The sequence below is a fragment of the Pauljensenia sp. UMB6358 genome (assembly GCF_030216865.1).
Classification (GTDB): Bacteria; Actinomycetota; Actinomycetes; order Actinomycetales; family Actinomycetaceae; genus Pauljensenia; species Pauljensenia turicensis_A.
On record NZ_JASOMS010000004.1, the window covers coordinates 1 to 115,343 of the forward strand.

At 58.4% G+C, this 115,343-nt stretch carries 89 protein-coding genes, 4 tRNA genes, 2 pseudogenes and 1 riboswitch (1 of these 96 running past the window's edge); of the genes and pseudogenes, 56 read left to right on the forward strand and 39 right to left on the reverse strand.

Going from position 1 to position 115,343, the window contains the following annotated elements:
• Nucleotides 1-162: 162 nt before the first annotated feature.
• Both QP381_RS09665 and QP381_RS03875 read left to right on the forward strand, forming a co-directional pair.
• A pseudogene (locus tag QP381_RS09665) lies at nt 163-543 on the forward strand (FGGY-family carbohydrate kinase); the annotation flags it as partial.
• Between the two features lie 32 nt (nt 544-575).
• On the forward strand, nt 576-1,889 hold the full coding sequence (locus QP381_RS03875) for an MFS transporter (RefSeq protein ID WP_006680847.1): 1,314 nt from the start codon (nt 576-578) through the stop codon (nt 1,887-1,889).
• Between the two features lie 129 nt (nt 1,890-2,018).
• Here QP381_RS03875 and serC read toward each other — a convergent pair whose 3' ends face one another.
• Nucleotides 2,019-3,152, reverse strand: a complete 1,134-nt coding sequence (gene serC / locus QP381_RS03880) for a phosphoserine transaminase (RefSeq protein WP_006680848.1) — start codon at nt 3,150-3,152, stop codon at nt 2,019-2,021.
• Between the two features lie 231 nt (nt 3,153-3,383).
• Between serC and QP381_RS03885 the strand changes: the two genes are divergently transcribed.
• The 11 genes from QP381_RS03885 to QP381_RS09625 all read left to right on the forward strand — a co-directional run bounded on the left by QP381_RS03885 (nt 3,384) and on the right by QP381_RS09625 (nt 16,873).
• Nucleotides 3,384-4,061 (forward strand): metal-dependent transcriptional regulator, encoded by a 678-nt coding sequence (locus QP381_RS03885; protein ID WP_040318369.1) that lies wholly within the window; start codon nt 3,384-3,386, stop codon nt 4,059-4,061.
• 77 nt (nt 4,062-4,138) lie between these two features.
• Nucleotides 4,139-4,301: riboswitch (cyclic di-AMP (ydaO/yuaA leader) on the forward strand.
• 2 nt (nt 4,302-4,303) lie between these two features.
• Entirely contained in the window at nt 4,304-5,041 is a 738-nt protein-coding gene (locus QP381_RS03890; protein ID WP_179370176.1) for a C40 family peptidase, read from the forward strand.
• Between the two features lie 170 nt (nt 5,042-5,211).
• A complete protein-coding gene (locus QP381_RS03895; protein WP_179370177.1) occupies nt 5,212-6,144 on the forward strand; it encodes a universal stress protein in 933 nt (310 codons plus the stop codon).
• A 351-nt stretch (nt 6,145-6,495) separates the two neighbouring features.
• Nucleotides 6,496-7,977 carry a purine-cytosine permease family protein gene (locus tag QP381_RS03900; protein ID WP_442953358.1) on the forward strand — a complete coding sequence of 494 codons (1,482 nt, stop codon included), beginning with the start codon at nt 6,496-6,498 and terminating at the stop codon, nt 7,975-7,977.
• Nucleotides 7,970-8,833 (forward strand): purine-nucleoside phosphorylase, encoded by an 864-nt coding sequence (locus tag QP381_RS03905; protein WP_006680854.1) that lies wholly within the window; start codon nt 7,970-7,972, stop codon nt 8,831-8,833. The genes QP381_RS03900 and QP381_RS03905 overlap by 8 nt, the downstream gene beginning before the upstream one ends.
• Before the next feature lie 299 nt (nt 8,834-9,132).
• Nucleotides 9,133-9,205 (forward strand) — tRNA-Arg (locus QP381_RS03910).
• A gap of 697 nt (nt 9,206-9,902) precedes the next feature.
• Nucleotides 9,903-10,097, forward strand: coding sequence for a hypothetical protein (locus QP381_RS03915; protein WP_006680855.1), 195 nt, complete (start codon nt 9,903-9,905; stop codon nt 10,095-10,097).
• The gene (locus tag QP381_RS03920) at nt 10,097-10,480 is read left to right on the forward strand and encodes a hypothetical protein (protein WP_006680856.1); all 384 of its coding nucleotides are present in this window, start codon (nt 10,097-10,099) and stop codon (nt 10,478-10,480) included. Before QP381_RS03915 ends, QP381_RS03920 begins: the two co-directional genes overlap by 1 nt.
• A 314-nt stretch (nt 10,481-10,794) precedes the next feature.
• Entirely contained in the window at nt 10,795-12,210 is a 1,416-nt protein-coding gene (locus tag QP381_RS03925; RefSeq protein WP_006680858.1) for a L,D-transpeptidase family protein, read from the forward strand.
• A gap of 94 nt (nt 12,211-12,304) precedes the next feature.
• Nucleotides 12,305-16,549 (forward strand): prevent-host-death family protein, encoded by a 4,245-nt coding sequence (locus QP381_RS03930; RefSeq protein ID WP_285067882.1) that lies wholly within the window; start codon nt 12,305-12,307, stop codon nt 16,547-16,549.
• Nucleotides 16,550-16,684: 135 nt separating this feature from the next.
• The gene (locus QP381_RS09625; protein ID WP_179370335.1) at nt 16,685-16,873 is read left to right on the forward strand and encodes a toxin; all 189 of its coding nucleotides are present in this window, start codon (nt 16,685-16,687) and stop codon (nt 16,871-16,873) included.
• Nucleotides 16,874-17,030: 157 nt separating this feature from the next.
• On the opposite strand, the gene mscL is transcribed toward QP381_RS09625, so the two are convergent.
• The 3 genes from mscL to QP381_RS03950 form a co-directional block, all read right to left on the reverse strand.
• The gene (gene mscL, locus QP381_RS03940; RefSeq protein ID WP_006680861.1) at nt 17,031-17,426 is read right to left on the reverse strand and encodes a large conductance mechanosensitive channel protein MscL; all 396 of its coding nucleotides are present in this window, start codon (nt 17,424-17,426) and stop codon (nt 17,031-17,033) included.
• A 26-nt stretch (nt 17,427-17,452) separates the two neighbouring features.
• Entirely contained in the window at nt 17,453-18,073 is a 621-nt protein-coding gene (locus QP381_RS03945) for an SAF domain-containing protein (protein WP_179370183.1), read from the reverse strand.
• 68 nt (nt 18,074-18,141) lie between these two features.
• Entirely contained in the window at nt 18,142-18,864 is a 723-nt protein-coding gene (locus QP381_RS03950) for a 5-formyltetrahydrofolate cyclo-ligase (RefSeq protein WP_179370184.1), read from the reverse strand.
• Nucleotides 18,865-18,899: 35 nt separating this feature from the next.
• Between QP381_RS03950 and QP381_RS03955 the strand changes: the two genes are divergently transcribed.
• The 8 genes from QP381_RS03955 (at nt 18,900) to QP381_RS03990 (ending at nt 26,570) form a co-directional block, all read left to right on the forward strand.
• Nucleotides 18,900-19,304: a hypothetical protein gene (locus QP381_RS03955; protein ID WP_285067885.1), complete on the forward strand. Its 405-nt coding sequence runs from the start codon at nt 18,900-18,902 to the stop codon at nt 19,302-19,304.
• Entirely contained in the window at nt 19,304-20,533 is a 1,230-nt protein-coding gene (locus QP381_RS03960; protein WP_103632090.1) for a molybdopterin molybdotransferase MoeA, read from the forward strand. The genes QP381_RS03955 and QP381_RS03960 overlap by 1 nt, the downstream gene beginning before the upstream one ends.
• 106 nt (nt 20,534-20,639) lie before the next feature.
• Nucleotides 20,640-21,389 (forward strand): GNAT family N-acetyltransferase, encoded by a 750-nt coding sequence (locus QP381_RS03965; RefSeq protein WP_006680866.1) that lies wholly within the window; start codon nt 20,640-20,642, stop codon nt 21,387-21,389.
• A 209-nt stretch (nt 21,390-21,598) separates the two neighbouring features.
• A complete protein-coding gene (locus tag QP381_RS03970; protein WP_006680867.1) occupies nt 21,599-22,708 on the forward strand; it encodes a hypothetical protein in 1,110 nt (369 codons plus the stop codon).
• A 213-nt stretch (nt 22,709-22,921) separates the two neighbouring features.
• Nucleotides 22,922-22,997 (forward strand) — tRNA-Ala (locus tag QP381_RS03975).
• 580 nt (nt 22,998-23,577) lie between these two features.
• Nucleotides 23,578-24,591: a hypothetical protein gene (locus tag QP381_RS03980; RefSeq protein WP_285067890.1), complete on the forward strand. Its 1,014-nt coding sequence runs from the start codon at nt 23,578-23,580 to the stop codon at nt 24,589-24,591.
• On the forward strand, nt 24,485-25,429 hold the full coding sequence (gene xerA, locus QP381_RS03985) for a site-specific tyrosine recombinase/integron integrase (protein ID WP_285067988.1): 945 nt from the start codon (nt 24,485-24,487) through the stop codon (nt 25,427-25,429). Before QP381_RS03980 ends, xerA begins: the two co-directional genes overlap by 107 nt.
• 10 nt (nt 25,430-25,439) lie before the next feature.
• On the forward strand, nt 25,440-26,570 hold the full coding sequence (locus QP381_RS03990) for a restriction endonuclease subunit S (RefSeq protein ID WP_285067891.1): 1,131 nt from the start codon (nt 25,440-25,442) through the stop codon (nt 26,568-26,570).
• Here QP381_RS03990 and QP381_RS03995 read toward each other — a convergent pair.
• From QP381_RS03995 to QP381_RS04020, 7 genes are read right to left on the reverse strand one after another with little or no spacing between them, the layout of a single operon-like run.
• Nucleotides 26,528-27,094: a restriction endonuclease subunit S gene (locus QP381_RS03995; RefSeq protein ID WP_181002099.1), complete on the reverse strand. Its 567-nt coding sequence runs from the start codon at nt 27,092-27,094 to the stop codon at nt 26,528-26,530. The genes QP381_RS03990 and QP381_RS03995 overlap by 43 nt on opposite strands.
• A complete protein-coding gene (locus QP381_RS04000; RefSeq protein ID WP_285067893.1) occupies nt 27,087-28,715 on the reverse strand; it encodes an HsdM family class I SAM-dependent methyltransferase in 1,629 nt (542 codons plus the stop codon). Before QP381_RS04000 ends, QP381_RS03995 begins: the two co-directional genes overlap by 8 nt.
• A 17-nt stretch (nt 28,716-28,732) precedes the next feature.
• On the reverse strand, nt 28,733-31,909 hold the full coding sequence (locus QP381_RS04005; protein WP_219810891.1) for a type I restriction endonuclease subunit R: 3,177 nt from the start codon (nt 31,907-31,909) through the stop codon (nt 28,733-28,735).
• Nucleotides 31,910-31,912: 3 nt separating this feature from the next.
• Nucleotides 31,913-32,125 (reverse strand): helix-turn-helix domain-containing protein, encoded by a 213-nt coding sequence (locus QP381_RS04010; RefSeq protein ID WP_103632083.1) that lies wholly within the window; start codon nt 32,123-32,125, stop codon nt 31,913-31,915.
• Nucleotides 32,125-33,807 (reverse strand): DUF2326 domain-containing protein, encoded by a 1,683-nt coding sequence (locus tag QP381_RS04015; protein ID WP_103632082.1) that lies wholly within the window; start codon nt 33,805-33,807, stop codon nt 32,125-32,127. The genes QP381_RS04010 and QP381_RS04015 overlap by 1 nt, the downstream gene beginning before the upstream one ends.
• A complete protein-coding gene (locus QP381_RS09670) occupies nt 33,797-34,024 on the reverse strand; it encodes an ABC-three component system middle component 7 (RefSeq protein ID WP_103632081.1) in 228 nt (75 codons plus the stop codon). Before QP381_RS09670 ends, QP381_RS04015 begins: the two co-directional genes overlap by 11 nt.
• Nucleotides 34,008-35,147, reverse strand: coding sequence for an ABC-three component system protein (locus QP381_RS04020; protein ID WP_103632080.1), 1,140 nt, complete (start codon nt 35,145-35,147; stop codon nt 34,008-34,010). Before QP381_RS04020 ends, QP381_RS09670 begins: the two co-directional genes overlap by 17 nt.
• A 417-nt stretch (nt 35,148-35,564) precedes the next feature.
• On the opposite strand from QP381_RS04020, the gene QP381_RS04025 reads away from it, so the two are divergent.
• The 4 genes and pseudogenes from QP381_RS04025 to QP381_RS04040 all read left to right on the forward strand — a co-directional run.
• A complete protein-coding gene (locus QP381_RS04025; protein WP_285067894.1) occupies nt 35,565-36,125 on the forward strand; it encodes an RNA polymerase sigma factor in 561 nt (186 codons plus the stop codon).
• 168 nt (nt 36,126-36,293) lie between these two features.
• Nucleotides 36,294-36,434 carry a hypothetical protein gene (locus QP381_RS04030; RefSeq protein ID WP_285067896.1) on the forward strand — a complete coding sequence of 47 codons (141 nt, stop codon included), beginning with the start codon at nt 36,294-36,296 and terminating at the stop codon, nt 36,432-36,434.
• Nucleotides 36,431-36,823, forward strand: coding sequence for a hypothetical protein (locus QP381_RS04035; protein WP_219810889.1), 393 nt, complete (start codon nt 36,431-36,433; stop codon nt 36,821-36,823). Before QP381_RS04030 ends, QP381_RS04035 begins: the two co-directional genes overlap by 4 nt.
• Nucleotides 36,813-37,364: pseudogene (locus QP381_RS04040) on the forward strand (DUF2800 domain-containing protein); the annotation flags it as partial. The gene QP381_RS04035 and the pseudogene QP381_RS04040, both read left to right, overlap by 11 nt.
• A gap of 444 nt (nt 37,365-37,808) precedes the next feature.
• On the opposite strand, the gene QP381_RS04045 reads toward QP381_RS04040, so the two are convergent.
• Both QP381_RS04045 and QP381_RS04050 read right to left on the reverse strand, forming a co-directional pair.
• Nucleotides 37,809-38,294, reverse strand: coding sequence for an ABC transporter permease (locus tag QP381_RS04045; RefSeq protein ID WP_103632078.1), 486 nt, complete (start codon nt 38,292-38,294; stop codon nt 37,809-37,811).
• Nucleotides 38,295-38,501: 207 nt separating this feature from the next.
• The gene (locus QP381_RS04050) at nt 38,502-38,666 is read right to left on the reverse strand and encodes an IS3 family transposase (RefSeq protein WP_285067989.1); all 165 of its coding nucleotides are present in this window, start codon (nt 38,664-38,666) and stop codon (nt 38,502-38,504) included.
• Between the two features lie 163 nt (nt 38,667-38,829).
• Here QP381_RS04050 and QP381_RS04055 point away from each other — a divergent pair.
• A tRNA-Ile gene (locus tag QP381_RS04055) sits at nt 38,830-38,903 on the forward strand.
• Nucleotides 38,904-39,311: 408 nt separating this feature from the next.
• Here the strand turns inward: QP381_RS04055 and nhaC are convergent.
• The 8 genes from nhaC to QP381_RS04095 all read right to left on the reverse strand — a co-directional run bounded on the left by nhaC (nt 39,312) and on the right by QP381_RS04095 (nt 47,694).
• Nucleotides 39,312-40,775, reverse strand: a complete 1,464-nt coding sequence (gene nhaC, locus QP381_RS04060) for a Na+/H+ antiporter NhaC (protein WP_103632077.1) — start codon at nt 40,773-40,775, stop codon at nt 39,312-39,314.
• A 23-nt stretch (nt 40,776-40,798) separates the two neighbouring features.
• On the reverse strand, nt 40,799-41,986 hold the full coding sequence (locus tag QP381_RS04065) for a MalY/PatB family protein (protein WP_103632076.1): 1,188 nt from the start codon (nt 41,984-41,986) through the stop codon (nt 40,799-40,801).
• Nucleotides 41,986-42,654 carry a helix-turn-helix transcriptional regulator gene (locus QP381_RS04070; RefSeq protein WP_285067900.1) on the reverse strand — a complete coding sequence of 223 codons (669 nt, stop codon included), beginning with the start codon at nt 42,652-42,654 and terminating at the stop codon, nt 41,986-41,988. Before QP381_RS04070 ends, QP381_RS04065 begins: the two co-directional genes overlap by 1 nt.
• Nucleotides 42,655-42,690: 36 nt before the next feature.
• Nucleotides 42,691-42,846: a hypothetical protein gene (locus QP381_RS04075; protein ID WP_285067902.1), complete on the reverse strand. Its 156-nt coding sequence runs from the start codon at nt 42,844-42,846 to the stop codon at nt 42,691-42,693.
• A gap of 256 nt (nt 42,847-43,102) precedes the next feature.
• Nucleotides 43,103-44,473 (reverse strand): GntP family transporter, encoded by a 1,371-nt coding sequence (locus tag QP381_RS04080; protein WP_285067904.1) that lies wholly within the window; start codon nt 44,471-44,473, stop codon nt 43,103-43,105.
• Nucleotides 44,474-44,480: 7 nt separating this feature from the next.
• Nucleotides 44,481-45,362: an NAD(P)-dependent oxidoreductase gene (locus tag QP381_RS04085; protein WP_285067906.1), complete on the reverse strand. Its 882-nt coding sequence runs from the start codon at nt 45,360-45,362 to the stop codon at nt 44,481-44,483.
• A 68-nt stretch (nt 45,363-45,430) separates the two neighbouring features.
• Nucleotides 45,431-46,870 (reverse strand): four-carbon acid sugar kinase family protein, encoded by a 1,440-nt coding sequence (locus QP381_RS04090; protein ID WP_285067907.1) that lies wholly within the window; start codon nt 46,868-46,870, stop codon nt 45,431-45,433.
• A 128-nt stretch (nt 46,871-46,998) separates the two neighbouring features.
• Nucleotides 46,999-47,694 (reverse strand): FadR/GntR family transcriptional regulator, encoded by a 696-nt coding sequence (locus QP381_RS04095; RefSeq protein ID WP_285067909.1) that lies wholly within the window; start codon nt 47,692-47,694, stop codon nt 46,999-47,001.
• A 181-nt stretch (nt 47,695-47,875) separates the two neighbouring features.
• Between QP381_RS04095 and QP381_RS04100 the strand changes: the two genes are divergently transcribed.
• Nucleotides 47,876-52,705, forward strand: a complete 4,830-nt coding sequence (locus QP381_RS04100) for an InlB B-repeat-containing protein (protein ID WP_285067911.1) — start codon at nt 47,876-47,878, stop codon at nt 52,703-52,705.
• Nucleotides 52,706-52,967: 262 nt separating this feature from the next.
• On the opposite strand, the gene QP381_RS04105 is transcribed toward QP381_RS04100, so the two are convergent.
• The 6 genes from QP381_RS04105 to QP381_RS04130 all read right to left on the reverse strand — a co-directional run bounded on the left by QP381_RS04105 (nt 52,968) and on the right by QP381_RS04130 (nt 61,947).
• The gene (locus QP381_RS04105; RefSeq protein ID WP_285067912.1) at nt 52,968-55,970 is read right to left on the reverse strand and encodes a choice-of-anchor M domain-containing protein; all 3,003 of its coding nucleotides are present in this window, start codon (nt 55,968-55,970) and stop codon (nt 52,968-52,970) included.
• Between the two features lie 68 nt (nt 55,971-56,038).
• Nucleotides 56,039-56,917, reverse strand: coding sequence for an anchored repeat-type ABC transporter permease subunit (locus QP381_RS04110; protein ID WP_006680879.1), 879 nt, complete (start codon nt 56,915-56,917; stop codon nt 56,039-56,041).
• The gene (locus tag QP381_RS04115) at nt 56,914-57,636 is read right to left on the reverse strand and encodes a metal ABC transporter ATP-binding protein (RefSeq protein ID WP_103631552.1); all 723 of its coding nucleotides are present in this window, start codon (nt 57,634-57,636) and stop codon (nt 56,914-56,916) included. Before QP381_RS04115 ends, QP381_RS04110 begins: the two co-directional genes overlap by 4 nt.
• Nucleotides 57,633-58,628 (reverse strand): choice-of-anchor M domain-containing protein, encoded by a 996-nt coding sequence (locus QP381_RS04120; RefSeq protein ID WP_103631554.1) that lies wholly within the window; start codon nt 58,626-58,628, stop codon nt 57,633-57,635. Before QP381_RS04120 ends, QP381_RS04115 begins: the two co-directional genes overlap by 4 nt.
• On the reverse strand, nt 58,625-60,103 hold the full coding sequence (locus tag QP381_RS04125; protein ID WP_285067915.1) for an anchored repeat ABC transporter, substrate-binding protein: 1,479 nt from the start codon (nt 60,101-60,103) through the stop codon (nt 58,625-58,627). The genes QP381_RS04120 and QP381_RS04125 overlap by 4 nt, the downstream gene beginning before the upstream one ends.
• A 167-nt stretch (nt 60,104-60,270) precedes the next feature.
• On the reverse strand, nt 60,271-61,947 hold the full coding sequence (locus QP381_RS04130) for a choice-of-anchor M domain-containing protein (RefSeq protein ID WP_285067916.1): 1,677 nt from the start codon (nt 61,945-61,947) through the stop codon (nt 60,271-60,273).
• Nucleotides 61,948-62,343: 396 nt separating this feature from the next.
• Between QP381_RS04130 and QP381_RS04135 the strand changes: the two genes are divergently transcribed.
• The 11 genes from QP381_RS04135 to QP381_RS04185 all read left to right on the forward strand — a co-directional run bounded on the left by QP381_RS04135 (nt 62,344) and on the right by QP381_RS04185 (nt 80,261).
• Nucleotides 62,344-63,684: a galactose-binding domain-containing protein gene (locus QP381_RS04135; RefSeq protein ID WP_285067917.1), complete on the forward strand. Its 1,341-nt coding sequence runs from the start codon at nt 62,344-62,346 to the stop codon at nt 63,682-63,684.
• A gap of 426 nt (nt 63,685-64,110) precedes the next feature.
• Nucleotides 64,111-67,797 (forward strand): efflux RND transporter permease subunit, encoded by a 3,687-nt coding sequence (locus QP381_RS04140; protein ID WP_285067918.1) that lies wholly within the window; start codon nt 64,111-64,113, stop codon nt 67,795-67,797.
• Nucleotides 67,798-67,949: 152 nt separating this feature from the next.
• Nucleotides 67,950-69,791: a cation:proton antiporter gene (locus tag QP381_RS04145; protein ID WP_285067919.1), complete on the forward strand. Its 1,842-nt coding sequence runs from the start codon at nt 67,950-67,952 to the stop codon at nt 69,789-69,791.
• Between the two features lie 246 nt (nt 69,792-70,037).
• Entirely contained in the window at nt 70,038-70,700 is a 663-nt protein-coding gene (locus QP381_RS04150; protein WP_285067921.1) for a DJ-1/PfpI family protein, read from the forward strand.
• 1 nt (nt 70,701) lies between these two features.
• Nucleotides 70,702-72,141, forward strand: coding sequence for an alpha-amylase (locus QP381_RS04155; protein ID WP_285067923.1), 1,440 nt, complete (start codon nt 70,702-70,704; stop codon nt 72,139-72,141).
• A gap of 1 nt (nt 72,142) precedes the next feature.
• Nucleotides 72,143-73,051: a TatD family hydrolase gene (locus QP381_RS04160; protein WP_285067924.1), complete on the forward strand. Its 909-nt coding sequence runs from the start codon at nt 72,143-72,145 to the stop codon at nt 73,049-73,051.
• A 217-nt stretch (nt 73,052-73,268) separates the two neighbouring features.
• Complete coding sequence (locus QP381_RS04165) at nt 73,269-74,393, forward strand: resuscitation-promoting factor (RefSeq protein ID WP_179370224.1); 1,125 nt, start codon at nt 73,269-73,271, stop codon at nt 74,391-74,393.
• Nucleotides 74,394-74,632: 239 nt separating this feature from the next.
• A complete protein-coding gene (locus QP381_RS04170; protein ID WP_285067926.1) occupies nt 74,633-76,048 on the forward strand; it encodes a ubiquitin-like domain-containing protein in 1,416 nt (471 codons plus the stop codon).
• A 105-nt stretch (nt 76,049-76,153) separates the two neighbouring features.
• The gene (gene rsmA, locus QP381_RS04175; protein ID WP_285067927.1) at nt 76,154-77,245 is read left to right on the forward strand and encodes a 16S rRNA (adenine(1518)-N(6)/adenine(1519)-N(6))-dimethyltransferase RsmA; all 1,092 of its coding nucleotides are present in this window, start codon (nt 76,154-76,156) and stop codon (nt 77,243-77,245) included.
• Entirely contained in the window at nt 77,238-78,218 is a 981-nt protein-coding gene (locus QP381_RS04180) for a 4-(cytidine 5'-diphospho)-2-C-methyl-D-erythritol kinase (RefSeq protein ID WP_285067928.1), read from the forward strand. Before rsmA ends, QP381_RS04180 begins: the two co-directional genes overlap by 8 nt.
• Entirely contained in the window at nt 78,219-80,261 is a 2,043-nt protein-coding gene (locus QP381_RS04185) for an ATP-binding cassette domain-containing protein (RefSeq protein ID WP_285067929.1), read from the forward strand.
• Here QP381_RS04185 and QP381_RS04190 read toward each other — a convergent pair.
• From QP381_RS04190 to QP381_RS04200, 3 genes are read right to left on the reverse strand one after another with little or no spacing between them, the layout of a single operon-like run.
• Entirely contained in the window at nt 80,236-80,550 is a 315-nt protein-coding gene (locus QP381_RS04190; protein WP_285067930.1) for a DUF4298 domain-containing protein, read from the reverse strand. The genes QP381_RS04185 and QP381_RS04190 overlap by 26 nt on opposite strands.
• 2 nt (nt 80,551-80,552) lie before the next feature.
• A complete protein-coding gene (locus QP381_RS04195; RefSeq protein WP_006680896.1) occupies nt 80,553-81,086 on the reverse strand; it encodes a MarR family winged helix-turn-helix transcriptional regulator in 534 nt (177 codons plus the stop codon).
• The gene (locus QP381_RS04200; RefSeq protein ID WP_040318374.1) at nt 81,083-81,718 is read right to left on the reverse strand and encodes a TetR/AcrR family transcriptional regulator; all 636 of its coding nucleotides are present in this window, start codon (nt 81,716-81,718) and stop codon (nt 81,083-81,085) included. Before QP381_RS04200 ends, QP381_RS04195 begins: the two co-directional genes overlap by 4 nt.
• Nucleotides 81,719-81,840: 122 nt before the next feature.
• On the opposite strand from QP381_RS04200, the gene QP381_RS04205 reads away from it, so the two are divergent.
• The 4 genes from QP381_RS04205 (at nt 81,841) to QP381_RS04220 (ending at nt 84,752) form a co-directional block, all read left to right on the forward strand.
• Nucleotides 81,841-81,911, forward strand: a tRNA-Gln gene (locus tag QP381_RS04205).
• Nucleotides 81,912-81,950: 39 nt separating this feature from the next.
• Nucleotides 81,951-82,991 carry a bifunctional UDP-N-acetylglucosamine diphosphorylase/glucosamine-1-phosphate N-acetyltransferase GlmU gene (locus QP381_RS04210; protein WP_103632357.1) on the forward strand — a complete coding sequence of 347 codons (1,041 nt, stop codon included), beginning with the start codon at nt 81,951-81,953 and terminating at the stop codon, nt 82,989-82,991.
• A gap of 37 nt (nt 82,992-83,028) precedes the next feature.
• Complete coding sequence (locus QP381_RS04215; RefSeq protein ID WP_006680899.1) at nt 83,029-84,000, forward strand: ribose-phosphate diphosphokinase; 972 nt, start codon at nt 83,029-83,031, stop codon at nt 83,998-84,000.
• A gap of 164 nt (nt 84,001-84,164) precedes the next feature.
• The gene (locus QP381_RS04220; protein ID WP_285067934.1) at nt 84,165-84,752 is read left to right on the forward strand and encodes a 50S ribosomal protein L25/general stress protein Ctc; all 588 of its coding nucleotides are present in this window, start codon (nt 84,165-84,167) and stop codon (nt 84,750-84,752) included.
• Between the two features lie 450 nt (nt 84,753-85,202).
• On the opposite strand, the gene QP381_RS04225 is transcribed toward QP381_RS04220, so the two are convergent.
• The gene (locus QP381_RS04225) at nt 85,203-87,305 is read right to left on the reverse strand and encodes an LPXTG cell wall anchor domain-containing protein (RefSeq protein WP_103632359.1); all 2,103 of its coding nucleotides are present in this window, start codon (nt 87,303-87,305) and stop codon (nt 85,203-85,205) included.
• A gap of 180 nt (nt 87,306-87,485) precedes the next feature.
• Here QP381_RS04225 and QP381_RS04230 point away from each other — a divergent pair, with 180 nt between their 5' ends.
• The 4 genes from QP381_RS04230 to QP381_RS04245 all read left to right on the forward strand — a co-directional run bounded on the left by QP381_RS04230 (nt 87,486) and on the right by QP381_RS04245 (nt 90,558).
• Nucleotides 87,486-88,070 (forward strand): hypothetical protein, encoded by a 585-nt coding sequence (locus QP381_RS04230; protein ID WP_285067936.1) that lies wholly within the window; start codon nt 87,486-87,488, stop codon nt 88,068-88,070.
• A gap of 318 nt (nt 88,071-88,388) precedes the next feature.
• Nucleotides 88,389-89,519 (forward strand): succinyl-diaminopimelate desuccinylase, encoded by a 1,131-nt coding sequence (gene dapE / locus QP381_RS04235; RefSeq protein WP_285067937.1) that lies wholly within the window; start codon nt 88,389-88,391, stop codon nt 89,517-89,519.
• Nucleotides 89,520-89,565: 46 nt separating this feature from the next.
• Nucleotides 89,566-90,294, forward strand: a complete 729-nt coding sequence (locus QP381_RS04240) for a TIGR00730 family Rossman fold protein (protein ID WP_285067938.1) — start codon at nt 89,566-89,568, stop codon at nt 90,292-90,294.
• A 99-nt stretch (nt 90,295-90,393) separates the two neighbouring features.
• Complete coding sequence (locus QP381_RS04245) at nt 90,394-90,558, forward strand: DUF3117 domain-containing protein (RefSeq protein ID WP_006680905.1); 165 nt, start codon at nt 90,394-90,396, stop codon at nt 90,556-90,558.
• A gap of 65 nt (nt 90,559-90,623) precedes the next feature.
• Here QP381_RS04245 and QP381_RS04250 read toward each other — a convergent pair whose 3' ends face one another.
• The 4 genes from QP381_RS04250 to QP381_RS04265 all read right to left on the reverse strand — a co-directional run bounded on the left by QP381_RS04250 (nt 90,624) and on the right by QP381_RS04265 (nt 94,667).
• Entirely contained in the window at nt 90,624-91,253 is a 630-nt protein-coding gene (locus tag QP381_RS04250) for an O-methyltransferase (RefSeq protein ID WP_006680906.1), read from the reverse strand.
• A gap of 189 nt (nt 91,254-91,442) precedes the next feature.
• Entirely contained in the window at nt 91,443-92,573 is a 1,131-nt protein-coding gene (locus QP381_RS04255; RefSeq protein ID WP_285067940.1) for an Mrp/NBP35 family ATP-binding protein, read from the reverse strand.
• Nucleotides 92,574-92,806: 233 nt separating this feature from the next.
• A complete protein-coding gene (locus QP381_RS04260) occupies nt 92,807-93,385 on the reverse strand; it encodes a DUF1003 domain-containing protein (protein WP_285067942.1) in 579 nt (192 codons plus the stop codon).
• Nucleotides 93,378-94,667, reverse strand: a complete 1,290-nt coding sequence (locus tag QP381_RS04265; RefSeq protein WP_040318376.1) for a magnesium transporter MgtE N-terminal domain-containing protein — start codon at nt 94,665-94,667, stop codon at nt 93,378-93,380. The genes QP381_RS04260 and QP381_RS04265 overlap by 8 nt, the downstream gene beginning before the upstream one ends.
• A gap of 95 nt (nt 94,668-94,762) precedes the next feature.
• On the opposite strand from QP381_RS04265, the gene QP381_RS04270 reads away from it, so the two are divergent.
• Complete coding sequence (locus QP381_RS04270; RefSeq protein WP_006680910.1) at nt 94,763-95,542, forward strand: general stress protein; 780 nt, start codon at nt 94,763-94,765, stop codon at nt 95,540-95,542.
• An 86-nt stretch (nt 95,543-95,628) separates the two neighbouring features.
• On the opposite strand, the gene QP381_RS04275 is transcribed toward QP381_RS04270, so the two are convergent.
• Together QP381_RS04275 and QP381_RS04280 are read right to left on the reverse strand one after the other, a co-directional pair.
• The gene (locus QP381_RS04275; RefSeq protein ID WP_285067944.1) at nt 95,629-97,350 is read right to left on the reverse strand and encodes a hypothetical protein; all 1,722 of its coding nucleotides are present in this window, start codon (nt 97,348-97,350) and stop codon (nt 95,629-95,631) included.
• Nucleotides 97,351-97,630: 280 nt separating this feature from the next.
• Nucleotides 97,631-99,178, reverse strand: coding sequence for an aminopeptidase P family protein (locus tag QP381_RS04280; RefSeq protein ID WP_442953399.1), 1,548 nt, complete (start codon nt 99,176-99,178; stop codon nt 97,631-97,633).
• 47 nt (nt 99,179-99,225) lie between these two features.
• Between QP381_RS04280 and QP381_RS04285 the strand changes: the two genes are divergently transcribed.
• The 6 genes from QP381_RS04285 to QP381_RS04310 all read left to right on the forward strand — a co-directional run bounded on the left by QP381_RS04285 (nt 99,226) and on the right by QP381_RS04310 (nt 105,661).
• Entirely contained in the window at nt 99,226-100,071 is an 846-nt protein-coding gene (locus tag QP381_RS04285; protein ID WP_219585678.1) for a PHP domain-containing protein, read from the forward strand.
• Nucleotides 100,068-100,703, forward strand: coding sequence for a MarC family protein (locus QP381_RS04290; RefSeq protein WP_006680914.1), 636 nt, complete (start codon nt 100,068-100,070; stop codon nt 100,701-100,703). The genes QP381_RS04285 and QP381_RS04290 overlap by 4 nt, the downstream gene beginning before the upstream one ends.
• Before the next feature lie 258 nt (nt 100,704-100,961).
• Complete coding sequence (locus QP381_RS04295) at nt 100,962-103,328, forward strand: glycogen/starch/alpha-glucan phosphorylase (protein WP_285067948.1); 2,367 nt, start codon at nt 100,962-100,964, stop codon at nt 103,326-103,328.
• 427 nt (nt 103,329-103,755) lie between these two features.
• Nucleotides 103,756-104,145, forward strand: coding sequence for a GntR family transcriptional regulator (locus tag QP381_RS04300; protein WP_103632370.1), 390 nt, complete (start codon nt 103,756-103,758; stop codon nt 104,143-104,145).
• The gene (locus tag QP381_RS04305) at nt 104,142-104,849 is read left to right on the forward strand and encodes an ABC transporter ATP-binding protein (protein ID WP_285067951.1); all 708 of its coding nucleotides are present in this window, start codon (nt 104,142-104,144) and stop codon (nt 104,847-104,849) included. The genes QP381_RS04300 and QP381_RS04305 overlap by 4 nt, the downstream gene beginning before the upstream one ends.
• A complete protein-coding gene (locus tag QP381_RS04310; RefSeq protein WP_103632372.1) occupies nt 104,849-105,661 on the forward strand; it encodes a hypothetical protein in 813 nt (270 codons plus the stop codon). Before QP381_RS04305 ends, QP381_RS04310 begins: the two co-directional genes overlap by 1 nt.
• 211 nt (nt 105,662-105,872) lie before the next feature.
• Here the strand turns inward: QP381_RS04310 and QP381_RS04315 are convergent, their stop codons facing one another.
• Nucleotides 105,873-107,714, reverse strand: a complete 1,842-nt coding sequence (locus tag QP381_RS04315; protein ID WP_285067958.1) for a DEAD/DEAH box helicase — start codon at nt 107,712-107,714, stop codon at nt 105,873-105,875.
• 251 nt (nt 107,715-107,965) lie between these two features.
• Between QP381_RS04315 and QP381_RS04320 the strand changes: the two genes are divergently transcribed.
• Entirely contained in the window at nt 107,966-108,595 is a 630-nt protein-coding gene (locus QP381_RS04320) for a ferritin-like fold-containing protein (protein WP_006680923.1), read from the forward strand.
• Nucleotides 108,596-108,675: 80 nt separating this feature from the next.
• On the opposite strand, the gene QP381_RS04325 is transcribed toward QP381_RS04320, so the two are convergent.
• Complete coding sequence (locus tag QP381_RS04325) at nt 108,676-108,897, reverse strand: DUF3107 domain-containing protein (RefSeq protein ID WP_006680924.1); 222 nt, start codon at nt 108,895-108,897, stop codon at nt 108,676-108,678.
• 94 nt (nt 108,898-108,991) lie between these two features.
• On the opposite strand from QP381_RS04325, the gene QP381_RS04330 reads away from it, so the two are divergent.
• Together QP381_RS04330 and QP381_RS04335 are read left to right on the forward strand one after the other, a co-directional pair.
• The gene (locus QP381_RS04330; RefSeq protein WP_285067960.1) at nt 108,992-112,141 is read left to right on the forward strand and encodes a PD-(D/E)XK nuclease family protein; all 3,150 of its coding nucleotides are present in this window, start codon (nt 108,992-108,994) and stop codon (nt 112,139-112,141) included.
• Between the two features lie 3 nt (nt 112,142-112,144).
• Nucleotides 112,145-115,343, forward strand: partial view of an ATP-dependent helicase gene (locus QP381_RS04335; protein ID WP_006680926.1) — the 5' portion only. Its footprint extends 269 nt past the window's final position; only the first 3,199 of its 3,468 coding nucleotides appear in the window; it begins with the start codon at nt 112,145-112,147; its stop codon lies beyond the right edge, outside the window.

Genomic DNA, 115,343 nt, shown 5'->3' on the forward strand with positions numbered 1-115,343 from the left:
GTGATGGAATGTCGACGCTGAAGACGAGCGAGTGAAGTGACTGCGCAGGAGGTCGGCGTGACGGATCTCATCTTAACAAGTACCGGCTTCATCTGAGGCTGACGTTGGCGCGATTAGTGGAGTCCCGCATAGTGGTGTCCCGTCTTCGCCTTTCTCAAGCGCGGGGATTTCGTCAGAGAGGCGGCGGTCGCGACTGCAGGAGCCGCGCATCGGTGGTACGTGAAGAATGCTCTACCGCGTGGAACATACGACCGAAGTGATGAACTGACGGCGCTGGAACTCGACGCGGGGGTGCCCTTCTTCTTCGCCCGTCTTTCCGATCAAAATCGCGGTAGGTGGTCGAAGGCGCCGAGCGGGGTCTTCTGGGGCCTGCAGCTCGGGACCACTGATGCGGACCTCGCCCGATGCGTGTATGAGGCCATCGCGTTCGAGGTCGCGTCATGGTGGGAGCTGATGGGTCTTGGGGCTTCAGCGCTTCGAGTCTTCGGGAGCAGTTCACATTGCCGTGGGGCTTTTCGTATGCTTGAAACAGCTATTTCTTAGGTCTCCGAAAAACTAGGGAGGCGCATCCGCGCGTGTCACGTACTTTCCATTCGTTGCGTTACTTCAACTTCCGATTGTGGTTCTTCGGAAACATTATTGCCTCGACGGGCATGTGGATGCAGAGGGTTGCGCAAGACTGGCTGGTTCTGACCGTTCTGACGAAGAACTCTGGCACGCAAGTGGGTGTTGTCACCGCTTTGCAGTTCCTGCCGATTCTGTTGTTGTCACCGTGGGCTGGTTTGCTTGCTGATCGTCTGAATCGTCGCGCTCTGCTACAGGCGATGCAGTTGGCGAACGCGCTCCTGGGCTTGATCTTGGGCGTGCTGATTCTGACGAATACAGCCCAGCTTTGGCATGTGTATGTGTTGGCGTTGTTGGGTGGCGTTGCTGGCGCGATTGATTCACCTGCGCGCCAGGCATTTGTGTCTGAACTGGTTCCGGCTCAGTCTTTGTCGAACGCTGTCGGTTTGAACTCGACGGCCTTTAATGCTGCGCGTCTGCTTGGCCCGGCTGTTTCCGGTTTGTTGATTGATGCGATCGGTACTGGCTGGGTGATGATCGTGACCGCTGTTGCGTTCTTTGCTCCAGTTTTGACGCTTGCGTTGATGCGTTCTGCAGATTTGGTTCCCCGCAAGGTTGTGAAGCGTTCGCCCGGCCAGATTCGCGAGGGCGTTTCCTATGTGAAGAATCGTCCCGACATTGTGCTGATCCTGGTGATTGTAGCGGTCGTGTCAGGTTTGGGCATGAACTTCCAGCTGACCAGTGCCCTGATGGCGACTGAGGTCTACGGCAAGGCTGCGGGCGAGTACGGCATTCTGGGTTCGTTTATGGCAGTGGGAGCTTTGACCGGTTCACTTCTTGCTGCGCGTCGCGCTCAGCCTCGACTGCGTCTGATCGTGTCGGGCGCGGCGATTTACGGTCTGCTTGAAATTGTGTTGGCTTTGGCTCCGACGTATGAGTCGTTCGCGGTTCTTGCAATCCCGACGGGCCTTGCAATGTTGACCATGGTGACGGCAGCGAATGCGACTATTCAGATCACCACGGAAGAGAGTGTTCGCGGTCGCGTGATGGCTCTCTATTCGATGATTTTCATGGGCGCGACGCCGATCGGCTCGCCCTTCATCGGTTGGGTGGGCGAGCAGTTTGGTGCCCGTTGGTCGATTCTTGTCGGCGGTGGAGCTTCCCTAGCGATCGGAGTTATCGCGGGCGTGTGGGGTCTGATTCATTGGAATTACCGGGTCAAGTTCCGTGTTTCGGCGCACCCGATCGAGGTCGAGGGCCCCGCGGAGCGCGCATACCTAGCTACTCTGCTCGCTGAAGCTGAACGGAACGCGACCGGAAAGTAGCGTGTCAAGTGCCTGCGCGCTGAGCGTCGTGCAGGTTGCGCCTAGTAGGACCTCGTTATGTTCCAGCTTGCGTCCACGTTCTCTGCGGTGGATTATCGCGATCGACGAGGCCTGGGCTGACCTTTGGGGTCACAGTGCTCGTTCGAGCGCCCAATCGATCGACTCCAGAAGTGCTTCGACGTCCGAAGTTGGAGTCGAGGGCCATGTCGCGATGCGGAGCTGGTTGCGACCAACCCCGCGGTAGGCATCGATGTCGACGATGCCCGATGCTCTCAGGCCGTCAGACAGGACCTTCACATCGACCACGTCGTCGAATTCAACGGTGACGACAACGGGGGAGCGCCAGTCCTTATTCTCAACGAAGGGGTGAGCAACTGACGAGGCGTCGGCCCAGGCGTAAATCAGGTCGGAAGCGGCGCGAGAGCGCGCTTCCATCGTTTTTAAGCCACCACCGGCATTCATCCACTGGATTTGTTGATCCATCATGATCAGCGTCGCCACAGCCGGCGTATTCAGCGTCTGATCCTTACGCGAGTGAGAAATCGCCACCGAAAGGTCGAAGAAGGTCGGCATCCAACGGTCGGTCGCCCCATGCAATTCTTGTGCGCGTTCGACGGCTGCAGGGGAGAGGATCGCCGCCCACAGGCCACCGTCAGAGGCGAAAGCCTTTTGGGGAGAGAAGTAATAGGCGTCGGTGTTGGCAATATCAACGTGCGCAGCGCCGGCGATCGAGGTCGCATCCACCAGCGTCAATGCGTCTTCACCACCGATACGGTTCACCCGGCTGATCGTGCCCGTCGAGGTCTCATGGTGCGGATAAGCAAAAGCATCGGGTTCTTCCCCAGCGGTCCCGGCCTCGTTCCCCGTGAGCGTGACAACGGTGCCCAGCTGACCTTCAACGCGAAGCGCGTCGGCGAGATGCGGGGCCTTGTCCACCTCTTTGGCGAATTTTGCGCCGAACTCCCCGAAGGTCGCGAACGCGGCCTGCTTGCGAATGAGCGAGGCCGCCGCCACGTCCCAAAACGCTGAGGCGCCACCGTTGCCAAGGGCGACTTCATAGTCATCGGGAAGATTGAACAAGGTCGTCAATCCCTCGCGGATTGAATGGACAACATTCTTCACCGGGGACTTGCGGTGCGAGGTCCCCATCAACCTAGGCGTCTTCAACGCATCAATCTGCTCCGGGCGCACACGCGACGGGCCGGAACCAAAGCGGCCGTCAGCAGGAAGGATAGAAACAGGAATCGGGGGGAATGTCTCCATAGGCTCAAACTTAGTCGCATTAGATGCGCTCGCGGAACATATTCCATGACACACATGGTGCTAAATACCGTGGGTGCTCACCGCGTATGCCTGTCCACCGTTTGGCGCAATATCAACGGAAATGACAATCGTCAGGTAAAAATACTCGATAACTCATATTCTCTTAAGTACCTGAAAACCTTTGAACGATGCACGATTCGTGCAGGGGTTCATCGTAGGAAAGGAACCGCCGTGGGAGACCTCATCGACACCACCGAGATGTACCTCAAGACCATTTTTGAAATGGAAGAGGATGGGGTGACGCCCCTGCGTGCACGCATCGTTGAACGACTTGATCACTCAGGTCCGACTGTTTCGCAGACCGTTGCTCGCATGGAACGCGACGGGCTTCTGCACGTTCTGGGTGATCGTCGATTGGAGCTGACTGAAGAAGGCCGTAAGCGGGCTGTAGAGGTCGTTCGTAAGCATCGCTTGGCTGAACGACTCCTGGTCGATGTCATCGGTTTGGATTGGGCGTGTGCCCACGATGAAGCATGCCGTTGGGAACACGTCATGTCCGACAAGGTCGAAGGTCGTCTGCTTGAGCTCTTGAAGGATCCGACAACGGATCCTTACGGTAACCCGATTCCTGGAATGGGCGTCGAGGTCAGTGGGCAGTCTGCGGAACTTGTGGCGCGTGCCCACGACGACCAAATTGTGAGACTCGTTCGTATCGGTGAACCTATCCAGGCTGAACATGACATCATCGCTGATTTTGCCGCGGCAAAGATTGGTCCTGGAGTCAGCATTATCCTGCGCGGAGAAGGCGATTATGTGCGGATTGCGCGCGCCGATCAGGATGCCTCTGACAGTGATTCCAGCTTCCGAATTCCTCTGGCGCTGGCACCACATCTAGTAGTCGAAATGTGATTTGACTCCACTTCGTTACCTTTGCGTGACATTTGGGGGTCAAAGGTATAGAGTTCATAACGGTCGATAGGCCAGCCGTCCTTCATTTACCGAAGTTGGATCGTGAAGGATCCGGTTCATTTGATCCAACTCGGGGGAACCAATTCGGCCCTTGTGGCCTTGGGGTGAAGCTTGGGAAACCAAGCCGGGCTCTCCTGCTCGAATCCGACAGCTGACCTCGAAGGTGCAAAAGGAGAACACTCTTGACGAACCTCAAACCTGCGCCACGTCACCGCAAGGCACGTCGCCCAATGGTGCCGATCGTGGAACTGGCCGACACGATCACGTCGCTCAGCCCGATCCGTCCGGCGGCAGTTGCATCCGTGACCGGTCTTGCTCTGACTGCAGTTGTTGGTGGCGCCGCAAACGCTGTCACCGTTTCTGCTCCTAGTGGCGATCAAGAAGCTACTCCCACCACGACCACTGCTCCTCAAGCAACTGGTGTCACCGTTTCCGTTGCGGATATTGAATGGAAAGCAGAAGCTCCGACCGCGACCGCAGAAGCTCCTGCTGCCGCTACTCCGGTCGCTGAAGAAACTGTCGCCGCGGATCGTTCCGAGGCTCGTGAAGACCTCAGCCTTTCAACCGCTGCAACCGCTGCTGCGTACAACGCTGCCGGATCTTCTATTGTGGCCGCTGCTCTTGCTCTGACCGGTATTCCCTACGTCTACGGTGGCGCTTCCTACGCTGGTGTTGACTGCTCGGGTCTGACCATGCTGGCATACGCCGCTGCGGGCATCGGCCTTCCGCACTCCTCCGGCGCGCAGGCTGCCGGTGGTATCCAGGTTTCGGCCGGCGAAGCTCAGCCTGGCGACCTGGTTGCTTATTCGGGTCACGTTGCCATCTACATTGGTAACGGCCAGATGGTGGAAGCCACCGTCCCGGGTTCTCTCTCTAAGGTTTCGCCCGTTCGTGCAGGTGGCATGTTCGTTCGTTACTGAGCTCAACGTTCGTTAAGGGCGCATACTTCAACTAGAGCGAAAGAACTTCGGTTCTTTTGCTCTAGTTTTTTGTCTAAAACCCTCTTGAACAGGTAAAAGTTCTATTTTCGGTTTCGGAAAATCGCGATGTGGTGCACAATGGTAGGTGATGTAAGTCACGAGGGGGCATTATGGCATCCACCGAAGTCATCTTGGTCGGCGTTGATGGTTCAACGGAGTCCATCGCGGCCGTCAAATGGGCCACTGACCGCGCACTACGCACGGGCGGGCGTGTCCACGTTCTCTGCACCTACGCATTGGCGTCCTATTCAGCGGCGGCGTTGGATGGTGGCTACGCGGTTCTTGACGATGAAGCTCTGAAGCGTGGCGCCCAGCAGGTCGTTGAAGAAGCGGTCGCAGCGGCGAAAGAGCGTGGCCTAGGAAAGGTCACTTCATCTATTGAGCCGGGTGACCCGGCGGGCGTTCTGGTTGAAATGTCACGCGAAGTTGATTTAGTTGTTGTCGGCTCGCGTGGAGGCGGTTCCTTTGCTGATCGTCTTCTCGGCACGGTCTCGTCCGCGTTGCCGGCACACGCGAAGTGTCCGGTTGTCATCGTTCCTCGCCATACGTCCGGCAAGTGCTTCATGCCGATCGAACGTGTCGTTGTCGGTGTGGATGGTACCGAGGTTCCCTCGTCGGCTTTGCGTCGCGCGATTGATGAAGCATCCACATGGGGTGCTCGACTGACCGCTGTTTCGGCTGTTCCGATTGCTTCGGGCACGTCCATGATGACGTGGGCGCCGACCGGTTTGGATCACTCCAACCTGTTGAAAGATGTCCGCACCGCAATAGGTGCCGCCATTGACCAGGCACTTGACGGTCGCGACATGGAGGTTGCGCGTCATGCGCTGGACGGGTCGCCCGCTTCGCTGTTGATTGAGTTCTCGACAGCGGTTGATCTGGTCGTTGTCGGTACACGAGGCCGCGGTGGCTTGGCAGGTGTCTTGCTCGGCTCGACCGCGCAGACGGTACTCAGTCACTCAACATGCCCCGTGATGATTGTTCCGTCTGATCACCTGGGCAAGGCTGAATCAGCGAAGGCTCCGACGTGGGAGCGTCGCTGACGCGTGACTCAGCCGATGGCTCGCGCGAAGAGCGCGTTGTCTTGATGGATGGTGTCTGGGCGGGTCCCCGCCCAGACACCATTGTGTTGCTACAAGGTTTTCTGTTCTGGATGCCCCAGGGAGGCTCGTAGAGGCCGTTAGAAACTCATGATCCGCCCCGAAGTATGCTGAGAGATCTGGTGGTGTGAGTGGCCTCGTACCCCAAAGAGCGCACCAATGTGTGAAAAGTGCCCCCGGTTTTCTGGCGTGTGGCCGAGGGAGCGTCACTCATAGTCAAGAATGGTCTAGTCTAATTCGGTGCGAACTACCGATCCTGCGGTTCGCCCTGATCTACACAGACAAGGAACGTCTATGAGCACGCCAGAAATGGTAGCGGACGCAACCCGCTCCGTTTCCCAGTCCGGCATCGAAACTGCCGGCATTGAAATCATCAGCGACGAAGAACGTACCGCTAAGCCCCATAACCTGTTCCTGCCCTGGTTCGCGTCGAACATCTCCGTGTTCGGCATGAGCTACGGCGCCTGGGTTCTCGGCTTCGGAATTTCCTTCGCGCAGGCAGTCATCGTCACCATCATTGGTGTCGTTGTCTCCTTCATCATCTGTGGCGTCATCGCCCTTGGCGGTAAGCGTGGCTCCGTACCGACCATGGTCATGTCCCGCTCCGCCTTCGGCGTGAACGGCGCGAAGATCCCCGGTATCTTCTCGTGGCTGACCTCTATCGGCTGGGAAACCTCCCTCGCCATCACCGCCGTCCTAGCGACCTCCACCGTGTTCGTCCGCCTCGGCTGGTCGAGCGAAGACGGCAACGCCGTCAAGATCGTTGCCGCCGTTGTCGTCGCAGCGCTCATCGTTCTCGGCGCAGTTGCCGGCTACCACATCATCATGAAGATGCAGGCAGTCCTCACCTGGCTGACCGGTATCACTACGATCATCTACATCATCCTGGTCGTCCCGCACATCGACTGGTCCGCACTCGGCGCAATCGAATCCGGTTCACTGGCTGCAACGATCGGTGCCGCCACCATGGTCATGACCGGCATGGGTCTTGGCTGGGTCAACATTGCTGCTGACTGGGCGCGCTACCAGAGTCGCGACGCCGATGGTAAGTCCATCGTTTTTTGGAACACTTTCGGTGGCTCGCTCGGCCCGGTCGTCCTGATCACCTTCGGCCTCATGCTTGCCGGTTCTGACGCTGACCTGTCCGACGCCATCGGTGGCGATCCGGTTGGTGCACTGGCCACCCTGTTGCCGACCTGGTTCCTCATTCCGTTCCTGCTGACCGCAATCCTGTCCCTGCTGTCAGGTGCGATCAACGGTATTTACTCCTCCGGTCTGACCCTGCTGACGCTGGGCATCGCGGTGCCTCGTCCGCTGGCTTCGCTGATCGACGGTATCATCCTGACCGCCGGCACGATCTTCGTCGTGTTCTTCTCCCCGGACTTTATCGGCCCGTTCCAGTCCTTCCTGATCACCCTGGGTGTTCCGCTCGCCGCATGGGCAGGCATCATGATGGCTGACATTACTCTGCGTAAGGCTGACTACGACGAGAAGGCCCTGTTCGATGCTTCCGGCATCTACGGTTCGATCAACTGGGTGTCCATCGTTATCATGGCCGTCTCTTGCGTGATCGGCTGGGGCTTCGTGATCAACTCGTTCGCTGAGGCTGCCGCATGGAACAACTGGCAGGGCTACCTGCTGTGGATGCTCGGTGGTAAGGAAGGCCCGTGGGCATACGGCAACATCGGTGTCATCCTTGCTCTGATCATCGGCTACGTTGTTTACCTGCTGGCTTCCATGAAGAAGATCGCTGCTCAGGAAAACCGCAGTGCCTGATTTATCGGTTGCCGTTGTGGATGCTGTGCGTAGTGAAGCGTTGGACTACTGCTTCCAGCGTGACCCGCTGGCAGTGGACGAGGTGCGCGAGGGTGCTCAGCTGATCGCAACGCGCACCGGCGTTGAACGCCACGACGCGCTTGTCGTTCTTGGCTCTGGTCTGCGTGATGCGCTGGACGAAATCGGGAAAATCGAGGCTCGCCTGCCCTTGGCAGACCTTCCCGGCGTTCCGGTTCCGGCGGTTGAAGGTCACGGCGCTGAATTGCTGAGCGTGCGCGTGAATGTGCACGGTGGTCGTGAGAAGCACCTTTTGGTTGCTACCGGTCGCGTCCACCTGTACGAGGGCTATACGCCGACACAGGTCTGCCAGCTGGTCCGCGTCTGCGCGATGACCGGCATCACGGTCGCGATTCTGACGAATGCTGGCGGATGCCTGCGTAACTGGACAGTGGGCGACGTGATGACGATTGAAGATCACTTCAATTTCTCTGGTGTTTCCCCGTTCGAGGGCCCGGTGTTTACCGACATCTGGCAGGTCTGGTCGCCACGCATTACGCGTATCCTGGCTCCGATTAGCGACCGCGTGGGCACGTACGGCCTGCTGCGCGGCCCGGAGTTCCAGACGGCAGCTGAATCGCGGATGCTCGCGAACAATGGTGTGGACACCGTTGGTATGAGCACGATCCTTGAAGCGATCTCGCTCCACCAGCTGGGCGTCGAGGTTGGCGGTCTGTCCGTCGTCTCCGACCTCAGTTTTGACGACACACCAACTGAACACGAGGATGTTCTGCGCGCCATGAGCGTCGCGTCTCCGAAGGTTGCTAGCGCGATTATCGAGTGCTTGGCTGCCCTCTGATTCGTAGTACTCGTTTTCTGGTGGGGTGAGGCTTCGGCCTTACCCCACCAGTGTGTTTCGGCGGGGTTTTGTGCGGTGGTGTTCTGCGCCGGCGATGGGGGAGTGGTGTGGCGGTGTACGCGGCCTCGTGGATGAGGGGCGGGCGTGTGCACTGCGCGCTAGCGGATGATTGACGAGGCCATACGTACAACTGGCGCCCGGTGCTGTGCGCTCGCGCGTGGAGCGAAAGTCGGCGAGGCTGGTAGAGTTGGAGGCGCTCAGACTGCCGGCGCGTTCGCGCGCAGGATATGGCTGGCTAAGCCCTCGTAGCTCAGGGGATAGAGCACCGCTCTCCTAAAGCGGGTGTCGGACGTTCGAATCGTCTCGGGGGCACAAGAAACGTTGGAATATCAACGAAAAGTGATCGGGGTTCTGAGCCAAAAAGCCGCTCAGAACCCCGATCTACGTTCCTATCTACTCTCTTTGCCCTCGATTAGAACTCGTAGGCGTGCGCGCGTAGGTGCGGGTTGCGGTCTCGATGGTCTCGCGGAGCCGTGCTCGTTGCCGAACAAGTCCGGGGCTATAGGACAAAAGGGTATGCGGACGAAATCTTGGAGGATTTCCCGTATGACTAATGCGGGCTATAGGCGCAAACGTGGTGCTTTAGACGGCGTGTCGTGGGTCTAGTGGGCGCGTCCGGCCAGCCTTTGCGTGGCCAGAGTCCTTCTTCTGGGGTGGGGGTTCCTTCTGGGATTCCGTGGCGTTTCTGATTGGTGTGGTTGGGGTGTTGTGGTTGGGTGGGTTTTCTGGCACGGACTGCACCTGGTGCGACGGTTTGGGCTTGGAACGCGTGGTTGTGTCGCGTCGGGTGTAGGTGGTGCTGTGGTTGGGTGAGTTTTCTGGCACGGACTGCACCTGACGCGACACTTTTGCCCTGAAATGTGTGGTTGTGTCGCGTCGGGTGTAGGTGGTGACGCGCGACGAGGTGCGGGTTAGGGGTGGGGTGAGGTCTGACGTGTTCACTTCGGACGTTTCAAGCGATACAGAGGCACCTCTTCCGTGAACGAGGTGCTGACTGTACGCTTGGACTATGGAAGAGCTCGAGCCCCTCGGGTCGACCGCCCCGTCGCCCGAACAGCAGATACCGACTCGCTTTGACCGGCACGCGCCCGCACCTTTCACTCCGAAAGCAGTCGTGGCGCTGATTGTCAGTGGCGTGGGAGTTCCCGTGCTCTTCTATGCGGGTATCGCGTTGCGGGGCTTCCTGATCTGGCAGGTGCAGTGATGCGTCGCGCCGAATGGATTTTGTTGCTCGTCGTATTCGTCGTGCAGGTGGGATATCAATTCCTGCTGTGCCACGTTGATGCCATGCGCACGATGATTGACGATGAAAAAGGGCTGTCGGGAATGTTTATTGTCCTGCCGCTTGTTGCCTACGTGTGCGCGATGGTGTCCGCGTATCGCTGGGGTTTTCGATTCTGGCGCCCGGTGCTCCTTGCCGTTGTGACGACTATTGCGTTCGTTGTCTCAGTTCCCGAGGCGTTTGGCCTGACCTCGCCCAGAGATTGGGGCGACCTTGCGGTGTTCACGCTGATGTACTTCGTGCCCGCCATTGTTGGTGAGTGCATCGGTGCTCTTATTCGCCGGTGGCGATCTGCGCTTGGTTGAAGTCGACGGAGACTTTCTGACCTCCAGTCGCGTGTACTACTTGGAATCAACTGTGGAGTCATTCAGCGTCACCGAGTCAACCGTGCCTTCGGTGTAGTCGGACTGTAGCGGATCCTCGAGGGTGACGAACTTAAAGTGTGTGCCAGAAGCGATTGGCGCAACCTTAGCGGTGACAGGCAGGTTAACCCGAGTGGAATGATTGTGAAAAAAGAAATGTCGACTGAGGCGACATTAACAGTGTTTGACAACTCAACGACTTTCCTCAGCAAGCATCAGCCCATTACGATTGTGAGCGGAATGAAAGGCAGTGACGCATGACCCGAATGAAATGGCTGATTGCAGCGATCATTGGAGTATTAGTTGTTGTCGGTGGTGCCGGCACGGCGTACGCCAGCTACTACTCTGATAAAGCTCTTCCGACCGCATCCGTTGGCGGACACAATGTCAACGCGATGAATCGTGACGAGCTTGTCGCATGGATCAACGATCAGGCCTCCCAGGTTTCAATTGACATAGATGTTGACGGTACCCCGTCAAAGGCATCGCTTGCAGATCTGGGCGTCACCGTTGATGCGCAAGCGTCAGCGGATCAAGTTCTGGCTTCTTCGGATTCCGTCTGGGAACGCTTCGTTGGCCTGTTCAAGCGTAGCGACTACCCCCTTGTTTCCTCTACTGATAAGAAAACCTTCAACGCCTACATGGCTTCCCTGGTGAAGTCCGTCGGCGAGGCCCCCAAGTCGGCGACCGTTTCAGTCGATGAGCAGGGTGCGTTCGTTGTGACCCCCGGGGTACCTGGTATCGCGATTGATGCCCAGCCGCTGAATGATGCTGTGGCCACGGCGTTGCAGACTCTGTCCTCACAGGCAATTTCCGTTTCGCCGTCCACGCAGGACCCGATTGTGTCTGACAAGCAAGCTCAAAAGGTTGCCGACGCAGCCACCGCTCTTGTTGCTCACTCGGTGACGATCAGTGACGGTATTAAGGACTACACTGCCGAAACCGTCGACCGCGCAGCGTGGGTTGCTCTGCCCGGCGTTGATGACGTAGAAGGAACCCCTTCCATCGATCCTGAAGCTGTCCAGGCATGGGTTGATAAGACTGCTGAAGCAACGAACGTTGCCCCAACCCCGGCAATCAACAACGTTGATGGCGCCGGTAATGTCCTGGCCGAATCGATGCCCGGCAAGGAAGGCGAAGCCGTCAACAACTCCGCTCAGGTGGGCGCTGATGTGGTTGCTGCCCTGAATGCTGGGACCGACTACTCGGGTAGCTTTGACTATGACAAGGTTCCGCCGCCCACTGAAACGCGCCCCGTTATGGCGGGCTACGAAGCCTACCCATATGCCATGCATGAGGGTGAAAAGTGGATCGATATTAACCTGACCACGAACCGCCTGACCGCCTACGAAGGCCAGACCGTTGTCCACGACCCCATTGCGGTCAACCACGGCGCCCCCGGTCATGAGACCGTCACCGGCACCTATCACATCTACCTGAAGTACGAGAAGCAGGACATGGGTTGTACCCCCGAGTGGCCCTACTGCGCGAAGGATGTGCCGTGGGTTTCCTACTTCACCGGTTCCTACGCGATCCACGGTGCTCCGTGGGTACGCCAGTTTGGACTAGGCTCCGTTGGTGGTTCGCACGGTTGTGTGAACCTGCCCGTCGCTGAAGCACACTACGTCTTTAGCTGGGCTGATTCCGGTACTGCCGTCGTCACCCACTACTGACATCAATTGCGAGACGCGTTGCCGCGTAGGGGAATCTGCCCCTACACGGCAACGCCTCCGTTGAAAACCGAGGCCACTCCACTACCGTGGAATCGTGGCCTCTAGTTTTTTCTCACGTCATTCACGAACGCCCTCGTCGCAGCAACAGACTCCTGTTGCGCCGACAGAGGAGTCAGCCCAGCCGAACACGCACCAGCGTCTTCGCGATCAACTGACTGTGTGGCAAGATGACCTGCTTCGCCGGACTCGCATTGATGGTGCGGATGCTCCTCGTCTGACTATCGGCGCTCCGCACCCAGGTGGGCTTGCAAAGCTCTACGCTGACCAGCCGACGCGTCTGTCCCTTCTCATCCGTGAGCCTTCCGCCTTGAAACGAGGCTTGGATCATGCGCGCGCAATCATGGCGCGTTCAAGTGAGCTCACTGCACGCCACGGTGTGGGAACTGTTCACATGTCTATCGGCTACGCCCGATGGATGAATGCTGGCGAATGGGCCAGCTCTGCTGTCCTGCTTCGCCCTGTTCTTCTTGAAGACCAACCTGATGACGTGACGATTCGTCTGGCTTCTGGCTACAAGCTGGACAACACGATCACGTCAGCTCTGTTGAAGAGCGGAGTCGCAGTCGATGCTGAGGCGTTGATTGATGAAGCGACATCTATCCACGGGTTCTCTTCATCCAAGGCGCTGGCGAAGGTCCGCGAGTTGGGTCGTCATCTTGACCAGTTTGAGCTTCGTGACGAACTCATTATCGGCCTGTTCGAGCATCCGGCTTCTCAGCTGCACCGCGAGTATGACAATGCTGAGCATATTTTGAGCTCGGATATTGTGCGTGCTCTGGCTGGCGATCAGGAAGCTCGCCAGAACACTCATCGCGTACTGCCGGATTCTGTTCCAACCGATCGCGATCCGTGGAAAGAACGTGGCGCAGGCGATTTGACGCCTCAGCAGCAGGATGTTGTTGAAGCTGTTGCTTCGGGTCGTTCTTTCGTTGTGGATGTGCCTCACGGTTCGGATGACACTGCGCTGGTGGGCGCGATTCTTGCTGATAGTGCGGCCTATGGTAGGCGCGTGATCCACTTGGGGGGTTCGCCGTCGCGTACGACGATGGCTGAAGAGCGTCTGCGTTCCTTGGGGTTGAGTGAAGCGGGGGTCCGTCTGGATGGCACTACCGCGGACGGGTCTGAAATCCGTGCGCGCATCCATCAGGTGATGACCGATACGTCCCCGGTTGCGGATATGGGTGAAGTGGACGAGATACGTACCAAGCTGCGCGATGTGCGTTCGCGTTTGTCGTCGTACACGACGTACTTGCATCGTCCGTTCCGCGCATTTGGGGCAAGTGCGTACGAGGCTCTTCAGGTGCTGACAGACCTGACAAGCGCGCATCCGAGCCCTTCTACCCGCGTTCGTTTCCGCGAGGATGTTCTGTTAGATATTGCTCAGGATCAGGGTGCGAAGGCTAGGGAGCTTCTGCACGAGGCCTCGAACTTGGGTCTTTTTGCACGCGCAACGGCGCATACCGCATGGAAGGGCGTTGTTATTTCGTCGGACGAGCAGGTTCCTGACGTTTTGTTGCGCGTTCATCGTTTGGCAACGGAAAGCTTGCCTGAACTTCGTGTTCGTATCAGCACGATTGCGGGTGAAGCGGATATTCGAACTGCGACAACTCTGTCTCAGTGGCTCGCTCAACTGCATATGTTTGAGGGTGTTCGCGACGTTCTTGATATTTTCACTCCGCAGATCTTTGAGAACTCGGCTGCTGACATGGTGATTGCGACTGCGTCGAAGCAGTGGCGTGCCGCCCACGGCATCACGATGAAGCGTTCAGAACGGACGCGTCTGTTGAAACGAGCCCAGGACTTTGTTCGTCCTGGAACGCATGTTTCGGACCTGCACGCTGAACTCCTCAAGGTGCAGGAACGTCGCGATGTGTGGCGCGACCATACCGGTGGCGACGGTTGGCCGACTTTGCCGAACCGTATGAATGAAGCGATCGAATTGACGACAAGCATTCAGGATGATCTGAAGGCTCTGCGCCCGATGTTCTTAACGGGTCATAAGAACTTCGAAGAGATGACGATCGTTGATCTGGCGGCGTTGTTCGAGTCCTTGGATACTGATCCCGAAGGTGCACGTGAACTGCCACGTCGCGTCACAGTGCTGAAGAAGCTCAAGGGTGCAGGTTTGGCGTCGCTGGCTGAAGACTTGCGTGATCGTCACGTTGATGACGAGATGGTGGATTCAGAACTGGATCTGGCGTGGTGGGCATCAATTCTTGGCCTGATGCTGGCAAGCGATCCGCAACTGGGTGGTTTCGACCCCGCTCATCTTGAGGCCACGCTTGAGTCTGGTCGTGCCCTGGATCTTGCCCAGGTGAATACGTTGGCTCCGCAGGTTTTGGGTCAGCTTCGCAGGTTGCGTTTACAGGCGATGGCGACACGCCCGGACCAGCAAGAACAACTGGAAGCTCTATTGGCTTCGGGCACGCCCGTTGGCGCGCTTGATTTCTACAACGCTCTTCCCCTGGTCCGTTACCTGGTGCCAGTGGTGTTCACGGTTCCTACGTTGGTTCCCGCGATCGTCAAGGCCGGACATCATGTTGACCTGCTGATCCTGGACGATATTGATGATCTGCCACTGGTTGAACTGATCCCGATTATTGCTCGTGCTCGCCAAGTTGTTGTACTGGCAGACTTGTCTGGCGCTCACGAAGGTGGGGCGGCGCGTGTGCTGGCCAGTGTTCTACCAACGACGCGAATGGACGTTGCACCGACGCGTTTGAATGACCAGGTTGCATTGCTTCTTGCTCGCCATGGCATCGACCATACGGGTGTCCCGGTCCCGTGGACGGCTGCAGCCGCTCCGATTACGGCGTTCTGGTGCGAAAGCTCCGGTATGCCCGCTCCGGGTTCTCACGCAGTGGAATCAACCACCGCGGAAGTCGATGCTGTCGTTGAACAGGTCATCGAGCACGCCGTGTCTCAGCCGGAACGTTCGCTGGGTGTGATCGCCCTGTCAACTACGCACGCGAATCGCATTCAGCGCGCGATCGAGAAAGTCCGCGCCTCGGAACCCGGACTGGCATCCTTCTTCGACGAAGCAACCGCTCAGCCGTTCGCTGTCGTGGATCCTGGCGGCGCTCGTGGTTTTAGTCGCGATCGGATCATCATTTCCGTTGGTTTTGCAAAGACCCCGCACGGGCGTGTGATCCATGATTTCGGTGTCTTCTCCAGCCAGAACGGGCTGTCGGCAATGTCGGATGTTTTGCGTGCGGTGCGTGGTGATCTGACGTTGATTTCTTCGATTCACTCCGGCGATATCGATCCGTCGCGTCTTTCCGCTGAAGGCGCCCAGATGCTCTACAACCTGATTGAGATTGGCGAAGGTCAGTCCGGTGTGGGGAATGGAGGGTGGCCGGTTCTGGAAGCTGAACCGGATCGTCTGCTGATTGACTTGGCAGAACGCCTGTATTCGATGGGGCTTGAGGTAGTCCCGAACGTGGGTATCCCGGGTGGAATGCGTATTCCGCTTGCGATTGGCCACCCGGAGGTTCCCGGTCGACTGCTTGTCGCGGTTTTGACTGATGATGAAGCGTATGTGGCGGAGCCGTCCTTGCGTGTCCGTGACCGTATGTGGCCGGCGATGCTTGAAGCCCAGGGCTGGAAGGTCCATACGGCGTTGTCGATGGCCGTTTTCATTGACCCGGCAAAGGAAGCAAACACGATTGTTCAGCTTGTTTTGGATGCGGTGGATGAAATCAACGGTGTGCCTGACCAACAGGTTGTCGAGGTCCCGATGGTTGTAGACGTGGATACCTCCGGCCCGGATACGTTGGTTGGCTTGAACGCTCCTGAAGTTGCATCTAGCGATGCGGGTCCTGCTGTGGCCCCCGCTCCGGTTTTGGCTCCCAGCGAGCAGGTGGTTCTTGAGCCTGAGGTACAGATCGTCCTGGAAGAACCGGCTGAATCCGGTGACGTTGGGGCACAGACGGATGACGTAGTCACGGAGCCTGCGAAGTCGGATCATCAGATGGATGCCCGCGAGCGCGCTGACGAGGTGATTACGGGCATGCTTGAGATCATCGTTGCGAATCAGCCTGAGACGGCGCGTGGTCCGCGTCCGGCGATCGCCCCTGGCCTGCCACTGGCGGCCTACTCTGATGATCAGCTTGATGAGATGGCGATGTGGATCCGTTCTGACGGCGTCGATCGCTCGTTCAATGAGTTGATTGACGAGTTGCGTGACGCTTTGGGGATTACTCGTCGTGGTTTCCAGTCTGATGCGGTGCTGGGCAACGTCGTGCGCAGGACTCGTCCGGCTGACCCTGACGAACAGTGATTCATGGTGTCTGAAAAACTGAGCGTCTCGACTGATTCGCCCGCGTTCACTCCCTCTGATCGGCGAGTTTCTGCTGAGCAGAGAGCGACTGTCGATCAGAGTGCGCCTGTTGAGCGTACGAAGAAGCGTCGTCGCGTGGCGACTTTCGTGTCTGACGTGGATCGTAAGTTGATTGCTCACGGGGTCGCGCCATCGTGGGAGGATCGCGTTCGCCCCGACGATCGCAGGGCAGGTTCGTTCGCGGATTCACCGGATCGTGGGGATGGGGCGAATGATCGTCGTCTGCTGGACAACGTTCCGCCTCATGCCCAAGCGCGCGCTTAGGTGCTCTCCGTTTTCTCCTATTGAAAAGGCTTCTCCCGCCACTTCATCGCCTGTCCTTTCAACAAGGGCGGAGTAGGGAGCTTATATCCGTACATAGCAAAAGTGGCTCCGTCCCTGTAGGGATGGAGCCACTTGAACGCGTGTAAGGAACTGAGTCTCAGTTCTTGTTCGCCAACAGGTCGCGGATCTCGGTGAGGAGCTGTTCTTCGGTGGAGGGAGCTGCCGGTGCTTCTTCTACAGCTTCTTCCTTCTTAGCGGTTGCGGCCTTGATCTTGTTCATCGGAGCAACGATCGCGAAGTAAACAGCAATTGCGACGAGGAGGAAGTTCACAACAGCGGTGATGATGGTGCCCGGCCGAATCGGGTCAGAGCCGTTGATCGTGAACTGGAGGACGGAGTCGAAGTTCGGCTGACCGATGACAGCGCCGATGATGTCCATGATGACGTCGGTGATAGCGGTGACGATGGGGGTGAAGGCTGCGCCGATGATGACGGCGACTGCGAGGTCAAGAGCGTTGCCCTTGGAGATGAATTCCTTGAATCCCTGGATCATTGTGATCTCCTGATTGAAGTGTCCCGCTAGCCATGTGATGTAGCCAAAGCGAGGCCAAGCGTATGTGTCCCGGCGTGGCCGAGAACGGTGTCGGTTACTGCTTCGTCAACGATGATGTCGAGACGAGCAGTAGCAGACGATCCCCATTGGGATGCGTCGGTTACTGACACTGAGGATATAAGTGCTTGATTAGTCAATAAAGATGCTGAACAGGTGTTTACGTCACAGTTGTCAGGAAAACCCCATAAAACCACGGAATCTCCGGCCTCAAGTGGGGGGACTTGTGTTCTATCTAATATGACAGAAATCAGGTTTTGTCCGGGTTTTAAAGTTCGTCCTAACGCTGATCCTGCCATGACGCTTTCCGAGAGGATTGTGCCTTTCGTGGCTGGCTCTCCTGTCCAAGTAGCGGGTAATACGTCGGTCGAGGTAATGGCGTCGGCGGGAACGAGCCGTTCTGGGACCTCGATTGACGTGACCGTCGAAGAGTCGATGGCGTCCCCGCGTTCAATGTCGGTGGCGAGGATCAGCACTTGATGTCCGCCAGAATGAGGGAGCAAGGTCAAAGCGATTGCTCCGATGGTGAACACGAAGATGATGGCGAGTCCAAGCCTGCGGATCGCCGTGAACGAAATGCGTCTGGTCATGCCTCAAGTAAAAGCACGCAGTCGCAGCCTCGCACCTGAGCGAAACGGAAACTGTGGATAAGTGGCACTTAGCGCGAATTGTGGATAAGTCGCGTGTAACCGCTGGGAGTCAGTACCCCGTTCACCCGCTGATCGTGAGGCTCAACGGGCAGATAATCGCGAGGATCGGAGAAAAACTCATTGTCGAAGACTACGGCGATAATCGGAACACCAGGCCGAGCGTGCTCGAGCGCCCGGTCGTACCATCCGCCACCCTGCCCAAGACGGACTCCTCGCGCATCCACAGCCAGTGCGGGTACAATGATCAGGTCGGCTTTCGCCAATTCGTCGGCGCTCTCTATATGCGTAGGAGTAAACCGCGGGCCAGTAGACACAATAGATTCCAGCTTCGCCTCCATTGGCCCTGCCGCCTGCGGGCGCGAATCCACGTACGTCCAGGCCACGCCAATGGCTGCCTTCCCATCTGGGTCGACGAGGCCGGGAATCAAACACCACTCACACGCTTGAAGTAGCCCGGCAGTGTCAGGTTCGCTGGGGCTTGAAATGAAGAGAGCGGGAAGAAAACTCGCGCCCTGAGCAGGGGGAGAGGACACGGAGGTAAGCGCGGTCTCGTCAACTGGCGCAGTGGATACAGAGGCGGAAGAAAACCCGAAATCTGCCAGCACCTCGGGCCACAACGCTGCCAGCTGAGCGCGTTCACGCGCACGCTGATCGGCGGAAGTGCAGACCCGACGCTGACTCCGTTGTGTGCGGATTCTCGCGCGAATGAGGGCTTTGTCCTCGTGTATCACTCGGTTTTGCTCCTGCTCGAACTAGGGTGGAGAGCATGATCGAGCAGCATGAGACTGTCACCCACGCGGTTGTTCCCGCCGCGGGACGCGGTACCCGTTTCCTGCCGATCACACAGTCTGTTCCAAAAGAAATGCTACCGAACGTCGGGCGCCCAGCGATCGACGGACGATACATGTGTGACCCCATCGTTGTCGACGCACTCACACACATCACTCCAGGAGCCGGCGGCGAATACCAGCTGACCGACGCATGTGCCCAGCTCATCGCCACGCCGCGCGAAAACGGTGGCGGACTGTACGGTGTCAAAATCGACGAACCCCGATACGACACCGGCGACAAACTCGGCTACCTTAGAGCCACCATCGCCTTTGCGCTCACCGACCCAGACATGGGGCCGGCACTGCGTGAATATCTGAACACCCAACCGAATGAGGCCTGATGCGAAGCGTTGCAGAGTTCTACCAAGACTGTCTTTCAGCCGTAGCCCAGCAGCCACCACTGGACGTGCAACTCGCGGACGCAGTGTCCTGCGTTCTTGCCGAGGACGTTGAAGCTCCCTTCGATCTTCCGGTCGCTGACCTTGCGGCCCGCGACGGCTACGCGGTGCGTTCCGAAGACCTTGCCGGCGCTCGCCCCGACAACGAACTCTCCCTGCGCGTCACCGAAGAAATCCGCGCGGGCGACGTGAACCCCGCAGCACTGGTGCCCGGAACCGCGATTCGTATCGCCTCTGGTGCCCCGATGCCGGCCGGTGCCGATTCGGTGATCGCCCTTGAATTCACTGACCACGGCATGGCGCAAGTCAACGTTCGAACCCAGCCAGCAGTCGGCGAAAATATTCGCCGAAAGGCAGAAGACGTTGAAGAAGGCGAAATTGTCCTGCGAAAGGGAACCCGCGTTGGTGCCCGCCAGGTCGCGTTGCTTGCAGGTGTGGGTCGCTCGCGCGTGTACGTTCACCCGCGTCCTCGCGTCGTCATCCTGTCCATCGGCGACGAAATTGTTGAACCCGGCGAAAAAGCGCGTCCTGGCACTGTCTTTGACGCAAACGGTCACGCCCTCTCAACGGCTATCGCCGATGCGGGGGCTCAGACCTTCCGCGTTGCCGCGGTCCCAGACGAACGCCACGTCCTGAGCGAAACCATCGAAGACCAGCTTGTTCGCGCAGACCTGATCCTGACCACCGGCGGTATCTCGCACGGTTCAGGCGATACGGTCCGCGAGGTCCTGTCCACGCTGGGCACCGTTCGTTTCGACAACATTGCCGCGTGGCCGGGACACATCCTCGGCGTCGGAACTGTCGGGGGCGACGACAACGGTGAGGGTGGAACCCCGATCTTCTGTCTTCCCGGCGACCCGGTCTCTGCCCAGGTCTGTTTCGAAGTCTTTGTTCGCCCAGCACTTCGTCATATGCAGGGCTGGACCCAGCTGACTCGACCCTCCGTGAAGGCTGCCGTCGACCGCTCTTGGTACTCACCGCGAGGCCGTCGCGAATTCGTTCGTGTCCGCCTAGTCGGCGACCCCAAGACCGGTTACCAAGCGAAGGTCATGGGTGCTCCCGCATCGCTCCTGCTCAGTGCGCTCGCGGAATCCAACGCGCTTGCCATTGTCCCTGAAAGCACAACTAACGTGCGTACGGGTGACATGTTGCAGTGCTTGGTTCTTGAGTGATTCTTAGACCCGCTCGCTGCTACCTGCTAGTGATCAGCCGTTACCTACTGTCTTCCGGTCGCTAGCTTCAGCCCGACCAGTCGTCGACTACGTAGAGGACCAGATCATGTTTGGACACTTCATCCGGATCTGGGGCAGAACTCTTGGTGAACTGAGCCTTGAGGTCCGCGACCCAGTCGGTGAAGGGTTCATGCACGGGCGAGCGGCCTCGTCGATGACGAAATCGGTGGAGCACGAAGGTAGTGCGAAACCCAAGAAAGAGCAGGCGGAACTGCACCCGAAATTGCTACGAATTCGCCCTGCTTACGCCGGCGCTCACACGGCGATCGACCGAGTACGACGCGAGAACGCCGATTGGCTACAGCCCTGGGACGCAACCCTGCCACCGAACACGTACGGCAACGCAGGCCAGACGCTTGGCGAATATACGCGCACCATCGACAGGGCTCAACGCGCGGGGCGGGCGCTGGTGATGAAGCTTGAAATCGGCGGCGAGATTGCCGGACAGTTCTCGCTGACCAACGTGACGCACGGGGCGATGTCATCGGGGATGCTCGGCTACTGGCTGGCGGAAAAATGGGCTGGACGAGGGCTGGCAACATTCACCTGCGCGGCGATCATCGACCTGGTTATCGGCGAACTGGGACTCCACAGGATCGAGGTTGTGATCCGACCCGAGAACCGCGCATCGCTGGGAGTTGCTCGCAAGCTCGGTCTACACCGTGAAGGCCTGCGACCGCGCTACATGTACATCGACGGCGCGTGGGCGGACCATGAAGCGTTTTCGATCGACACGGAGTCTCTGCCGGCCGGTGGATTAGTGAAGAAAATTTACGGTCACGCGATCAGCCAGTAGGAGTCGCGTACGAGGTCTCGACCGGTGGTGTTGCCTGGTTTTCGTGTGGGCTGAACGCGCAGTCTTCAGGCGGGCTGAGGGGCAGGCGTAGCGTGGCTGGTGGGGCTGATGTTGCGATTGTTGCACGTGTGAAAGTGGCTTTGAGCAGGAAACACAACACGCGCCCACCCCACCATTCAAACGCACTTGAAAACCCATAGCGTTGTCCCGTGGAGTTTGGCGGAATCATCATCATTGCAACGGTAGTGACACTACTGGGGCTGATTCCCCTGCTCGCTGCCCGACAAAAAGCGAAAACTTTCAGCCGTGAAAGTGACCGTTTCTCAACGGGCATGAAGCTCCTCAACAATAATGAAAGCAACCGCCAAACCTGCGGTCGATCTACCGGGCAGTTGCTCGGTGTTCGTCGCACAATTACGCAAAGGGCAACGATCGCCATGGCAGATCAAGCTGCAATGAATGCGAAGATTCGTATCGAGCACCGCGCAAATAAAGCCGTGCGTGAGATTGCTAAGCTTCGTGCGCGTCGTGCTGCGCGCCTCGCCGCTGAAGCGGCTGCAGGTCGCCGTCGCCTTGGAGTCAGCGCCACCTGCGCTGGTCTGAGCGGACTGGTCGCCATCGTCTGTGCCGCGCTTTCGGCGTCTTTCCTCTGGACTCTGATCCCCGCAGCTCTGCTTGTCATGTCCCTAGTTGCCTCGCGCATGGCGGCAATTCGTTCCGACAAAGCAAACGAAGCTGAGCTCGAATTGCTTGAAAACCTGCGCAACGCAGCCTCGGCTCGAGGAGTCCGCAAGGAAGAATCCGCACCCGCCCCGAAGGCGCAAAAGGACGACCTCTTCGCCGGTATCACCGCAGATCGTTCCACGTCTCGCGCGACGGTCTCCCCTGCATCGCAAGCACTTGAAAAAGTCGAGCTGGACGCATCCGCTTCTACCTCGCTCGCCGAATCCGGTGACACCAACGTGATCGAGATGCCCAATGCGTCCGCCGATGCGGTCAGCGGTGAAACTCAGACGGACCTCGTCAATGCTGAAGACGAAGCCGAAGAACTCGCACTGACCGGCACCGCCGTTGAGCGTCGCACATGGACCGTCAACCCGATCCCCGCGCCACGATACGCAACGCGCGGTCGCGTCAGCGGTCGTTCGGTCCACATTGACACCGACATCCGCGGAATCCCGAAGGTTGGCGTGGCCGTGCCGGCTCGCCCGATCGCAGCAACTGTCGCCGAGAACGCCATGACCACCGAACAGGTTGTCGCAGACCAGGCTGTTGCGCTTGACTTGGACGCCGTGCTGGATGCTCGTCGCGCGCAGTAACTGACACCCGTGCTGACGCTCTGACTTTTTTGGACAGGCTCACCCGAACCTTTTGGACAGGCTCACCCGAACACCGGGTGAGCCTCTGTTCACTATGTGCGCTTCTCTACGCGCGTTCGAAGGTCGAAGTGTTTGAGATCGGTGCCTCGTTCCTGAGTCTTCGTTTTCCGTTTTTCATCGCTGCCCGTTGGGTGCTATGCTAAACGGGCACCTGGGGCTATGGCGCAGTTGGTAGCGCGTCTCGTTCGCAATGAGAAGGTCAGGGGTTCGAATCCCCTTAGCTCCACCATTAGGACGCTCATTTTGATACAAAAGTGTGAGTGCGAACAGAACCCCTTGGGTTCCGAGTTTTACTAGGTAAAACAAGGAATTCGAGGGGTTTGTTGTGCTTCTGGTGTGACCTGGGGCGGGCATGGAAGCGGGTACTTGGGCGCGTTTTAGGTGCTTCGATCGGATCGCGAATGACACTCTAAGGGGTAGTGCCAAAAAGTGTGGCTTGCGCCGAAAAGTATGAGTGCCGCCGAAAGGTGTCGGATAGACAGAGAAGTGCGGGACCCATCGGCGTGCTGGTTCCCGTAGCTTTGAGGCTATGGGAAAGAGTGGATGCGGCTATTGATACGTGACTGCGGTGTGTCGGAGCATGTGCTTACTGCTTGATTTGGCGCGATAGCACCGCGAAGTCGGACTTCGCCAGGGGATCTCCATTCTGATCCGATGAGTCGATGCAGCACCGAACCTTGTGCCGTCGTTCGGTCAACCCGTCACTGAAGGTGTGCACGCACCCACGGAGGTGGATGCGCGGTGACTCCGTCAAAAGGTTGAGTGTGGCGTCGAATTGTTCTTCGTGGCGCGCGTTGTCTGCTGGGCAGATGCTCGTGCAGGCGACGCAAAACGATAATTTACAGGTCATGTTGCAGACGCTCTACGGGTACTGGTTCTTGCAATTCGACTTCCCGGACGAGAACGGCAGGCCGTACCGATCTTCCGGCGGACGAATGGCCTGGAACGACCAGCTCAAACGCGAGATCCCTTTAGACTGGCGAGTCGGAGCTAACGAAGAACTCTTCGACGGAATCCGCACCGGACTCAACCCACGTCAGAACTTCAACCTCCGAACTCAAGGAATCGCTTATCTAACAGTGAAGAACTTGACGAAGGATGGCGGTCTGGACTTTACCTCATGCGACTACATCGACGAGGAAGCGATGGCTAAGGTGCGCCGCCGCTCCGATCTGCGGGTTGGAGACATTCTCTTCGCGAGCATCGCACCGCTTCGGCGATGCTTTCTGATCTACGAGGAACCACGAGACTGGGAGATCAACGAATCTGTTTTCTCGATCAGACCGCGACGCGGTGTTACGACGCCTGAGTATGTCTACTGCCATCTCATGAGCGATGCTTTCGTGAAACAGGCCGAACAGAGTTCAACGGGAAGCATATTCAAGGGCATCCGTCACGAAACCCTGAAAGGCATGATGACGGTCATTCCACCCGAGACCATTGCGCAATCATACGCATCCGCAGTCTCTCCGATTATGAGAATGCGCAACGACAATCTGGAAGAGAACAGGAAGCTACAGGAACTACGCGACTGGCTGCTGCCGTTGCTGATGAACGGTCAGGCGACGGTGGCGAGTTCAGATAAATTATCGTTTGCAGCTAGGTGCTCCCATCGGCGGCGGGGCTACCCAAGCCGGGAGCAGCCGCCGACCTGCGTTCTCCCCATAGACGGAGGACGACATGAAGCAACAACTCATCTCGGACGTTCTGCAAGGCATGCTCAACGTGCTCGACAACGCCCAGCTCAAGCAGCTCGAATCCACCCTGCATCGCGTGACCGAAGGCTACGAAGTGCAGGCAGGCCAACGGAAGCAAGCCAATGATGATGGTCTGCTGGCCACCTTCATCGCCGCGAAACGCTTGGAAGGCTGTTCAGAGAAGACGCTCATCTACTACGAGCGCACGATCGCAGCGATGCTTGACGGCACGGCGATCTCAGCGACCAGGATACGAACCGAGGATTTACGCACCTACTTGACCACGTATCAGCAGGAACGTGGCTCAAGTCAGATCACCATCGACAACATACGGCGTATCCTCTCCAGCTTCTTTGCATGGCTCGAAGATGAAGACCACATCGTAAAGAGCCCCGTTCGACGCATCCACAAGGTCAAAGCAGTCATCCGGGTCAAGGAGATATACACCGATGAGGAACTCGAAACGATGCGCGACCGATGCCCAACAGTGCGTGACCTTGCGATGATAGATATGCTGGCGTCCACCGGCATGCGCGTGGGTGAGTTGGTCAAACTGAACAGGGCAGACATCGACTTCGGGGAACGGGAGTGCGTTGTGCAGGGCAAAGGGAACAAGGAACGAGTCGCCTACTTCGACGCCCGAACCAAGATTCACCTGGGCAATTACCTCGACCGACGCGACGACGATGACCCCGCACTGTTCGTCGGCTTGTACGCGCCACACCGGCGGCTCAGCATTGGCGCAATCGAAGCAAGGTTGAGACAATTGGGGGAAGCGCTGAACATTGAGAAAGTTCACCCGCACAAGTTCCGCAGGACGCTCGCGACGAAGGCCATCGACAAGGGCATGCCGGTTGAACAGCTGCAGCACCTGCTTGGGCATAAACGTATCGACACCACGCTGCAGTATGCGATGGTAAGGCAGACGAACGTGAAGAACGCCCACAGGCGATACATCGGATAGGAAAGCTGGCATGTGGAAAGCAACGACCCTCGGAGAAGTTGCAGAGATCATTACTGGCCCTTTCGGAAGTGCGCTCCACAAATCTGACTATAAACCCTCCGGAACCGCCGTCTTGATGCCGCAAAATATCGGCAACCGAACCGTTGACTACCAAGACATCGCGAGAATTGGCGAAGAGGATACAGAACGTCTTAGTCGATATCGCGTGACGCAGGATGACATCATCTATGCACGAAGAGGTGACGTTGAGAAACACGCCTTTGTGACCGCCAACGATACAGACATGATTTGCGGTACGGGTTGCATGCGTATCCGCGTGTCCTCGCCTGAGGTTATGCCCAAGTTCGCGTCCTTTTACCTGAACCGCCCAGAGACTCGACAATGGGTAGTCCAACATGCTGTTGGCTCCAACATGCCGAACTTGAACTCTGGAATCGTCTCGGCGATTCCACTTTCCTACCCGCCAAAAGACGAGCAAGAAGCCATTGTCGACCTCCTTGACTCGTTAGATGTAGCGATCGCCACAAACGTTCAGGTAAACGATAATTTACAGGCGATGGCGCTGTCGCAGTTCATGCACCAGTTCTTCCGCAAGGATCCGAACGGCGAACTGTCTGATGTGTTGATCGAGCTACCAAAGTCTCAAGTGCAGGTGAGAGATGCGAAGGATATAGCCGGTCGCTACCCGTTCTTCACGAGCGGCGCTTCGGTCTTGCGTTGGGATGAGCCGCTGGCCGGTGGTCGCAACCTACTACTGAATACTGGTGGCAATGCAGACGTGAAGTTCTACGTAGGCGAGATGGCCTACTCCACGGACACTTGGGCTATCACCGCTCGCGATGACCTCGCGGACTATGCATATTTGCTGTTGCAGGCGATTTCGCCGGAACTTGACCAGAAGTACTTCCTGGGCACCGGTCTGCGCCACTTGCAAAAGCCGCTGTTGAAGAAGCGCCCGATCTACATACCGTCAGACGCTGAACTGAATGTGTTCAATGCCGTTGCAGTACCCGCAATGACGATGATCTCAGAGAACTTGCGGGAAAATCGACAGCTGCAGGAGTTACGCGACTGGCTACTGCCGATGCTGATGAACGGTCAAGCGACGGTGGCCAGTTCAGATAAATTATCGTTTACCTGATTGTTCACATTGATCTGTTCCTCAATGTTGAACAGGAAGTCACCTATTGACTCTTGAGCGGACTCAGAGGGAACCCACACCGTCACCCCGTAAATCTTTTCGGGGGATGTGTTGCGTTGGCTTGTTCCAGATGCAGTAGCTTCAATCTGCTGTCTGACTAAGCCTGTCGACAACAGGTAATGCAGATAGCGCTTGCTAACGCCAGACTTGGGCACGATCTTGCCTACGCGTTGGTTCAGAACGAAATGGAATTCGTCAGTCTGAGGTATGAAGGCAGAGTTTCCAAACAGCCCGACCGCTTGCTCGGTGAGCGGCAAGATCAGATCACCTGCCTCAAGGATGAATCGATGCGGGAATTCATCTGGATAATAGTTAGCTCTACTGGGATTGAACTTGAAGTTGTTGTCTTCACTGATGTTCCCGAGAGTGCAGAGCACATACTTGCCATTTTTCACGTATCTGGAACTTTTGAAGGCATACCCTTGCTCTATTGAAAACAAGTCTTTGAGTGTTGTCTTACGCAAAGTCAACCCCTCGCAGTCCCGTCATGATTTCGTCTTGCAGGCTCGCGCTCTTTGAGAAGAGGTTTTGGAGCGTGGCTTGGTATTCGGCCATTTGGGCTTGGAACTCTTCGGGGGTAAGGTCGACGTACTCGATCTTGACGTCGAAGTACTGGCCTGCTGCGAGGGAGTAGTTCTTTTCTTTGATGTCGTCGTAGCTGACGATTACGGAGAAGTCGTCCACAGCTTCTTGTTTGGTGAATGTCTCGACGATCTGATCGATCTCCTCTGCGCGGAGGCGACGCTTTTGGATGTTGCCTTCTTTGTAGAGTTCACCGAGTTTGGATGCATCAATCAAGGTGACGTTGTCACTGTTACCCGATTTGTCGAAGAATAGTACGGAGACGTTGGTGCCGGTGTTGGCGAACACGTTCGATGGCATGCTGACTGCGCCGTAGACGATGCGGTCGTCGATCAGGTGGTGCAACACGTTCTTCTCGACGCCGGTTTTGGCGGTCAGGAAACCTGTGGGTACGACGATTGCGCCTTTGCCCTCCGATTTGAGGGAGTTGATGACGTGCTGGATGAACAGCGGATAGATCGCCATCTTGTCTTTGTTCTTTGCGGGAACCTTCGGCACTCCGCCCCAGAAACGTTCAGGCATCGCGGACAGTCTCTCTTGGGTGTCCGAGAAGTCCATTTTGAAGGGTGGGTTCGACACCACGTAGTCGAACTGTCGCAGCTCGGATCCGTCGTCGCTCTTGTGATACGGCTGGGTGAGCGTGTCGCCCTGAACCGCGTGATCCAGTGACGAGACCAACGAGTTGAGGATGAGGTTCAGCTTGAGCATCTTGTTGCTGCGCTGGGAGATGTCCTGGGCGAAGATCGTGCATCGGTCTTCACCGATTGCGTGGCTGAGCGCCATGAGGAGCGTTCCGGTTCCGGCTGACGGGTCGTAGCACTCGACGTTGTAGAGGTCGTGTTCGTCTCCAACGAGTAGCCTGGCCATGATGGTGGCGATGGCGTGTGGAGTGTAGTACTCGGCGTACTTGCCTCCACCGGCGGTGTTGTAGTCCTTGATCAGGTATTCGAACACTGCGGCGAAGAAGTCGTAGTGCTCTTTGAAAGAATCCTCGAACGAGAAGTTCACCAGCTTATCTATAAGCGCTCTGGCGAACGCCGCGCGTTGTGCATCATCGGTGACGTAGACGGTGAGTCGCTCAAACAAGGGGATCTTGGTGCGTTCAGTGGTTTGGGTCGAGAAGATTTCGATGTTGTCATTTGCGATGTCCAGCATGATTGCGTCGAAGATCGCGTCGAACTCGCCCTTGGCTTGCTGGTTCCACAGGTTCGCGATGAGGTGTTCAGGCTTCAGACGTGGCACGTCAGGGGAGAGCAGATCAAGCAGATCGAGACGGTCGTCCTCGCTCATTTGGGCGTAGGCAACTTCCCACTGGTCAGCATCTGCAAGCGCGGGGCTGAGCTTCTTGATCTCGTAGCCGAACTTGTCATTGAGAAACTTGTACAAGAACACCTGTGTGATGATCTTGTACTCATTGCCGTCGTTACCCAGACCGTACGTTTGACAGGTCGCCTTGAGGGCGTCGATGAGTTCAGCGGTATCCCTCTTGATGTCTTGGCTCACGAAGTTTGATCCTTTCATCATGCAATCGTGTGTGCGCCGGTGTACTGGTCGCGGTATTGGCGGGTGATGCGTTCTTGCATGAACGTCTTGTCGGCTCGGGTGCCGTTGAGGTTGAGTTCTGCTAGACCTAGAGCCAGAGTCCGCATCACGACCTGGGAGAAGTACCCATCGGTTCTCAGAATGTCGGCTCGCTCGTAGATCTTGTAGTCAATCTCGTTCTTCACGACAGTTAGGAACTCGACGAGTTCCTCGTCATATTCAAACCCCATAGGTGGCTGCCCTGACCTGCGGCGCTGCTCACCCTCCTCCCGAATGCGTTTGTGAACGCGCACAAACTTCGGGTCGCCGTTGTATCGACGCAGCAAGGCATTGTTGCGACGCTTGATCTCGATGAGGCGATCCATGACCTGGTCGAGGGCACGGTCTTCCTCGTCGAAAGCGCTCATCGAGTCGATGACGAAGCCACGTTCTTTGAACCGGTGCATGAAGGCGTCGCGGAGGGTAACGAACTCCGGGTCTTCTTGGTCGATATTCGCTGTGAACTCGTGGATCGCGCGCCTCCACTTCGCTTGGAACTTGTCGCCTGCACCGGCGAGTATGTTCAGTTCCTCTTCGTTCTTTAGCCGGAACTTGAACTCAATGTCGAGCATCGCCTCGTTGATGACCCGTCGGGTTTCATCGGTGCTAGTGAACGCTTCTTTCTGGTTGAGGATACCGATGGCGTTCTCAACTTCGGAGAGCAGGGAAGGGAGCTTCTCAATGTTCATTCGCTCCATCGTGGCCTTGAGATCATCGTCGCCGAAGGTGCGCGCGAGGTTCATGCCTTCACGGATTGACTGCAAGGCCTTCCGGAGTTCAACGAGTGTCTCTTTCTCGTCGATCCCTGCGATCTGGCGGCTGAATTCTTCAGCGTTATCGAGATCGTAAGTGAAGAGGATGTTCCTGGCCTCGCGTACTTGAGCGACGAGCGCAGCGGGATCCTCAATTACTTGTTCAATCGCGGCGCGCCCGTCCTCTCCCGTTTCGTCCGGGTCGTTGAACTTGTTGAGTTCTTTGAGGTAGGCCGCGTTGGTTTCGTCAAAGTTCTGCTTGATGTCTGCGAAGTCCACTACGTACCCGTACTTGTGGTCTTTGTAGGGGCGGTTGACGCGCGTCAGCGCTTGGAGCAGGTTGTGGTCTTTGAGCTTTCGACCGAGGTACAGACGTTTGAGCCGGGGTGCGTCGAACCCGGTGAGAAGCATGTTGAAGACGATCAAGATGTCTACGGTGTAGTTCTTCTTGAAGTCTTTGATGATCTGCTTTTGAGTGTCCTTGTCATCGCTGTCGAACAGGATCAGTCCAGCACGTAGTTTCGACGGGTTGCTACTCGTTGCGTTGAGTTCGGCTTGGATTTCATCGAAGTACGCGGCGAGATTCCGAGCTTGTTGGCTGGTCTCGCAGATCACCATGCCGCCAAGGCTGTCGTCACCGTTGATCGTGCGGAAACGCTTGAAGTCGGTGATGACGTAACGGAGCAGTTCTTTGACGTAGTGCTCGTGTTCGACGATTTCCTTCTTGCTGACCTCTTTCTTGAGTACCAGATGGTCGAGGCTGTCGTAGATCTCAGAGAGCTTGTCCCGGTAGGCGGTCTCGATGTCCTCGCGGATGATCTTGAGGGTGTAGCCGTCTTGGATTGACTTGTCGTAGTAGTAGGTGTGCAGGTAGTCACCGAAGACTTTCCAGGATGCGCGCTCATCTTTGAGTAGCGGCGTGCCAGTGAGCGCGATCTTGACCGAGTTGGGGTCAGATTCGAGCATGTTTGCCAGGAAGCTACCTTTCGGGTTGTAGCCTCGGTGCGCCTCATCGATGATGAACACTCGTTGCAGGTTCGTCGCATAGGCGGATGCGTCGATCTTGGTTTTGTCCTCGTCGAACCGTTGGATGTTCACAACGGTCACTTCGCGCCGTCCCGAGTCGCCCTCGAGTGATTGATTCGTGCGGAACTGTTCCATCAGTTCCGCACGTGAGTTCGCGGTCTTAACTTCCAAGCCGCGCGCCTCGAACTCTTGCGATGCTTGCTCCAGAAGGTCGAGGCGGTCAACGATGAAGTAGAACTTTGCCACTTTGTTATGCGCCGCGTAATAGTCGGTCAGCACGTTGTTCAAGTAGAAGGACAACGCTGTCTTGCCACTACCTTGCGTATGCCAGATGACCCCAGAAGCTACACCCTCGTCCAGTCGTTGACGTACCGCCAAGGATGCGAACAACTGTTGGTAGCGCATGATGTGCTTTTGATCGGTGGATTCGATCTTTCCGTCAATCTCACGGTCGATTCGCACGTAGGCGATCCCGTACTTGATAAGGAACAGCAGCCGCTCTGGGGACACCATCGAAGTGAGCACCCGGTTCGTTGGTGTGTTCTCTTTCAGATTTGTGGCGTACTCAGGGGTGGTGCGAATGACTTGAACGTTGTAGTCAGCCAAGATCTGTCGCTCGACGTTGTCATCGACCTTTGCGTAGGGGAACTGGGCGTGAAAAGGTGCCTCGGCTGACCCCGCTGGGTTGTCTTCACGGAAGGTAGAGAACTTCGTGTTGCCGCGCGCGCCCGTGCAGTAGAAGACGCCCTGGATAGGTGTGATGCCTCCCTCCGCGTCGTACTCCATGTTGTTGGAGAAAATCATCAACTGCGTGATGTTGATAAATCGGCGGAACTTGCGATTCGGGAAACGCCCACGGTTCATGCGCGTGCTCTCCGCAACCATGCCGCCCCGATTGTTTGGCTTCTTCACCTCCACAAAAGACAGAGGGAGACCATTCACAAAAAGGGTGATGTCCGGGCGGAACTCGTCCTGCCCGTTCTTGCACGTGAACTCAGCAGTGAAATGAAACGTGTTGTTCGCGGGGTTGTCGAAGTCAACCAACTTCACTGGGCTTGAACTGACCAGACGGTTGTAGAAGCTTCGACCCAGGTCGTCGTTATCGAGTTCCTGCCGGATGCTACGAAGCACCTCGTCGGCGCAGCCGGCATGCTCGGGGTTGAGCTTCTCGAACTGAGACTTAAATACTTCGAGGAGGATGTTCGTATCCGAGTCATAGACGGTTCCGGCCATGTCCTCGGTGAGCTTCCCGAAGTAGGTGTACCCCAGCCTGGTCAGATGAACCATTGCTGGCATCTGCACCCTGGTCGCCTCATCAAAAGTCCGCATTCGTGCCATAATCTAGGCTCCTTCGCCTTCAACAACCTCGACGATGTCAGCGATGTCGCAGTCGAGGGTCTCGCAGATACGCACGAGTACATCAGTTTGTACGTTGCCGCCTCGCCCGAGCTTCGCCATGGTCGATGGCGAGATTTTCGCCTTGGTCTGAAGCTGAGTCTTGTTCATGCCTTTGTCAATCAAGAGTTTCCAGAGCTTGTTGTAGCTGAGTCTCATCACTCGCCCCTCTCGTCCTTTGTGTTCCATGCCCACCCATACAGTGATGCCGTGCCCTCGCCAAGCTCGATGACCGTGTGGCTTTCAACCGTCGCTTGGGTTGCAGCGGTGTACGACAGGTGCTTGTCGAAGGCAACGAACACTTGCTTTCCGAATCTCTCACTCTCCACGTACAGCTGCATGATCTTTTCGACCGGCTCGTCTCCAATGTTCTTGATGATCGTTGAATCGTGGATGACTGCGGGCAGGTTCGTAAGTTGAAGCACTGACAGATCGAACAGAATGAGGTTCTTAGCTTTGGTGCCGTCGCCTTTGTCTCTTGGTGTGCCGAACTGGTAGGTCTGATTACCTTGGGTTCCCTCTTTCAGCTTGAACTCGGGAGGGTTCTGACTGTCACCGTAGATTGTCTTGTTGCCATCGGCCAATGCCTGATTGAGCTTCCCGGTCATTTCTCCCAAGAGCGCTGGTCGTCTGCTCGCGAGTTCTTCAGCCGCTTCCTTGACCTCTGTTTTGGCGGCCTGTGTCTTCTCGAAGGCGTCGATCTGAGCGGTGAGGCGTTGAATGGTCGCGTTATACCGACCGGCGTCAGCAAGCTCTCGGTCGTTGAGGTTCGAAGAAATGCTGATGGCGGCCATCTGGGTACGAACCTGATTGATCTGCCCATCCAGCACCTCGGCGATCTCGATGTAACGAGCCTGCTGTTCATCGAGCTGTCGGTCTAGTATTCCGGTCAGCTTGCGATGGAAGCCTTCTATCTGACGCAATGCCGCGATGTTCGCGTCAGGGAAGAACACGCCAAGTTGGTTGATTTCCTCGGTGTCGATTTCTGGGGTACCACGACGGGTTCGCTCCAGCACAGCAAGTTTTGCTGAGACGTCTTTGCGGTAGGTGACGAGCTGGCTAAGCTGAGCGTTGAGTTGCGAGCGCTCATCGGCCTTGGCCATGTCCTCGTCGAAAAGTCGCTGATCAGTTTGGGAGCGTAACTGTGCCAAGTTCTCCTGCGCCGTCGCCAATTCACGTTGCGCCGTCTTGTACTCCTTATCCGTGCGCAACTTGATGTAGTCACTTAGCCCGAGCCTCGCTGCCGCCTTGAGCGTATTTAGCTGTTCTTGCGCTACTGCGTGTCTTTCTTCGAGGGCTTTCAGAGGTTGGTAGACGTCGAAGAGTTTCTCGAGCGCCTTGATGCCATCTCTATCAGCTGACTCAGCGACGGCCTTGAGAGGTTTCAGGTAGTTGATCGCTCTGTCTTTGGTGATCCTGGAGAAGATCCCGAACGCGCCTCGCCATGACAGGTCGGGGTCGGTTAGCTCATAGTTGGATTTCAGGAACTCTCGAAAATCCTTCAGTGTGAGTTCTTCGCCCGCGTGTTGGTAGTCGCTGTCCGTGTACGTCTGAACGAAACCTGGGCGTGAAGTGTCACGGCTGAAGTGGCAGAGAGTGTTTTGGAAACGGAACGCGAAGTAGATGGTGTGGTGCCCAACAGCGAAGGGTTCCACGGCTTCTGACTTGATGAAATCATCGCCTCCAAAGGCGTAGTCAATGATGAGCAGGAGCGTCGATTTGCCAATGGAGTTCGCCGCGTTCTGGCTACCCCGGATGATGTTGAGTCCTGGGTTGAAGCGAATGCGGCGGCTGCGCCCGTCGTCATCGGAGAACTGCTCACAGTAGATCTCAGTCAACACGGTGAATCATCTCCGTTTCTTCATCGAGTTGTACTCGGTTGAGTGCAAAAAGCACTGTTAGTGCCTCGATGAATCGCTGGGGGTCGTCGCGCAAACTCGTACAGTTCGCTTGGAGATCAGTTACTGCGGTGCCATCAGGGCTTATCTGCGACAGGACTGGCGCGAGATCTGAGAGGGTGGATTCGGCAAAGGTGAAGAGCTTATTTGGTAGGCGCATCGAACACCTCGCAGATCTGAACGAAGTAGGAAACGAAGATAGCGCACGTACGTTGCCTCTTGTTCGTACGTTGTTGCACCCAGCTCGTCAGTTGGTCGAAGACTTGAGCTTGCGTGTTTCCGCCCTGTTGAAGTTCAAGGTATCGGCCACGCATATCGTTCGACAGAAGCTGGAAGTTCAGGTGATCTTGGTCGTCCAGGTTCTTCATCCGTGATTCGACTGTCGCGTAGTAGTTTGTCATCGCGTCACGGACTTCAAGGAGGAGTTCTACGTCCTGAGTGATCTTCGCATCTACATCAACGGGATCGTAGTTGCGGTTGATGTTCGCGTGGTCGAGATCATCGCTACTGAGGCGGCTGACCTCTTCCAAGAGAGCGGTGATCTCACTCTCGAGTCGTAGAGGAGCCATCGCTTTGAGGAACAGTTCTTCTTGTTTCACCAAGTTCTGTTTAACGTCCGCCATCTTGGTTTGTTCTTCTTGGCTTGCGTTCGCGCTGTAACTGGTCGCGCATTGTGGGCACATCACGACGAAATCGTTGAAACCGGGTTCCGGGCAGTTGGCATCTATGAGCACGAGTTCCGAGACTGCGGCGCGATCTGAACCGGACGGGACGCTCAGGTCACGTTGGCATGAAGCACATCCGCGCGCTTGGAGGTACAAAGAGCTGCGGTTCTTGGACTTGGCGGAAGCAAGCTGTACCGCACGCTCGGCGGCTTGAGGGGCGACGGCGATTTTGGCCTTGGAGATGAGGAAGTCTTGAGCGATCCGTGCGCATTCTGAGCCGAGGTCGTACAGGTCGATGCCAGTTATGCCGTGCTGGCCAAGGTTCGCAAGCACCTGCTCCTTTGCGGGTATTGGGTGCTCATCGATGGCGGAGATGAAGTTGTCGAGGTTGAGGCACTCATACATGGCATTCGCCAGTTTCTTCGTGAACGCTGTGTCTGAGGTGAAGATCTTGCGACGTGTCTCTTCCGTCGCGAGCGTTGACGGGTCAGCAGGCGTGTTCCACCTGTCTTCTGGGACGCTCGTCAACATCGAGATGACTTCGGCAACTTGCGCAGCACCGTTCGATCCCTTCCCCGTAATCGGTTGCAGACACTTCAGCAGGTCACAGAACTTCACTGACACATCCGATCTTGAAGTCTCCCGGTTTCTCCCTTGATGGTCTCCCTCGATCTCCCTGCGTGAGCAACCCCGAAAAATAGTCTGTTTCTCGACGGCTGACTCACTCGGCAACGAGTGGTAGACATTACGGATTATATGCCTACTGCTCGGCGTTCGGGGAGTAAAACTCCGCGAACGCAAAAGCGAGCGTGTTGGTTGTCCGGAGTAGCGGGCGGTGGCCACCGTCAACTGCTCCGTACGCCCTGGCGTAGCTAATCAGGGCTGTCTACGAATCAACCGGAGACATGTTCGAGTAGCTACGGCGGGTACCTGCAATAGGTGCTCGCCGTAGTGATTTCGAACGACTTCTCCAGATCCGTGCACAACTGAACACCGCTCGAACGGGTCTCCCTTCCTCAAGGAAGGGCCAGACCTTTGGCACCCAAGAACACCCGCAAACTCGTTATCCGTTACGAACGAACCCAGAACATCAAGGAAGTGGCACCTTGTCGGTACGAGACCGTCGAGGTCTCTGAAGACGAGATCGCGGTCTTTGTCGAGACCGACTATCAGCGCCGCCGCACCGCCTCCACAGACCCTGCGAGCGTGGAGCGCCGAGATGCCCAGGAGATCCTCATTGAGGAGATCAACAAGCCGGAATACAACCAGGCGAAGAAGCACCTCCGTCATACCCGACACAAGACAGTGGATGGCACCGAGCAGCAGACCTCGGTGGTCGATGGTGCGTTGACGTCGACAGGCTACCTCGCCGACCAGGAGCAGTCCTCGGAGGCTGACAACCTGATCGGCGTGCTCGCTATTCGCCAGGCGCTCGATGCTTTGCCTGCCCGTGACTGCGCACTGTTGCTTGACGTCGCGGTGGTCGGGTTGACGCAGAAAGAGGCCGCCGCGCGGTATGGGATCGCCCAGTCGCGGCTATCGGCCATTGTTGCGCGTTCGAAGAAGACGCTCAAAGAGCTTCTGGAGGAGGGGTGATATTCGGGCGGGGTTCGAAGCCCTCTAGGTGCCAGACGATACCGACTCGGTGCTGGCTCCCAGAGAAAGGCACGAGAACATGAATCACACTGTCACAGCCCACGTCACTAAGGGCGACGGGCGTTCGCCGTTGTCGGGGTGCGGCGTCTGCGTTTGCCGCGCAGGTGGATGCGCCGCATCTTTGGTGGCACCGACCGCGTCGTGGTACTGCTGCCGGGTAAAAGCGTCGACGAACTCCACATTGTTGAACGCGACGACCTCACCGACCTCGCCGAAGCTGTCGGCGTCATAGATGGGGGTGCGAAGTGATCCCCGTTCATATTGCGAACCAGATCATCGATGGCATCAACCAACTCAACCGTGGTCTTGTTGAAGCCGCGAAGTGGGTCGAGGCACAGGCCTACGAGGGCTTCGAGGACGAGTATGCACTCGTCGGCGACCGCCCCTCCATCCCAGTAGAAGCAGCACCATCAACCGATGCAAAGCCGTCAGTCCAAGGCGAGGCGAACTCGGTTCCTGCCGTCTCGCCGGTGTCGCTTGTCGAGGTGCGCACTGCTTTGTCCACTCTGTCGCAGGCTGGTAAGACCGCCGAAGTTCGGCGTCTGATTCAGGCGGCTGGTGCGGCGAAGCTCTCCGAGGTTGATCCTGGCAAGTACGCGTGGTTGTTGGAGCAGGCGCGGGGGCTGGCTGATGCCTGACCAGCACGCTCTGCTCTCGGCGTCGGGTGCGCATCGGTGGCTGAACTGCACGCCGTCGGCGGTGCTCGAATCCGGTGAACCCGGCTCCACGTCGGATGCTGCCGAGCAGGGCACCGCCGCACACGCCCTGGCGGAGTGGAAGCTCCGCCGCGCCCTCCACCGAGCACCGGGCTTCAAACCCGAATCGACCTGGATCGATGACGAGATGGAAACCTTCACTGACGACTACGTCGCCTTCGTCCAGGAGTACGTCTCGTTGGCGCGGGAGGCCTGTGGTGATACGCAGGTGCTCATCGAGCAGCGCCTCGACTTCTCCCACGTGGTGCCGGGCGGGTTCGGTACCGGGGATTGCGTGATCATCGCCGAACCCACCTTGCAGATCATCGATCTCAAATACGGGCAAGGCGTCCTCGTCGAGGCCCTGAACAATCCGCAGTTGATGCTCTATGCGCTGGGCGCTCTGCACGCGTTCGGGTCAATGTATGACATCGCCGAAGTGGCGGTGACGATCTTCCCGCCCAGGCGTTCGAACGTCTCCACCCGGACGATCATCACCGCCGACCCCTCCGGCTGCGCAACCTTCGCTTCTCGGTCGAGTCTGGCATCTTGTTCATCATCCCCTCTGGGCGCAGGCTGGCGTATGTGAAGCCGCGTCTGGGTGAGAACCGTTGGGACGGCACGTCAATCACCTACAGTGGTGTCACCACGGGCAGGAAGTGGGGTCGGTTGGAGACCTACGGAGGGAAACTCGTCGAGAACATCGTGCAAGCCACAGCTCGAGATCTGCTTGTCCACGCGATGGGGCTCGTCGCCCGTGCGGGGCATCGGATTGTCATGCATGTCCACGATGAGATTGTCATCGACGAACCCATCGGCTCCAGCTTCACCGTGACCCAGGCTGCCAATTCATGTGCGTTTTACCTGGTTGGGCTGCCGGCCTGCCCCTCGCTGCTGACGGGTATGAATGCTCTTATTACCGGAAGGATTAGAGCAGGGATAGGAGCCAGCCATCTAGGACGGCGACGAGGGTGAACAGGAGGGTTCCCCGGGCGAACGATGCCAGATGTTTACGTGGATTACGGTAAAGCTCGGGGTTGTTCTTCGTGCCGGTGAAACGTACTCGCTTGGAATGTCTCCACCAGAGAAGGTCAATCACCAGCAAATCGAACAGATTCAGCGCCTGCCCTAAAAACAGAACATTCAGAAAGTTGCCGGTAAAGCCTGCTTGTTTTACCGGCAAGCCCGCCAGGAAAAGAACCACGCTGAACACCGGAAGACTGGAAAGGAAAGAGAGCGCTGGGGAGGTTTTCTTTCCAGCGTTATCTGTAATCTCAGGCCTGCCGTGTACTGCGTCTTGTGCTTCGCTTGGGTAGGAGGACAAGCTCTGAGCATTCTTTACGTCCGTGCCAGTACCTAGGAAGCACGTCAGCCAAAACACTAGGCATAACACTATGGCTTCGACGTACAACATTCCCGCTCCTCCTAGTGTTTTGTGCTACAGCACGCAGGCTAAAAACCAATCACGCTGCTTTCCCGTTATCAGGCAACCCGCCAATGAAATATGACGACTTCTCGTCCACCCGTCCGGATTCGTCGGTACTCGGGGCGTATGTGCGAGGGCTCCAAAGCTCAGTGACCACAGACCTGAACTAGCCCCGAAAGTTGGACTGGTTTAATTCTAGGTGGTTAGGGTTTCAAGGGTCTGATTCCGATATTGCATTGGGGTCAGGCCCTTGAATCGTTTTTGAAGCCGGGTGTTGTTGTACCAGAAGATGTAATCATCTACGGCCCGGTAAAGCTCATCAACACTGACGTAAGGGAGCGTCCAGGGGCCAGCCGGAATCCGGCAGTGAACTGGTACGAGCGGAAGTGCGTGGCCTCGTGAATGAGAGAAACGCGGACTTCATCGCGAAACTCGTTCCCGGGCGAGGGATGCAAGTGAAAGCGCCGAGCCACGCGAGCGGGCGTGAACTGAAGGTGGCGTCTTGAGATGGTAGTCTTTGAAAGCCCCAATAGCTCAGTCGGTCAGAGCAACGGACTCATAATCCGTCGGTCGTCGGTTCAAGCCCGACTTGGGGCACTCCTCCAATAAGCTCACGCGCCTGACCCCGAAAGGGTCTGGCGCTTTGCTTTTTCAATGGCTTCAGCTGGAACAAGCACTTCGACAGGAACGTCCAAGAAGCCAGCTGTGCGCCACAGTGGAGTGGACCCTGCCCTTATCGGACCTACCAGCCTTACGCCCGCTGGCGACCCCTGTGTTCACAGGGCCTGACCAGGTGTCCTGACCAGGTGTAAGGATAGGTGACGGTCGCGGCGCCGTTGTGAACGGCCTCGAGGTAGTTCGTGCGGAACAGATCGACCGCCCTGCCATCAGCGTCGTTTCGACGCGAGAAGCCCAAACGCCGACGAGCGGGGCCCGAAACTGACGCTTCGGACCCCGCTCGATTTGCGCAACTCCTGTCTACGAGGAGTGGCGTGTGATGGAGGCTCAGGCCTCCTGGAGAGCTGCCTTCTCTTCCTCGCTCAGGCGCGCGATGCCGATGCCGGTCGCGCCCCACAGGAGGGCGAAGCCGATGGCGATCCAGTTGCACACCGCCCACGGCAGGTACGAGAGCGTCGCGACGCCGAGCGTGCCCGCCATGTAGGCGCCAGCAGACGTCCAGGGGAGGATCGGCTCCCACAGGGTCGCCGAGTCCTCGATCGTGCGCGAGAGGTTCTTCGGGTCGAGGCCGCGCTTCACGTACTCGCCGCGGAGCATCTCGCCCGGGATAAGGAGGGAGACCTGGCCGTTCGAGGTGATGCCGATCGTCGCGAGGCCCGTGACGATCGTCGCCGCGATGAGGCCGAAGGTCGAGCGCACCGGCTTGAGGAGCTTCGAGATGAGGACGTCGAGCGAACCGGAGACCGAGACGACGCCGGCGAAGGTGATCGCGCAGAAACAGATGAGCAGGACCGACATCATCGAGTTCATGCCGCCGCGGTTGAGGAGGCGCGTGACGTCCTCGATGACGGACGAGGCATCGAATCCGGCTTTCCCGACCATCTCGACGTCGAAGCCGTTGACGCCTGCGACGACCGTGTCCTTGAAGGAGATGCCCTGGAAGACCACGGCGTTGAACATCGCGACCGCGCTGGACACGAGGATCACGGGGATCGTCGGCTTCTTCCACATCGAACCGCCCAGGACGATGATCACCGGCAGCAGGAGCAGGAGGTTCCAGTTGAATGCCGAATCGAGGGTGCCGAGGATCGTGCCGACCTTCTCGGGGACCTGGCCGCCGGACAGGCCGAGGCCGAAGAGGAGATAGACGACGGCCGCCGTGAGGAAGGACGGAAGCGTCGTCCACAGGAGGTGGCGGATGTGCGTGAAGAGGTTGACGCCGGTCGCCATCGAGGCGATGTTCGTCGTGTCCGACAGGGGGGAGAGCTTGTCTCCGAAGTAGGCGCCCGACACGACTGCGCCGGCGACCATCGCGAGGTTCGCGTCCATGCCGACCGCGACGCCCATGAAGGCGACGCCGACCGTGCCAGCGGAGCCCCAGGAGGTGCCCGTGCACAGGGAGACGATCGCGGTGACGACGAGGGCGATCACGGCGAGGTACTGCGGGTCAATGATCTTCAGGCCGTAGTAGATGAGCATCGGGATCGTGCCGCCCGCCATCCACGTGCCGATGAGGAGGCCGACCGAGATGAGGATGAGGATCGCGGGCATCGTCTTCGCGATCTTCTCCGCGACCGAGTCCATGATCTCGTTCCATGAGTACCCGAGACGCCAGGCGACCAGGCCAGCGACGACAGCCGAGGCGATGAGGAGGGGCTCGACCGGGAGTTCAGCGAAGATGTAGCCACCTCCCAACAGGACGATCAGCGTGATGACCGGGACTGCAGCGAGGAGCAGGCTCGGAGTCCTGCGCTCGGCCTTCGCCGGGGCGGTGGGGGTTGTAGGAGACATCGTTGTCCTTTCGATGTGGATCGTCAGTTCCTCGTGAGCGCCCCGGCGAGCCGGGTGATCCCCTCGAGGAGTTCTTGACGGGGGAGTGCTGTGTTGATACGGAAGAATCGATCGTATGCGGGACCGAAATCGGGTCCCGGGCTGACCGTGACGGAGGCGGCGCGCTCGGCGCGCACGAGGTCGGCTTCGGAGCCGATGTACGCGGAGGCGTCGATCCACAGGAGATAGGTGCCGTCCGGGTCCGAAACCCTCGCCTCCGGCAGGAGGCGCGCGAGGAGGGACCTCGCGGCTTCGAGGTTGGCGTCGATCTCCTTCGCGAGGGCGTCGACCCACGCGTCGCCCTTCGTCCACGCGGCGATGGCCGCCGGGATGGCGAAGTAATTCGGGTTGTGCAGACCCATGCGCCTCTTCGCTGCCTCGAGCTCGGCGCCGAGGGGCCCGTGGACGCAGATCGCCGTCGCTTCGAGGCCCGCGATGTTGAAGGTCTTGCCGGGAGAGGCGCAGTGGACGATCCGTCCGCTCATCCACAGGTCCTTCGCGACGCGGGCGAGGGCCGAGTAGCGCTGCCCGCCGGGGCGCTCGAAGTCGCAGTGAATGTCGTCGGAGAGGACGAGGGCGCGGCATTCGCGCAGCAGCTCGGCGAGTCGGCGCTGCTCGTCGGCGCTCCAGATCCTGCCCGTCGGATTGTGGGGGTTCGTCCACAGCAGCAGGTCCGCGTCGGCGAGCGCCTCCTCGAGGGCCTCCCAGTCGATCGAGGCGGAGGCCGCGGTGTCGCGCATGGGCACGCGGACGAGATCGGTGCCCGCGCGTTCGCACACCTCGAGGAGGGGCGAGTAGGCCGGATCGAGCGTGACGACGCGGACCGGTCGATCGTCTCGCGGCAGGACGTGATCGACGAGGGCGGCGACGCACTGGACGACTCGGGGGAAGAAGTGGACGTCCTCGACCTCGCAGGACCATCCGTGGCGGCGGGTCATCCACGCGGTCGCGGCTTCGGCGAAGTCGTCGAAGACCTCGGTGTAGCCGTAGGCGCCGAGGGCGGCGGCGTCGGCGATCGCCTCTCGGACCTCGGGGCAGGAGACGAACTCCATGTCCGCGACGGACAGGGCGATCGCGTTCTCGCCGAGGTCCTTGGCGAGCAGATCCCATTTCGCCGAATGCGTGCCCCAGCGCGACAGGTGCCGGCTGAAGTCCTCGTCAGTAGTGGTCATCATTCCCCCTCGGTCTCGTTAAGGTAGTTGTAAATGGAGAATCGCGTGCAGTGGAGGGCTTCGGCGGCCATTTCCGCTGCATCCCGCAGGAGGAAGAAGCCCCTCGCTTTGAGGAGTCGGACGACCTCGACCTTGTGTTCTTTTCTCATCTCGTCGACGGGAACCCCCGACTCTGCAACGGCCCGTGAGAGGAGGAGCGTCGCGAGTTCGTCGACGTCTCTAACGAAGACTTCGGTCGTCGCCTGCTCCTCTTCGGCGGAAATTGGGAGCGAGAGGCCCGCGAGCGCGCCTGTGAGGGAATGAAGGATCTCCCAGCTGGAGATGTCGCGGTTGATGCACAGGGCGGCGACGGGCTGGTTGGTCGAGTCGCGGATGATGGCGGTTGTTGAGAGAAGCTCCTTACCGCTCGGAGACGTTGTCCGGTATCCGATGCTGGTGCGCAGATTTCCGGAGGCGACGGCGTCAAGGAGCTTGTCGGTCGCCGGATCGCCGATCGATCGACCGGTGACATCGCCGCCAATCGCGACGATTGAATTCGGGAGCCGAGTGAGATCGTGAACGATGATCTCGGCGGGTCCGACAAGTGTTGCTTTCATTGGTTCAACCAGCTGTTGAAGGGTGGAGATAATCTGATCGTGCTCGTTTAGCTTCGACGGTGAAGCAGTCATGCAGAACCTCCGGCTTTGACGCTTTAATCGTTTATCTTAGTGACTCAATAGGTTCGCGTCAACAAACTGTTGAAAAAATTGTGTCTGTGCTTCGTTGCCCGAATCGGTGATGTCCGGAGCGGCCTCCGGCTCGACGGCGACGGGGACGATGTCGCCGAGTCGGACGACTCTGACGGAGTACTCGACGGGCACCGCTGTGGGGGTCGTCTCGATGGCCTGGTCCTTCTCGGGCGCGGCCGCACCCTCGTGAGTCGTGTCGGTTACGATCCGCCTTGTTTCCCGGGACTCCCGGGCTCTCCCGGTCTCTGACGGGGATGGGTGGCAGTCGATCGCGCATGTCGAGGCGCGGAGCGCGCGCGGATAGTGTTCGAGCGACCGATCAGCCGTGGTCGCCTCCGATTGTACGGGGGCGACCACGGCTGACCGAGGGGGAGGGACGTCGAACGGATCACCCGACGAGGGCGAAGACTCCCCACGTGAGGAGGAAGCCCGTGAGGCCGAGGACCGTCGAGAGGAGCGTCCAGGTCTTGAGGCCGTCCTTGACGGACAGACCGAGGTACTTCGTGACGATCCAGAATCCGGAGTCATTGATGTGCGAGAGTCCCAGAGCGCCGAAGCCGATGGCGAGGGTGACGAGCATCGTCTGGAGGGGCGAGTACCCCGCATCGGCGATCGGCTGGGCGAGGAGGCCCGCGGTGGTGAGGATCGCGACGGTCGCCGAGCCCTGCGAGGCGCGGAGCGCGGCGCTGATGAGGAATCCCGCGAGGATCAACGGCATGCGCATCGCGACGAGCGAGGTCGACAGAGCATCGCCGATGCCCGAGGCAACGAGGACCGAGGCGAAGACGCCGCCCGCGCCGGTGACGAAGACGATGACGGCGACGTCCGGGAGCGCCGAGTCGAGGACGGAGCCACGCTTCTCGAGGTTCCACCCCTGGTGGTGCCCAACCGCGATGGACGCGACGATGACGGCGACGAGGAGGGCCACGAGGGAGGAGCCGATGAGGCCCATCCACTTCCGGGTGGGTCCGTCGTCGAGGAGCATGTTCGAGACGGTGCCGCCCATGATCTGCACGATCGGCAGGAGGATGAGCAGGACGACGAGCCTGGCGGGGATCGCCTTCCTGCCGACGGCGAGCGCACCCTCGAAGCCCGCGGAGCCGACGGAGCCGATGTGGGCGGAGGCGGGGGAGTCACCGAGCTCGTACTTCTCGACGTCGATGAGCTTCGCCGCGAAGTGGCCGATGAACGCGGTCGCTGCGCAGATCGGCAGGCCGACGAGGATCATCATGCCGGTGTCCGCGCCGGTGATGCCGGCGGCCGCGACGGGGCCGGGGTGGGGAGGCATAGCGACGTGCACGGTGAGGAGGACCCCTGCGACCGGAAGCCCGATCCTCATCGGGTTGATGCCCGCGATGCGCGCGAAGCCGAAGACGATCGGCGCGAGGATGATGAAGGCCACGTCGAAGAAGACGGGGATGCCGAGGACGAAGGCGGCGGCGACGACCGCGCCGATCACGCGCTTCGCGCCGAGCTTCTTCGTGAAGGCGAGCGCGAGGGCGTCCGCGCCCCCGGCGGTCTCGATGATCCGGCCGAGCATAGCGCCTAGGCCGACGACGATCATCACGGAGCCGAGGGTGTTGCCCATGCCCTTCTGGAGTGTGCCGACGACCTCCTCCGGCGCGATGCCGGTGACGAGGGCGGTGCCGAGCGACACGAGGAGCATCGCCACGAAGGCGGACATCTTCAGCTGGATGACGAGCAGGAGGAGGACGAGGATCGCGCCCACGGCGATCCCGAGGAGGATTCCGGTGCTCATGTGAACCTCACCTGGCGGAGACGACGCGGATGACGGTGGAGTCGTCGTCCCCGCCACGCCCCTGCGCATTGCCGAGGATGTAGAGCTGTTCGGTGGCGGCGGCCACGGGAACGGCGATGCCCGCGCGCTTCGCGGCGGAGGTGACGATCCCCATGTCCTTGACGAAGATATCGAGTCGCGAGCACACCTCGGGATCGGCGCCCTCCCAGGCTTCGATCGCGCGGGGCCCACGGTTGCCGAGCATGAAGGACTGGGCGGCGCCGGCCATGAGCGCGTCGAGGACCATCCTCTGATCGAGCCCGAGCTTCCCCGCGAGGGCGAGCGCCTCTCCGGCGGCGGCGATGTGGACGCCGCACAGGAGCTGGTTGACGGTCTTCATCGACTGCCCCTTGCCGGGGGCGTCGCCGACGAGGACGAGGGTTCCGGCCATCTCGTCGAGGACGGGCCTCGCAACTTCCCAGACCTGAGGGGTCGCGCCGCAGGTGACGAGGAGATCGCCCTCCCCGGCTCGGACGGGGCCGCCGGAGACGGGTGCGTCGACGAGGCCGATGCCCGTTTCGGCGAGGCGATCGGCCTCAGCCTCGACGGCTTCGGCGCCGACGGTGGAGGTGAGGATGATCGCGGCTCCGGGTCCGAGGACTGGGACGACGCCGGAGGGCCCGTGGAGGACCTCCTCGAGCTGGGCGGCGTTGCGCACGGCGATGAGGACGAAGTCCGCGCCGGAGGCGGCCGCGGGGGCGGAGTCGGCGACGGCGACGCCGCGCTGGGCGGCGAGGGCGCGGCGCTCCTCGAAGGGGTCGAATCCGGTGACCTCGAAGGTCTTGGCGAGATGGGAGGCCATGGGCAGTCCCATAGCTCCGAGACCGAGGACGGCGATTCGCTTTGACATGGGTGTTCTCTCCTTGAAGGTGGAGGCCGCGGACCTCGTCGTCCGCGGCCGGACGGGGGATGAAGGTGCTACTTCTCGAGCTTCTCGACGACGTCCGCGAGGGATTCGTCGGTGCCGACGTTGCCCGCGAAGACGATGTAGGGGACGCCCGCGGCGATCCCGTCGACGGAGGACCAGAGGGAGACGATGCCGGGGAGCATCGGTCCGATGACTCGGGCGCGCCGGATCTCGAGGCCCTTCGAGGCGACGTCGGAGGAGGTGATCCCGCCCTTCGCGACGACGAATCGGGGAGTGACCCGCTCGACGACGCCGTGAACGACGGCGACGATCGCCGCGGAGATCGCGCGCGCCTGGGCGAGGGCGGTGTCCGCATCGAATCCGGAGAGCATCGCGCGCGAGGTGCGCAGGATGATCGTGTTCGTCTCGAGGGCGGCGGCGGCCTTCTCCACGAGCTCGCGGATGTGCTCCTCTGCGCGGTCGCCGGTGATGATCCGCGCCGAATCGAGGATGAGCACCTCGGCCTCGGACCTCGCGGTGAGCCGGTCGAGCTGGCGGGCGGTGACGCCGACGTGCGAGCCGACGACGACGAGGCCGCCGGCGCTCGGGATCCTCCCGGAGCGCGACTGCGCGATCTCCTCGGAGGTGAGCGGCTCGTGGGCGACCTGCCCGATGCGCTCGCGGACGAAGGGCGGGCCGACGCGGTAGACGAAGCGCGAGCCGGCCTCCTCGGCGCGGATGAGGGCGAGGGCGAGGGCTCGCATGTCCGAGGCCTCGACGACGTCGACCGCGATGGGCTGCGAATCTCGGGCGCTCCTCAGGATCTCGACCGTCCGATCGGGGTCGGTGCGCAGGGTCTCGATGTCGATGAGGAGGACCTGCCCGGCCGGGGTGCGGCCGCCGGTCTTCTCCTCCACCCAGTCCGCGATCATCGAATGGGCGTACCCGAAGGTGTTGTCCTTCGCGAACTCGGACTCGGCGGCGGGGACGTAGCCCGCTTCGGCGGATCCGGCGTAGTGGATCCCGCGCAGGGTGATCCTCCCGGCCTCGGGGAAGGCGGGGACGAGGACGACCCCGTCGACTCCGCGTTCGCCGTTCTCCTCGAGGGCGGCGGCGATCGTGTCGGGCTCGAGGGGGAAGTGGCCGCGGAGCGTCGAGTCGGAGCGGGAGACGAAATCGACCTCGACGCCGAGGCGTTTCGCCGAGGCGAGGGCGGAGGCGACGACCTCGCGATTGACGCGCTCCGCGTCGGCGGGGGCGAGGGAGCGCGAGTTCGTCATCACGTAGACGGCGGGGGAGCCCGTCGCGAGGGCCCAGTCGAAGTCAGCCTCCTCCCATGCGGTGAGGACGGGCAGATCTGCGACGGACTGGGTGCCCGTCGGGTCGTCGTCGAGGACGACGAGGACGGGGCGCCGGGCGGCGGAGGCACGGGCGGCGTCGACGTCGGCGGGGGAGACGGGGGCGTGCGGGGGGAGCCCTGCGACGAGTTCGTCGCGGCTGATGAGCGGCATGACACTCCTTCGGGATTCGGGCCCTCTCGTCCGAGCACCATTGCTCAGACCTCTGAGGACTGGTGTCACTATACGCCACGCATCGGCGTGCGCGCAAGTAGTCCTCTGAGGACTTGTGGATTCCGTTCCTACTCGACCGTGTTCGCGAGAAGATCGAGCCGCGTCTGCGTCATGTGCGAGCGCATCGCGTCCTTCGCTGCCTCCTCGTCCTTTGAACGGATCGCGTCGAGGATCGCCCGGTGGTGGTCTTGGGCCCGCCTGCGCACTTCGGGCTGTGAGGCCGTGACGAAGCGGGACTCGTGAAGCGCCTGGGCGAGGGGGGCGAGCACGACCGGCATGAAGGGATTCGCGCTCGCCAGGAGGATGCGCCTGTGGAAATCGAGGTCCGCATCGACGTTCGCCTCGATCTCCCCGGCCGCCGTGGCCTCGTCGATCCGTTCGAGCAGGGACTCGAGGGCCTCGAGGTCCTCGTCTGTGCGGTTGCGCGCGGCGAGACCTGCGGCCCCGACCTCGATCATCCGTCGCAGTTCGACGAGTCGGAGTCCGGCGTCGCGCGGCGAGGACTCGCGCATCGTCAGTGCGATGACCGTCGACAGATCGGTCCACCGGGTCCGCGGCGCGAGGAAAGTGCCGCGTCCCTGCTGCACCTCGAGGACCCCCCGATCCTTGAGGACCTTCACGGCCTCGCGGACGGTGAGGCGGGAGACGTCGAGCTCCTTCGCCAGGTCGACCTCGCCGGGCAGGGCGTCGCCCTCGCGGTACGCGCCCTCGACGATCCTGTCGATCACGGTGTCGACGACCTGTTCGACCAAGTCCTTGCGCATGCCCCCTCCTTCGCTCATTAGGATTCTCCCATAGATGAGGAGGGGCCTCTAGATGAGGAGGGGCCTCTGAGCCTTCTGGGGTGAACGTCCGCCCCGCCCTCGCCGAGCGCCCGACGATTTGAGGTGTCAGGGCGAGCCGGCACTCTTACCCGCCTTAAAGGGTTTGTAAGACAGTGTTTTAATGGCTAAAATAATTAATAGTCAGAAATACCAATATTTGCCTTCAAAAACAAATTATGGCATCAGAGACGGAAAGTCCCCCCCCATGAAAGTTTCGTTCAAGCAAACCCTGTCTCTACTGCTGGCGCTGGCATTGATACTTCCGGTGGCAGTGATGTTTTCCCGGCTGCTGACAGCTGACGCTGCGGAAACCAGCAAATACCAAAATTCCATGGAACTGGAACCGGTGAAGCTTCCTGATGGCAAAACAACGGAAGAGTTCGTCAAGAATCCGGAGCAGCCAGATATCTACACCCTCCGTAGCGATTATCGGGTTGAGAGAGATGGAGACTATGCCATCAACTACCAGCCCTATGTGGCGACCGTAGGGGCAGGTGCTACTCAAGACGAAAAAGGCAAGGTAAATAAGACTATTAGCCTCCCGGATTTCCTGGGTTACGATAAGCCTCAAGGTAATTTCCCTATCGACTACGACACGGTGGTTAACGAAGCTAAAAAGGGCGAACAGAGTGGCGATGATGAATACGGAAAGACCTATCAGAAAACTCGATCCTTTAAGTACCCGGCTGTAAAAAATAGCGTCAAGATCAAGCATGTTTTCCAAGACATCAATGATTTTGACAAATATGGTACAAAACCCGGGGAAACAGAAATAACTGAAACTACTGAGGAAGGTAGCGTCGGTTCCGATCTAGAAGTTAAGCCTTTAGATGAAGCTCAAATAGCGGGTTTTATTCCAGAGGCTGATTCTATTACGGTGCAGGTTCCCCAAGACACGAAGAATTTTTCAGTGGAATACCGTTACAACCGTAACCACTATGACGTCACTTTCGACACCGATGGGGGTGCGGAACTTCCTTCCCGCACTCTGTACTACGGGCAGGTCATCCCCACTCTCGAGAAAAAAGATATTCCCGAAAAAGTGGGAGCTACCTTCCAAGGTTGGAAGCCTTCGATTGACCTAAAAGATGAATCTGGCAAGACGACGTTTAAGGCCGGCGAAGTTATTAAAGACAGCAGCGGGAATGCGATTAAAGATCTCAATGCTAAGCTGATTATTCCGGCTGAAAACGTCAAGTTCACCGCGGCGTGGAAAGATAACGAGAAGGCAGACTATGTAATCCAATTTTGGACGGAAAAGGCCGACTACCCCGAGGGGGCTTCTCTTTTAGAAAAGTACGACTTCGTGGGTACCCATGTGTATAAGGATCAGGCCACCGGTACTCGTCCAGACCTTGAAAATGAGACGGTAAAAGGGGTGGAGTTTCCGGATCTAGATCAGGCGCGGTTAGATAAAATATGGAACAACCAAAGATTTTACCGTGGCGCCTTCCTTTACCTTAATAAATTTTATAAATACAATAAAGATTTAACCGATAAAGAAAACGCTGATCCAAATAGCCCAGACGTAGTAAAGGCGGTTTCTTCCACCGGCAAAACCATTTATAACATCTATTATGATCGCCAGGTGTATGACCTTTACTTTACGAAGTCGAATGCTAAGACGGGTGATCAAGCTGAGTCGACCTTCTATCCGGAAATTTGGAGACACGGTAAAAAGTTAGGGGAACCAGGTAATCCATACCACTTTAAGGCCCGGTTTAACCAGTTGATGACAGAGTGGCCAGATGACGCCCAGGAAACCAAGGGGTTTTCCGAGGGTAAGCAAAGTTTTGGCTGGGGACCAAACTACGTTATTCCAAATTGGCAATACCGCGATACTCCTCCCTACCGGCTCTCGGCTGAAGAGTTTCTCGATATGGCAGCCTACGAGAGACTGGGTGGTTACACTAACGAGATTGATGCCGGAAATGGCGTCACTTTGGACGTCAACTGGAATGCTAAACCGAGAACTTTCACTACTCTTTCCTTTGGTATCGAACAACGGGGTGGTTCCGGAGAAGAAACTCAGCCAATACCTCACCACATGGACTTTTGGATGGATGGGTTTGAGTCCGGAGAGACCATCGTTGACTACAATCTCTATCGAACCAAAGCGGATACCGAAAGTTCAGCCTATGGTCACCCGTACCCAAAGGTGCAGGGCTTTACCCCTTACGGCCTATCCGAACCCTCCCAGAAGCTTACCGAGGATGAGCTTGCTGCTATGAACGAGGAGCGGGCAGATACAACTCCCCTTCCTGACGAAACGGTAATAGACCCCTATGGCAACGAAAAAACCAAGGGCGACATGCAGTTTATGCGCACTTTCTTTAACCGAGCCGATGAATTCGGCGATCCGCGGGCAGAGGAAGGCGAGCCATTTGATAAAAATGGCTATATTCGCTTCCAGTACCACCGGAATAAGTACAAGTTGCGGTTCAACAATGACCCCGCAAACCTCAAGGACGACAGCGAGTACGACGAGACCAATCAGACAGACGTCTTCTACCAAAAACCCTTAAAGGATTTAGACCTAGATAACCCGCAGACCTTAATTGATCTAGAGCTGACGGATCTGGTGGAAAAAGATGACGAGGGAAATGATCGGATTAAGAGGCCTAAGGGCCTCGCACCCCAAATGGTATTTAAGGGTTGGGCGCTAGACCCGGCCGGGCAGAAACTGGTTTGGGAAAACAAGGAAACTATGCCTGTGCACAACCTGGTGCTCTACGCCAAATGGGGGGAACCAGACTATAAGTGGAAGGTAACCTTCGATCCCAATGGGGGCAAGCTAGATCCCATTGAGGAGAAGAATGTTACCACCGCACCTAAGACCATTAAGGAAGGCGATGTCTCTGACCAAAAAGAAGTCACCTACGCGAAAAAGGGTGAAAACGAAGGGGATAAGCAAGTCTTTACTGTAGTGCAGCGGCAAAAACTGGTAGAACCGAATAAACCAACCCGAAAAGGCTATAGCTTCATGGGTTGGGAGGTGCTGCGCTATCAGAAGGATGCCAATACCGGCGAATACACCGACAAAGTGGATACTTCTTATCGGGACACCTATAAAGTTCCGGAACTTTACTCCTACGGTAACGACGTAGTCAGTTCCATTTACCTGAAAGCCATTTGGTTAAAAAATGATATGCAGGATGTAAAGGTTTTCCACCACTTCTTGGATAACGATCTCGCAATTGATAAGACCGTGACGGATAATCCGGCTACAGAAACTAAAGGAAACCAGCGCGCCGAAAAATACGTGGCCGCCATTGGTTCTAAGCAAGATGCCAAATGGATTTTGGCTTCCGATGAAGAATTGCGGAACACCAAAGACGAAGAAACTAAAAAACTCTATGAGGGTTATCAAAAGCTGGCTGGCGAGCATCGGGCAACGAAAGATAACACCTATTTCCAGACGCTTAGGGTAGAACCGAAACAGATTCTAGAAGACGGGAAATTAGTTGATAATCCGAAAGCCAAGGACAATGAGTTCCACTTCTTCTATCGCCCCTTCCGGACCCGTGATTACAAGGTTAACTATGTGGACCAAAGAGCTGAGACAGAGCTGGCGAAAGCCACTACCGATGCGGAAAAGAAAAACATTATAGAGAAGTACCGTATTCTAGACCAGGAAACAGTGACTAGCCTCTGTCGACATTACGATGCCAGAAACTATAAGCCGATAAACGGCTGGAGGCTAACGTCTGCTCCCCAGCAGCAGCTCTTCTACGATGTAGATGAAAAGACTAATGAATTCAAAGGAATCAACGGTACCGGTTCCGATGAGATTACCTTCTACTATCAGGATGTCAGGGTTATTGAGGTGCCCTCAAATAGTCCTACTCCTCCAGACGGGTACGTCCGGGTAACCTTTAAGGCCAGTGAGGGCGGCTCCTTCGGTGCCGGCACAGATGGGAACCCCATCAAAGAAATTAATTACGATGTACTGAAGGGGCTTAAGTCTGATCTGCTTCCAGTTCCCCAAGAATTGGAGAATGGAAAAAAGCCGGACGAGAACAAGCACTATGTCACGCCGGAAGAAGGCAAGAGCTTTAAAGAGTGGGATAAGGAACCACTTTTATCGCCGGGCACGGAGATAAAAGAAAACCATACCTTTACCGCACAGTTTGATTGGTCAGATCTGATGACTAAAGGGGTGGCGACTACCGAGTCCTTTAAGGCATCCGATGACACCTGGATCAATAATTTTGTGCCCACTCTGGATGAGCTGAAGGCAGCTATTCAGCTGCAGAGTAAAGACAAAACCAAGATAACGAAACTGCCTGATGACGCGACGGTAGAGTTCGTAGATGAAAACGGTACCTCCGTAGCCACCCAGAATGATCTTTACACGCTGGTAAAAGAAGAACCGGATTCAAACGAACTTGTTCGTACCGTGAAACTCAAAGCGAAAGTTAAGTTTGCGGGCCGAGAAAAGATTGAAGAGATCGAGTTGCCCATAAGGGTTTATAAGAACCGGTACGATGCGCCCCCTACGGGACCCATGCCAGACTTCTTGAAGCAGGCAACCGATCCTCATGGCGATTTGGCGAAACTCTTGGATGGAAAAACCTATGTAAAGGTGACGGTGGAGCCCTCCAGTCGACTGGACAAGCTGCCTCCTCAGAGCTATTGGGTTAACCCCAAGGCTTGGGTAGAGATTCCCGAGATTGCAGTCAGCGATAAAGATAAGGCCGCAACCGGGTTGAAGCATTGGTCAGCTGATAAAGCTGCCCAAAATGAGGGGCAAGCTAAACTGGGAGTTTATGACTTCACGAAACGGCATAAGTTCAGTGAGGACACGGAGATCACCCCGGTATTTGCAGAAAAAGTGGTGCCCTCCGTACCAGTAACCGGAGCTAATGTGCTGGTTTATCTCTATGCGGCAGCCTTGTTTACTGTAGCTGGCATTGCGCTGGTGATCAGCAGGACCAGGAGGAAAGCGTAGCGGGCATAACCCGCGGGGCTGCTGAAGCTTTGGTGGAGGCTTTGCCAGCGCCAAAGTCAGCGCCAGTGCCAAAGTCAGACTCAAAGTCGAAGTTAGCGCCAGCGCCAAGTTCGCCAGCGGCTCGTTCGGATGAAGAAGTAGGCGGAGGCGCAAACGAAGAAGTAGACGACGAAGCGGCGGCTCGAACCGGGAAGGTCCGGGCCGCCGCTCGGCGCTCACATTTCACTCAGTCACGGGCTGGGTAGTTGATCCGGGAGACGTGTCAGCGAACTCTACGTGCGCGGCCGTTTACGCGCTTGCGCAGGAGAAGCGCCCAGGCGCACGCCCCGACGAGTCCGCTACCGCCGATCCCTACGAGGATCCACTGCCACCAGTTCGAGCCGCTCCCGTACGAGGCGGAACCGCGCTCAGGGTTGAGCAGGGCGCTCACGGGGGCAGCGGGCTTGGCGAGTGCCCGCGTCGTGGACGCTCCTGACTGTGAGGAGTCCGCGAAGTCCAGACCCGCGACGCCGCTCGACTGGGATTCGTCGGCGCTGGAAGCGTCCGATGCGTCGGAGTCGGAGCTCGTTGACTCCGCGCCAGTCGCCGAGTTCGACGACAGTAGTGAGCCGGACACGGTCGACCCACCGGTTACCGGGGTTCCGGTCTGCCCGGCACCCTCGGCGAGGCGTGCGGCGGCCGCGGTCGGGTTCTCGATCGGCGAGGCCGGGGCGCTCGCACTTGCTGAGGGGGAGCCCGTGGACGGTGATCCGGTTGACGGGGAGGTGCCCGGAGCGGGCGTGGGCTGGACAGGCCGCTGCGCACCGTTGTTCGGGTTCGTCCAGTTCCTGTGGGACTCGGCGTTGAGCTTCGCGACGAGTTCGTCGATGGGAAGGGCGTCGCCGGGCTCCGGGTTCGGTGCGGGCGAGGGATCCGGCTCAGGCGAGGGGTTCGGCTCAGCGCCCCTCTTGATGGCGTCGTCGCCGACGAGGAAGATCGCATGGAGCGTCTTCTCGATGGTGGAGCCGTCAGCGAGGTGCGCGGTGTAGACAAAGTCGGTCGAGTAGCGCCCGGGCTTCGTGAAGTAGAAGGCCTGGTGGTCGTGTGATCCAAAGAGGTAGTGGAGGACCATGTCGGGCTTCGTCGAGTCGAGTCGGGGCGTGAATCCCTCAAAGAGGGAGGAGACGCCGGTGACGAGGCGACCTGGGCCGGTGAAGTTCCTCATCGCGACCTCGACGCCCTTGCTTGAGAGCTTCGAGTAGTCGACCCGCTGGGTTGAGAAGCCGACCCAGGGGATGCCCTCGAGCTGGGTCTCGGGCAGACTCCACACACCTTCGGGCGCCGCAGCGGCGAGTTCGCTGTAGCCCTTCGCGCCGGCGGGGATCTTCGCGTGCGTCGAGTCGGGGACGGCGTAGGCGAAGGTTCCGGAGGCGCGGTGGACGGGGTGGCGCGGGTCGGCGGTGTCGTCGACGAAGACCTCCGCCTTCCCGTCCTTCAGGGACATCGCCTGATCCATGTGACCTTCGGTGATGATGTGGATCGCCGAGTCGCCGGGACGGGAAGGGGTGGGCGGGTTGGCAGGATCAGGTATCGAGGGATTGTCGGGCTGAACGCCACCGCTCGGTGGTGCATCGGCATCCGGATTCGCAGGGTTTGGAGAGGGTGAGGGTGAGGGCGCCTCGCCGTTGTTCTCCGCAGTGATCGCGCGCAGCGCCGAGATCGCGGCGTCGCCGACGACGAAGTGAGCGGAGCGGGACTTGTAGGAGAAGTTCCCGTCCTTGTCGCGTGTCTCGATGTTGAAACCGACGGTGTAGACGCCTGGCTTCGTGAAGACGTGGGCGAGGGGAACTGCGGCTGCATCGACGGTGAAGCCGCGGTTGGGGTCGCGCGTCGTATCGAGGGTGACGTTCATCGCCCCGTCGGTGACGGTCCCCGCGATGTAGCGGCCACCCTTGGGGCCGTCGAAGGTGTCGACGGAGTAAACGGCTGGCCCGGAGCGCAGATCGGCGGGCATTTGGGTGAAGTCGAATCCGAGCGATCCGTGCTCACCGGAGGCAGGCAGGACCCAGCGGTCGCCGTCGGCGGTCGTCTGCTTGAGTGAGTCGGGGATTTCGAGGATCGGTTCCCCGGGGATCGACTTGCCGTTCGCGTTCACCTCGAGGGTCACCCGCTTGATCGGCACGCCAGCTCGCACATCGTCTTTGAAAGTCCCCTTGTAGACGTAGTGGGAGGGGGAGGAGGGTGAGGCTGGCGCCTTCGCAGTAGAGCCGAAGAGCGCTTCGATCTGCTTGCGGGCTTCGGCCTGGGTGAAGGGGGGCTCGGGCTCGGCGGGCGTCTCCTCGGTGGAGAGCTCGCCGGAAGCGATCATCTTCTCCTTCACCTGCTCGGTAGTCGTTCCGATCGGAGTGAGGGAGGTTGTGGTGCCTTCGGGCAGACCGACCTCAGCATCGGAGCCGACGAGCCACGTGATGGTCGAGGGCAAGGAATTAACGGCTCTCTGGGTCAAGGTGGACGTGTAGGAGGCAACCATGTCCAGCCGGTAGACGCCCGCTTTCGAGAAGGTCCAGTTCCAGTGGCCGTGGGAGCCAGCCTGGAGGGAGAGCGGCGCGAGCGAGGGGTCGGAAGAGAGCCCTCGACTCAGGGAGTTCGTGCCGACGGTGCGCCACACCTCGACGGCTCCGGGCCCGGAGGAATTCGCGATCGAGAGCTTCACCTCGTCAAGAAGGATCCCCTCGGGCTGGGCGACCTCGTGCGCCGTGTCGAAGGCGCCGATGCCAGCCCAGACGGGACGCCAGTTGTCGATCTGCTCCTGGGGGGCACGCCAGACAATGTCGCCGGGCTTGCCAATGAAGTTGAAGAGGCCACCCGAGGGGACGACCATGCGCGAGACTTCCTGGGAGTCGGAGGTGCGCGCGTCGGGGGCGAGTCGGACGCAGACGGAGTTTGGGTCCTTGACGACTTTGCGCCCGTCGACAACAGTAACGGTGAAGGTGTCGTCGACACGGGTGACGTAGGCGGCGTCAACATGCGCGTGGTGGAGGAGCTTGCGGCCAGCGCACACGTGGGGAACGCGACCGTCGGGCCCAGGGGTCGCCTCCGGGTCGGCGCCGGGCGAGCCCGCAGGAACCGTGAGGTCGGCGGGCACGAGGTCCCCGTAGCCAGCCTCTCCGGGCAGGTGCTCGGGATCGTCGGGCGCTCCGGGGGACGAGGGTGCGGCCTCAGCGTTGGTCGAGCCGGAGGCGTACTCCGTGGGAGAGGTCGTTTCTGACGGGACTGCGTGCGCCACGGGTGCGGTGAGTATAGGCGCGGCGAGCAGGGCGGCCGCGGTGAGGAGTCCGGTGAACGGCAGGGGCCTCATGCGAGTGTCCTTTCTGTGGTCTGCGCCACCGGTCGGGCGCGAAGAAGGAGTCCGCGCCCGGGCGAGAGGAGCTGAGCGAGGACGAAGAAGAGGGTCGCGACGAGGACGATCGCCGCGCCCGAGGGGATGTTGAGCGACCAGGAGGCCCAGATGCCGAGGAAGGCAGAGACGGCACCGATGACCGGGCCGATGAGCATCATGGGGACGACACGGTCGGTGAGGAGTCGTGCGGTCGCCGCGGGAGCGATGAGAAGCGAGAGGACGAGGACGTTCCCAATCGTCTGGATGGAGACAACGACGGCAGTAGCGATGGCGAGGTGGAGAAGCAAATCGATTCGCCCAACGTGCAGGCCCGCCGAGATCGCGAAATCGCGGTCGACACTTACGAGAACGATCCGGTCGTGGAAGAGCGCGAGGGCGATGCCGATTGCGGCGCACGCCCCGAGGGAGATGAGGACATCGGTGTTCGTCACGCCGGTGAGCGACCCGAAGAGGAGCGACTCAAGGGATCCCGTGTAGCCAGGCGTTCGTGCGACGACGACGAGGCCAAGGGCGAAAGCGGCGGCGAAGAAGACGCCGATGACGGAGTCTTCGCCGACCCGGCGGTTCTGGGAGAAGACGGAGATGAGGATCGCGACGAGGATCCCGGCTGCGGCTCCTCCCAGGAGGATCGACCCCTGGAGCGCGAAGGCGATCGCGATTCCGGGGAATACAGCGTGTGAGAGCGCATCGCCGACGAAGGAGAGTCCGCGCAGGACGACGTGCGCGCCGACGAGGCCACAGACGAGTGAGGAGAGGACAGCGATGAGGAGCGCCCTCGGGAGGAAAGCGAGCGAGGGGTTTGCGAGGTCGGAGAGGAAGTCGAGGAGGCTCATCGGCGCACCATCCCGAGGGAGCGGAGGAGTGCGGAGTCCTTAGAGACGTGGAAGGTCTCCATCCACGGCTCCGGCGAGCAGAGGGTGGAGGGCTCGCCCTCGGCCCTCACAGTCCCGTTGAGCATGACGAGTCGGTGGCAGATATCGACGGCCTGCCCGAGGTCGTGCGTTGACATGAGGATTCCGACTCCTGAACGGGCGAGGTCAACGAAGAGGCGAGATAGCGCGTCCTGATTCGGGTGATCAAGCCCGGTGAAGGGCTCATCGAGGAGGAGCAGACGCGGCGAGGTAACGAGCGCCCGGGCGACGAGGATCCTCTGCTTCTGACCGCCCGAGGTCTCGTTGATCGTCCGGTTGCGGAACGCGTACATTCCGACTGCGTCGAGAGCCCGGTAGACGGCCTCAAGGCGCGTCGCACCTCGAGGCGCGCGACGCTGACCGGTGAAGGCGGTCGCGACGAGCTGGGCGGCGCTCATCGGATAGTTCCAGTCGAGATCCTGGCGCTGCGGGACGTAGCCGATGACCGAGCCGCTCGCCTCGATGCTCCCGCGGTAGGGGATGAGTCCCATGATCGCGCGCATGAGCGTCGTCTTGCCAGCCCCGTTCGGCCCGATGAGGCCGACAAGCTCGCCCTCGTCGACTCGAAGGGACACATCCTCAAGGATCGTCCGCCCGCCAAGGTCGACGCGCAGGCTGGACACCTCCAGTGCGCGACTCATCGCTGAGACCCCCGGTCGTCGGCATCATCGGATGCTTCCGGCTTCGGCTCGACGGAGCCGGAAGTCCCATCCTCGACGATCCTCTCAGCGACCCGCTCGCGCTCGTGGCTGCGGCGACGGGCGACGAGGACGAGAGCGACAAGGACGAGGGTTGTGGCGCCGAGCCCCGCGGCGATCCACAGCGGGAGAACGGTCGAGCGGTCGACGGCCGACGGCGAGTCAACGGGAGCGGGCGACTCAGGGGCGTTCGAGACGCTCCACTGGGCTTCGAGTGCCTTCTGCGCGTCGGCGGCGTCCCCGACGGCAAAGCGGAGGACGCGAGTGTCCTCGACAGTGGTGCCGTCGGTGAGCTGGGCCTGGATGCTGAGGCGGATAAGGTGGATCCCCGGTTGCGTGAAAACCCAGTTCGCGTGGGTGTGCGTGTTTGCGTCAACGTGGATCGGCTGCGAGTTCGGCTTCGTCGAGTTCCACAGCTGCTGGGGGCCGGAGAAGTTTCCGGCCTGGACGAAGGCGTGGAAGTCCCCCTCGCCCTCGTGTCCCTCGAAGACGAGGGTCGCGCCCTGGGCGAGTCTGCCGACGACCTCGGGGTCCTGGGTGTTCCAGCCGAGCCACACGACGTTGGCGATCTCAGACTGGGGGACGGCCCAGACCGGGCCGTTCGCCGAGATAAAGGAGTACTGGTCGTCGGCGGGGAGTTCGAGTTTCGCGGCGTCGGAGACTCGTAGGACGACGTCGTCAAGGTGGCGCCAGGTCGGCGTCTGAGCGGAGTCGTCGCGGGCGAGGAAGGTCCACGTGCCGTCGAGGAACTTCGGTCCGAGGTCGACGTGCCCGGCGGAGATCTCGACAGGCGTGCCTTCGGGGGCGACGGTCTCGTTCGAGTCGACAACCTGGGTGAGGGCGGGGTCCTGCGTCGTCGTGTCTGTGGCGACTGAGGCGGGGGCCAGGGCGATGAGAGCCGCGGTGGCGAGCGCGAGTGCGTGCGTGAGTTTCACTGGTCTCCTCGGGTGGGATTCGGGATGGATGCCTCCGACTCGAAGGGCCAGGCGGGTAGCGAGGCGGGGTCGAGGCAGGACTTGATCGAGCGCGTGTTGAACACCATGAGGTCGAGGTAAGTGGGGACCTCGTCGGTGAGCGTGTCGGAGTGGAGCGAGCAGACGGACTTACCGGTCGTGTGCGCGAGTGCGACGAGCTCGCCGAGGTGGGAGCGGGAGATCGGTTCGAGGAAGACTCCGGCGGCTGGCGTCTGCTCGAGGACACGCGTGAGGTTAGCGAGTTGGAGGGCCGAGGGCTCGAGGGACGGGTTCGGCGCGACAAACCCGCCGATCCGCAGCCCGTAGGCCTTCGCGTAGTAGCCGAAGGAGTCGTGCGCGGTCACGAGGGTACGGCTCTTCTCAGGGATAGTGGCGACGACTTCGCGGATCCACCGGTTGAGGGCCTCAAGTTCGGCGTCGCGGGCGACAGCGTTCGCCCGATACTCGGCCGCGCGCGAGGGATCGAGGGCGGCGAGGCGGTCGGCGATGAGGTCAGTGTAGGCGATGGCGTTCTTCACGTCGTGCCACATGTGCGGGTCGATCTCACCGTGGACGTGGGTTCCGATAACGGCCTGGGCGAGGATGCGGGCGGAGGTGCCTGGTTCGGCGAGGAAACGCCACCGATTGTCGGGGATCGTGGTCGTCGTCGTGTCCGGGACGGCGATGACGATCCGGTCGGGGTCGAGGTCGCCTGCGGGGGCGTCTGCGCGCAGGGTCATCGAGCCCTCAAGCTTCGCTGTGAGATCGGCGTGCCCGGAGTCGAGGACGCTCCGCCCGGTGGAGTGCGGGTCGACGCCGACGGCGAAGACGAGGGTCTTCTCACCGAGCGGAGTGTCGCTCGTCGGCGAGTGGAGCGTCGCCCGCAGAGAGAGCGAGTAGACGCCGGGCTCGGTGAAACCCCACGACATGTGGGTGTGAGCGTTGGTCGGGAGTTCGACGCGGTCGTTCGAGTCGATCCCATCCTTCGAGGCGATCCACGGGCGCGGTTCGCCGAAGGTGCCGGTCGTGAAGGCGGCGAGGTCACCGGGGCCGGTCGCCGAGACTGCTTCGAAGGAGACGGTTGAGTCGGTTGAGGCGCGTCCGTCGACGCGCAGCCCGAGCCAGATCGTCGCGAGAGAGAGGTCCTCGACGAGGGGAATCGGACGTGCGCCGAAGGGGACGGACTCTTCGCCGAGGGCGACGTGCTGGGCGCCCTTTGGGAGGTTCGCGTCGATGGAGGAGGTGAGTGCGCTCTGCTCGAGGAGCAGTCCGTTGGAGAAAGCGATGTCGGCGTGCGCGATGTCGCGGAGGGCCGCCATCGAGGGCTCGAAGGAGTGCGGATCAACGCTTGCGGGGACGAGCGTCGCGATGCGCGCTCGCGGGGCGACCGCGCGCACGAGGTCGGCGATGATCGGCGTCGTCGCAACGATCCGAGGCTGCGACCCGTCATCGGCCACATCAGCACTGCCAGGTGCAGCGGACTCTGATTGTGCGCCGGGAGTCTCTTCGGCAGAGACTCCGTCGTCCGCGAGGGTGGGGGCACACGCGCCGAGGAGTAGCGAAGGAGCGCCGATGAGGAGGGAGAGTACGAGGACACCCCCAGCGCGACGCGCTCGGGTGCGCCTCACCTTCTTGCCCACCGTCGTGCGGCGAGCCCAGCGAGGGCGAGGAGCGAGGCGAGGACGACCGGGGTGGCGGAGCGTGCGCCGGTCGATGCGAGACCGCCGGGAAGGGCTGAGCCGTCGACGATCTTACCCTCGGCGCGCAGACGATCGATCGTCGCCTGGTCGAGTTCGCAGGGGTGCCCGTCGGCGGTGCGGCCGACGTAGACGGTCGTCGAGCCTGAGCTGCTACCGCCGAACCAGCGGGCGCCGACGAGCGAACCGAAGTTGCCGGACTCGAAGACGGCGAGTGAACCGGGGCCGGAGACACCGTTGAGCGTCCAGGTGACATCGCCGGTCGTGCGGGCGAGGAGGCTGGGGTGCATCGTGTTTGCGCCGAGCCACGGGACGGAGGGGACCTGGCTTGAGGAGATCATCCAGATCTTCTGACCCTGCTTCGCGATGAACTCGATACCGGCGGGTGCAGTCGTCTCGGCTGCGGAGCCAAGCCCGAAAACGAGGGAGGAGGGAGCGACCCAGCGCGCGGGCTGTGAGCGGTCGTCTTTGACGAGCATGGAGATCGACGAGGGGCTGGCACTCGTCCCGATGTCGAAGTGGCCGGAGTCGGCGTTTCCGGCACCGCCGACGTTGAAGGAGAGGATGCCGGAGGTCGAGACACGGGCACCGGACTTCAGGGTCGTGGTCTGGGTGATCGAGACTTTGTAGAGGCCGGGGGCGGTGAAAACCCAGTTCGGGTGGACGTGGGTGTTCGCTCGTATCGTGTGGGATCCGCCGACTGCAGTGCCGCTCCCGTTCGAGGTGACGGGGGTGGGGAGGCACTGCTCGGCGGCTGGCTGTACGGGCGCTTGGGGGGCGGTGGACTGAGGCGCTGGCGCTGGCGCTGGCGCGGGGGTCGGGGTCGATCCGGTGCCGGGCGTCGACGGCTCGACGGGAGCCGACGCTCGGGGGGTGGCCTGCGCGATCGCGGTGGCGCCCACGGCGAAGGTGTAGGAGGCTCGGTCGGAGACGAGGCGCCCGTTGGGGGTATCGACCTCGCCGTGGAGAGTGAGGGAGTAGGTGCCCGCGTCTGTGAAGAGCCAGTTCGCGTGCTCGTGGGCGGGCGCGTTCTGGAGGATCGAGCGCCCGGGAGCGGCCTCGAGGGAGCCCTGCTCGAAGATCGGGGAGGTCGCGCCGAATGCGGCCGAGCGCCAGAGGAAGATACGACCAGGCCCAGAGACCTCGTCGATGACGAGGCGGATCGCGGTTGGGCGCAGAGGGGCGATGGCGTTCGAGTCCCAACCGGGCCACAGGAGAGCGGGATTCTCGGACTGGGGGAGTGCGTAGCCGGCGGTTCCAACGCCTTCGATCTTTTTGGTCGCGCTCGTTTTCGTGGCGTCGGTGACACCGAGGACGAGCTTTGCGGGGTTGTGGTAGGTCGGTGCGCCCGGGGTGGTGACGTCCTCCTTGGCGACGAGGGAGATCGTCGGCCCGTTGGGGACGAGGGTGAAGACGTCGGTGTGCCCGTGGGTGAGGAGCGCTTTTGTCGTTGATTCTCCGCTCTGCGGGTCTGGCGCAGCGATCGTCGGCGTAGCAAAGAGCGCGAGGGTGAGGAGCGCGGTGAACAGGGCGAGGAGGGGATGAATCCCGCGGTGGGTGGCGCGCATGATGAACCTTCTAGCAATAATGAGAATGACTCGCATTATCGTACGGGGTTGTCTGCGAACCGCGCAACCTCGAGTGTGAGGTCCGGATCACGCTCGCCGCGTGTAAGGATGCGAGAAGAGTAATTGGTGCCGTCGAGGGGGTGGGCCTGCGCCCACCGCTACATCTGTGGACAACGTCGACGCGATGCCTGAGTCGGCTGGATATGCTTCCGCAATCATCGCAGGCCCCACTTAGGCCTGCGACAACAAACCACCCATCACACAATGAACCAACCAGCTCGAACAGTGCACCTAGGGGTAAGTGTGAGTAACATGTGATTCTTCTTTCAAACGATGTAATAATCGATCGATAACCACTATCGTGGGAGCGCCTCAATAAGGATCGGCCGACGACAGAGTTCATTGGCGAGAAGCATTTCGAAAGGTAAGAAGGTGAACTTCACGAGAACTATTTTGGGTGGGGCGATGGTTGCCGCACTCGCGCTCACGGGCGCAGTATCCCCGACCCTCGCGGCTCCAGAGAACCTTGCGCTCGGCAAGACAGCGACGCAGGTTTCGACCGGTTGGTACGCCCCCGCCTCGCGCGCCAATGACGGTATAACCGATGGAGTCTTCGACAATGGTTCCGTCTCGCACACTAACTATGCGACCAACCCGTGGTGGCAGGTTGACCTCGGCGAAGAGTTCGCGCTCTCGAACGTCAACGTCTGGAATCGCTCGGACCGCAACCCCTGCCAAAAGGGGGCCTGCTATGAGAGCCTGAAGGACTTCTGGGTCGTCGCCTCCCGCGACGAGGAACTACTGTCCAAGTTTGATCCGAACCGCCCGCTTGCCGATGGCGTGAAGGCGCTCAAGGTCGACGGCGTCGGTGGCTTCCCGTCGAGCGTCGATTTCGGCGGCTTCCAGGCGCGTTATGTGCGCGTTATCCTGCCGGGTCCCTACACCCAGCTTGCGCTCGCAGAGGTCGAGGTCTTCGGTGAAAAGATCGTTAACGGAGAAGCACCGCACATCTCGCCAATTTCGATCGAGTCGGACGACATGGATAAGGTCGAGATAGCGGGAGACGATCAGTTCCGCACCATCACCGCACCCGAGGGGACGATCCTCGACCTTACGGCCGATGTGACGGGCGATCCCGCCCCGGATCTTCAGTGGCAGATCAAGGAGAAGGGCTTGAACCAGTGGGTTGAGCTCGACGGCGACACTGGCCGGGACACGTCGATCGCGGTCACTCCCGGCACCGACGGTGCCCAGATCCGCCTGCTCGCGACGAACTCCACCGGAACCGTCGAGTCCGGGATCGTCGAGCTCAAGCTGAAGGCCGCAGAGCCCGCCCCGAACCCGAACCCAGGGCCTGGAGTGAACCCGAACCCCGCCCCAACCGTTACCCTCGAGAAGAGCACCGCAAAGATCGGCGAGAGCATCGAGATCGTCGGAACGGGCTTCACTGCCGGTCACGAGATCAGCGCGGTTCTCCACTCCGATCCGATCACGATTGGTACCGCAGTCGCGGACGAGCGCGGAGTCGTGCGCTTCTCGTACACGATTCCCGCGACGACGCCGATCGGATCCCATGAGATCATTCTCACCGATGCGGCGACCGGGGTCAGCGTCAAGGTGCCTCTCCTCATCGAGGCCGCAACGGCCAAGGCCAAGGAGGCTAAAGGTGGCCTTGCCAAGACCGGCGCCGATGTGGCGGGTCTTATGACTCTCGCCGCGCTCTTTGCCACGACTGGAGCCGTTGTTTCGACGCGTGCCAAGCGCAGGAGCTGAGCGAGTAGTCGCAGAAAACGGCGTGAGCGGGTCGCCCCTCGGGGCGACCCGCTTCGTCATGCGCGGAGCATTGCTAGATTTGTGAGTGTTTGGCGGTGCAGAACAGAGCATTGTGACCCGCCAAAGGTCGAGAAAGCCGCCACATGCGTGTTGGAGGCGGAGGCCGCCACTCACTGTACTGTTCGGGGAGGTTGGTTTGTGTGATGGGTGGGAGGTTCTCGCAGGTTGAGTGGGTGTGTGGTGATTGTGGAAGTGGATTCAGGTGGCCACAGCATCGCGCCGCGGTTGTTCTGAGGTGAGGTGTAGCATCGGGCGTAGGCTCAGCCCGTCAACCGAGCCCTCACCTGCCCGGATTCGCTAGCGTGTCGCACACGCCACCAGGTACCGTGTAAAAATCCGCATGTAATGGAGCAAACGGAGTCGTCAGTGCTGACCGCAAGTGCCAATTTCTTGGTGAGGTTCCGCCATCTGATCTTTGTCATCATGGTGGTGGCGACCGGTGCGTGCGCTGTCTTGACTCCCAGGGTTGGCGTTATCAATGACATGGTGGAGTTCCTGCCCGCGACCTCCCAGATGCGTGCCGGCACCGACATCATGGAGGCTGAGTTCCCCGGCTCCATGGACACGTCGTCGACGCGCGTCATGTTCACCGGCCTGACAGCTTCCGAAGAAGAGTCGACTTTGGCGAAGCTTCAGGCGATCCCGAATGTTGATTCGGTGGGGTACGAGGCTCGGACTGAGGATTCAGACGGGATTTATCACCAGGGTGATCACACTCTGTTCATTGTTGAGTCCAAGCATGCTTATGGGTCGGCAGAAGACGCGGCGATCCAGCAGGCACTCACCGATCACTTCGCGATCAAGGGTGCGTTGATTGAGTCGGATAACCCGTCACCGACCTCAGAGCTTCCATTGTGGATCGTGATGGTTGCTGTTGGTTTGCTTGCACTGATCCTGTTTGCGATGTGCGCGTCCTGGCTTGAGCCGATTCTGTTCTTGGTCACGATAGGTATGGCCGTTGTCCTGAATTTGGGGACGAACCTGATTCGTGGGTCGATCGCAGATGTGACTTTCACGATCGGAGCGATCCTTCAGCTGGTCTTGTCCATGGATTATTCGATCATCCTGATGAATCGCTACCGCCAGGAGAAGACGCCTGATGGGTCGCGCCCAGAGGCGATGGTGCGCGCAATGCGGGGGGCTTTTTCGTCGATCGTTTCTTCGTCGATGACCACGGTTGTTGGCCTACTGATGCTCTGTTTCATGTCTTTGCTGATCGGCATGGATTTGGGTATTGCTTTGGCCAAGGGTGTGTTCTTGTCGATGGTGAGCGTGTTTACGATTCTGCCGACGCTGATCCTGTGGTGCGATAGGGCGATTGAGAAGACCGCGAAGCCTTATCTTCGGGCAAACTTTCATCCTCTTGCACGGTTCGAATATAAAGCTCGTATTCCGATCCTCGTCGCCTTCATTGCTTTATTCGCTGGCGGTGGCGTGATGGCTGGAGGCACGCCGGTTGCGTACACGCTGGCGAAGGCGGATCCGATTGCGGATGTTTTCGAGAAGGAAAACTCGATTGTTCTTCTGTATCGCAATGACGATGATGCGATTGCGGGCCAGCTAGCTGAGCGTATTTCCGATACTGATGGGGTTCGCTCTGTCATGTCTCAACCGACGACGATCGGACGCCAGCGTTCCGTCGACGATATGTCTGTTGCCCTGAGCGAAATGGGGAGTGAGGACCTGAGTTTCGACTCGGACATGCTGTCTCTAGTCTACTTCTTAGCGCATGACGGCCAGACAACTGAGCGTATGAGTCTGCCGGCGTTCATTTCTTTCATTCGCAATAATCGGCTGATCGTGTCACGCACGGATGAAGACACGTTGAATTCGCTGGCGCAGCTGGAGCCCTATCTTGACCGTGATGCTCTGTTGGGGGTGCGAGGCCCCGCAGATTTGGCGAACTTCCTGGGGATGAGCGAATCTGAGGCGCGCGGAATCTACCTGTATCACGCGATCTCGAACCCAAATATTTCGGCCGATTCGATGACGCTTGGCCAGTTCGCTGACTTCATCGTCAACGACGTGCCGAACACTCAATACGCGCCCATGGTCAGTGGTGATGCGCGGGCTCAAGCGGAAAACCTGCAACGTTTCACCGATGCTCAGGCGATGACCACTCCGATTTCTTTCAAACAGATGGCGAATCTGCTGGAGATTGATTCGTCGCAGGTGCGCCTGCTCTACGCGAAGAAGAAAGCTGAAACAGGGGAGTACGCGAACGATTCGCGAACACTGAGGGCTTATGTTGAAGCGCTCAACGCGGTTGCAACAAACGAACCGCAGGTCAGTGCCCAAATGGGGGAGAGGTCAGCGCAGCTGGCAAGCCTGATGGCATTGACTGATACCACAACGCTCGCTACGCCGATGGATGCGCAGGGGCTGGCTCAGCTCCTGTCAATGGAGCCCGAACAGGTGGGGCAGATCCTTGCAATGCGCGCCATGCTTTTGGGTCACAACCCTGCAACCGCGACTACGGCCAGCCCGTGGGAGATGATCGATTTCCTGAACACGCAGGTCCAGGCGGGAGAAGCATCTCCGCTGGCGGGCTCTCTGACCGACGACCAAAAAGCGGGCATCGAGCAGATGTATCAGATCGCTTCCCTTGCCGTGTCCGGTCAGCAGATCCCACTGTCAACGTTCGCGTCCATCGTGTCGATGAACTCGGCTCAGCTTCAGGTGATCATGGCGATTGCGGACTCGCCCGCCCATGCGACCGACTGGCTCTACACTCCGCAGACGATTGCCTCTGACTTGGCGAATGACTCGTCCCTGTCAGAACAACAGCAAGCCGAGGTCTCCACCTTGCATTCGATCATCGATGCTTCGGTTGCGGGCACCTACTTTACGCCCAGGCAATTGGCGAGTTTCCTTGGCATGGACGCCAACCAAGTTCGTCAGCTTTCCCTGCTCCGCACCTCGATGTACGGCGATACGAGTTCGTGGAATATGAGCGCCTATGACGCCGTGAGCTTCATCCTCGACACGATGGCGTACGACCCTCAAACGTCCGGGAATTTCAGCGAAAGCCAGGTGAGCCAGCTGAGTGCCCTGCGTCAGGTCATGCGCGCTGTCGTTGACGACAGTCAGCTGAACCCAACTGAGATGACAAGCCTGCTGGGACAGCTTTCGGCGCTGACCGCTTCAAGTCGCTCGCTCGATACGAACCACGTCGCGCTTGCCTACCTGATTCACGGCGCGCAAACGGCAACAGATCGGGGTGAAACTGCTGGTCAGACACTATCGATCGCGCAATTGGTGGACACGCTGAATACGCAGATTTTGGATGATGCGCGCTTTTCTTCGTTCATCGACGACAAGACGCGCACGGCAATCACCGACGCATCACACCAGATCCGACAGGCCAGAATTCAACTGGTCGGGGACACCTGGTCACGGATGGTCATCACTACGACCCTGCCTGAAGAATCCGATGCGACCGAAGCGTTGATCGGCCAACTGGAATCGGCGTGCGCGGAGGATCTGGGCGGGAACTGCTACCTGGTCGGCAACTCGGTGTTGGTGCACGAGCTCAAGTCGTCTTTCGATTCGGAAATGAGTCTGATCCAGTGGCTGACTGCCGGCTCAATCTTCCTTGTCGTCGCGCTGACCTTCCTGTCGCTGTCGGTTCCGTTGCTACTGGTTCTGCTGGTTCAGTGCGGCGTTTTCCTGACGATCGCCACGATCGGACTGCAGGGATACGACAATTACTATTTGGCCCAGCTGATGGTGCAGTGCATTTTGATGGGTGCGACGATCGACTACGGCATCCTGCTGACAAGCCAGTATCGCGAGGGTCGGAAAGAACTTGATATCCGGCATGCACTGGCTCGCGCATACGACAATTCGATGCACACGATCGCAACGTCCGGGTCAATCATGATCCTCGTGACCGGCATTCTTGGCTTCCTATTTGAGAACCCGACGATCGCGCAGATCTGTCGCACCATTTCGATCGGCGCGTTGTGTGCGTCCGCGCTGATTATCTTTGTCCTGCCGGCGTTACTTGCTTTGGGGGATAGGTTCTTCGCAGGTCGTGAGCGTCTGCGCTGATAAGTATCGCGCTGATGCCCGTCTGCGCTGATAATCCTCGCGCTGACGATCGTCTGCACTCACAGTCATATGCTCTGAAAAGTGCTTGCGCTCAGAACCACCGGCGCTGAGACTGGCGAGAAAACCCGCGACCCCTTCAATAAAATGAGGGTATGAACACCCTGCTGATTGCCGTTGTCGCGTTGATCGCTATCGCTTTTGCTGCGCAGGTGTCGCAGAAAATCGGTGTGGCCTCACCGTTGATCCTGCTTGCGCTGGGCATCGCAATCGGCTTTCTACCATGGGTTGATCCGATCGAGTTGGAACCCGATCTGATCCTCGAAGTCATCTTGCCCCCGCTCCTGTTCGCGGCCGGAGTGTCGATGCCAATCATGGATTTTCGGCGCGAACTGAGAATGGTCGCAGCCCTTGCGATCGGCTTGGTGATCATCAGCGCTCTGGTCGTCGGTTGTGTCTTGAACTGGCTGGTCCCGGCTATTTCGCTCCCGTGGGCAATCACGCTGGGCGCGGTGCTCTCGCCGACTGACGCGGTTGCCGTGTCGATTGTGAAGAAACAGGGTGTCGCTCCACGCATCATCACCATCTTGGAGGGCGAGGGCCTGTTTAATGACGCGACGGCCCTTGTCCTGGTGTCGTCGGCAACGTCGGCTGCACTTCTGGGTGACGCCGATGCCCTCAACCCCGCGCACCTGCTGAGCGATTTTGTTATCGCGCTACTGACCGCCGTTGCTGTTGGCTGGGTGGTAGGCGAAGTTGGTAGCCGCGTGCGTTCAAAGATTAAACAGCCCGCAGCAGACACCGTTTTTTCGTTTGCGATGCCGTTCATTGCCTCGATCTCTGCTCAACACTTCGGTGGTTCAGGCTTGGTCGCGGCCGTCGTTGCAGGTTTGATCGTTTCCTACAATCGCAACGTGCGTATGCCTGCTCTGAACAGGCGGTTTTCCCAGCAGAACTGGCACACGGTGGAATTGGTCTTGGAAGGCTTCGTCTTCCTGATTATGGGGATCCAAGCTTTCGGCATCTTCGAGAAAGTTGAGGAAGGCCAGATCGGCGTTGGATATGCCCTGCTCCTCGCCCTGCTTCTTGGCCTCATCGCGGTTGGTGTTCGCGTCCTCTTCCTCGCGCCCCTCTTGGCGTTCTTGAACCACAGTCAATCGCATGCTCGCGCGCGAATGGAACGTGACGAAGAACGTCTGCGTCTGCATGAAGAGCGCCTGGCGCACGCGAGTGATGTCGATCCTGAGCTTCTTGAAGCCCGAAACATGAGCCCCGAGCACTGGAATGCAGCTGTTGAACGGTGGCACCGCAGGGTTGAACGTGGCTGGCGCCAGCAGAGGCGTCGCGGAAACGACTTGGAATACTTCAACGCCCAACCCTTGGGCGTGCGCGAGGGGTCGATTCTGGTGTGGGCAGGCATGCGAGGTGCCGTCACGCTTGCGGCCGCCCAGACCCTGCCTTTCGCGACCCCGATGCGTAACGTCCTCCTGCTGATCGCACTGGTCGTAGCCGGCGGTTCGCTGGCATTGCAGGGCTTGACCCTGTCGTGGGTGATCCGTTTGGTGAAGCCTCAGATGGCTGTAGATACAGTGAATGAAGAAGAACGCGAGCACCTTCTTCACCTCATGCATTCCTCGCTTAAAGAGACTGCTCTGGCCGAGGCCCTGCATCCTTCCGCTCTTAAGACACCCATGCCTTTCGGTGGGGTGATCGGAGCAACCAGCGTCCAAGCGAGCGTCGCAAAGGGGGCATCAGAAACTGCCTCCACTAGTGAAAGTGATGGGCGTGACCCGGTGCCCGTAAACCCCATTCCGGACAAGACGCCCGAGCAAGGTGCCCTCACCATCGAACAAATGCGAGTCCTTGCCCTCGAAGCGATCCGCGAACAGCGTCAGGCTCTGCTCGAAGCACGTAATGAAGGCGTGTTCTCATCCGCCGCCCTCGAAACGGCAATGGAGCGCCTGGACCAAGAAGAAATCATGCTCAACATCGGTTGATCCTGTCGATCATGCGCAACTTCCCGTGAGTGCGGCGATGATCCTGATCACTATCTCCGTCGGCCCGACGGTGGTCGTCGGCATCGTCCCATCGCGTAAACCATGCGTGAAGATCCCGTCGAGGCTCTGCGAAACAAGTCATTTGGCGCGTAGACGCGGGGCAGTAGGTAGTTTCACGCTTGCTGTCAGTGAATTCGTCCATGGTCAGCGCGATACTTGAAGGCAGAAAGCTATTAGGAGGTCCTCATGCCAACCCCGACCACTGTCACAACCGACGCGTCCGTCGGCGTCCTCATCGCGCCCGGACTAGAGGAAGTGGAAGCGCTCGCGGTCGTCGACTGCCTGTATCGGGCGGGCGTGCGCGCTGATCTGATTGCCGTTCCGGCATCAGACAGTCAGGCCGTAGAAGAACCTCGTTCCAATCCTTTTGCTAGCGCGCCGTCGTTGCTGTCGCCTACCCGTTCCCTGTCCGTCACGTCGTCGCACGGCATCACATTGGTGTGTGACCTGCATCTTGATGACGCGGACCTGTCTGAATACACCGTGCTGTTCCTGCCCGGAGGCATGCCGGGCACCGTGAACCTTGAAGAAAACACGAAGATTCAGGCAGAGATTTCTCGTCGCATCGCCTTCGGCAAGCCTGTCGCGGCGATCTGCGCGGCTCCTTCGGTCTTGGCTCACGCTGGATTCCTCGACGGGCGAAACGCGACGGCGAACCCGGGCTTTATGAAGGATCTCGAAGTGGGCGGGGCGCGCGCTCTGACCGATTCGGTCGTCGTGGACGATAACGTGTTCACGTCGCGCGGAATGGGGACGGCTATCCAGCTTGGTCTGAGCCTCGTGAACCATCTGCTGGGCGAAGAGGCTGCCAAGGCAGTTGAAATCGCGATCGTGAAACAGGGCGACTGACATGAACGGCACTTTGTTGCAGGGTTTTTCGTGGTACGTGCCCAATGACGGCTCGCTTTGGCGTTCGATTGCTGATCAGGCGCAGCACCTGTCTGACCTGGGAGTCAGCGCCGTGTGGTTGCCTCCGGCATATAAGGGGCAGGCGGGCATTGATGACGTCGGATACGGCGTGTATGACCTGTGGGATCTGGGGGAGTTTGACCAGAAGGGCGCTGTTCGCACGAAGTATGGGACGCGCGAAGAATATGTGGGGACTATCCAGGCCTTGCATGATTACGGGATCCACGTGCTTGCAGACACGGTTCTCAACCACAAGATGGGTGCAGACGCGTCAGAAACGGTGACCGCAACCCCGATTGATCAGCAGAATCGCACCATTGAAGTCGGCAACCCTGAACAGATCCAGGTCTGGACGCGATTCACGTTCCCAGGTCGTGCTGGCACGTACTCGGATTTTGAATGGGACTGGACGTGTTTTCACGGGACCGACTGGGATGAAGCGACTGGGCGCAAGGGGCTCTGGCTGTTCGAGGGTAAAAAGTGGAACGAAAACGTCGATGACGAGTTCGGTAACTTTGACTACCTGATGGGCGCTGACGTCCACTTGACCGATCCCAAAGTCATGGATCACCTGGTCGAATGGGGAGCCTGGTATCTCGAAACAACGGGGGTTGACGGCCTGCGCATGGATGCGTTGAAACACATGGGACGCGACTTTACGATGGCATGGCTCGACCGCATGCGTGATGTTTCTGGCAAGGAGCTCTTCACAGTCGGCGAATACTGGAGCGCTGACCTTGGTGAACTGCGGGCGTTCATCGGTGATGATCGCCGACTGAGCCTGTTTGATGTCCCGCTTCACTTCAACTTCCACCACGCGTCGCGCGCCAACGGTACCTTCGACATGGGCGGAATCTTCGATGGCACGCTGGTGGACGCGGACCCCACGATGGCAGTCACCTTTGTGGAGAATCATGATACTCAGGACGGTCAATCGCTGGCGTCTCCGGTTGATAGTTGGTTCAAGCCCGCAGCCTATGCGCTGATCCTTCTTCGCGAGGCCGGCTACCCCTGTGTATTCCACGCCGACCTATTCGGGGCTGAAGGTGAGCATCCTATTGCTCCGGTTGAAGGACTAGAAACCCTGATGAAGATGCGTAAGACGCACGCGTACGGTGTCCAGTGGGATGCGTTCGACGATTCTCACGTGGTCGGTTGGGCGAGGCAAGGGCAGATGGATGACGCTAGTGACGGTGTTGCTGTTGTTATTTCCGATTCTGGTGAAAGCGCAAAGACTCTGAATGTGGGTGCTCATCATGCCGGTCAGGTCTGGGAGTGCGTGATCGGCGGATGTGAACCCGTCCAGATCGGTGACGATGGTTCTGCTTTGTTCCCGGTTCCAGATTCCGGATTGTCCGTCTATTCTCCGAAGGGGGTTTGACGTGGGTAAACGACGCCCTCGCACATGGCCAGAGGTCCCGGCTCCGCTGGTGGAGCCGGTCATGGATAATCACACGCACCTTCCCGTCCATGAGGGCGAAATTCCGAAAGCTGACGGTGTGAAGCTGTCCCTTGAAGAACAGATTGAGCGTGCTCGATCGGTGAATATCACCCGCCAGGTCTCCTCTGCCTGCGAGCTCCCTGACTTCGATCCGATGATTCAGATCGCTCGATCCTTCCAAGGTGTCCAGGTTTCGCTGGCGATCCACCCCAACGAAGCCGCTCTTCACGCTGGAGTCCAGGTCCCGTCACCCGACGGCTTAATCCCGACTCAACGCGATCATCACATTCCCCTTGACGAAGCGCTGTCAGAAGTTGAACGACGTTTAAGTGATCCGACGGTCGTCGCCGTCGGAGAGAGCGGGTTGGACTACTTCCGTACCGCAGACGAAGGTAAGCAAGCGCAAAAAGAATCGTTTGCCGCCCACATTCAGATGGCTGAGCGAGCCGGCCTGCCCCTGCAGATTCACGATCGTGACGCTCACGATGACACGGTTTCCGTCCTTGATGACGTGGCGCGCGCAGATCAGCTGATTGTCTTTCACTGCTTCTCCGGAGATGGGCAACTGGCAGACATCCTGGCAAAGAATGGCTGGTATGCATCGTTCGCGGGCCCCATTTCGTATCCCGCCAATGATCACCTTCGCCAGGGGCTTCTCCGGATGCCCCGCGAACTTGTTCTTGTCGAAACGGACGCTCCCTACCTGACACCCGTCCCACATCGTGGTTCGCCAAACTCTTCGTACGTGATGGCTCACACCGTCCGATTTATCGCGGATCTTTGGGAAGCCAGTGAAGAAGAGGCCTGCCGTCGATTGATGGAAAACTCGCTCAGAGTCTACGGAAAGTAGGGGGTGGGTATGCCTTTTTGGCGGTTGAGAACGCGCTAGCTTCGTCCCATGAGGCATCAAGATCGGTGATGAACCTCGTTAATTTGTTTCGTGAAGATAGACACGAACTGACGCACACAGATAACAAAACGGTTACGGTAAGTGTGTTAGTCCGTTATCGGCTCACACGATGCACGCATCGAGTCACCCGAGCGGAACCTTCAAAGTCTGGAGCCGCGTGAACATTTCACACCCGAGTAAACGAACCGTCATCACTGGCGCGTCCGCGCTTGCCCTTGCAATGGTGGGAATCGCCGCGGGCGGAGTTGCCTCTGCTCATCATCAGGTCACTCTCGAACTCGACGGTGTCTCACTGCCGGTCGAAGGTTTCTACACCACTGTTGACGATGTTCTTGAATCCGCAGGTGTGAATATTGGCGAGCACGACCTTGTTGCTCCCGCAACCTCAACTCGCGTCCACGACGGCGACATGATCGTAGTCCGCATGGCCTCCGCATACGCGGTGAACATTGACGGTGAAGACCTGACTGCATGGTCAACCGCCGACAGCATCGACGGCGTCTTGGATTCCATCAACAGCGAGTCCACGATTACGTTGGCTGCGGATCGTTCCAAACTGCGTTCTGAAATGCCCGTTGTTACCGACGGTACGCCGATCATCCTTGACGTTGATGGCACACAAACCGAAATCACCGCGTCCGGTAAGGGAGCTGACAAGGTTCTCGCAGATGCTGGTGTCAGGCTCGGCGAATTTGATCGTTTCTCTTACATCTTCAGCGAAGGTAAGACCACGTTGAAGGTCACCCGAGTGAGCCGAGAAACCGTCACCGAAACCGAGGCGGTTGCTTACTCGACCCAAGAGCGTGAAGACGACACCCTCTACCAGGGCGAAACCTCGGTCGTTCAGGCCGGTGTGAACGGCTCTATCACCCGCAAGCTGTTCCGCGAAACGGTCGACGGGCAGGTCACCGTGAACCGTGTGATCTCTGAAACCAAGACCGAGGCAACCAGCGAGATCGTTGCCAAGGGAACCAAGGAACGCACCGCTTCAACTGCTGCCACTTCTGCCGGCGCTGGAAGCGCATACTCACTGTCTGCTGATTCTTCTGGTGTTTGGGCAGCCCTTGCGCAGTGTGAGTCGGGCGGTAACCCGGCAACGAACACGGGCAACGGATACTACGGCCTCTACCAGTTCACCTTGTCGACCTGGCGGTCAGTTGGTGGTACGGGGCTTCCGTCCAACGCGTCCGCTGAAGAACAAACTGCCCGAGCTCAAGCGCTACAGGCGCGTGCAGGCTGGGGGCAGTGGCCGTCGTGCACTCGAGCAATGGGGCTGTACTGACCGGTAATTGGGTCTGAACTGATTGGGTCTGAACTGACAGATTCTGCCTGAGTGACAACAGAATCCACGTTGCTGGGTGACGTTAATTCTCAACACGCCACAGGTGAACGTTGACTTTCTTAAAATAAGTGGGGTGTAAAGGATCACCTTGCACCTGTTCACCTGTGCAGTGCCCCTGGAATCACGTACCGTGGACACTGGTGAACTACTCACATTCCACTCAAGGAGCTACCGACCCCGTGATTTCACGTTCGATGCTTTCTGAAACCGTCCTGCACCCCACCCGTGCTTTCCTGGGCGGATTAAACCCAACGCGCAAAACAGTCGTTGCCACCGCATGGTTGGCGTCTGCGACGATGGCGGTTGTTGCTGGAGGCGGAATGATGTCGTCTCGCGCCGAGCTGACGCTCGAAGTCGATGGGGTTTCTCAGCCGATTACGACGTGGGGTGGAAGCGTCTCGTCGGTTCTGGCGCGCGCGGGTGTCGCGGTTGGCGAACACGATCTGATCCAGCCGTCGTTGAACACGGTTGCTCCCGATGGGGGAACGATCATCGTGCGTACCGCGAAGGAATACAAGCTGACCGTTGATGGGACGCCGACGACGATTTGGTCGACCGCTTCCTCCGCTCAGGCTCTTCTTGTCAGTTCATCATCCCTTGGTAGCGATGTTGCCGTTGCGGTGGATCGTAGGTCTGTCAGGAAAGACGTGACGAAGATTGTTGAGCGTTCGCAGAACATCACGGTTCAGGCTGACGGTCAGCAGACTACGGTTCAGGTCTCTCCTGAACAGCGTCCCGATGACATCGTCGCGCAGGCTGGAGTCCAGTTGACTCCCAATGACCGCCTGAACGTGAGTGTCCGGCCTGATCGCTCGATGAAAATTAACGTGGACCGCGTGACTCGCGGATACGTTGATGTGGATATCCCCGTTAAATTCAGCGAAACCACCCAAGAGTCTGCGGACCTGTTCAAGGGTGAATCGAAGATTACCCAAGCGGGTGTTCAAGGCGTTGCTGCTCAGAAGCAATGGCAGGAAAGAGTAAACGGCAGGCCCGTTTTTTTCGCCGTGATCAGTGAATCGGTGACAACCGCTCCCACCGCGCAGGTCAGGTCGAATGGTACAAAGGAAGCGACTCCTCAGGCGCTTGCTATCGCCGGAATCGACCCGAAGGCCACGTTGGAGACAACTGTGGACAGTGCGGGCAACTCGATCACCGCATACACGGCAAAGCTTGGAACGATCTCTACCGAAGACGAAGTGAACGCTGTTATTGCATCGATTGAAAGCGCGACGGATCGTGCGAAGGCTCGCGCTGCGTCCGTGTACGGTGCCAGCGTCGCTTCCTATGCTGCTGGCGATCCGCGTGGCATTGCTCAGGAACTGGTGGTCAGTTTTGGCTGGGACATCAGTGAATTCCAGTGCCTTGACAAGTTGTGGACTCGCGAATCTCATTGGAACCCCAGAGCAGAGAACGCGAGCTCGGGCGCCTACGGTATCCCGCAGTCGCTTCCCGGCTCGAAGATGGCGTCCGAGGGTGACGACTGGCGAACCAACCCAGAAACCCAGATCAAGTGGGGTCTGAAGTATATCAAGGGTCGCTACCAGAGCCCGTGTGGTGCATGGGCTCATTCTGAGTCTGTCGGCTGGTATTAATCCTCCGCGTGAATTGTGCGGGCACCGTTCATTGGCATGGCGAGCGCAACCTAGCGCACACTTTCCGCACCGCGGTCCAGCCTGCCTGACCAGTAGAATGACAGGGTGACTCGATCTCGTACCCGCACCCCGAATACTCGCCTGGATCCGACTCTTCCAGAGGGCGTCCAGCCGTCTGAAACTGGCTTGCTTGGCCCGCTTGAAGTGAAAGCGATTGCCGATGCGCTCGGTATTCGCCCGACGAAAGTTTTGGGGCAGAACTTTGTACACGATGCTGGGACGGTTCGTCGCATCGTTCGCGCCGCTGGTGTGGAAGCGGGGGACGAGGTCATTGAGGTCGGCCCCGGCCTTGGTTCGCTGACGCTGGCGATTTTGGAGACCGGTGCGCGCGTGCGGGCGGTCGAGATTGATCCGCCACTGGCTCAAGCTCTTCCGCAGACTGTTGCTGCTCGTATGCCTGAAGCTGCTGATCGTTTCCACGTGGTGAACGCGGATGCGACGAAGATCAACGGTGTTGCTGACTTCGGTGTGGATTGGCCACCTCCGACGAAGCTGGTCGCGAACCTGCCGTATAACGTTGCTGTTCCGGTGCTTCTGGCGATGCTAGAGAGATTCCCGACGCTGACGGATGTTCTTGTCATGGTCCAGTCTGAGGTCGCTGATCGCTTGGCTGCAGGCCCCGGGACGCGAACCTATGGCGTGCCGTCGGTGAAGGTCGCCTGGTACGGTCAGGCTGAGCGTGCGGGCACGATCGGTCGCAGTGTTTTCTGGCCGGTTCCGAACGTGGACTCTGCGTTGGTTCGTTTGCGCTGCGATGGCGAGCCTCGTGGCGATGAAGACCTGCGTCAAGCAACCTTCGAGGTTTGTGATGTGGCGTTCGGTCAGCGCCGTAAGACTCTCCGCGCTGCGTTGAAGACGTGGGCGGGTTCGCCAGCTGCCGCCGAAGCGCTGTTGGACGTTGCCGGAGTGGAATCGACCGCCCGCGGTGAAGCACTCGGTATTGAAGAATTCGTGCGCCTTGGTCGCGCGGTCCTCGAACTGCGTGCGTGTGGGGTGCTGGCTGCTCGCGTCGATCCGCGTACAGGCAAGTCCGTGGGGTCTTCCCCAATAGACCAGGCCGCCTCCACTGCAGCCCTTGGCGCTGACAATGGGGCGGAGTCGGCGCTCGCTCAACAGCAGGATTCTGCTGATGCGTGAAGTGAGGGCGAGCGCTCCGGGCAAAGTGAATCTGACTCTTCGTGTGGGACACCCCACCGAGGACGGATATCACCCGCTGGTCACGGTCTTTGAAGCGCTCAATATGCGCGAGACAGTCACTGTTCGCACGTCGCGCCGTCTTGGTATTCACGCGACAACAACGGCGTACCTGTCTAACGGTCGGGTTGATGAAGCGACGACTGCTGCAATGGCGGAGTTGGATCCCGAAAACCACTTGTGCGTCAAAGCTGCACGTAGCCTGCAGAAACTTGCTGCGATGGGGCCGTGGGGACACACGGCTGCCGGCATTGAGATCCACGTGGAAAAGCATCTGCCGATGGCTGGCGGTATGGCCGGTGGCTCCGCGGATGCTGCCGCGACGCTTGTCGCTTGCAATGCACTCTGGGAGCTGGGCCTCAACAGCGATCAGCTTGAAATGATGGGACGAACGCTGGGGGCTGACGTTCCCGCATGCCTGACCGGTGGCATCGCGCTGGGAACCGGTCGAGGCGACCATATGAGTCTGCTTGCCGACGGTTCAGACGAACCGCGTCACCACTGGGCGATCGCCTTGGCGCACGGGGGTTTATCAACACCTGCTGTTTTCCATCAGCTTGACCAGATGGGCGGGCCTGGAGGCACGTGGGAGCTTCTTGAAGATCTCAGTGATGAAGCGGGCGCTCTACTGACAGGTTCTGCCGAGCAAGCCGCGCCCTGCCTCGTCAATGACCTGACCGAAGCGGCACTTGAATTGCGCCCCGAACTGGCTAAGACGATTGCTGGCGCGCGTCATGCTGGCGCCCTGGCCGTGATTCTTTCCGGATCCGGCCCGACAATCGCCGCCCTTGCCGCCAGCGCGGAAGACGCCCACTGCATCGCCGACGAACTCGCTCAGCTCCCCGCCGTCTCCGCAGTGTTGACGACGTGGGGTGCCGCGCGTGGCGCAATGATTGAGCACGAGGACAACGCATAAATGGCTCACCTTCTAGGAACGCAATCCCTGGCCACAATGGCGGGATCGCGCAAACTGCTCGATGACGTCACCGTCAGCCTGTTTGATGGGTCGCGCGTCGGTATTCTTGGCCCGAACGGCGCTGGAAAGTCGACCTTGCTACGCCTGGTGGCCGGGATTCAGGAACCGGACTTAGGCCTCATCACCAAGCGCGACGGTGTCCGCATCGTTGTGTTGGATCAGGTGGATTCGCTCGACCCGCAGATGAGTGTTGTCGACGCTGTCCACCCCGGGCTTGAAGAATACGAGTGGGCCTCGAACGCAACGATCCGCGACATCCACGCGGGTCTGCTGTCCGACATCGACACGCGCGCATTGATCGGGACCCTGTCAGGTGGGCAGAGGCGTCGCGTTGCACTTGCCCGAGTACTCGCCACCGAATCTGACATCGTCTGCTTGGACGAGCCGACGAACCACCTCGATGTTGAAGGCGTCGCGTGGCTGGCCCGTCACCTGAACGCGCGCTTCGCGAAGCCCGGCGCGAATGGTGCTCTGCTGGTTGTCACGCACGACCGATGGTTTCTCGACACCGTGTGTGAGCACATCTGGGAAGTCGTCGCCGGAGTCGACCCGGGTGGCGACCGTCCACAGATCGCTGGCCACGTCGAAATCTACGATGGCTCGTACGCTGCCTATACGCTGGCCCGCGCCGAACGTGTCCGCCAAGCCGATGTGGCTGCCCAAAAGCGCGCGAATCTGCTGACCAAAGAGCTCGCGTGGTTGCGTCGAGGCGCGCCCGCGCGCACATCAAAGCCAAAGTTTCACATTGCTGCCGCAGAAGCCTTGATCGCCGACGTGCCACCACCGCGCGACACCGTTGAACTGGTGAAAATGGCGACCGCGCGCCTGGGCAAAGACGTCCTGGACCTTGAGGATGTTTCGATCGCATTTACGCGCCCGAACGGCGAGGCGAACATCATCTTTGACGGTGTCACCTGGCGCCTCGCACCCGGCGAACGAGTCGGCATCGTCGGTGTCAACGGCGCAGGAAAGACAACTCTGCTGAACCTGCTGCGCGGAGACATCCAGCCTGACTCCGGTCGCGTCAAGCGTGGTAAAACCGTCGAAGTGGCCACGCTGTCCCAGGACACGCATGAACTGGATGCGCTCGCGGATATGCGAGTCGTCGAAGCCGTCGCCGAGGTCGCGCAGACCTCGATCGTCGACGGGCGCGAGGTCAGTGCCGCACAGATGACGGAACGCATGGGCTTTACCCGTCAGCGCGCCTACACGCGAATTAGCGAGATTTCGGGTGGTGAACGCCGTCGCCTGCAGCTGATGCGTCTGCTGATGGCTGAACCGAACGTGCTCCTGCTTGACGAACCGACGAACGACCTTGATACCGATACTCTGGCGTCGATGGAAGACCTGCTGGATTCCTTCCCGGGCACGCTCGTCGTCGTTTCGCATGACCGTTACCTGCTGGAGCGCGTCACCGACCATCAGGTCGCACTGCTCGGCGATGGAAAGTTGCGCGCCCTGCCCGGCGGTGTCGAACAGTATCTCGCCATGCGCGAAGAGGGGCTGGGGCTTACGACTTCCGGCAGTAATGCAGGCTCAACGTCGGCGAATGTATCCGGGAATTCGACAGGTAAGTCCGCGGGCAATTCTGCTTCGAATTCCGCGGGGAACGAGGCCACCTCGACCATCTCTAACGCCGCCGCTCGTAGGGTGGCGAAGAAAGACGCCGATCGTATCGAACGTAAACTCGAAAAACTGCGCGCCTCGGAAATAAAACTGTCTGATCGCCTCGCCGATCTGGGTGCCCGCGTTGCCACGGATGCCTCGTTGGTCGATGAACTGACACAGGTGGCAGCCGAACATCGCCAGATTCTAGACGAGATCGATGAACTTGAAATGGCGTGGCTGGAAGCGGCGGAACTGTTGGATGAGTTGGGAGCTGGCGGCCAGGACTCAGCGACCGTCAGGACTCAGCCCAGGCACCGCCAGGACTCAGCCACCGATGAGGACGAAGAGCTCAGTCGCCCAGCAGATCGTCGGTGAAGAAACGGCTGGAATCCGCCAGAAGTTTGGCCATGAGGGCGCGCTGGCGACTATAGAGGTTCCACACTTCGTCTTCGTCGATCACGCCAAGGCGTTCACCTGCTTCGATTGCGACCTTGCGGTCGTTCATCCACGACGATGAATACTGACCCATCAGCGGAATCATTGTCTGATCCAGTGCCTCAATACTGGCCAGCGCACCTTCTGCCTGATCCATCAGCGCGCACGCTTCGGTGTAGCGCTCTTCCATGTGGTGCAGGCGCTCCAACGCTTCAGATTCGCGAGTCACAGTCATTCTTTAGTTTCAAAGGGGGCCAGTAGAACTGTCAGAAGATCAGCGAGTTTCTCGCGTTCGCCAGATGACAGAGGAGCCAGGATTCCACGTTCAGAATTGAGTAGGGACGCAAGCGCGGTATCAACCTTCGTCTTGCCCTCCTCGGTCAGTTTCACCTGAACGACGCGACGATCTTCACGCGCGGAAGAACGCGTGACCAGGCCTTTCTCCTGCAGGCGGTCAATACGGTTCGTCATCGTGCCACTTGTCACCAAGTGCTCGGCGATCAAATCACCCGGACTCAGCACATAGGGTTCCCCTGCGCGACGCAGGGACGAAAGAACGTCAAATTCCCACGTTTCCAAGCCGTGGTCGGCGAATGCGGCTCGGCGGGCGCGGTCGAGGTGCTTGGCCAGACGAGTCACTCGCGACAGAACGAGCATCGGCGTGGGATCCAGATCTGGGCGCTCGTTCGTCCACGCTTCGACAATGCGAGCGACCTCATCGTGCGCCTCGTGCGTCGGGCAGGAAGCGCGATCAGCTGAAGTCATTGCACACAATCCTCCGATCGGACGACCAGCGAGGGGCTGGGACGCATATTGCGAATGCCGTTCCAGACTAGGTTTACAACGTGTGCGGCGACCTCGTCCTTCTTCATTCGCCGATCGTCCAGCCACCACTGTCCAACCTGCGCAATGAGTCCGACCAGCATCTGCGCGTACAGGGGAGCGAGGTTCGCGTTGATGTCCGTGTGCGAGAACTGTTCGGCCAACAGGTATTCGACGCGCGACGCGACATCGCCGAGCACGGAAGAGAACGAGCCCTGCGTGCGATCGGTGGGTGCGTCGCGAACCAGTACGCGGAAGCCGTCCGTGTGCGATTCGATGTAGTCCAAAAGGGCAAGTGTCGCGTTTTCTAGAAGGATACGAGGCCTGGCGCTGGACTCCAACGACGTGTGAAGCTTCGTCACAAGCGCCTGAACTTCACGGTCCACGATGACCGCATACAGGCCTTCCTTGCCGCCGAAGTGCTCATAGACGATCGGCTTCGACACTTTTGCCTTCGATGCGATCTCTTCAACGCTCGTCGCATCAAAGCCTTTTTGAGCGAAAAGTGAGCGTCCAATCTCAACTAGCTGTTCGCGCCGTTCGAACCCGCTCATTCGCGTGCGTTTTTCACTCATACGGTCAGTATGTCATCTGAATCGGGTCACGCGGTAGGTGTGAGGTGTGGCGCGAACGAGCCTTTTGCGCCCGGCCGACGTGGCACAGCAAGGGGTACATATGGCAGAATCAAAAGGCGTTTTCCGCCCTGGTGTAACGGCAGCACATGGGTTTTTGGTGCCTTTGGTCCGGGTTCGAGTCCTGGGGGCGGAGCTACAAGTGGGTCACCGCCACGATTTTGGAAGGTAAATCATGACCGTTCCTGCAGCTGTCATTGTCCTCGCCGCAGGTCAAGGCACTCGTATGAAGTCCTCTCTTCCCAAGGTTGTGCACCCCGTTGCCGGCCGGTCCATGATTGGACATGCCCTGAAAGCAGGCGAAGGCCTGAACCCCACGCACCTGGTTGCTGTTGTGCGCCACCAGCGTGACCTTGTCGAAGCTGAAATTAAGCGCGTCAGCCCCACCGCTATCGTCGCCGATCAGGATGAAATCCCCGGCACAGGACGAGCCGTTCAATGCGGCCTGGAAGAGCTGGAACGCCAGGTTGGCCAGATTCACGGCATTGTTGTCGTCACCTACGGCGACGTCCCCATGCTGAGCACCGAGACCCTGAAAGACCTCGTCGATGCCCATATCGAACAGGCGAATGTCGTCACCGTCCTGACCTCGCGCGTCGATGATCCCACGGGCTACGGTCGCATTATTCGCGATGCCGGCGGTCGTGTGACCGCCATCGTCGAGCAGCGTGACGCCACCGAAGAACAGGCTCTCATCAACGAAATCAACGCCGGTATCTACGCATTCGACGCCGATTACCTGCGCGAATCCCTCGTCAACGTGGGAACCAACAACGATCAGGGTGAGGTCTACCTGACCGACGTCCTCGCGGCAGCCGCCCCCGCTGGAAAGCGTGCGGGCGCTATGGAACTTCTCGATGAATGGCAAGCACAGGGGTGCAATGACCGCGTGCAGCTTGCAGAACTCGGCGCCGAGTTCAACCGACGCATCTGCGAAAAGCACATGCGCGAAGGCGTTTCCATCATCGCCCCCGATTCCACGTGGATCGGCGTTGATGTTGAGATCGGAAACGACACAATAATCTGGCCAGGAACCGTGTTGCGTGGTGCGACGGTGATCGGATCCGAGTGTGAGATCGGTCCCTCAGCGACCCTTGATACCGCGATTGTCGGGAATCGTGCGGTTATCCACAACGCGTGCGTGTCCAACGTATCGGTTGCACCCGATACGATGGTTACACCATTCAGCGTCATCGGACAGTCCAGTCGGGACTGACCGATCCGGGTTCTTTAAGCAAGGGGAGGAACGCCGCATGAGCGGATTGGTCACCAGTGGAGAGAAGAGCCTCGTCCTCGTTTCGGGTCGAGCGCACTTGGAACTTGCCGAAGAGGTTGGCAAAGAAATCGGGTGCGGGCTTTCGCAAGTGACCGCCTACGATTTTGCGAGTGGCGAAATCTACGTCCGCTTCAATGAATCCGTTCGTGGCGCAGACGTCTTTGTCCTCCAGTCACACACGGGCGACATCAACAAGTGGCTGATGGAACAGCTCATCATGATTGACGCTGCCAAGCGTGCCTCAGCAAAACGCATTACCGCTGTCTCGCCGTTCTACCCCTACTCGCGTCAGGACAAGAAGCACCAGGGTCGTGAACCGATTTCGGCTCGCCTGGTCTCTGATCTGTACAAGACCGCCGGCGCTGACCGCGTCATGAGCGTCGACCTGCACGCCTCGCAGGAACAGGGCTTCTTCGACGGCCCGGTCGACCACCTCTTCGCAATGCCGGTTCTGGTTGACTACGTCCGTTCGCGCCTCGACCTTTCCAACACCGTCATGGTGTCCCCAGACGCTGGCCGTATTCGCGTCGCCGAAAAGTGGTCTTCGAAGCTCGGCGGTTGCCCGCTGGCATTCGTCCACAAGACCCGCGATACCACCCGCCCGAACGTTGCTGTCGCCAACCGCGTCGTCGGTGAAGTTGCAGGCAAGGAATGTGTCTTGGTTGACGATATGATCGACACCGCTGGCACGATCACCGAGGCCGTCAAGGTCCTCAACAACGCCGGCGCCAAGAAGGTCATCATCGCCGCAACGCACGGCATCCTCTCTGATCCGGCAACGCGCCGCCTCTCCGAATGTGGAGCAACCGAGGTCGTCGTCACCGACACCCTGCCGATTCCGCCCGAGAAGCGCTTCCCAACTCTGACCATCCTGTCGATCGCACCGCTGTTGGCACGCGCCATCCGCGAGGTCTTTGACGACGGATCGGTCACATCACTGTTCGACTGACTCGCTTTTCACCGCCCTCGTCGGGTACTCTGATTGAGTTGCTCCGGCGAGGGCGGTTTTCTATATTCCGCCGTTATCGACAGGGCCTTTCGGATCTTTGCCGGTCCTGCCTGGGTTCTTCGACGCTTGAGCGTGAAACCTACATACTCAGGAGGACATTTCTTATGAGCGATAACCCGATCCTTGTCGCCACCACTCGCACCGAGTTCGGTAAGGGCGCCGCACGTCGCGCTCGCCGTGCGCAGATGGTTCCGGGCGTTGTTTACGGCCACGGTGAAACCACCCACCTTGACATTCCGGAACACGACCTGTTCCTGATCGTTCGTGGCAACAAGAACGCTCTTGTTGAGCTCAAGATCGACGGCACGTCGCAACTCGCACTTGTCAAAGACGTTCAGCGTCACCCGGTCAAGCGCAACCTGCTCCACGTTGACTTCCTAGCCGTCAAGGCTGGCGAAAAGGTTGACGTCGAGGTCGCAATCGTCGTCGTCGGCGAAGCAGCCCCCGGCACCACCCACAACGTCGAAGAGCACACCGTGGCCGTCAAGGCCCCGGCAACCGACATCCCCGAGGCTATCGAGGTTGACGTGACCGGCCTCGAAGCTGGCACCGTTGTCCGCGTCTCCGACCTGGTTTTGCCGGCCAACGTTGAGTGTGAACTCGACGCTGAGCAGGATGTCGTCATTATCTCCGAGCTCGCTGCAGAACCTGAAGAAGAAGCTCCGGCAGAAGCCGAAGGCGACGCTGAGTGAACTAGCGCGTAGCGTTTTCTTTCAAGGCGGGCGGGTCGTATGTGCGGCTCGCCCGCCTTGCTGTGTCCAGGGGAGCGTGGAGCGGATCTTTGCCGAGGTAAGGTGCGGCCCCAGGTGGCGGGTGTCTAGTTTTGGGGCTAATGCCAATTGTGTGTTTTTTCCGGGCGTGTTGGAGTGGTTTAGTGTCCTGCCCAGCCTTTGCGGATGTGTAGGGATCCGAAGGTCTAATGCCCGAATAATACGGACTTGCCATAAATAAGAGGGGGCGGCTCATACTGTGTAGTACGAGCCGCCCTCTCTTGGATGTATCCGTTGCGGATTGCGTTCTGTGTATGCCCCTGTACTATCGCGAGACCTAACAGTTGTATTGGATCTGGCGGTTATTGTCCATCAGTGATGGTCAATACAGATTGATGCATCACAGATCAGATTGACTTAACCTGCCCTTTCCTATTCAGCTCGGCGTTTTCTAGCTCCAACGAGGCCAATGCCTAGCAAAGCGATACCTGCTCCCACGGGTAATAGGGTGATGTCTGCGCCGGTATTCGCAAGCTGTTTTGCCTTTGGCTGTTGACTATCGCGCTTGTTATTCGAATTATTCTTCTGCGCACCAGACGGGTCTGTAGCCTCAGAAAGCATTTTCATAGCCTGCAGCTGAGCGCGTAGTTCAGCTAACTTGCGCTCTAGGTCTTCGCTAGATTGTTTAGCTTTGTTAAATTCTGATGTGGCAGATTCAAGAGTAGCTTTAGCAGTTTCTTCAGCTTTTCTCAGCTCAGATAGGTTCTGCTGCGCTTGTTTTAACGCCTCGTTCTTAGCTTCCCAAGTTTCCCGGGCTTCGGCCAAGTTCAGCTTCGCTGCCTGAAGCGCTTCGTTGGCGGAGGCAACAGACGCATCCTTGTCCATGGCATTCTTCAAATCAGAATTCGCTTGGGAAAGCTTATCTGTTGCAGCTCGCTTTTTCTCCCTGGCTTTTTCCTCAGCTTCCTGATCTTGTTGAAGCTGCTTATCCTTCAAATCAGCGTTTTTCTGGGCCTGTTCCTTGTTGCTCGTCGCCAAATTCAGATTATTTTGGGCTTCAGCTAGTAGCCCTTCGAATTTCTGCTTTTCCTGCGTAGCTTCTTTTTCGTCTTGCTTGGCTTTTTCTAGCTTGTTTGCAACTGCCTCTAGCTCATCTGCAGTACGTTTTTTGTTCTCGTACTCTTTTGTGGCAACATCAGCTTGCTTTTTAGCTTCTTTTTGGACGTTTTCGGCTTCGTCTGCTTTTTGGAAGAGATTCTCGGCAGTGTGCGTTTTCGTCTGAAGGTCTTGATCAAGTTGTTTGATGTCAGCTTCTAGAGTTCCTCTTTCAACTTCCTTTTTCAGAAGTTCATTCCTTAAGGTAGGAATTCTTTCTTCCAAAGCATTAACCTCAGCTTTTAGGGCATCAGCTTCCTTTTCGGCTGACTCCTTCTGCTTTTCTGCTCGCTGTTTTTTCTCTTCAGCATTCTTAATTTTATTCTGTGTCTCGGCGGTAGAATGCTTCTTGTCTTCGGCTAGCGCTTCTTCATACTCTGATTGTGCCCGCTTGACATCCTCGTCAAAAGACGCAACTTCTTGTTGTTTCTGCTTTAGATTAGCCTGGAATGTATTTTTCGTATTTTCAAGCCTGTTAATTTCCTGAAGGCTCTGTTTGTTCTCTTCCTTAAGCTTCTCATGGGCAACCCGTTTTTCTTCCAACTCCTTCTCCAGGGTTTGGACTGCGGACCTAGCGGATACTGCCTCTTCTACGAGCTTGTTATACTCGTTGGTCTTTTCAGTAAGGAATGCTTCCTTTTCTTTTTTGGTTTTCTCAGCTTCGTCTAGTTGACTTTTTGCTTTTTGCAAGTCGCTATCAATATTCGGGTGATTTTTCTGTAACTGCTCAATGGTTTTCTTGAGCGTTTTTTGTTCCTGTTCAAGCTGGCTCAACCGGGTTTTAGCGTCATCAATTTTTTTGGTAGCTGAGACAACTTCTTTTTCAAGCTCAGCAACTTTTTCGTCGGCTAGCTTCTTCTCTTGCTGAGCTTTTTCTAGCTTCTGTTGTGCCGAACGCTCGGCTGCAGCCGCTTCCTCAGCCTCTTTTGCAGCTACTTTTTGAGCCTCTTCTAGCTTCTTAAGCTCGTCAGCAGCACCAGAGTCCTTGATAGCTTTGTCCAACTTATCTTCTGCGGCTTGAACGGCTTTTTCAGCTTTTTCTTTTTTCTGCAATAAAGCTGCAGTTTGCGTTTGCAAATTTTTAACTTCGGCGTCTTTGGCTTCTAGTTCCGAAACGGCCTTGTCATATGTTTTCTTTGCCTCATTCAATAAGGCAGTCTTTTCATCAAGATTTTTCTTAGCCTGAGCAGCTTCGTTTGCAGCATCTTTAATAGCGACTTGTAGCTGCTCACGGGTTAAGGAAGTCTTCGTATCGGTCGAAGAAACTGGGGTGGAGTCCGGTGCTGGTTTAATGGCTCCGAAAGCACTCGGAGCGGCAACCGTGAAACCGATACCCAGTGATAGTGCTGCAGCTAAGCATTTGGTTGTTTTAATATTCAACGCGGTGTTCTCTCTTTCTTTGCGGGAAGATCGCGGTGGAAATATCTTACAAAAATTGTACTTACCTCGCCGTGTCAGTCAACATTTCCCGATTTCCAGTGATATATCTTGCAGATTCTTTCGGGCTAATGCCCGAAAGAATCGTGAAACAAAATCCTGCGAGTCGAAGCGAGAACACGAGTGAGTGAAACATCCGGGCCATGTCCGCTGGTGGGTGGTGTGAAGATCCCGGCCTCGTACCCCAAGCAGGCTGATCCAACGACGTGTGGGATTGCGACGCTTGCTGTGCTTGCTGCCCGTGCGAACACGGATCCCGTGTACTTGTCTTTGCCGCCTGATAAGCGTGAGCGCGCGCAAATTTATCTGCATCGTGTTGCGTCGCGCGTGGGCGTGCCGTGGCCTCAGGCGCTGGGTACGTCGCCGTGGGCGCTGGCGAAGTTGGCTTCGAAAGCGACAGGAGAGCGCCACCGTATAGTTATGCGCGGGAAGCGCTTTCGTGTGGCTGTTGATTCCGCTCTTTGCCGAGGCCGGGATGTCTTGGTTTTCACCGGGGGCTGGAATACGCCCGGGTCGGCGTGGATCCCACGGCATGTGGTGCTTGTGCTTGCGGATGGCACGGATACGAGAATATACGCGGTGTTTGAGCCTTCAAGTGGCAAGGTGTTCCGCGTGAATGCGGATGATTTTTACGCCGGAGCGCCAAGCGCCCGCGCCTCGATGGGACACTGGAAGAACGTACTGTGCGCGGTTGTGCCGACTGAGTAAGCGACAAGACCCCAAGCGCTACGTGCAAATACCTCGATGTCGCTCATGGGTTTAAGGCTAATATCTGGGCAGGTCACAGGGATATTTTGTGAAGAATTGGTCGGCGCCACACAATGAAACGTCTAGGGGTTTTCTTCGCGTCGGGAAAGAAGGGGGAAGACCGGCGTTAGCCGTTCTAAGAAAACAACGAATGTGCGGGTACGTGAGGCTGAAGTGGGGACAAACACGTATCCTCAAAGCAGGTGCCGTCTTCGCCGTTGTGAAATGTGCGATGTCGGTGGTGAAGAACACGTTGTGGGGCACTGAGAGGCGACAATCGTGACGCATTTGCGAACAGATGACGTGGTGGACCTGACCTGCGACCTCATCGATATTCCGTCGGTCAGCGGCGACGAAAAGAGGATCGCGGATGCGATTGAAGAGGCCCTACGTGGCGCCTCGCATCTGGAAGTCCTGCGTGATGGAGATGCGATTGTGGCGCGGACGAACCTGGGGCGTTCTCAGCGAGTGATCGTCGCCGGACACATCGACACGGTGCCGATTTCCGGGAACGTGCCACACGTTCGCGAAGAAACAGAGGGGGGCGAGAAGGTTCGAGGCCGGGGTTCTGTTGACATGCTCGGCGGTGTGGCCGGAGCCCTGTATGCTGCGCTGAAGCTGAATGAACCGAAACATGACGTGACGTGGGTTTTCTACGATCATGAGGAAGTTGCGGCTCCCTTGAATGGGCTGGGGCGCGTCTATCGCAATCATCCCGATTGGATTGATGGTCAGTTCGCGATCCTCGGCGAACCCACGAATACTCAGATTGAGGGCGGATGCAATGGGACGGTTCGTGTGATTGCGACGGTTCCGGGTGTTGCTGCGCACTCGGCTAGGGCGTGGCGAGGCGATAATGCCATCCACAAGATAGCGCCAATCATCGAAAAGATTGCCATGTTCGGCAATCCGGTGGTGAACGTTGACGGGTTGGACTTTAGAGAATCCCTGTCCGTCACCCGAATTGACGGTGGTATCGCAAACAACGTCATTCCCGATTCGGTGCGTTTGACCGTGAATTATCGTTTTGCTCCATCGATGTCGCCGGCGGACGCGATCGCTCACATCGAGTCCTACTTTGATGGGGTCGATGCACTCTTCGAAATCGACGACGAATCAGAAGGTGCTCGCCCCGGTGCGGACTCTGTTTTGGTGCAGGAATTCATCGAAACAGCACGTCGAGTCATGGCAGAAGAAGGCAAAGACCTCAGCGTGAGCGCGAAGGTCGGGTGGACCGATGTTGCTCGCTTTTCTGCTCTTGGGATCCCTGCGATCAATTGCGGTCCGGGTGATCCGCTTCAAGCTCATACTCAAGATGAAGCAGTTCCGGTCTCCCAGCTCCGCCACTACGCGAAGATACTGATTGATTATGTGGGGGCGGCCTCGTTGATCAGCGAAGAACGAAACTAGAATCGAAGGACGCGGTCGCCTACCGCCACTATTTCAAGGAGAAAATATGAGCGAAGCTGTACGTCACTCATACCAGCGTGGCCCGGTTGTCCTGCGCGGTAAAGCAATCCCGAAAGAAACATCGGACGCGAGGCTCTTGCAGGCGCAGGAGACCTCGGATTGGCTTCACGCAGACCCCTGGAGGGTATTGCGAATCCAAGCGGAGTTCGTTGAAGGCTTCGGTGCCCTCTCTGAAGTTGGGCCCGCGATCTCGGTCTTCGGTTCGGCTCGCACTCCGGGGAACGACCCCTACTGGACGGCCGCCTACGAAATCGGGCGTATGCTTGCCGAGCGCGGAATAGGTGTCATCACCGGTGGGGGTCCGGGTGCGATGGAGGCAGCGAATAAAGGCGCGTGGGATGCCGGTGGAACGTCTATTGGTCTTGGCATTGAACTGCCACACGAGCAGGCGCTCAATCCGTGGATCACAGTGGGTATTAACTTCCGCTACTTCTTTGCACGTAAGACGATGTTTGTGAAGTATTCGCAGGGCTTCATCGTCATGCCTGGCGGTTTTGGCACCATGGACGAATTATTCGAAGCAATGACCCTAGTCCAAACTCGCAAGGTTGGTTCCTTCCCGATTGTCCTGGTCGGTACCGAATACTGGTCAGGGCTGATCGCCTGGATCCGCGAAAAGATGATTGGAGAGGGAACCATTTCCCCCGAAGATATTGATCTTGTGAAGATTGTTGACGATCCTGCCGAAGCAGTTCGTATTGCCTGCGGAGGATGATGAGTCTTTTTCCTCGCGAACTTGTGGTGATTACAGGTAAAATGGGGACGTTACCGTAACGCGACCGCGTTCGCGGACAGTAGGAGCAAGGAGCGGCACATGGCAGCCATGAAGCCAAGGACCGGCGACGGACCGTTGGAAGCCACCAAAGAGGGACGCGGAATCATCATGCGAATCCCCAGCGAAGGTGGTGGCCGTCTCGTCATCGAACTGACCCCGGACGAAGCTTCGGCTCTCGCGGAAGCGCTCGCTCAGGCGGTTTGAGCAGATTCTTATACAGCGCGGGCGTGACTAGCATAAATGCTAGTCACGCCCGTTTTGTTTGTCGCTCAGCGCTTCACCGCAACCGCCAGCCCATCGCCGACGGGCAACAGACAGGGCACGAAGTCTGGGGATTCGCGCAGGAAGCGGATCAGTTCGCGACACATGACGGTTTCAGCGTCGCGACGAGCCGGATCGCACACTTGGTCGTTCCACATGGCGTGCACGAGCGCGACGGTGCCACCGGGGCGCAGGATGCGCACGGCGTGATCCAAGTATTCGGGGGTTTGGGAGATATCCGCATCCAGAACAACTAGGTCGTAGCCTCCGTCGGTCATGCGGGGCAGAACGTCGAGTGCACGACCAGAAATGGTACGGATACGTTCGGAGCCGATTCCGGTGCGGTTGAACATGGCTCGGGCCTGCTTGTGGAACTCGACTTCGGAGTCGATGGTGGTGAGGACACCGTTGGGGCTCATCCCGTCGAGGAGCCACAGGCTGGACACGCCAGCGCCGGTTCCGACCTCAAGAACCGCGCGTGCGCCGGTCAGGGCTGCGAGCATACGCAGGGCCGCGCCGGTGCCGGGCGAAACGGGGTTGGCGCCGAGTTCGTTTGCTGCGTCGCGGGCTTCAAGAAGAATCTCGTTTTCGGCGATGTAATCCTCGGCGTACACCCAGGATTGAGCCTTATCTGCCATCGAAGGGCCCTTCCATATAAAAGAATCAGTTGAAAGTGATGTCTAGGCATAGCCTAACGCCCTCACGCAAAGCGTGAGGGCGCCTAGTGGGGACAAAGTTACTTATTAAAGGATCCGCCGGGCGTTGGATGCCCAAGGAATCGACGTTGAGTAACTATGTCGAAGTGATTGCCCACGCAGGGCAATCGTTCAGTTCTTGATGGGGGAGACCCCAAGCGGGCGACCCGCTAGGCCTCGTTCCGTCTTGCCCAGTGCTGTTGCCAGCGCGACAAGTTCACTCGCAGCCGGACCATCATCAAGGGAAACGGGGCGTCCGGCATCTCCGCCTTCGCGCAACGCGATGTCCAGTGGGACCTGCGCCAACAGCGGAACCTCGTAACCGAGCTGAGCCGTCAGGCGAGCGGAAACCGATGCGCCACCACCGGCACCGAAGAGCTCCAACTGAGAGCCGTCGGGCTGAGGCAGGTAGGACATGTTTTCGACAACACCGATGACCTTTTGCTGGGTCTGCGATGCGATGGAACCTGCGCGTTCTGCGACCTCGGCGGCAGCAGCCTGCGGGGTCGTGACGACCAGGACCTCGGAATTCGGCAGTAGCTGCGCGATTGAGATGGCAACGTCGCCGGTGCCCGGAGGCATGTCAATGAGCAAGACATCGAGATCCCCCCAGAAGACGTCAGCCAAGAACTGTTGGAGTGCGCGGTGCAACATGGGACCGCGCCAGATGACGGGCTGACCGTCGGGCACGAACATGCCGATGGACATGACCTTGATACCAGAAGCGCCGACGGGCGGAATAATCATGCCGTCGATGACCTGCGGGTCGTGGTCGACGCCCAACATACGCGGAATCGAGAAACCGTAGATATCGGCATCCATGACGCCGACCTTCAGGCCTGCCTGCGTCATCGCGGCAGCAAGGTTCGCGGTCACGGAGGACTTGCCGACGCCACCCTTACCGGAAGTAACAGCGATAACACGGGTCAGCGAATTGGGCTGAGCAAACGGGATTTCGCGCTCAGGGCGACCACCGTTCAGTTTCTCGCGCAGAGCCTTCTTCTGTTCGTCGGACATGACACCCATATCAACCTTGACGTTCTCAACGCCCTCAATGGCGCCAACAGCTTTGATGACGTCAGCGTTGATCGTGGTGCGTAGCGGGCAACCAGCGGTGGTCAGAAGAACCTCGACGGTGACGGTGGAGCCGTCAATGGTGACCTGCTCGGCGCTGGTCATGTTGAGATCGACGATGGGACGGTGAATTTCGGGATCGATGACCGTTTCGAGCGCGGCCATCACCTGATCGATTGAGACAGACATGCTCTTATCCTACGTTGGCGTGCGCGCGGGGTCGTTTCCTAAACCAGCCGGTGCACGAAAGTGAGTGTCAAAGCGTGGGCAACCGCCATTTTCCCGCCCCCCAAAGTCAGAAGCTCGTGGCGTGCGGATATGAATAACGTGGGCGGTGGGTTATTCGAATTCCGCCCAATGTACAAGGCCACTTCCTCCCAATGTACAGGGCCACGCTTACCTCAGCGGGCGGCCTCGTCCCCTCAAACCTGCGCGGAATCGAACGAGGTGGATTCTTCGGCGGACTCATCGTCGCCCGAAGCGGATTTCTGGGAGGCAAGCAGTTCGGCGTGCAATTCTTCGCGAATCTCCTCACGCAAGGATTCGACCAGATCACGCAACTCGGAACGCACGAAGTCACGGGTGGCAACTTCCTGGACAGACAGGCGCAGGCTCGCAATTTCGCGGGTCAGATACTCGGTGTCAGCCAGATTGCGCTCGGCGCGCTGACGATCCTGCTGGGCCTGGACACGGTCGCGGTCATCCTGACGGTTCTGCGCAAGAAGAATCAGAGGAGCGGAATACGACGCCTGGGTTGAGAAAGCAAGGTTGAGCAGGATAAACGGATAGGGATCCCACGCATACTTCTGCGACATCTGGTACAGCACGATATTCGCCGTGATCCACGCGACCACGAAGATCGTCATATACAAGATGAACTTCGGCGAGCCCATGAAACGGGCGGTCGCTTCGGCGAACTTGCCGAAACTATCACCCGATGACTTGCGACGCTTGAAGAAACGGAATCCAGCTTCGCGGGGAGTATCTAGACGTTCAGCCATCAATGCTCCTTGCCATCATGCGGTCAGTGACCTCGTCATCGTAATCACGCCAGTCTTCTGGCAGCAGTTCGTCCAACACGTCGTCAACGGAGACCGCGCCCAGAAGGTGCGCGTCTTCATCCACGACCGGAAGGATTGTCAGATTGTACGTTGCCAACAGTCGCGTGACAGTTGCGACGTGAGCCTGCGGGGAAACAGCCTCAATATCAGAGTCGAGGATCGTGCCCAGCAGAGTCTGCGGAGGCTCGCGCAGGGCACGCTGAATGTGGACCATACCCAGGTACGGGCCGGTCGGAGTCTCTTCCGGCGGGCGAGTAATGAACGCGACGGTCGCAAGGGACGTGGGAATATCTTCACGGCGCACAGAAGCAAGCATCTGCGCCACAGTTGCATCCGGGCCCAACACAATCGGCTCGGTCGTCATCAGCGAACCGGCCGTCGACTCGGCGTAGGTGAGCAGTCGGCGAACGTCCTTAGCTTCCTCTGGCTCCATCAGGTTCAGCAGGTGCTGAGCTTGGGCTTCGGGAAGCTCGGAAACGAGGTCTGCGGCGTCGTCAGGCTGCATGACATCCAGAACGTCTGCTGCTCGGGCTGCTTCAAGGCCGGACAGAATGGCAACTCGGTCGTCGTCGCCGAGCTCTTCGAGGACGTCGGCTAGACGCGCGTCAGGCAGTTCCTTCGCAACAGCCATCTGGCGTTCGGCAGGCAGATCATGCAGGAAGTCCGCTAGGTCGGCAGCGCGCATATCCTCGGTCTGCTGAATAAGAGTCGCCGCAGACTGTTCCACGTCGCGACTACGCAGGCCGGTCACCTCAGAAACCGAGACGTTCAGCGTCTCGCCGGAACGAATGAACCCCAGTGCCGTCGTGCGCTGGCGCTGCACGTGAAGCTTCGAAATCACCCAATCCTTCGGGCGACGTCGCTCCATCGCAACGTCAAGGATCTTCACATCGCCCGAACCATCGTTCAAGGCAACAACTCGGTCGAACAGCTGACCAAGCACCAGTGTCTCCATGGGACGCAGTGTGAATGAACGCATATTGAGCAGGCCCGTCGTAATAATCGACCCGGACTCAATGGACGTCACGCGTGTCATTGGCAGGAAAACACGCTTACGCGGACCGACCTCGACGACGAATCCGATGACGTTCGCGGCTGATCCATAGCGGAAAATCACGACGACATCGTGGATCTTTCCAACCTGATCCCCGATGGGGTCAAAGACGGAAGTACCTGCGAGCTTGCCAATGTATACGCGTCGCCCGGCTGTTCTGAGTTCCATAGGTGCGCTGTTCACAGGGACAGCCTATGCCCTCGGGTGGAATGATAGTGGCTAGCACGTAGTGAAAACTGTTCAGTTTGTGAGGAATAAAACCCATGGCGCAACGCTCGAATGACCTGAACTTTGGCATGCCGGTAATGCCGACAGGGACCGAGGTGGCCTCATACCAGACCTACGCGGAAGCTCAGGGAGCGGTCGACTACCTGTCCGACCAGGAATTCGACGTCAAGTCGATTACGATCGTCGGCACCGACTTGCACCTTGTTGAGCGCGTGACCGGTCGGATGACGATGGGACGCGCGGCCCTGTCAGGCGCCTCTAGTGGCGCCTTGTGGGGTGCCTTCATGGGCTTGATGCTGTCCTTCGCGGCACCGAACGGATCGGCGTTCGTGTGGGTTGGCATTGGCATTCTGGGTGGCGCGCTCGCGGGCATCATCATGTCGGGTCTGCTGTATGCGATGACGAGTGGGCGTAGGGATTTCACGTCACAGTCACAGACTGTGGCGTCGCGATACGCGCTACTTGCGTCAGCGGATATCGATCGCGCGTTCCAGATGTTGCAGAAGACGCCGGGTAATCAGATGCGTCCGAAGCTGCGTCGAGTCCGCCCAGAATCCACCGGCCCGACCGAATACGGGTCGCGCCCGGACGAAAAGCCTCGTTTCGGTGTCCGCTTGAGTCATGCCTCTGCGTCTTCCGCATCTTCCGCTTCGGGGAACGAGGCCGATCCTGCTTCCTCAGACTCTCTTTCTTCCGAAGGATCGGAGCCTACTCGCGGTGGAGCCCACCCTGGCCAGCCCGCAGATGAAAAGGCTGATTCCAACGACGCAGACGATTCCAAGCCAGTGTATGGACGCCATCGGGCAGACGACTGAACAGCAAGGTGGGGAGCAGGCAATGCCTGCTCCCCACCAGTGCGTCTGATCCGGTTAGTTGCACTATCGATCAGTCAAGTAATGACTCAGTTGCGCTGTTTACGCGAAGCGAATGAGTTCACTCCCATCAGTGATGCTCCTGCAAGGAAGGTTGCAAGGGTTGTCACCAAGGCGGTGTACGTGTCTGCGCCGGTACGTGCGAGCTTTCCGCTCTTGGATGCTTGAGCGGACGTAGCGTTTGCCTGCTGAGCGTTAGCTACTCCAGATGGTTCTGTCACGGTGGTGCCCGTGGCTGGCTTCTCGCCCTTTTCGTAGAAGACAACAAGGGTTGTGCCGGTTTGAAGGTTTGCTGCAGTTGCAGTGAACACGACGCGTTGCTTCCCAGAAGAATCGCGCAGGACCTTTGCGAGCTGCAGGGAACCGTCGTCAGAGCCGTAGAGGAAATTCGTTGGCAGGTAGCCGGGGAAGTCCTTCACCAGCGGATCGGACAGTGGAATATTCATGTACTGACCGTCAACCACGGGAAGTATTTCCGTGATCGGGTTCTGTGCTTCATCGGTGAAGTATTCCTTGAGAAGAGGCGAGACACCACCGTCAGTGGGGTGTGCGTACATGACCTTGACTTTAAAGGCGCGCTTCGGGTCGAGTTTGACCTCATTCAGTCCTTTGAGTGCGGATTGCAGGGCATCAGTCAACTGTTGCACCTTCTGCTCGTCCATGTACTGCGGAGCCGTGAAAATTTCAGCTGCGGTTGCTTCGATAGCTGCGTGAAGGGCCTCGATCCCGTCCTTGCTGAACGTGTATCCGTCCTTCGGAGTCTTCGCCACTGCCTGGTCGTAGAGAGCCTTCAAAGCATCAAGATTCACTTGGGTGAACGGTTCGGTTTGAAGACCATCGATCGCGGCTCGCAATGCCTTTTCGCTCTCGTCGAATGCGCGGTGCGTGACAAGCGGTGAACCGTCGGCAGGAACCTTAATGGTGGTCAGATCTTTCAAGCTGACAAGCTGTTCTGCCTTTGCCAGAGCAGAGTTCAGTGCGTCGAAGGAATCCTTGGTGTAGCGAGTGGCGTTGGCTCCGTTTTGGTCAATCTTTTTCTGTGCTTCAGTGATTAAGGATTTCAGCCCGTCGCGCTCGTAGGGGAGTGGGAGAAGTTCGGCGTACGTTTCGTTGAGCTTTGTACGCATTGCTTCGATCTCTTCGATCGACGGCGGGTTCTCCGCCTTCTTGGCGTTCTCTACGAAAGCGCGTGCTTCGTCGTTGATGCGCAGATATGCATCAGCCGTTGTAGGGTCGAGCTTGATGCCGTCGTTCAGTGCTGCCTGGTATTCGTTCCAGTGCTCTGCAATTGCTCCTTCAAGGTAGCTGGTGTCGACTTCAGCGGTTTTTGCAGGAACCGGGATGTCGAAGCTCTTATCTTTCAAGACAAGCTTCACCTTGTCGCCTTTGACCTGGATTGACTGATCAAGCTGGAAGATCGTTTTGTCGTACTTACCGGGCTTAGTGTCTTCCGGAGACACGAGCAGAGGGATGGTCACGTACTCGTTGTACTTGACCTTGTTGCTGTCCGAACGCAGGTACGTCTTGTTGTCAACATCTTCAAGACCAAGATCTTGGACGGTCAGTGGCATCTGTAGCTCCCCGTACAGAATGACTTCCTTCGCCTTGTTCAACGGGTCAACAGAAAGCGTCGCAACGTAGACATCAACGTTGCCGTCGTCCAACTTGACTACGGTCTTTTTGCCGTGGGTCTTGATCCACTCGAAATTGTGCTGGCCAGTGTCAGCAATGGCGGAACTGATTCCTGCCACGCTGCAGAGGATGGAAACACACAACGTCGTAACAATCGTGCGAAGAGAAATGCGTCGTTTTTGCACTCCTCGAGACGAATGCGTCATTAGGTTCTCCTTTTATGTCATAGGTAAGGCGCACCTAAATTAGCATAAGGATTGTGTTGCACTAAAATATTTTCCCCGTTCGCGCTGGAAGAACGAGTTGATATGACGCTGATATGAAAAGGCTGGTGGGGAGCAGGCGCTGCCTGCTCCCCAGCAGCGGGAGTTGAAAACGGTCAGTCGAAACTGATGATGCTCAGCTTTGCTGCGCCGCCGCGATCCATGCCTCGACGTCTTCAATAGTGCGCGGGATATTCTCGGAGATTCGCGTGACCGAACCGTCTTCGTTCACGATCACATCATCTTCGATGCGCACGCCGATGCCACGGAATTCTTCCGGAATCAGTTCGTCATCGGCACGGAAGTATAGGCCGGGTTCAATGGTGAAAGCCATGCCCGGTTCGAGCAGTGCCTCCTGGTACATCTCGCGACGCGCCTGAGCGCAGTCGTGAACGTCCAGACCCAGGTGATGGCTGGTGCCGTGAGGCATCCAACGACGATGTTGCTGACCTTCGGCGGACAGGGATTCTTCAACGGTGACCGGAAGTAGACCCCACTCGCGCAGGCGAGTGGCAATGACCTGCATTGCCGCGTCATGAACGTCCTTGAAGCGGGTGCCAGGTTCGTTTGCTCGCGCAAGCGCAGCCTCGCACGCATCCAAAACAGCCTGGTAGACACGTGCCTGGACCTCGGTGAACTTTCCGTTGACCGGCAGTGTGCGGGTGATGTCGGCGGTGTAAAGGGAATCGACCTCAACACCAGCGTCAACCAGAACCAGATCGCCCTCGTTCACCGGACCATCGTTGTCGATCCAGTGCAGGGTGTTCGCGTGATTGCCCGATGCTGCGATCGTGTCGTAGCCAAGGCCGTTGCCCTCTTCGCGAGCAACCGCGCCAAAAGCACCCTCGATGACGCGCTCGCCACGGTGGTGACCGACGGCGCGGGGGAGAGCCTTCAAGATATCGGTGAAGCCCTGATAGGTGACATCGACCGCGCGCTGAAGTTCAGCGATTTCGAAGGGGTCCTTGCGCAAGCGGATTTCCGACAGGCGCTCTTCAAGCTTCTCGTCTGCTTCGCGGGCGTCGTCTCCGGCCTTCAATCCAGCCTGAGTACGAACCTCGTTCACCATTGCTTCAACGTTTGCGTCCACACCGCGCACGATGCGCACGTTGATCAGCCCAGCGTCCTTCGACAGAGCGTCGCGGAGCGTATCGATGTGCTCGCAGCGGAGTCCGGTCTCGGCGCTGACCTCTTCCAAAGAGGGGCGGGCGCCCACCCAGAACTCGCCGTAGGTTGCGTCGGAGTAGAACTCCTGGGAAGAACGTGAAGCGCGCGGGCGGAAGTACAGAACCGGCTCGTGTGGGCCGTCTTCGCGCGGTTCAAGAACGAGGACAGAATCAGGTTCGCGCTCGCCACCGAGGCCCGAAAGGTGTGCGAAAGCGGAGTATGCGCGGAAGCGGTAATCGCAGTCGTTACTGCGTACCTTGTATGTGCCCGCGGGGATTACCAAGCGCTCGCCCTTGAAAGGCTCGCCGGCTGCTTCGGCGCGCTCGGGCAGATAGTCGGCTGCTCCACTGCGCTTCATTTCCGTCTGGATACGAGGCCCCCAACCGGAGCCCATGAACGCGCGGAATGCGTCCGACGAGGGGCGACGGCTTCGTCCTTCCCCTCGCTGAGCCATCGATGCGGGCGCTTCTTCCGCCTTGTTTTCTTGCGCTGACTGAGTATTCGTCGTGTCGTTCATAGTCTCCATGATGGCACTTTCGGGCGAAGGTCGATACTCTCAGTTTTATGCTCCGAATTGATTCCCACACTCACACCGCGTATTCAGATGGCACCGATACGCCAACTGAACTGCTTTTCAAGGCTCGCGATGCTGGTCTTGACATGATCGGATTGACCGACCATGACACGTTTGCCGGGTGGGATGAAGGTGAGGCGAGCGTCAAAGAATCGCACGTCGCGTTAATCCGAGGCGTTGAAATGTCATGCGCGGCCTCGGGAATTACGGTGCACCTGCTGGCATATCTGCCGGACCCCACGAACACCGGACTGCTTGATTGCTTCGAGAAAGCCCGAAATTCTCGCAAAACTCGCGCCCAGCGGATGGTTGAAAACCTTGCGGAAGACTACCCGATTACGTGGGATACGGTCCTCGAATTTGCGCCCGATGGTGGGCCAATCGGTCGCCCTCACATCGCCGACGCTCTGGTCGCAGTCGGCGTTTTTGAAAACAGGTCGCAGGCTTTTGAAAAGATCCTGCATCCGTCCGGTCCTTACTTCGTTCACCACTGGGCACCGGATCCTGTCGAAGCGACAGAGCTTGTTTTGAAGGCTGGGGGAGTGCCTGTTCTGGCGCACCCGAAAGCGCGTGCGCGCCAGCGTTTGTTCTCCGACGAAGTCATCTACGACATGAAGGATGCCGGGCTCTTCGGAATCGAACGCGATCACCGCGACCATCAGGCTGAAGACCGCGAGGCCGTCCAACGGTTGGCCGACGATCTGGGGCTTGCGATCTTCGGCTCATCTGACTACCACGGTTTGGGAAAACCGAACCAATTGGGTGAGAATCTAACGGATCCTGAAGTAATTTCTCAGGTTGAAGACGCAGGAACAATGGAGGTAATTCGCCCGTGAACGCATCGTCGTTTTTTGATGTCACACTTTTTGCGACGACGTTTACGACCCTGATCGTCATCCTCGATCCCTTCGGCGCGATCCCCATCTTCCTCGGTTTAACCGGTCGCCTGAAGCCACAGGCGCAAAAGAAAGCCGCCAGCCAGGCAACGATTATTTCCTTCTGCATCATCTTGGCGTTCGCCGTTCTTGGCCAGCAGGTTCTTCGTCTCCTACAAATTTCGATGGAGGCACTGAAGCTTTCCGGCGGTGTCTTGCTGTTCCTTGTCGCAATGGAACTGCTGATGGGCAAAGACAGCGATGAGCCCGATACTGGCGACCCGAACGTCAACGTCGCCCTGGTTCCGCTGGGCACGCCACTTCTGGCAGGCCCCGGCGCGATTGTTGCCGTCATGGTGTCCGTCGCGCAGGCTCACGCTTCTCTTGCGGGATGGATCGCCGTCGTGTCGGCGGTCGTTGTCGCTCACCTGATTATGTGGTTCGCCATGTACTTCTCGCTGATCCTGTCGCGTTTGCTTGGCACCGGTGGCATCATGCTCCTGACGAAGATCATGGGCCTTCTCTTGGCCGCTATCGCGACTCAGCTGGTCATGGGTGGCATCTTCGATTTCATTGCTGAAGCGGCAGTTTAAGGGTCTTTTTCCTCGAATAAGGGGTGTGTTCCTTTGGGATCTGTTCGGGTGAAACTCGGTTGATTCCCGCCGGTAACGGAAACGTTTCCGTAAAACGCGCTACACTAGTCCACGTGGGGCGAAAACTCCCACTGTGGCTCACCTTTCAAACGACCACTTTTGGCGAAATTGCCCAGAAATAGTCGGTAATCTCGTAGCCAGGGTGTCTTTGCCAAAGCAGCAAACGAGCCACGACAACATTGAACACTGGGAGTACCTATGACTCAGAACCTCAGCCAGACGCTGGCAACGCAGGTCCGCGCGGTCTCTGGCCGTCCGATCGCAAAAGCCACGAAGATGGAGCTCTGGCAGGGCCTGTCAGCCGCAGTCGTTGATCAGATTGCCGACTCGTGGGATACAACGACCGAAACCTACGCCAAGGGTCGTCAAGAGCATTACTTCTCCGCAGAGTTCCTCATGGGGCGCGCTCTGCTGAACAACCTGTCCAACCTGGGCCTTGTTGACGAAGCGCGCGCCACACTCGCCGAACACGGCGACGATCTCTCTGTTGTTCTCGAAGAAGAACCGGACGCGGCCCTCGGTAACGGTGGCCTCGGCCGTCTGGCGGCCTGCTTCCTCGATTCCTGCGCCACGCTCGATCTGCCGGTCGCCGGCTACGGCATCCTCTACCGCTACGGCCTGTTCAAGCAGTTGTTCGACAACGGATTCCAGACCGAACATCCGGACCCCTGGATGGAAGAGGGCTACCCCTTCGTTATCCGTCGTGAAGAAGCCCAGCGCATCGTTTCCTACGCTGACCTGACCGTCCGCGCAGTACCCTACGACATGCCGATCACCGGCTACGGCACAAAGAATGTCAACACTCTGCGCCTCTGGCGTGCAGAGCCTGTCGAGGAATTCGACTACGACGCCTTCAACTCGCAGCGCTTCACCGACGCTATCGTCGACCGTGAACGCACCAACGACATCTCGCGCGTCCTCTACCCAAACGACACCACGTTTGAAGGCAAGGTCCTGCGCGTTCGCCAGCAGTACTTCTTCTGCTCCGCATCCCTGCAGGCCATCGTCGACAACTACGTCGAACATCACGGCAAGGATTTGACCGACTTCGCGAAGTACAATGCGATCCAGTTGAACGACACCCACCCGGTTCTGGCTATTCCGGAACTCATGCGCTTGCTCATGGATGAGCACGGTCTCGGCTGGGAAGACGCCTGGGCACTCGTCGCCAAGACCTTCGCGTACACGAACCATACGGTTCTGGCCGAAGCCCTCGAAACCTGGGAAATGACGATCTTCGACCGTCTGTTCCCGCGCATCGCCGAAATCGTCCGCGAAATCGACCGTCGCTTCCGCATCGAGATGGCAGAACGTGGTCTGGAACAGTCGACCATCGACTACATGGCACCGGTTTCCGGCAACACGGTCCGCATGGCATGGATCGCCTGCTACGCCGCCTACTCGATCAACGGTGTTGCGGCCCTGCACACCGAGATCATCAAGCGCGAAACCCTCAAGGAATGGCACGACATCTGGCCCGAGCGCTTCAACAACAAGACGAACGGTGTCACTCCGCGTCGTTGGCTGAAGCAGTGCAACCCTCGCCTCGCATCTCTTCTCGATCGCGTCACCGGCTCTGACGAATGGGTCACGGACCTCTCCGTCCTGTCTCGCTACGTTGACTCCGCTTCCGAGGATGTTCTGGACGAACTCACCTCGATCAAACACGCCAACAAGGTTGACTTCGCGGCGTGGGTCAAGGAACGTGAAGGCGTTGACATTGATCCCGACGCCATCTTCGATGTTCAGATCAAGCGCCTGCACGAATACAAGCGCCAGCTGTTGAATGCTCTGTACATCCTTGACCTGTACTTCCGCATCAAGGATGATCCGACGCTGGACGTCCCGAAGCGCGTCTTTGTCTTCGGCGCAAAAGCAGCCCCCGGCTACATCCGCGCAAAGGGTGTTATCAAGCTGATCAACACGATCGCTGACCTGGTCAACAACGACGAAGACATCAACGGTCGCATCAAGGTCGTCTTCATCCATAACTACAATGTGTCTCCTGCTGAGCACATTATCCCGGCAGCCGACATCTCCGAGCAGATCTCTACTGCGGGTAAGGAAGCGTCGGGCACGTCGAACATGAAGTTCATGATGAACGGCGCCCTGACCCTCGGCACTCTCGATGGTGCAAACGTTGAGATTCTTGACGCCGTCGGTGATGAGAACGCCTACATCTTCGGCGCCACCGAAGACGAACTTCCCGAGCTACGTCAGAACTACGATCCGCGCTGGCACTACGAGAACGTCCCCGGCCTCAAGCGAGTCCTCGACGCTCTGACCGACGGTACCTTGGATGACCGCGGTTCCGGTTGGTTCCACGATCTGCGCTGGTCGCTTCTCGAAGCCGGCTACGAGCCCGCTGACGTCTACTACGTCCTCGGCGACTTCGCGGCCTACCGAGACGCGAAGGATCGCATGGCCACCGACTACCGCGATGCGCGCGCTTGGGCGCGCAAGGTGTGGGTCAACATCGCTCAGTCCGGTCGCTTCTCGTCTGACCGTACGATCACCGACTATGCGAACGAGGTCTGGAAGCTCGACGCAACGCCGATCGACTGATCTGGTGACGCGCTAGTTTCTGCTAGCTTCTCTCGCTGGCTTTGGCTGCGGGGGCAGGTCCGAGAGGGCTTGCCCCCGCAGTTTTCTGTGTGCGGTCAGGTGGGTGGCGGGATGCCTGCTGGGGTGTGTGCCTCTGCGTGGGGTGTTTGGGGGCAGGTTTGACCGTGTGAAGCGATATTTTCACGCTGTTTGCAGTGGTTCCCGGTTTCGTTGCCTCGTATGACGTTGTCGGTCGTGTACGTGGCTCCTGCTGTCGGGTTTGGTCGTGTGAGGCGCTGTTATCTCTGCTGAGAGCCTGATTTCGTTGCCTCGTATACCGAACGAGTAGAGCACCCACCCTCCGCGTCTGTATTAAGCGCTTGACACAGTGTCTCGCGGACTGTCATAGTATTACTGTATTAATACAGCGATACAGGAAGGAGGGGGTGTGAGTATCGATGATTCTCGACCAATTTGGGTCCAGCTAGTTGAAACGTTTCGGATCAATATCGTGTCCGGAACCTGGCCACCGTCCTCGAAGATTCCTAGTGTCCGCGAACTCGCACTACAAGCGGGAGTTAACCCGAACACGATCCAGCGTGCCCTCGGCGAATTAGATCGTCAGGGACTGACCGAAGCTGAACGTGCGCAGGGGCGTTTCGTCACCGCGGACCAACACGTGATCGATGTGACCAGGGCAGAGCTCGCCCTCGATGCAACTCGCGATCACATCACTACTGTCACGCAACTCGGGCTGAGTCTCGATCGGGCGCAGGAGTTGCTTGCTGAACAGTGGACCGACATCGAACGCACAGCACGCGAAGGTGATGCGCAATGACATCAACACATGCAGTTGTTCAGGTGGAAAACCTGACGAAAACCTATGCGGGTGGCGCGACTGCCCTGCAAGGTGTGAATTTTGAGCTCAAGCCGGGCACAATCACCGGCTTGGTCGGCGAAAACGGTTGTGGTAAAACGACGCTACTGAAGATCATGGCGGGCGTTCTTTCCGATTGGGACGGGACTGTCCTGATCGAAGGTGAGAAGCCAGGAGCCACCACGAAGGCACACGTCGCATTCCTTCCCGCTTCGGATTTCTTGGATCCGATGTGGGATGCGAATAAAGCGATTGACGTGTACTCGCGTTTCTATTCGGATTTCTCGGCTGAGAAGGCGCGTGAAGGAATCGACTACTTCGGATTGCAAGCGGATCAGCAGCTGAAGTCCATGTCGAAGGGCATGGGGGAGAAACTACAGATTGCTCTGCTGATGGCACGCAGTGCTGAGCTGTACCTGTTGGACGAGCCTCTGTCGGGTGTGGATCCAGCGGTGCGTGACACGATCATGCAGGGGATTCTGCGCGATTTTAACCCAGATTCGGCGATGGTGATTTCCACTCATTTGATTGCTGACGTGGAGCAGATTCTGGATGACGTCATCATGATGCGAGCGGGTACGGTGCTTGTTCACGCGAATGTGGACGATCTGCGAGCCGACTACGGCATGTCGCTGGAGGGTATTTTCAAGAAGGAGTACCGCTGATGTTTGGTACGTTGTTTGGGTATGAATTGCGTGAGAACGCAAAGCGGGTTGCACAAACGTTAGGCATCCTGCAGGTCATGTGCCTTGTTGCCTTCGTGGCAGTCGCTGTTGATTTCCCCGTGTTTTCAGGCTTTTCTAGTAGCTTTGCTCTGCTTGTGGCTCCGATGATGCCGGTTGCTGTTCTACTTGTTCTGGCTCAGGCGTATTGGAAGAGTATGCACGGTCAGATGGCGTACTTTACGCATTTGCTGCCGGTTCGTGGCCGTGATCTTTTCTGGTCGAAAGTGCTGGTTGCCTTGGCGTATGCGTTAGTGGCGATCGTGCTAACCCTGGTGAACTGGGGTGTGCTGGCTCTACTGAAGGCTCACAAGGCGGAGCTGAGCGTGCAGGAGTTCTGGCATCGCACCGCTGTTATTTGGGATCTTCCGAGCTGGATTGTCTGGTTCGCTGTGGTGGCTGTTGTAGTGCAGTTGGTGACGATTGTTCTTGAGGTCGCTGCTGGAATGAGCTTGAGTGCTCGCGAGCGTTGGCAGAAGCATGGCTTTGGAGCTGCGATAGTGGGTTTCGTGATCCTCTATCTGGCGAATCAGGTGGTGTCCTTTGTTGCGATGGCGTTCTTCCCGCTGATGATGGATGTCAACACGGGCGAGTTACGTTTTGGCTTTTGGGTCACGGACCTGGTGAACGCGCTGTTAGCTGATACGGATCCGCAGTTTGTCGGCATTGGTGCGCCCGTAGGGGCGGTGTTGCTGGCAATCGGTGTCGCATGGTGGGGTGTGCGTTCGATTGAGTGCCACACGTCGGTGCGTTAGTTTCGGTTTTCGACTGTCGGGCTTCGTCATAATCGACGAGGTCTCGCACAGACCTTGGGGGTAGGGCGCAAATGCGCCCTGCCCCCAAGACGTATTGCATTTAAGTGTGCTTCCAGCTCTGATGTTGTTTTTCTGAACTGAAATTATTATTTGGGGAATCGGTTGCCAGAACTCTTGATATTCTTTCGTCTGGGTTTGTATGCTCGCAATTTTAGGCGCTGCCACCCTTGTCCTTACGACGGCGCACACGCTGACGCCGAGCCTTCGGCGCTGAGCCCTCAGTGCGCGGAACCTGCGTGTGGTTGCCACGACCACGCCCCTTCGTTCCACGGTCAGAACGACCCTGCTGGCCCGCATGGAACTCGCGATCCCCGTCCTTTGAACGACGATTACGTTCCGGTGAGTGCGAGCGACCCCTCGAACCGGATCCACCCTTGCTACCTCCGCGCCCCGAACCGGAGCGAGCACCCGAACGGCCAGAGCGGCCTCGTGAACCGTGAGCGCCACGCGATGAAGAACCACCCAAGTCCTCTAGGACCTCGGCGTTCAAGCCCGCAAGCTTACGCTGTGCGCGTGGCAGGCGACCCGTGGTGTCCGGCGCAATATCAAGGTCGGTGAATAGGTGGTGAGAGGTGTGGTAGGTCTCCAGCGGTTCTGGAACCCCCAAGCCCAACGCCTTCGAAATCAATGACCAACGCGGTGTATCATCCCAGTCCACGAACGTGACCGCGACGCCCGAATGTCCCGCGCGACCGGTACGGCCAATACGGTGGATATAAATCTTCTCGTCTTCGGGGCACTGGTAGTTAATGACGTGGGTGACGTCGTCAACGTCGATGCCTCGTGCAGCAACGTCGGTGGCAACGAGCACGTCCACCTTGCCATTACGGAAAGCACGCAGAGCCTGCTCACGAGCACCCTGACCCAAGTCACCGTGCAACGAACCAACTGCGAAACCACGCTCCGTCAGATCCTCGCCAAGGCGGGCAGCAGTGCGCTTCGTGCGACAGAAAATGATCGAACGGCCACGGCCCTCAGACTGGAGGATTCGCGCGACAACCTCGACCTTATCCATTGCGTGAACACGGTAAATCACCTGCTTGACGGAGTTCACGGTCTGGTTCTGATCCTCGGGATCTTGAGCGCGAATGTGCGTCGGCTGTTCCATGAACTTACGAGCCAAAGCCACAACCGGGCCGGGCATGGTTGCCGAGAACAGCATCGTGTGGCGGTTCGCGGGAGTGCGTGCAAGCAACGTCTCAACGTCGGGCAGGAAGCCCAGGTCGAGCATCTCGTCGGCCTCATCCAAAACGACCGTCTCGGCACCGTTCAGATGCAGAACACCCTTTCGGAGCAGGTCAATCAGACGACCGGGCGTGCCCACAACAATGTCCGCGCCCTTTTTCAACGCCTCGATCTGAGGTTCGAACGCGACACCACCGTAAATTTCCACGATGCGTGTCGACAGGTAGGCGGCAGCCTCGCGCAGGTCAGTGGCAACCTGCTTCGTCAGCTCGCGTGTCGGCAGGATGATCAGAGCCTGAGGCATGTTCGGGTTCAGCAATTCGTCATAGCCCTCTTCATCAGGAGCAATAACGTCTTCCAGAACCGGAATACCGAAACCGAGCGTCTTGCCCGTACCCGTCTTCGCCTGACCAATAATGTCGTGGCGATCAAGAGCCGGCGGAAGCGTCAGCGCCTGAATTGGGAACGGGTGCGTGATTCCCTTATCTTCCAGCGCGTCAACGATCGGGTCGGTCACGCCAAAATCAGCGAAGGACTTGTGCTCAAGATCCTCGTCGCCCGTGTCCACAACGTCCGGCGTTGCTTCGGGTTCAACAGCGACCGGAACAATAGTGCCTAGGCGGACAACGCCTGCGGAGTATTCAACGGTTTTCGGCTTGCTTGCCTCCTGCACGTCAGCTACTTGAGTGAATGCGGTGGCCTCGTCATTTTTTTCAACGGGCACATTGGTGCCCTGGGTATTCGTGGAAGTCACGATCTGCCTTCTCTCCCGGAAACGCCGGGGTGGGGGTAGCAGCCGATCGCGCATTATCGAGGCGCCAAGCGCGCGCAAAAACGTGGTATTCAAAGCGACCGGTCAGCTATGGTCACTCCCATTGTACGTTGGCATCTCAGTTTTCAGCCCGAGGATATGGTCACACTACATTCACGAGGCCACCCCGACCGCCCGGGTGCGCACGTTCAGTATGCGCACGGGGTGGGGAAAGTGCGCAGGTTGCGTGGACATCCGTCTTCGCGATTGAGATATCGGGGGAGTGCAGACGAGGCTAGGCTGAGAACATGGCTACTGAAAACGGTGCGGTTGAAGCCGCAGATATTGAAGTAATCGGTCTGCTCGCGTTCACGGCACTCGCCGCAATGACGCGACTGTCAAAGGACGGCGATCAAGCGCCGACCATCGAAGCCCATATCGAGCATGCGCGTATGTCCGCACGGGCTTTTGAACTCTTCACCCAGCTTGAAGCCTGGTGTACGAACCGTGACATCGACCTGCCTGCAGCAGCTGGGCAGTACAACGGTCTCTACGACGATCTGGATGCTCGCACACGCCCGACAACATGGTTCGAACGCTCAGTGAAAACCTACGTGACCATGGGAATCATCTCTGACCTGCTCGGCGAAATCGCTAGCCGGCACGAACTCTTCATCGAAGAAGCCGGAAACTGGGATGTCACGCAGGGGGAGTGGGTTCGTGACAATATCGCTCCGCTGATCTCCGCAGACGAGCAACTCGGCGCCCGCCTGTCCTTGTGGGCGCGACGCGTCGCAGGTGAAGCATTCGCTCTAGTGCGCGCAACACTGTTTACGCACCCCGCCCTTGGCCAAGACCCCGACACTGTTGATGCGATCGTCGCATTCGTCACCAAGCGTCACGGTGAACGTATGGAGCAGATTCATCTGAAGGCCTAACAGCGTCAACTCTCAGCCTGACACACCTGAACGCTCTTCTGCGAGCTGCGGAAGAGCGTTCAGTGTATGAAGACCGGGCTTCAGATCATGAAGCCAACGCGCCGCTTGGGCTCGTCGGCAATCTGCACGAAAGTCAGCGCGTGTCCGGGCACAAGATAACGAGCGCCCTCGGCGTCCGTCAGATCCAGAAGAGAGTCGCCTGTGAGCGCTTGAGCGACCTTTGCAGTCAGCTCATCAGCGGTCAGATCCAACTCAAGATGCAGTTCACGAGTGCTTTCGCGAACGCCGACGATGATATTCATACCCACTCCTTCACTCAATGAGTGATCTGTTTTTCGAACCTGACTTTAATGCTATGCACATTGGTTTCTACATGCCTCCTGAGATGATTACCCTATGAGCGAAATAAACGTACAGATTGCTACGCGCCCGCATGGATGGGCGGATATTCCGCCGCTGAATCATGCTCAGAAACAGGCATGCGATTCAGCGGAAATGCATTCTCTTATCGTTCGTGGTGCGCCAGGTTCGGGGCGGTCGACATGTGCGTTAGAAGTCTTCCGCCGTGCAATTGAAAAAGGCGAAGATGCCGTCATCATTGTTCCTGACCGCGTTCGTGCGCAGATCATGACCCCTCGGGCTCAGTTTTTTGCTCCCCGTACTCTTCGACCTGTTCGTACCCTGTCAGCTTTCGCGTATCGGATTGTGAATCAGTGGCGCGTTGAACGTCAAGAACCCCTGGGTGGCATTGAGCTTGTCACCGGCGCAATGCAGGATCAGCTGATCCAAGATCTACTAGAATCAGCTGATATTGCATGGCCGGACTCAATCTCGCAGGAAATGCGCGGAATGTCTGCTTTCCGCGATGAACTCAGGGATCTGTTTTCGCGCGCGGGTGAAGCCGGAATGGACGGTATCGCGCTCAGTCGCGCCGGTCATGACTTTGATAAACCCCAGTGGGTCGCAGCCGGTGAACTGCTCCGACGCTACCTTGAACAACCTCAATTCGCTCTTGAGTATCAGGGCACACTGGCGGTTGACATTTCTCGTATCCAAGCCCTGGCAGCAGATGTTCTTGGACAGTGGCAGGACAAAGCTGCTTCTCTGGGTATCACGGGCAAACGGCCACTTCCTGACCTCGTCATCGTCGACGACCTGCAGGACTGTACGGCATCCACGATCACTCTGCTCGCCCAACTGCATCAGCTGGGTAGTCGTATTGTCGCTTTTGCTGACTCAGATGTTGCCGTCGCTACGTACCGTGGTGGTGAGCCCCATTTGGACGGTCGCCTTGAAAAGACGCTCCATCTGAATTCTCATGAGCTGGGTGACGTGTACACAACCGCGCCCGTTCTGCGTGAACGCTACAAGGTGATCGCCCAGGGCATTGCGCATTCGGACGACAGTCCTCGGCGTCAATGCGGGGTTGCTCCGCAGGCTCAGAAGCTCGACGGCAAGGTAATCACCCACGTTGGTGGCTCATACGCGCAGCTTGGTGCACACGTATCGCATGCCCTGCGTGCCCACTTCTTGCACGACAAGATTGCGTGGGAGGATCAGGTCGTCATCGTCAGATCAGAGGCCCTCGCTGAAGAAACTCGTCGCTATTTACGTCGCGGTGGAATCCCAGTTACCTCGCACTCTACTGCCTTCGATTTCCGGAGTATTGCAACAACTCGCATTCTTCTTGAGCTGATGAGTTCTCACCCGCAGGCGCGTGGCGATGAATGTGCAGAGGCTCTTATTTATTCACCACTGATCCAATGCGATGGGATGAAACTCTATTCGCTTCTTCAACGGGTCAGCGCATGGATGGGTGCAAGCGTCCAGGATGCTCCGCTGGTTACGGCTTCCACGTTGATGAGCCAGCCGGATCTTTTGACGAACGAGGACATCGGTTTTGTTCCGCCGGAATTGCAACGCGCGGCGCAGATGTGGGGCATTTCAACGGATCAAGAACAGCGTCCACGTCAGCTTCTATGGACGCTGTGGGATGCGGCAAATGTTGGTGACGACTGGAAAGAGCGCGCTCTAGCCAATGATCAGGACTCATCGTGGTACGACGACCAGCTGGACGCTGTTCTCTCCCTGATGCGCGTGGCAGACGTCTGGGAGCAACGTAACCCTGATGGGAACGCCCGCGATTTTGCAAAAGAACTGCTTGATCACACTGTCCCCATCGATACGATCAGTCGCGTTGCAGTACGGCCTGACGGTGTCCGTGTGATTACTCCGGCACAAGCGATGGGTCGCCATTGGAGCGTAGTCGTCCTCATGGGGTTGCAAGACGGTGTGTGGCCAAATACGCGCCTGCGCACACGCGCGATGCGTGGTGACCTGCTGGCGGATGTTGCTTTAGGTAGGACAGGTGACGGCGCGAATGGGCGTGTTCTTCTCGATGAACCTCAGGTGGCGCGCAGAGCTGTCCTTGATGACGAACGTCGTCTGCTGGCAGCCGCAGTTTCTCGATGTTCAACATATCTGCATCTTGGTGTTGTCGTCGCTGAAGACTATGCGCCTTCACGCTTTTACGCGATTCTTGTGAATCCTGAAGGCCAAGAGGGCGGTGACATAGCAGTTCCGACTCCGGCACCTGCTCCTTTGAACCTCGAAGGTCAGATCGCTGAACTCCGTCGTGCTGCATCTGCGCCCGATGAAAGCGAAGACGAATCGACGGCAGCATCTCTTCTTGCTCTTTTGGCTCGAGAAGGCATTTCCTCGGCGGACCCCGATGAATGGACTGGTGAAGGTCCGCTGACTTCCCAGCAACGCATTGCCTCTCAACGCGTTGTTCTTTCTCCGTCGCGTATCGAAGCGATGATGGATTGTCCTCTTCGCTGGTTCTTCTCGTCTATCGGTGCGCAGCCTCGTGCCACGAATGCTCAATCAGTTGGGCAAATAGTCCACGAGCTTGCTGAAGTCTTCCCTCGCGGGAGCACAGAAGAACTCCAATCCCACCTGCTCCAGGAGCTAGAAAGAATCGATATCGATATGCAGACCTGGGGCGGAATTGAGTTTAAAGATGCCGCCCTCGACAAGGTTGAGCATCTTGCTGAATACCTCGCGCAATGTCCGCACGACATTGAGATTGCTACCGAACGGGCGATCGAAGTCGACATGGATGGCGTCACGATCCGTGGACGCCTGGATCGCCTTGAGGTTGACCCCGATGGTCGCGTTCACATTGTTGACTTTAAAACAGGAAAAGTTGCGACCAAACAAGAAGCAAAAGATCACGCTCAGCTGGCGATCTATCAGATTGCTCTCGCTCAGATGATCGCAAACGGTGCAGACCTAGGGCTTGACCGTCAGGCCAGTGAAGTCAACGGTGCCAAGCTGGTCTTTCTGGCAAAGAAACTGCAAGAGCGCACGCAAAGCGTTCTTGACGAAGACGAAAAATGCGCCTGGCATGCCGTTATTCAAAGCGCAGGAGAAATCGCGCGTGGCATTCGCTTGCAGGCGAAACCAGATAATACGAAGTGCTCACGGTGCGTGTTTGCGCGCTCATGTCCTGCACAAGACAGCGGTCGAAGGACGGTGGACTGAACAATGACACAGCATGTCTATAGCGCTGAAGAGATCCAGCGACTGATTAACCCCAAAATCCATCCGACCCCAGAGCAAATTAAAGTCATCGAATCACCTCTACACCCGCTGCTGGTCGTTGCTGGCGCGGGTTCGGGCAAAACGGAAACGATGGCAATGCGCGTTCTCTGGGCGGTTGCCAACGAACCGGACATCACAGCGTCGCGTGTTCTGGGCCTGACTTTCACAAAGAAAGCCGCAGGTGAACTGAAAGATCGTCTACGTTCACGATTGAAGAAACTCAGCATTGGCATCGGAGCTTCCGAAAAGGAAAAGATCAGCAACGATGATGATTCTTCTGCGAAAACAAAGATGATCGACCCGCATGAAGAACCGACATCAATGACCTACAACGCCTTCGCGGGGCAGATTGTCAGCGAACACGGTTTACGGATCGGCTTGAATCCTGACGTCACAATGCTCAGCCAAGCTGGTTCGGTTCAGCTGATGACAGACATCATGACGAATTGGCCGAAACGCCTCGATGAGAACATCACGATTTCGTCTGCGGTCACGACGGCGTTGAGCCTCAACGGACAGTTGGGGGAGCATGGACTCAGCATCGAACAAGCTCGCGAACAGTTGGGACAATTCGGAGCGGAACTCACCGAGGTCGGCGATTCTAACGAAGACGCACGTAAGGTGCAGGCGCGTAACCAGCTTCGTATCGCCCTCCTTGATCCCATTGCCCAGTTCCAACGCCGTAAGCGTGAACTCGGAGTCATGGATTTTTCGGACCAGCTGATCCTGGCCACTCGAATCGTGAATACCGTGCCCGATGTTGTTCAACAGATTCGTAAAGAATATGGGCTTGTTCTGCTCGATGAATTCCAGGACACCTCTGTCATCCAGATGGAACTCCTGTCAACGCTCTTCAAAGACCAGGCGGTGACTGCCGTCGGCGACCCGAACCAAGCAATCTACGGCTGGAGAGGTGCTTCGGCATCCTCGCTAGAATCATTCATGGAACGTTTCTGTTCTGAAGAACCCAAGCCGGAACAGACTCTGACGCTATCAACCGCGTGGCGTAACGATCGTCAGATCCTTGTATGCGCCAACGAAGTGGCAAAACCGCTTCGCTCACATTCGCATGCTGCAACGTCTCCGGTCCTCGTCGAATCTACATTGGCAACTGAAGGCGATGTTGAAATTGCCTATGAAGCTGATCGCGATGCTCAGATCGCGCACGTTGTTGACTACGTGCAACGCCTTCGCAATACCCATCGGAGTGAGTGGAAGATCGGCATTCTCTGTCGCAAGAAGAGCCACTTTCTTCCCATTGACCGCGCACTTCGCGAGCATGGCATTCCCACCCAAGTTCTCGGGCTCGGCGGACTGCTGGAACAACCGGTTGTTGCTGACCTGCGTGCAGCCCTCGAGATTACGAACTCAGTAGATGCATCTCCTGCCCTGTTGAGACTCCTTGTTCGTGAAGATATCGGAGCGTCCGACCTGCGTTTGCTGGGGCAGTGGGCAAGCCGTCTGAACCGTAAGAGCAGAGGAACTCCGTATGAGGGCGTGCTTCTGTCAGCCGTTGATTCTCCTCCGGAAGTGGGATGGACGTCTACGAATCGTCAAGCGGGATCGTCACAATCCGATTCCGTTGCAGAGAGTGCCAACGATGCTCCTCAAGAATCGGATGCGCAGACGGAGGCGCTTGATGGTCCATCGTTCTCTGAAGGTGGATATCGTCGCGTTCTTCGCCTCGGAGAGCGCCTGCGAAAACTACGCTCGTTGCGTGGGCATGGGCTGGTTGAACTCGCAGAACGAGCAAGCCAGATCATGGGGATCCTCGATGATGCGATCGCCGACCCGCTGGGTTCAGGTGCTAGGGAATCGCTCGATGCCTTTATCGACCAGATTGCAGAATACGAATCAAGCGTTGATAACCCCACTCTTGCTGGTCTTGTCGAATGGCTGAACGTTGCAGAAAGCGATCCGGCAGGGCTCAAAGGCGTTGACGTTCAACCGGACCCGTCCGCAGTGCAGATCCTGACAGTGCACGGATCCAAAGGCCTGGAATGGGATAGCGTCATTGTCTTTGGAATGTCCGATACAATTTTCCCCTCGCACCGTAGCAAGAGCGTGTATTGGCGGGACGAGCCTCCAGCCCAAACCGGCTGGGTCATGGCTCCTGAAGAACTCCCGCATCCGTTGCGAGGTGACTATGGCGACCTCCCACCTTTCACCATTGATGTTTCTAACGGACGCACCCCATCCGCAGGATTCTCAAAGTGGTTAAAGACCGTGTATGGGCCGGAACTTGGTGCACACGTAGAAAGGGAAGAACGTCGTCTGGCATACGTGGCAATGACACGAGCACGCCACACGCAACTCCTCATCGGCTCGTGGCTGGATGAGAGCAAAACCCTACGAAACCCTTCCCGCTACCTCATGGCATCACGGCATGCGATGATCGAAGACTTCGAACAGACCTTGGCGACAGGGCAAGTCGTGTGGGCAAACGGAAACGTGGATGTCAAAGACGGCAACGAGTTGCAGGAACTTCAAAAACGAATCGACGGCTTAAACGACGTCATTCCCGAAGCTCCAACATCGGAGTCGTTTGCGCAAGACAGTGAGGAAGACACCATCTACTTCCCCTTCGAAATTGGTCCATCACGTCAAGCGGTTGCCAAAGGAGCCCAGCGCGTGCGACAAGCTCAAGCAGAGCTGAAAACGGACGCCGACGTCTTCGAACTGCTCGACGCCTTGGGTGAATCTCAGCGCGTTAAAGACGTGACAGCGCTCATTGAGGAACATCGACTTGCATCAAGCAAAGAAACCATGGTGATCCGCCAGGATCATATTCCGGCAACCTCGGTTTCAAAGATGCTCGAAGACATCGACGCGTTTGCTCTGGATATGCGCAGACCCATGCCCGCTCAACCCAGCGACAGCGCAACGCTTGGAACGATTTTCCACGCGTGGGTTGAACGACAACTGCATCTTGCCAGCCCAGAAGAACGCGATGAGCCCGTTGCTGGGATCGAGACCCTTGATGATCACGAACGCGCCCGATTGCGACACATGCAGGACAACTTCGTCGAGCTTCCCATCGTCAAAACGGGCACACCGATCGCCATCGAAGAAGCATTCAGCGTCAAGGTCGCTGATATTTCAGTCAATGGCAGGATCGACGCTGTCTTCGAAGATAAACACG

Excerpts from the sequence above, each read along its gene's own strand:
- serC (WP_006680848.1), bottom strand. The coding sequence starts at position 3,152 with ATGGAGACATTCCCCCCGATTCCTGTTTCTATCCTTCCTGCTGACGGC.
- QP381_RS03895 (WP_179370177.1), top strand. The coding sequence starts at position 5,212 with ATGGCATCCACCGAAGTCATCTTGGTCGGCGTTGATGGTTCAACGGAG.
- QP381_RS03900 (WP_442953358.1), top strand. The coding sequence starts at position 6,496 with ATGAGCACGCCAGAAATGGTAGCGGACGCAACCCGCTCCGTTTCCCAG.
- QP381_RS03915 (WP_006680855.1), top strand. The coding sequence starts at position 9,903 with ATGGAAGAGCTCGAGCCCCTCGGGTCGACCGCCCCGTCGCCCGAACAG.
- QP381_RS03920 (WP_006680856.1), top strand. The coding sequence starts at position 10,097 with ATGCGTCGCGCCGAATGGATTTTGTTGCTCGTCGTATTCGTCGTGCAG.
- QP381_RS03925 (WP_006680858.1), top strand. The coding sequence starts at position 10,795 with ATGACCCGAATGAAATGGCTGATTGCAGCGATCATTGGAGTATTAGTT.
- mscL (WP_006680861.1), bottom strand. The coding sequence starts at position 17,426 with ATGATCCAGGGATTCAAGGAATTCATCTCCAAGGGCAACGCTCTTGAC.
- QP381_RS03945 (WP_179370183.1), bottom strand. The coding sequence starts at position 18,073 with ATGACCAGACGCATTTCGTTCACGGCGATCCGCAGGCTTGGACTCGCC.
- QP381_RS03955 (WP_285067885.1), top strand. The coding sequence starts at position 18,900 with ATGATCGAGCAGCATGAGACTGTCACCCACGCGGTTGTTCCCGCCGCG.
- QP381_RS03960 (WP_103632090.1), top strand. The coding sequence starts at position 19,304 with ATGCGAAGCGTTGCAGAGTTCTACCAAGACTGTCTTTCAGCCGTAGCC.
- QP381_RS03965 (WP_006680866.1), top strand. The coding sequence starts at position 20,640 with ATGTTTGGACACTTCATCCGGATCTGGGGCAGAACTCTTGGTGAACTG.
- QP381_RS03980 (WP_285067890.1), top strand. The coding sequence starts at position 23,578 with ATGCTCGTGCAGGCGACGCAAAACGATAATTTACAGGTCATGTTGCAG.
- xerA (WP_285067988.1), top strand. The coding sequence starts at position 24,485 with ATGCTCAACGTGCTCGACAACGCCCAGCTCAAGCAGCTCGAATCCACC.
- QP381_RS03990 (WP_285067891.1), top strand. The coding sequence starts at position 25,440 with ATGTGGAAAGCAACGACCCTCGGAGAAGTTGCAGAGATCATTACTGGC.
- QP381_RS04005 (WP_219810891.1), bottom strand. The coding sequence starts at position 31,909 with ATGGCACGAATGCGGACTTTTGATGAGGCGACCAGGGTGCAGATGCCA.
- QP381_RS04010 (WP_103632083.1), bottom strand. The coding sequence starts at position 32,125 with ATGAGACTCAGCTACAACAAGCTCTGGAAACTCTTGATTGACAAAGGC.
- QP381_RS09670 (WP_103632081.1), bottom strand. The coding sequence starts at position 34,024 with ATGCGCCTACCAAATAAGCTCTTCACCTTTGCCGAATCCACCCTCTCA.
- QP381_RS04030 (WP_285067896.1), top strand. The coding sequence starts at position 36,294 with ATGCGCCGCATCTTTGGTGGCACCGACCGCGTCGTGGTACTGCTGCCG.
- QP381_RS04045 (WP_103632078.1), bottom strand. The coding sequence starts at position 38,294 with ATGTTGTACGTCGAAGCCATAGTGTTATGCCTAGTGTTTTGGCTGACG.
- nhaC (WP_103632077.1), bottom strand. The coding sequence starts at position 40,775 with ATGTCTCCTACAACCCCCACCGCCCCGGCGAAGGCCGAGCGCAGGACT.
- QP381_RS04065 (WP_103632076.1), bottom strand. The coding sequence starts at position 41,986 with ATGACCACTACTGACGAGGACTTCAGCCGGCACCTGTCGCGCTGGGGC.
- QP381_RS04070 (WP_285067900.1), bottom strand. The coding sequence starts at position 42,654 with ATGACTGCTTCACCGTCGAAGCTAAACGAGCACGATCAGATTATCTCC.
- QP381_RS04080 (WP_285067904.1), bottom strand. The coding sequence starts at position 44,473 with ATGAGCACCGGAATCCTCCTCGGGATCGCCGTGGGCGCGATCCTCGTC.
- QP381_RS04085 (WP_285067906.1), bottom strand. The coding sequence starts at position 45,362 with ATGTCAAAGCGAATCGCCGTCCTCGGTCTCGGAGCTATGGGACTGCCC.
- QP381_RS04090 (WP_285067907.1), bottom strand. The coding sequence starts at position 46,870 with ATGCCGCTCATCAGCCGCGACGAACTCGTCGCAGGGCTCCCCCCGCAC.
- QP381_RS04095 (WP_285067909.1), bottom strand. The coding sequence starts at position 47,694 with ATGCGCAAGGACTTGGTCGAACAGGTCGTCGACACCGTGATCGACAGG.
- QP381_RS04100 (WP_285067911.1), top strand. The coding sequence starts at position 47,876 with ATGGCTAAAATAATTAATAGTCAGAAATACCAATATTTGCCTTCAAAA.
- QP381_RS04110 (WP_006680879.1), bottom strand. The coding sequence starts at position 56,917 with ATGAGCCTCCTCGACTTCCTCTCCGACCTCGCAAACCCCTCGCTCGCT.
- QP381_RS04115 (WP_103631552.1), bottom strand. The coding sequence starts at position 57,636 with ATGAGTCGCGCACTGGAGGTGTCCAGCCTGCGCGTCGACCTTGGCGGG.
- QP381_RS04130 (WP_285067916.1), bottom strand. The coding sequence starts at position 61,947 with ATGCGAGTCATTCTCATTATTGCTAGAAGGTTCATCATGCGCGCCACC.
- QP381_RS04145 (WP_285067919.1), top strand. The coding sequence starts at position 67,950 with ATGAACACCCTGCTGATTGCCGTTGTCGCGTTGATCGCTATCGCTTTT.
- QP381_RS04150 (WP_285067921.1), top strand. The coding sequence starts at position 70,038 with ATGCCAACCCCGACCACTGTCACAACCGACGCGTCCGTCGGCGTCCTC.
- QP381_RS04155 (WP_285067923.1), top strand. The coding sequence starts at position 70,702 with ATGAACGGCACTTTGTTGCAGGGTTTTTCGTGGTACGTGCCCAATGAC.
- QP381_RS04180 (WP_285067928.1), top strand. The coding sequence starts at position 77,238 with ATGCGTGAAGTGAGGGCGAGCGCTCCGGGCAAAGTGAATCTGACTCTT.
- QP381_RS04185 (WP_285067929.1), top strand. The coding sequence starts at position 78,219 with ATGGCTCACCTTCTAGGAACGCAATCCCTGGCCACAATGGCGGGATCG.
- QP381_RS04195 (WP_006680896.1), bottom strand. The coding sequence starts at position 81,086 with ATGACTTCAGCTGATCGCGCTTCCTGCCCGACGCACGAGGCGCACGAT.
- QP381_RS04200 (WP_040318374.1), bottom strand. The coding sequence starts at position 81,718 with ATGAGTGAAAAACGCACGCGAATGAGCGGGTTCGAACGGCGCGAACAG.
- QP381_RS04210 (WP_103632357.1), top strand. The coding sequence starts at position 81,951 with ATGACCGTTCCTGCAGCTGTCATTGTCCTCGCCGCAGGTCAAGGCACT.
- QP381_RS04215 (WP_006680899.1), top strand. The coding sequence starts at position 83,029 with ATGAGCGGATTGGTCACCAGTGGAGAGAAGAGCCTCGTCCTCGTTTCG.
- QP381_RS04220 (WP_285067934.1), top strand. The coding sequence starts at position 84,165 with ATGAGCGATAACCCGATCCTTGTCGCCACCACTCGCACCGAGTTCGGT.
- QP381_RS04240 (WP_285067938.1), top strand. The coding sequence starts at position 89,566 with ATGAGCGAAGCTGTACGTCACTCATACCAGCGTGGCCCGGTTGTCCTG.
- QP381_RS04245 (WP_006680905.1), top strand. The coding sequence starts at position 90,394 with ATGGCAGCCATGAAGCCAAGGACCGGCGACGGACCGTTGGAAGCCACC.
- QP381_RS04250 (WP_006680906.1), bottom strand. The coding sequence starts at position 91,253 with ATGGCAGATAAGGCTCAATCCTGGGTGTACGCCGAGGATTACATCGCC.
- QP381_RS04255 (WP_285067940.1), bottom strand. The coding sequence starts at position 92,573 with ATGTCTGTCTCAATCGATCAGGTGATGGCCGCGCTCGAAACGGTCATC.
- QP381_RS04260 (WP_285067942.1), bottom strand. The coding sequence starts at position 93,385 with ATGGCTGAACGTCTAGATACTCCCCGCGAAGCTGGATTCCGTTTCTTC.
- QP381_RS04265 (WP_040318376.1), bottom strand. The coding sequence starts at position 94,667 with ATGGAACTCAGAACAGCCGGGCGACGCGTATACATTGGCAAGCTCGCA.
- QP381_RS04270 (WP_006680910.1), top strand. The coding sequence starts at position 94,763 with ATGGCGCAACGCTCGAATGACCTGAACTTTGGCATGCCGGTAATGCCG.
- QP381_RS04280 (WP_442953399.1), bottom strand. The coding sequence starts at position 99,178 with ATGAACGACACGACGAATACTCAGTCAGCGCAAGAAAACAAGGCGGAA.
- QP381_RS04285 (WP_219585678.1), top strand. The coding sequence starts at position 99,226 with ATGCTCCGAATTGATTCCCACACTCACACCGCGTATTCAGATGGCACC.
- QP381_RS04295 (WP_285067948.1), top strand. The coding sequence starts at position 100,962 with ATGACTCAGAACCTCAGCCAGACGCTGGCAACGCAGGTCCGCGCGGTC.
- QP381_RS04305 (WP_285067951.1), top strand. The coding sequence starts at position 104,142 with ATGACATCAACACATGCAGTTGTTCAGGTGGAAAACCTGACGAAAACC.
- QP381_RS04310 (WP_103632372.1), top strand. The coding sequence starts at position 104,849 with ATGTTTGGTACGTTGTTTGGGTATGAATTGCGTGAGAACGCAAAGCGG.
- QP381_RS04315 (WP_285067958.1), bottom strand. The coding sequence starts at position 107,714 with ATGCGCGATCGGCTGCTACCCCCACCCCGGCGTTTCCGGGAGAGAAGG.
- QP381_RS04320 (WP_006680923.1), top strand. The coding sequence starts at position 107,966 with ATGGCTACTGAAAACGGTGCGGTTGAAGCCGCAGATATTGAAGTAATC.
- QP381_RS04325 (WP_006680924.1), bottom strand. The coding sequence starts at position 108,897 with ATGAATATCATCGTCGGCGTTCGCGAAAGCACTCGTGAACTGCATCTT.
- QP381_RS04330 (WP_285067960.1), top strand. The coding sequence starts at position 108,992 with ATGAGCGAAATAAACGTACAGATTGCTACGCGCCCGCATGGATGGGCG.